This is a genomic window from Neptuniibacter pectenicola (assembly GCF_001597735.1).
GTDB classification, from domain to species: Bacteria; Pseudomonadota; Gammaproteobacteria; order Pseudomonadales; family Balneatricaceae; genus Neptuniibacter; species Neptuniibacter pectenicola.
In genome coordinates, this window is the sequence record NZ_LUTS01000007.1 from 1 (window position 1) to 115,343 (window position 115,343).

The window sequence follows — 115,343 nt, forward strand, 5'->3', positions numbered from 1 at the left end:
CTGAAGTGCATAAAAAAGCCAGTTGAATGCTCAACTGGCTTTAATAAAAAACCGTCAACGTATTTTAGGACGGGTCATTGTATATGGCGATAAGTTGCTTTAACGGCTTGAAAGTTGTGTGGCTAAATGTGATCTTAACCCTAACTAGATAATGACTAAGTGATTGCTTATGAATAAATTTACTGTAATAGCTGCTGTTGCTGGGCTGCTTTTCATTGTTGCTGGCGGATTAGGTTTTTATAGTTTCATGCTGCATGCTGAATTGGCCCAATACAAAAAGTTGGGTGAATTAGAGTCTCTGCAGCAGTTTAGCCAAGAAAACTTTGATTTAACGGTTGAGAACAAAGATTTACGCCGCTCCATGACAAGGATTCAAAAAGGTTTTGCTGAATACCGAAAGCAGGAGCTACAGACCGCAGAGTTGCGCTCACAGCGTCGTGTTGAGACGGCGATCGCATCCTTTACGCCCATATCTGGGCCTTATGTGCTTGCGGCTATTGCCTCTCAGGAGCAGCATGAGTTGTGTGAATACACCCAAGGCCTGATTGAATTAGAGGCTGAGTTCTTTCAAAGTTCAGACCCTGCCGTTGTGATGCAACAAGATAAAATATGCGGCACCCATTTGGCGCGTAAACTCACGCCTTTATTTAAGTACCAAATGCTTAGGGTGAGGGCTGCTATGACCGGCTCATTAGAGCATTTGAGAATTGATGCCGAGAAGAAATTTGTAACGGCGAGGGAGCTGCTGTCTAAATGGCAGATTCCGGTTGAAAAAGAGTTAGATGCTTATACCCGCTTTTAGGGGCGTGAATCCGATAAATATTAGGGGGTTACGTCGTTTTTTCGTGTTTTTTTGTGGTGCAGGCCAATTGGTCTGTTTATTGCTTTAATTTTCATGGTCCAGCTGCTTCGGCGGAAGTAGTGACGTCAAGAGTATTGAGCTTATGCCCCGTGTAGCGTTGAGCAGATATGGTAAAAGTAAAAGCATTATAACTATTGTTGTGTGCTTCTTTTTGGTGCTTGATTGCACTGCTTTGGGCATAAATCTATTGATCACTAAGCAAGTTGATGCTGATGCGCTTGCTATCAATATAGCGGGCAGGCAGCGGATGTTGTCGCAAAGGATGACCAAAGTTTTATTGTTAATGTCTGATGAACAAATGGATTCAGCGGATTATAAAAAAGAGCTGGCCTATGTCTATAGACTATTTCGTTCGACGCTTAATGTGTTTGAGGCGGGGGGATTAGCGGTTGACGGACAGGGTAACAATAAGGCGTTTTCGGGATTAACCGATGCGGTGGCGTTAGCTTATGTGTCTGAAACGCAACACTTGATCGACGAGCTTGGCTTTTACGTGGAGAAAGTTTTAGAGAACCCCCAGGATGAAGCCGCTTTTAAGGCTGCTTTAGCGATGAGCAAGCGTAATAATTTAACGATACTGGACTTGATGAATGCATTAACCTTTCGTATTGAGCAGATGACGGCCGAAAAAACGATGAATCTGCGCTGGATTCAAACATTCGCTTTTGTATTAGCCTTATTGAACTTTGCCATTATTATCCGTCTATATAATAAGCGTACAAGCGAATCTGAAATGCTGATGCAGAGTTTTATGCATTTGGTTAACAATGCGGCGGCTTGTTTGATCGTATTGGATGCAAAAGGTCGTGTTCAGTTTGCCAATGAGATGGGGTTGGAGGTATTTGGTTACCCTGAGGATGTGCTGCTCACGTTGGCGTCGTCAGATCTTTTTAGAACAGAACATGGTGTTACGTATGCCATAACGGCCTCAGGTGAGGCGATAGAGATTGAGCTGATAGAGCGCAAGTTTGTATTGAATGGTAATGACTTTTTTATAGTAACGGTTAACGATATTAGTCATCATGCGGAGGAGCAGGCGCGTTTATCCTACCTTGCAAATCATGACTCCCTAACCGGACTGTGCAATAGGCGGGTTTTGCTAGACCGATTAAATAGTGAAGTGGCGCATGCTGAGCTTAGCGAAACAAAGGTGGGGCTGTTTTTTATTGACCTTGATAAGTTCAAGCCGGTGAATGACCTTTTGGGTCATGCAGTGGGTGATGTGCTGTTGAAAACCTTTGCTAATCGATTAAAAAATGCTGTGAGAGAATCAGATATTGTGGCTCGCTACGGCGGTGATGAGTTTGTTGTTCTGATGAGCAGTGTTAGTGATGAGGCGGCATTTCAGCGCTGTTATCAAACGATTGAAGAGATTTTTATTGAGCCGTTTGTTTGGGAAGGTAACAATGTCTTTTTGAGTTGTAGTATTGGCATGTCAATCTACCCGACGGACTCACATAATGCGCAGGGCCTTTTGTCGCTTGCGGATCAGCGGATGTATGCTTCAAAGAGGGAACGCTCTACGGCGGTCTGATCTTTGTGTAAGTTTATGGTTATTTTATTGGTTCAGAATTATAGATTCTGAATGGGTTCAGAGTTCAGTGAGAGTTGAGTTTATATATGAGCGTTACAGTGTTTCCTTATTTTCAACCCATTATCGAGACGGCCACAGGACGTATAGCCGGTTATGAGGCGTTGGCACGCATGGAAGACTCAGCTGGCAATGTTATTTCAGCGGGGGGGCTTTTTTCGGACCAAACCATTGATGTCAAAGAGCGTATAGAGCTGGATAGAGATGTACGTTTAAAAGCATTGCAGCAGCTGGAAAAGCTTCCGGATGACACTTATCTAAGCATTAATATCTCCCCTGAATGGTTACAATATTTAGAGTCACTCGATAATCTGCCTACGCTTGAGATGATTAAGTCGCTTGCCGCTGATAGCTCTAAAATTATTATCGAAATCACAGAATTAGATGGCGATCTGGAAGTTATTGAACGTTTAGTTGAGCGCTACCGTGAGCAGGGCTTTAGGGTGGCGATCGATGATTTTGGTACAGGTTTCTCTCAACTTGACCGTATTGCATTGTTAAAACCCGATATTATCAAGCTAGATATGACGTTGATAAAAAGCGGCGTGACTGACGATCGTCGATCTTCCATGATCCAAATGTTGGGTGAATTGGCCTCTAAGCTGGGTAGTAAAGTGCTTTGTGAGGGTGTGGAAACTGAGGAAGAGTATTATCTCGCATTAAGCTGTAATGCGGTCTACGTACAAGGTTTTCTATTTTCGCCTGCAACGGCCGAGATGCAGGCCCCTGAGAGCACTGTGGTCAAAGTGAAAAACCTGCTGAGTCACTACCGTGATCAAGCGATAGAGGCTACGTCACGTAGTCATTGGCGGGCTGAAAAAATTAAAGCAGAACTGATGTCGTTGCGTGAAGTATTACGTGCAGCAAATGATGATGGTGACCTAGAGCACTTTGTTGCTGCGGACCATCTACTGCGTTTTTATATTTGTGATCGCCTAGGTAATCAGATCTCCTCCAACTATGAAAATAGTGAGAAGGGCTGGATTAAAGACGATAGCCACAATGGCTACAACTGGAGCTGGCGTCCTTACTTCTTTGAATTGTTGGGCTCAACTGATACGCAAAACCGGCTGGTATTTTCTGAACCTTATCAAGATATCCATACGGGGCTTGGCGCACAGACGGCGGTCTTGTTTATTGATGACTCTCGGATTCTGTTGGCCGATTTAAGGGATGAGGCGCGTGACACCGACCTCTTTAGTCGCTTTAGTGCGATGCCTGCAGGCTGGATTCCTGAGATTGATTAGCCGCTTGTCAGCGGTATTAAGGTGTAAGCTCTTTCAGTAGTAGTGTATAGGCTTTGTCTTTTTTCTCTATCTGTTTGAGCTTAATGATTTGATAATCCAGTTCTGGGGCGAACCATATATAGGTTTGTCTTGGGCTGTCCTTTTCGCGCACACGTTTCACCCTAATGGCTTCATAAGCGCCAATCGGTGCTTCAATAACTTCGTGTCCATCGACCCGGAATTTATACTCTTTTAAAATGCCTCCATCGGCGACCTGGTAGGTGAAGTCTTGTTTCCCGTCAGCAAGTTGCTGCTGTAGTAGCATTTGATAGCTTATTTTATCTTGTACTCCGGGCTCAACATCCATCTGCCATGGCTTGTCATTAACTTCATTTGTCACGCGGTTGTTGTCCCAATCAAAGCTGATTTCAGCGTTGCGTTTTTTACCAAAGACACTGCGTTTGAATGTGTAATGAATAGGGGATAGTTGTTCGTTATCCCAGCGGAAGAGGCTTTTCTCAAAGATACTGGCAAACATGGATGATGCTTTAGATTCGAACGTCCAGTTATTGTCAGGGGTTTGCTTAAGTTGACGTATTGTGTCCCCACTGACCGAAATAGGGCCGTCCCAATCCAGTTCGTAGGATGCAGTAAAGGGTTTGAATACAGTGACTTCAGCGTGAAGAGGCGCTGCCCAGATAATAAGAGAGGTCAGTGAGATGATTGAACCTCTTAATAAAATGCTAGACATGCTTTTATCCTCTTAGTTTAGTGATTCCACTTGGTGGCCTTGGGGGGGGAGCGTATTGCCATCCATTACCACGCCATCTTGAGTCCACATTAACCTGTTAGCGCAGTAAAGCTCAACCGCAAGAGGGTATATTACATGCTCAATCGCATGGACCTTTTGCTGTAAGCTTTCTTCATTATCATCCACATCTATGCTGACTTTACCCTGAACAGCTAAGGGCCCGCCATCAAGCTCTTCGGAGACAAAATGTACAGTGCAGCCGTGTTCAGTATCACCGGCATCGATGGCCCGTTGATGTGTATGTAAGCCTTTATATTTAGGCAGTAGGGAGGGGTGGATGTTAAACATCCGTCCTTGATAATGACGCACGAATTCGGGTGTTAAAATGCGCATAAAACCCGCAAGCACAATAAGATCCGGATTGTACTGATCGATCTTTTCAATCATCGCTTGATCGAAATGATGGCGATCATCAAAATCAGTATGTTTTAAGGTGATTGCAGGAATATTGGCATTTTGGGCGCGCTGCAAGCCAAAGGCATCGGCCTTGTTGCTAAGGACAGCTTCGATACGGCCATTGATCTGACCTGTATCGATAGCGTCCATGATCGCTTGCAGATTGGAACCACTACCTGAAATCAGGACAACGATTCTTTTGCTCATAGGCTGGATTAAGCTCCCATGCCTGCAAGTTCAACCTGCTCTTCGCCGTCTTTCGCTTCTGCAATTGAGCCGATAACCCAGGCTGTTTCGTTGGCAGCGGCTAAAATTGAAAGGGCTTCCTCTTGTTTTTCAGCCGGTACGCAAATCACCATGCCTACACCGCAGTTAAACGTGCGATACATCTCAGTTGGTTCTACATTCCCTTTTTCTTGTAGCCATGTAAAAACAGGGGGGAGTGTCCACGAATCAGTATTGATAACTGCTTTAGCGTTATCCGGTAATACGCGAGGGATATTTTCAAGTAAGCCACCACCGGTAATATGGGATAGGGCATTTACTTGTGATTCTTTAATCAGTTTTAGCAGTGACTTAACGTAGATTCGCGTCGGTGCCATTAGCGCATCGGCCAGTGGTTTACCGTCAAGCTCAGCGGTTAACTCAGTGCCGCTAACCTCTAAGATCTTACGGATCAAAGAGTAGCCGTTTGAGTGGGGACCTGAAGAGGCTAAGCCGATCAGTACGTCACCTACTTTAACTTGGCTACCGTCGATGATGTCATCTTCTTCTACAACACCGGTACAGAAACCCGCTAAGTCGTAATCTTCGCCTTCATACATGCCTGGCATTTCAGCTGTCTCGCCACCGACTAACGCCGCACCTGCAAGTTCGCAGCCTTTGCCTATGCCTGTAACAACATCTGCGGCTGTATCAACGTTCAATTTGCCCGTTGCATAATAATCTAAGAAAAGTAGTGGCTCAGCACCCGCAACGATCAGATCATTGACACACATAGCGACTAAGTCGATGCCGATTGTGTCATGTTTGCCAAGGTCCATCGCTAAACGTAGTTTAGTACCGACGCCGTCAGTACCTGAAACAAGTACAGGTTTACGATAGCCTTCAGGGATACGGCATAGTGCGCCGAAACCACCTAAGCCTCCCATTACTTCGGGGCGGGCAGTGCTTTTTGCTACGCCTTTAATACGATCAACGAGGGCATTGCCAGCGTCGATATCGACACCCGCATCTTTATAGCTCAGTGAGCTGCTATCAGAACCAGTAGACATGGATCAGTTAACCTTTCATGTACAAGGGAAATATGGAAGAAAATAATTGCGCGTATTCTACCGTTTCTTAGGATTTAATACACTCATATCCTGATGCAAAATTAACAAAATGTCATAAGAAACCACCTAAAAAGCATTATCAGCTTGTGGTACAGTTACGCCATCTTCCTGTTTGCAAACTTTGAGGCAGCTTAATGGACGTATTGCGGACTTTTTGTACCACCTTGCTGATACTAACTTCTACGCTTATAACCCCTGCTGTCAATGCAGGTACGGTGAGTAAGCTTTATAGCGTGGAACTGCCGGTGAGTGTTGAGACGCAAGCCCCGACTGAGGCTCAAATTATCGAAGGCCTTACGCAGGTTTTGGTAAAAGTATCCGGTAAGCGGTCACTGAGCACCCACCCTGTTATTCGACAACAATTACTCACACCGGCGACATTTTTACAGCAATTTAGTTTTGCGAGCCAAGGTAGCGGTGCGGAAAAGGCGACAACCTTACTGTTGGATTATAATAGTGCGGCGGTTGATCATTTAATCACGCAAACCGGCGTTAAGCCCTTAGGTATACAGCGTCCTACCTTATTGGTCTGGTTGGTGTCTGACCTAGCGGGTTACCAAGATTTTTCAACCGTCGATAGTGATGAAATGAAAGTGTTGACGGCGGCGGCTAAGGGGCGGGGATTGCCTGTGCAGTTGCCTCTACTCGATTTAGCCGATCAAACAGCGATACAGGTGAGTGATGTTTGGGGATTGTTTGAGGATGCAGTACAAACCTCTTCCCAGCGTTATCGCCCTGATGCGGTATTGGCGGCTCGCTTGCAGCGGTCTACTTCTGGTATTGCTCAATTAGAGGGCATACTGTTAAAAGATAACCAAATTGAACGGGTGTCCTATTCGGGCAGTGTCGATGAGGTATTAACCCAGGTGGTTGATACGGTGGCGGATCAACTGTTTCATCCGGTGGTGAGCCATGACCTCAGTTACTTCCAATCGGGGATCGCCATCAATGTCAGTAACATCCACAGTTTACGAGACTATATACAGCTAACCGAATTTTTAACCTCGCTTCCGATTGTGAGTACGATTAAACCTGAGCGGGTGGCCAATGGTGATGTGACGCTTAGACTTGAGTTAGATGGAAGTGAGCAGCAGTTACAGCAAGCAATTGGGGTTGAGCCGCGTCTTCAGGCGAGAGATCAACAGCTCAATTCAAATGGGATTAAAACCTTGAACTATTATTGGCAAGGTTAATAAAGGATAAAGGAAGATGACGGAATCTCAGCGCTGGTTTTTTTTGATCGTTGCCTTAGTTTTTGCAGGTGTTATCTATCTGTTGGCACCGGTTTTGTCGCCTTTTTTGATCGGGGCGTTGTTGGCGTATCTGTCTGATCCTATTGCTGATCGCCTTGAGGCCGCGGGCTTATCACGGACTGTATCGGTTGTGATTGTCTTTATTGTCATGACGGGATTAGTTGCGCTGTTATTCCTTCTCTTTATTCCTCAGATCGGTTATCAGGTACAAACATTATTAGAACGCGTGCCTCAAGCACTTATCTTATTTGAAGAACAGATATTTCCTTGGATATTAGATACCTTTAGTTTGGATGCTTCCGTGTTTGATTTTGCTCACCTTAAACAGTTGTTGGTAGGGGACCTGCAAAAAACCGGTGATATTATGGCGCACCTTGTCGGAGGGATAACCAAGTCGGGCCTCGCGATTGTTGCATGGGTTGCGAACCTTGTTTTGATTCCGGTGGTGACTTTTTATCTGCTCCGGGATTGGGATGTGATGGTTGATAAAATCAAACACCTATTACCGCGTAATTTAGAGCCTAAAGTCTCTTTGTGGGCGTCAGAGTGCGATGAAGTTTTAGGCGCGTTTATGAAAGGGCAGTTACTGGTTATGTTAGCCCTTGCAATTGTTTATGCGTCGGGTTTATGGCTTGTAGGACTTGATCTGGCGCTATTGGTTGGTATGATCGCAGGCCTTGCTAGCATTGTTCCCTATATGGGATTTTTTATCGGTATAGCGGTCGCCGGTGTTGCGGCCTTTATGCAGTTCCAAGACCCGATGGTTCTAGCGTTTGTTGGCGCGGTCTTTATCGTTGGCCAGTTGTTGGAGGGGATGTTATTGACGCCACTCCTTGTTGGGGATCGTATAGGTCTTCACCCAGTGGCTGTTATCTTTGCCATCATGGCGGGCGGTCAATTGTTTGGCTTTGTTGGGGTGTTATTGGCCCTGCCGGTTGCGGCTGTAATTATGGTGTTGCTGCGCCATCTAAATGAAGGGTATAAAAGTAGTGCTTTATATGCCCATGAATCTTCGAGCGATCTTGAACAATCTGAATTTGTAACACATGACAACTGACCATCCATTTCAAATTCCATTATCCGTTGGCTTGCGCGACGATGCTCGCTTTGAAAATTTTTATGCTCAAGGCAATGAGTTGCTGTGCGCAAGCTTAAAGGCTACTGCTCACTCTGAAGGTGAGCAGTTTATTTATATTTGGGGTAATGAAGGGGTTGGTTGTACTCATTTATTGCAAGCGGTTTGTCATGAGGCTGATCCGGCTGGGCGAACCGCTGCCTACTTACCACTTGATGAGTTAAAGCATCTTGGTGGGGGTATTTTAGAGGGGATGGAATTCCTCGACCTTGTGTGTTTAGACAGCGTTGATGTGGTGGTTGGCGATACGCAGTGGGAGGAGGCCCTCTTCCACTTTTTTAATCGTATTCGTGAACAAGGTAATACCCTCATTATTGCGGCTGGGGCGGCACCTAGGTATTTGGGTGTTAAGCTGCCTGATCTGGCGTCTCGGCTTAGTTGGGGTATTGTTTTTCAGGTTCAAGCCTTAGATGATGATACTAAGATTAAAGCTATTCAGATGCGAGCTACCGCCAGAGGGCTTGAGTTTTCTGATGATGTTGCTCGCTACCTACTGCACCATGCCAGCCGTAACATGAATGATTTAGCATTATTGCTTGATACCTTAGATCAAGCCTCCCTGAGTGCTAAACGTAAAGTAACCATTCCTTTTATTAAAGAAGTGACCGGTTTATAAATAAAGCACAGGGCGCGCGTTTAGCTTAGGGCTTTCTCCGTTTCTTACCGAATTAACAGCGAAGGGCGTTTAGACTTTTGCTGTTTGTCTACGCAAACTTCATATATTCCTTAACTCTTCACATATCTGTCATCATTTTTTGCAACTGCGTAATGCACAATAGAGTCCATTTTATTAGACGCTCTTATTGGGGGCTGTATGGCGAAGAATCATCTTTCTGAAAAGTTGCAGAAAAAGATAGATAAAGAAAAGGTCTTGGTTAAAGAGAATAATATTCGTTTTACCGTTACTCATCTTAGCCCTAAAGGCAAAGTGCTAGGCCGTGAATGGTATAAAGGTTTCATCGCGGTCACTGATAAGCGTTTAGTGCTGGTTTCAAATAGTGTGAAGTTTCTTAACCTAAAAGGCGGTGATGACCGCTTCTCGGCGGCGAAATTTATTGAAGATAATGTCGCATGCTTAGAGGTTGAGTATTTTAAAGAGACCCATAGCCACCGTAGTGTTGAGTTCCACATCTATACCGATAAAGTTGATAAGTTTTTAAAACAGATCGAAAAGCTCGCGTGATGTTCCTCTAGGCAGGCCATGCCTGCCTAGATTTTTGTTGTCCGCTCAGTTAACTTGCTTCCCTCCTTGATATCTCTACCTAACTCCCGCATTATTCCGCTTTTTATGGGGCTTAATGTGTACCAGATAATTGATCAAACAGAAGATTTTCTTGTGATTAATAAATCTCAGGGTATTAGTGTCCATAAAGACCAGAACGAAACCGGCTTAACTATGCAGTTGAAAGATGACCTCAAGCTAGAGGCCCTGTTTCTGGTGCACCGTTTGGATAAAGTCACATCGGGTATTTTGGTATTTGCTAAGCATGCGCAAGCGGCTTCGATCCTTTCGGCGCAATTTAGAGAGCGCCAAGTGACTAAATATTATTTGGCTATCTCCGCGAGGAAGCCCCGTAGAAAGCAGGGGGCGATTGTTGGTGATATGGCCAAAGCGAGACGGGGAAGTTGGAAGCTATTAAGCAGTAAAGAAAATCCGGCTAAAACCCAATTCTTTAGCACCTCATTAATGCCAGGTTTTCGTTTGTTTATTATTAAACCCTGTACGGGGAAAACGCATCAGATTCGTGTGGCGTTAAAAAGTGAAGGCGCACCGATTCTGGGGGATCAGCTGTATGGTGGCGTAGCCTCTGATCGTGTCTATCTACACGCGTTTGGGTTAGGTTTTAGCTACGATGATCAGCAGTATCATTATCAATGTTTACCTGATGAAGGTGAGCTATTTGGTGATGACTTTAAACGCGTGATGAACGATTTTTGTGGCTGTCCAGCAGACTTGAAATGGCCCAATATAACCAATAATTGAAGGTAAAAAAGATGAGTGATAGCGAACGTATTGAACGTGACTTTAATCTTCGTGATGAAGACGAAAGAAAAGCCTTTTTAGAAGAGACTTGGTGTGATAACTGCCAAGAGGTCAATTTAGGCATGAAAAATCCAGAAGAGTATGAGCAGAACGGTATTATCTTTGTCGAAGGTAAATGCTGTAAATGTGGGAATACTATTCTTACTGAGATCACGGACGAAGAGTTTTAAATTTACGTCTTATCTTATGGGTTATATCCATGGTTAACGCAGATCGGGGAAAGGTTGTTGTCCAGCGATTTTGAAAATAGATTTGGTGGTACACGTCGGCTCTATGGCACTGATGTGGTTGATATGTTCAACCGAGCACATGTGTGTGTCATTGGTATTGGCGGCGTTGGCTCGTGGGTGGCGGAAGCGCTTGCACGTACTGCGATTGGAACCATAACGCTTATCGACTTGGATGATATCTGCATTACGAATGTTAATCGTCAAATACATGCGTTAGATGGCAATATAGGTCGCTCTAAAGTTGAGGCAATGGCTGAACGGATAAAGCAGATTAATCCCGCGTGTCAGGTGCACGAGATTGATGACTTTATCACGCTTGAAAATATACCTGAGCTGATTACCAGCGAATTTGATTATGTTATTGATGCGATCGATAGCGTAAAAGAAAAAGCGGCGTTGATCTCCCATTGTAGCTATCGAAAAATCCCTATCATTACTGTAGGTGGTGCTGGGGGGCAAACGGATCCGACAAAGATTGAGATCTGTGATCTATCTAAAACAAGCCATGACCCTTTGGCGGCTAAGGTACGTTCTCTGCTACGTCGGCACTATCAGTTTAGTAAAAGCGGTCGGCGCTTTTCAGTGGATTGTGTTTTTTCCACGGAACAGTTGGTTTATCCGCAACCGGATGGGTCAGTTTGTGGGCAAAAAAGTATCAGTGATGGAAGTACGCGGCTAGATTGTTCTAGTGGTTTTGGTGCATCAACCTGTGTGACGGCAAGCTTTGGTTTTGCAGCGGTGGCCCGTGTATTGGAAAAAATGAAAAAGCGGTGGGAAAGGGCGCAGTGATGTTGCGTTTAATGGGGCTGTGGCAGCGGCTACCATCTAAGGTATACAGAAAAAAATAGCTTATGTTAAAAAAATCCCCTCATATAGAGGGGAAAAATGCGTTTACTCATAGCCTAGCCAGAGTGTAAGACGGGATGCAGCTGAGCCGAGCAGTACTCATAGAGTAGATGATGCTTGGGCTTCAGGCACAGGGCTATTATGTAATAGGTTTGTGCGCCGCAACATAAAACTTTTGGCGCGATTTTTCACGTAATACGGCTACTATAGTGTTAATCATATTGCCTATAGCGGTGCGATGAACCCCACATATTACTCGATAATTTGATCGCCACGTAAGCGGAACGGGTGCCAGGGGTAGGTGCCCATGATGCGAACTTCTTTTGCAAAAAAGTCGAGCTCTTGAAGCGCATACTTCATTGACCGCTCATCAGGGTGGCCTTCAACGTCAAGATGAAAGCTCGTGGCGGTCATCGTATCTGACGCCATATAACTTTCTAGCTTTAACATGTTTACACCGTTGGTTGAGAACCCGCCTAGCGCTTTATATAGCGCCGCTGGTATATTTCGCACGGTGAACATAATTGATGTCATAAACCGCACATCCGCTTTTAATTCCGGCATATGGCTGTCTCGCGCCAGAATCATAAAACGGGTGGTGTTGCCTGACTTATCTTGAAAGTTATCACGTAGGATCTTAAGGTCATACAGTTCAGCCGCCAGACTTGATGCAATTGCTGCAAGCCCTTTACTCGGGTTCTCGCTTAGCTCCGCTGCGGCACCGGCGGTGTCAAGGCTGGCAATTGGCTCAATCCCTAATTCCTCGATATTTCCATAGCATTGTGCGAGCGCTTGAGGGTGTGAGGCTACCGCTTTAATTTCACTCAGTTGACTGCCTTTCGGTGCAAGTAAACAGTGGTTTACGGGCTCGAAGTGTTCACCAACAATATGGAGTTTGGTTTTTGGCATTAAGCGATAAATCTCTTCCACTCGACCTGCGGTAGAGTTTTCCAGTGGGATCATTGCAAAACGCGCTTTTCCGCTATCCACCATAAACATAGCATCGGCAAAGGTATGACAGGCTTGTGCTTGTAGTTCAGGGTAGGCCTGACGGCAGGATAGGTGGGAATAAGCTCCCGGTACACCTTGATAGGCGATTATTGCTGGTAGATCGGTCATAGTATTTAATCTATTAATGCAAAACGAGGGGGGTATTATTACACAGAGATAAACTCTCTGTTACTGTTCAAGCGAGTTTAATTTTTTGTATAGGCGTCTTCGGCCAGACGGATAATACAACCGGATCGTTTCTTTTCATTTATTATGTAGGTTTACTGCATGGGTGTTGGGCCACGCGCAGCGATGAACCCATAACTGATATTTTTTATGAGTACCTTGTTGATTATGCATCGCTTATTAATGGCGCTAGTTTTTCTAGTTTTTACCCTGCTGTTTACATGGCAAGTGGTTAATATTACCCGTGATCTGACGCTACAACGTTTACATCAACAGGGCTCCGATGAGCTGCTAAAGGTGATTACTGAATTGAGATCGGCTCTAGGTCAGTATCGCTATCTCCCTTTTTTGATTTCGCAAAATGTCAGTGTTAAAGAGCTATTGGCATTCTCTAAATCAGAGAAGAGTGCTGAAGTGAGTTTGTACCTTGAGCAGACAAACCTTGTTGCAGGCTCCTCTTCGCTCTTTTTGTTAAATACGGAGGGACGGGCGTTAGCCTACAGCCATTGGCGAGATGAAGATGATTTTTTTCAGCGCTCCCATAACGACCAAGCTTATTTTCAACAGGCTCAAAGTGGACACCGAGGTCGGCAGTTTAGTTTAAATGTCGCGACTAAGCGGCCAGCCTATTTTTTATCCTCTCCTATTTATGATGGCACGCGCTTTATTGGCGCGGCGGTGGTTAGGATAGAGTTGCAAAACTTGGTTAAAAAATTGCGTTCAGTTGAAACCGTGTTGATCGCAGACAATAAAGGCACACTGTTTTTCTCGACGGGCTCATTTCAGCGCTTTGAAAATCTGCAAGCGCAAGCGCGGGTATCCTCCCATGATTTGAGTAACGGTGTGACAACGGCACTTTGGGAGAAGGATAACCATCACTGGTTGGCTCGTTCCGTTTCACTGGATGACCTTGCGTGGGAAGTAACGGTACTGAATGACACGGATGTGGTGAATAAAAATGTGCGTAACGCCACCTTATTCTCATTTGGTGGTTGTATCGCGTTTGGTTTGTTGATGTTGTTGTTTCGAGAACGGCAGCTGAAATTACGTTCGCAGAATGAGACGCGACAGGCGCTTGCACGTAATGAGGCGCAGCAAAAAGCGATCATCAATCATGCACAGGTTGGCCTGTTACTCATTGATAGCCAAGGCCTTATTCGTTTTGCTAATAAAATGGCATTGCAGCAGTTTGCGGTATTGATGAAACTGATCCTCAACCGTCCTATTGCTGAGTTAGTCGTGGCGGAAGGTGACCCCTTAGTTAATCGGTTGTTGACGAGCCTGGATTGGGACGCATTTTCGCCTTTAATCGGCTATGAGTCCGTTGGTGTCAGAGGGGATGGTACTGAGTTTCCATTAATGATTTCAGTGCGAAAAATGCTGCCGGAAATCTCGCCTACCTTGAAAGAGCTTGCGCTTGAAAAAGATGAATCACGCCAATTTCTAGTAACGGTCATCGATATCTCCCGCCGTAAGGGGCTCGAGATGGAGTTAAAACGGGCAAATAACTCGTTAGAAACCAAAGTGGAAGAGCGGACGAAAGCGCTGAGTGAAGCGCAAAATGAATTGATTCAAGCAGGAAAAATGGCGGCCTTAGGGCGCATGTCAACGGCTGTTGTTCATGAGCTAAACCAACCGCTAACGGCGATTAGAAATTATGTGGCGATCTGTAAACAGTTGCTAAATAAACCTGAGATGCTGACGGAAAATCTTACGGAAATCGACCTATTAACGCAGCATATGGCTCAAATTACGTCACAGTTAAAGACCTATGCCTACAAAAAACCAGAGGATAAACAGCCCGTATCTATTCAGATGGTGATTGAGCATTCGTTGCTCCTGTTTAAAAAGCGAATTGCGGATGAACAGGTTGAATTGACAACGCGGTTACCAGAGAAAGTGTTATATGTGCTGGGTGATAATGCTCGTTTAGAGCAGGTGATGGTCAATCTGATTAATAATGGGTTAGATGCGATGCGCGCCCAGTCGCCTCGTCAATTGAGTATAGAGGTGGTCTGTAAGGAAAAGGTACTTATTACGATCAGCGACTCCGGTACGGGTATCGCAGAGGAGCTATTGGACAGTTTGTTTGATCCGTTTGTCACGTCTAAAAAAATTGGCGATGGTCTAGGGTTAGGGTTGGCGATTGTTAAATCGATTATTCGTGATTTAGAGGGTGATATAGTGGTTGGCCAGTGTCAGTTAGGTGGGGCGTCTTTTACGGTGATACTGCCTCTTTTCTCGGAAGAGCATTAAGTAGGTTATGAGTGTTATGGGTGTAAATGAAAATGATGTCAGGGGTACGGTCCTGCTCGTTGATGATGAAGCGATGGTGCGGAAATCAACTGAAAAATGGTTAGCTATGGCCGGCTTCGAAGTGATTGGTTGTGATAGTGGCGCCGAAGCACTTAAGCATATTAGCGAATCGTTTAGAGGCATTGTGGTCAGTGATGTCAAAATGCCGGAGATGACTGGGCTTGAGTTAATGGCCGCCGCGTTGTCAGAGGTGCCGGGTTTACCGATTGTGCTTGTGACAGGGCATGGGGATGTGGACATGGCGATCTCAGCTATGCGTAAAGGGGCGTATGATTTTATTGAAAAACCGTTTAACCCTGAGCGTTTAGTTGAAACGATTCAGCGCGCCTGTGAAAAGCGTCGGCTGATGTTAGATAACCTACGTTTACAGCAGCACCTCGCCAGCTCAACTGGTATTGATAAACGTTTGATCGGTATCTCACCAGTGATACAGCGGTTAAAGCAAGAGATTCTTACCTTAGCTGACCTCGATACTAATGTGATTATTTATGGTGAAACGGGCACCGGTAAAGAGTTGGTTGCACAATCGCTGCATGAATTTAGCACCCGAGGTCGAGCCCATTTTGTTCCGATTAACTGCGGTGCGATTCCTGAATCTTTGATTGAAAGTGAACTGTTCGGCCATGAAGCAGGCGCATTTACGGGCGCCACGAAACGTCGGATAGGGAAGTTTGAATATGCCAGTGGCGGCACGCTCTTTCTGGATGAAATTGAGAGTATGCCTTTGCACTTACAGATTAAACTATTGCGTGCGCTGCAAGAGGGTGTGATTGAACGCTTAGGTGGTAATGCGCCTATACCTGTGGATCTTCGCGTGATTGCCGCCGCGAAAACCGACCTTAGAGTGGATGATAATTTCCGTGAAGACCTGTTTTATCGCCTTAATGTGACTCAACTGCATATCCCACCGCTGCGTGATCGTTTGGAGGATGCGCCTTTATTATTTGAGCACTATTTAAGAATGACAGCGCAAAGCCATGAGCGTGAGCAGCGAATACTGCCGGAGCAAGATATTAGGACATTGAACAGCTATCAGTGGCCGGGTAATGTGCGGGAGCTGAAAAATGTGGCGATGAGGTACGCATTAGATAAACGGGTTTCGGTATCGGACATTCTATTTCCAGAGGATCAGCCGATGCAGCTAAGTGAACTGAGCGGGGATATCTCTCAACCTTTAGCTATTCAAGTTGCCGCTTTTGAGGCCGAAGTGATTAAGCGATCGTTGGCTGAGCATGGAGGCAATATTAAGTCGGTCATGGATATGTTGGACCTACCGCGTCGAACCTTAAATCAAAAGATGGCTAAATATGGCCTTCATCGTTCGGACTTTATATCCGATTAGTGTTAGGTATTGATTTATATGTATTTTTTTTGATAGGCCGTTTTTTGCCTATTATTGAGTGCAGGATCACTTTTACGACACCCCCTACCCACTGTTAGGTTTCTGAGGCCGCCATATGCTTCTTGGCTTAAGGGATCTGTGTCGATGAGCGATCAAATGATCGATTAAACGGGTGTGCCCTCGATGGTTATGCTTAATGAGCTGTTTTTTGCTTATTTTAGGGTGAATTGATAAGCAATATTTTGCCTATGCACTGGTTTTTCAATCAGGTTTGTTTTGTAACACTTTGAAATTTATTGTAAATATTTGTTTTTGTTAAGCTGGCACTATGATTGCTTTCTAAATACCGTGTTACGCATTTAATAATAAAACTCCAAATGAAGAAGGGTAACAGGATGACAATTACAAAACGTACTTTTATTAAGGGTATGGGCTTGGCATTAGCCGTGAGTACCGCTGTTGGGACAGCAGGCTTAGTGCAGGCCGCTGATGAAAGACACTCTTATATACTAGCAACGGCCTCAACGGGTGGTACTTACTATCCAGTAGGTGTGGCGCTTGCAACGTTAACTAAAATCAAGCTTGAGCCGTCACACAAGATCTCCATGTCTGCGATTAACTCTGCAGGTTCAGGTGAGAACATTAAGCTATTGGGCGAAAACGAAGCTCAGTTTGCTATCCTTCAGGGGTTATATGGTGCTTGGGCTTGGAATGGTGAAGGTCGCCTTAAAGAAGCCGGTCCCCAGAAAAACTTACGTTCCGTCACTATGCTTTGGCAGAACGTAGAACAGTTTGTTATGAAAACCGAGCATGCTAAAACAGGCACGATTGCGGATATGAACTCTCTAGCCGGTAAGAAGTTTTCTATCGGTAAGAAAAACTCCGGCACCGAAGGTTCGGGCAGAACGATCCTAAGTAACTTAAACATCGATGCGGATGGATTTAATCTTGCGTATATGGGTTACGGCGCGTCTGCAGATGCATTGCAAAACGGTACGATTGAAGGGATGAATATCCCATCAGGTGTACCAACGTCTGCGATTACCCGTGCTTATGCAGCATTAGGTAGCGACATTACGGTACTTAACTTTACCGATGAACAGATCAAACAAGCGAATGGTAGTTATAAGCTGTGGACGCCCTATCATATCCCCGCTAATACTTACCCAGGCCAAAGCAAAGATATCAACACTATGGCTCAGCCTAACTTCTTAGCTGTGCGTGATGATGTTTCTGAAGAAGATGTTTACCTACTGACTAAAACGGTTTATGAAAACCTAGCGTTCCTTAATGGTATTCATAAAGCAACAAAAGCGATGTCTTTAGAGAAATCTATTGCGGGCTTACCTGTACCGCTTCATGCCGGTGCCGCGCGTTATTATAAAGAGATGGGTGTAAACATTCCTGATCATTTGATCGCGAAGTAATAACGATCGGGGGAACTATTGAGTTAGTACGCTGTCTATTATTGCAGCTCCTCCTTTCTTGGTTTGAAATGTTCAAACCGGTGCAAACTTAGCTACCAGCGAGGTTAAGTTTGCACCACCTATTTTTTTATAATTACTCCTGCAATTGCCTCCACTATTCTTACAGAACTGTAATCTGATGTTACGGGGTTATTGCGTATCTAATTTGTTTGAGCGATTAGAATTATGGCGACTGAAACGAACGGAAACGATCAAGATATCAGTGAAAAACTCAAAGGGTTACAGCTTCCACAGCGCCCTGAGAACTCTGTCACTGGGAAAATAATTTATTGGGTAGGTGTCGTTTTCGCATTGACACATATCTATTTCAACACATTAGGCACTTGGTCTGAGCTTTATGTTGCAGCCATTCACTTTAGTGGCTTTGCATTTCTTTGTGCTTTGATGGTTCCCGTCTTCAATTCATCGAATGTAGCTAAGCAGAAACTCGCTCTTGTATTGGATCTTTTACTCGGTGTTGCGGCGGTTGCCTGTGCGCTGTACCTGATTGGCTTTGAAGATGCGCTGTATGATCGAGGCGTCAAATTTGTGCCTTGGGATTGGGTTTTTTCCATCAGTGCTATTTTTATAGCGTTGGAGATGGCACGCAGAACCACTGGGTGGTTTATCCCGTGTATGATTCTTGTCGCATTGACCTACGTTTTTTGGTGGGGACAATACATTGATGGCATGTTTGGTTTTGCCGGTTTGAGCCTAGAAACATTGCTGTACCGCTCTTACTTCTCGTCTGAAGGTATGTTTGGCCAAATTGCGCGTATCTCTTGGACATATGTTTTCATGTTTATCCTATTCGGTGCCTTTTTGGTTAAGTCCGGCGCCGGTGACTTTATTATTGATCTTTCCCGCTGTGCGGCAGGCCGCTTTGTTGGCGGCCCAGGGTTTGTTGCGGTACTCGGGTCTGGCCTTATGGGCTCTGTTTCAGGTTCGTCTGTGGCGAATACCGTATCTACGGGTGTTATTACGATCCCTCTTATGCGGAAAGCGGGTTTCCCCGCACGTTTTGCGGCGGGTGTAGAAGCCGCTGCATCAACGGGGGGGCAGCTAATGCCACCCGTGATGGGGGCGGGTGCATTTATTATGGCATCGTATACGCAGATCTCTTATCTCGACATTATTGCGATCGCCGCCTTGCCTGCATTTTTGTATTTTCTCTCGGTTGGTTTTTTTGTCCGCGTTGAAGCTAAACGTAGTCATGCCCATGCGGTTGAAATCGATACGCGTACTTTGGGTGAAGTCTTTAAGGGGGGCTGGCATTTCTTACTGCCTTTGGTGGTATTAGTGTCTTTGCTTATCTATGGGTTTACACCCACTTATGCGGCCGGCATTTCAATTATATCGGTCGTCGTTTCATCGTGGTTGTCTAAGCACCCTATGGGTATAAAGGAGATTCTTGACTCGCTTGCTCAAGGCTCACGTAATATGGCGACAACGGCCATGCTACTGATCTCCGTTGGCTTAGTTGTTAATGTGGTTGCTATGACAGGGATTGGTAATACCTTCTCCCTTATGGTGACAGAGTGGGCCGGTGGTAGCTTATTAATCACTTTAGTCTTGATCGCTTTAGCCTCTTTGATTTTGGGGATGGGCTTGCCGGTAACGGCTGCCTATATCGTATTAGCAACACTATCCGCGCCAGCGCTTTATGGTTTGATGGCTGAAAGCCGTTTGCTGGACCTTATTGCAACGGGAACACTGCCGGATGCCGCTAAGACCATATTTATGTTGATAGATATGGATAAGGTGAGTTTATTATCGGCCCCCATGAGTGAGGTGGATGCCAAGGCGCTATTGAGCTCTATACCCGCCGATTTTAAAGGCCAGCTGTTAGAGCAAGCGTTGCCAGCGGAAGCATTAGCGATGATTTTGCTATCGGCTCATATGATTATCTTCTGGTTGTCTCAGGATTCCAATGTGACGCCGCCTGTATGTTTAACCGCTTTTGCTGCGGCAGCCATTGCTAAAACACCGCCGATGGCGACAGGCTTTACGGCATGGAAGATTGCGAAAGGTTTGTATATAGTGCCGTTGCTTTTTGCGTATACCAATTTCATTGGTGGCACGACAGCAGAGGTGCTAAGCATATTTGTCTTTTCAGTTTTTGGTCTATATGCTTTTGTTGGCTTTATGGAAGGCTATTTAGAAGGTCCGTTGAACTTAATGTTACGGGCATTATGCGGTGTATGTGCTATCGCTCTTTTATGGCCTCATGATCAAATGGTAGTGAGCTTAGTGGGTGTTGCTGGCTTTATCTTTATCTTCATGTTTAGCCGTAAAGCGAATAAAGACAGCCTGCAAACGGTTTAATCATTTTCTCTAAAGGTAAGGGTATTTTGTGGCAGCAGATTTAGAACGGGACATATACGATTTTATTGTGATTGGCGGTGGTATCTTAGGCATGTCGACTGCGTGGCAGTTGCAGCAGAAGTATCCTGGCAAATCGGTTCTGGTGCTAGAAAAGGAGTCGAGTGCTGCCCAACATCAAACTGGCCATAACTCCGGCGTTATTCACGCTGGTGTTTATTATAAGCCGGGGAGCCTAAAAGCTAAGTTTTGCAAAGAAGGTAATCGTGCGACTAAGGCGTTTTGTCTTGCGCACGATATCCCTTTTGAACAGTGTGGCAAGTTGCTAGTGGCGACTGATTCTGCTGAACTGGAACGGATGCAAGCGCTGATCGGGCGCTGTGCTGAGAATGGCATTGAGGTTGATGTGCTTGATCAGTCGATGTTGAAAGCGAAAGAGCCTAATATCCAAGGGGTGGGGGGGCTATTTGTACCTTCAACCGGGATTGTGAATTACACTCAAATCACACAATGCATGGGCGATCTAATCGAACAGGCAGGGGGTCACATTCACTTCAATACGGCTGTTACAGGTATCGAAGAGTTTGCGGATAGGGTGACGGTTTATACGGATGGGAAACGCTATCATGGTCGTTACCTTGTCGCCTGTGCCGGTTTGCAGTCTGATCGAGTGGTTAGAATGATGGGTTTGGAACCTGACTTTAGGATTATCCCCTTTCGCGGTGAATACTTCCGCCTCTCCGCTAAGCACAATCAGATCGTCAACCACCTAATCTACCCGATTCCTAACCCTGATTTACCGTTTCTTGGTGTTCACCTGACTCGGATGATCGATGGGTCTGTGACGGTTGGGCCTAATGCTGTGTTGGCGTTTAAGCGGGAAGGGTATAAAAAGACAGATGTGAGCTTAAAGGATAGCTTCCAGATGTTGACCTATCCGGGCATGATTAAACTGCTTATGAAGCACTTTAAAGCGAGCGTCTCTGAGTTGAAAAACTCGATCTCTAAAAAGGGTTATCTACGCTTAGTTCAGAAATACTGTCCAGAACTTAGCATCAATGACTTAGAGAGTTACCCCGCAGGGATACGCGCCCAAGCGGTCGCAAAAAATGGCGATGTGATCGATGATTTCTTATTTATGAATACGAGTCGTTCGTTAGCGGTTTGCAACGCACCTTCACCCGCCGCTACATCGGCTATACCTATAGGTAAGCATATCGTTGAAAAAGTCTCAGCGTTGGTTGATCGATAAGGGGTTTTGACCTTATCTATACATCAAACCGTGTGAAGGGTGCTTGTGCGCTCTTCGTATGGAAGTGTCGGTTATTAAACAGTGCACGCGGCGCATCGCATGTTTCACTGATCCGGTAGTTAGCCACTTGTAAGTGTTTACAAATATCACACCAAGGTTTCGCATGCGCTTCGCCTAAGTTATTTAACTGCTCAGGAGAGGGGTGGCCCTGACTCGCTTTAATTGTGTTTACACAGTGGGTGCAGCTCTTCATCCTATATCGCCTTTTCTTATTGTTATCATATTATTATGCGTTGTTTTCTCGCGCGCTATTTTAAACCGCATAATAAATAAGGCTATAAGAATAATTCTTAATTGTTATGTATTTAAATCAAAAAGTAATAAGAAAGTGGGGATGAGGTGGGCTGCCAAGCTGAAATAAGGCTTATCGGTTATTTTTTAGGGCGTACCGCTTTCCAGTAATGTTGTTTCCAGTAGGGGTTGTCTAATCGACTTAAGGTGACACCTTTGCTGGTGGAGGCATGAAGAAAAACACCCTGCTCAACGTAGACGCCTACATGCCGTTGTTTGTTACCGCCGAGTTTAAAAAAGACCAGATCACCGGGGGTGAGCTGATGTTGTTTAATAGCGACACCACTATCAACCTGTGCGATTGTAGTTCTAGGTAACTGATAGCCAAAAACCGTTTGGTAAGTGAGTTGCGTAAAGGCGGAGCAATCAACGCCTTGACGCGACTCTCCTCCCCATTGATAGGGGGTACCTTGCCAGTTTTTGTGTTGGTCTAAAAGTGCATGGGCTACTGGCGATTGGGGTTGAATGTTGATGGACGCAGTGGATGGGCGAGTCGAATAACTACTACAGCCTTGTAGAATAAGAATAAAAAATAATAAAACGTTAATTGAGCGTAAATTCATTATTAGTCCGCTTAAATGAGCGTTAGAATATTGGCTTACAGTATAACCCTAACTAATATGTACTAAACAGATTGGCTTTCATAAGCGTAACTGCCTATTATGCCCACCTATTTTTACAGTCCCTAGAAAGCGATTTATCATGACCGAAGATTTTCAGATTGGCCAGCGTTGGTATAGTTACACAGAAGCGGAGTTAGGTTTAGGTGTAGTCACAGAGTTGGTAGATCGGCGTGTAGATATTTTATTTTCTGCCACCGGTGAAGCGCGCACCTACGCACAAAATAATGCGCCGCTGAGTCGTATTGTCTATCCCATAGGCGATCAGATTACGGATGATGAAGGTGTGTCAATCACCGTTACACAGCATGAAGAGAGTAAAGGCTGTGTGATCTACTTTGGTGATGATGAAGAAGGGAATGAGCAGGTTATTCATGAAGCCTCTTTAGAGAGCTCAGTACATTTTAGCAAACCTTATGAGCGTTTGTTTGCCGGTCAGATCGATAAGTTACGCCATTACGAATTAAGATTAGAAACATTAAAGAATCAACACAACCATCAGCACTCTGCTGCCTATGGCTTGTTGGGACCACGCGTACAATATTTACCTCACCAGTTTTATATCGCATCGGAAGTAGGTCAGCGCATGTCGCCGAGGGTCCTATTAGCCGATGAGGTGGGTTTAGGTAAAACGATTGAAGCTGGACTGATTATTCATCAGCAACTGGTGAAAGGGCTAGCCCATCGTATTCTGATTATTGTCCCTGATAGTTTAATCCATCAGTGGCTTGTCGAGATGCTGCGCCGCTTTAATTTACACTTCTCAATTCTGGATGAAGGCCGCTGCTTAGATAGCGAAGGAAATCCGTTTGAAGAAGCTCAACTGGTTTTAAGTCCGCTCTCACTATTTACCCGCGATGAAAAATACCTTGAGCAGGCCGTGGATGCCGGTTGGGATTTAATGGTTGTGGATGAAGCCCACCACCTTGGTTGGAGTGAAGAGGGGGCGAGTCATGCCTACCGTTGTGTTGAAGCGTTAGCGCAAAAAGTAAAAGGTTTATTACTGTTAACGGCAACGCCTGAGCAGTTAGGGATTGAAAGTCATTTTGCCCGCTTGCGCTTGCTTGATCCGGATCGTTATTACGATTTAGAAAAGTTTATTACCGATGAGCAGGACTTTAAGTGCGTCAATCAATTAATTGAGATCTTACAGGCGCCAGACCGTTGGCATGAAGCGCTGCAAGATTCAGCATTTATTGAACTACTGCATCAATATTTAGGCGATGATGTTGCTGATCTACTCGCGCAGCATAAAGACGATGAGAGTGAGGAACGGACACGGCTGATTGATAAAACCGTTCGCGCACTTTTAGACCAGCATGGTACGGGGCGTGTATTGTTCCGTAATACCCGTGAAAGTGTTCAGGGTTTCCCGCAGCGGAAATTACATATCTACTCTTTACCCCTGCCTCAGGCCTATAAAGACGTTATTGATACGGCGCCGATGGAATGCCGTTTACACCCTGAAACATTGATTGGTGAGGGTGCAGGGTCTGCATGGTTATTAGAGGATAATCGAGCCGACTGGTTGATTAAGTGGTTAGACGATTACAAAGGTGAAAAGATACTGGTTATCTGTGCGCACGCCCAAACGGCGATAGCACTTGAGAAACAGCTTCGTTTGTTTGAAGGTCGACGTACGGCACTTTTCCATGAAGGTATGAGCCTTGTTGAGCGTGATAGAGCCGCTGCGTATTTTGCCGATAGTGAGCAAGGTGCACAGCTATTGATCTGTTCAGAAATCGGCAGTGAAGGGCGTAACTTCCAGTTTGCTCATCATATGGTGATGTTTGATCTACCGATGAATCCGGACCTGCTAGAACAGCGTATTGGTCGTTTAGACCGTATAGGCCAGCTTAAAGAGGTTAATGTTCATGTACCCTATTTTGCCGATAGCGCCCAAGAGGTGTTGTTACGTTGGTATGCTGAAGGCTTAAGTGCGTTTGAGCAGGTTTGTCCAACGGGTCAAAGTTTAATGCAGCAGTTTGCTGCGGACCTCCATCACTGTATGGAAAATATAGAAGACCAAGCAAGTATTGATCGCTTAATTAAAGAGACCGCGCATAGCCAGCAGGCGTTGTTGGAAGAGCTGCAGCAGGGACGTGACCGCCTGTTGGAACTGAATTCGTGTAATACCTCAGTGGCGGAAGCGTTACTGGATGCGGTTGAAGAGGATAGCCAACCGGGGACCTTATCATCCTATATGGGGCGCGTGTTTGATCACTTTGGGGTAGAGCAGGAAAGCACCGGTATCAATGGCGTGATACTGCACCCAGGGGATCATATGCTCAGCAGCCATTTTCCGGGCTTACCAAGCGATGGCATGACGGCAACGTTTCAGCGTAATGAAGCCCTGTCCCGTGAAGATATGCACTTCCTTAGCTGGGAGCACCCTATGGTCGCTGGTGCAATGGAGATGATGCTGGAAGGTAGTTATGGTAGCTCAACGCTTTGTACGATGAAGTTGTTACCCCTTAAAGCCGGTAGTTTACTCGTTGAAGCGGTGTTCCGAGTGCATTGTATCTCAGATAAAGCGTTACAACTTCAACGTTATCTTTCCGATGCCTGTGTTCGTCGTGTTATTGACAGCACCGGTAATGATTTGACCGATGTTATCACTGAACAGCACTTTTCGAGCTTAGGTAAGCGTGTCGGTAAAAATGTGGCTTATAATCTGGTTAAGCATACCCGCGAAGATATAGGCACCCTTGTTGCCCAGTTAGAGCAGCAGGTTGAAGAGAAAGGGGAACAGTTAATTGCGGATGCACTGGCGACGCTTAAACAGCAGCAAGCGGATGAGAAAGACCGTTTAGTTGCACTGGCGAAAGTGAACCCTAATATTCGCCAAGAGGAGCTTGAGGCCCATGATCAGTTGACCGCCCATCTTGTTGAGGCGTTGCAGGAAGCGTCGCTGAAAATGGATGCGATTAGGGTCGCGGTGATTACGCACGAGTAATCGATCTGCTATCAGGTTAATCATTCATTTAAAAAGCCAGCGATTGCTGGCTTTTTTTTATGTCATTTTCTTTTTCACTTTAGCGGTGGGTAGGGCTTGTAAAGGGTTGTCGGGCCAAGGGTGTTTTGGGTAGCGCCCCTTCATATCTTTTTGGACATCACGATAAGCATTTTGCCAAAAACTACTAAGGTCTTGAGTCACCTGTAGAGGTCGTCGTGCGGGTGATAATAAATGTAATTGCAGCGCGATATGGTGGGCAATGGTTGGTGTGGTTTCACAACCAAACATCTCTTGTAGTTTGACGGCTAGTACGGGCGGCGTCTGGGAGTAATCGATTCTAATATTTGAGCCAGAGGGAACGCGGTAACGTTCAGGGGCGAGTTCGTCAAGCTGCTGGGGTAGCGGCCAAGGTAGCAGGGAGAGAAGAATGCTTTTTAAGTCCAGTTGTTTAAGGTCATTTAAACGGGCAATGTTATTGAGAAACGGGGCTAACCAGTGCTCTAGGTTTTCAAGTAGCCATTCATCGGTGAGGTTGGGCCAATGTTGATCTGCGCGTTGCTGCAGAGTTGGGTTTTCTTTGAACGTACGATAGAGAAAAATCACTCTCGAACGCCATTGGATGACATCACTGTTCCAGGGTAATAATTGAAGGCCCTGCTTACGGATGTAGGCCAGCGTTGCGTTCACGATAGCCTCTTTTGACGGAGACTTGAGTGGCGCTTTACTGATAATTACATCACCAATACGGTACTGTTTTTCCGCAACAATTCTATTTGAATCCCAGCTGATAATCTCGTTGACCGAGGTCGATTCGGCTAGGTAGAGAGGGATATGTTCAGGGTTTAAGGCCGCGGCAAGAGGGATCAAGTCGGTCGATGAACCTTCTTTTCCAATCACAATGCCAACGGTAAGCCAGGGTTGCGAGGCTAAGTTATCAGCCCCAAACAAGCTGGCAGCACGGCCATTGCTAAGTTTGTACGTTGAACTGCCTTTGCTGCGCTGCTTCGCCACTCGGTCTGGGTAGGCAAAGGCTAGGAGTAATCCCGCATGTTGCTCAGGGTTTATATCGCTGTTGTTTTCCGTAGCGAAGGGTTGGCACAGTGTTAAGTAATGTTTAGCTTGTTTGTGTAAACGTTGCCACAGTCCTTTATGTTGTGTTGGTTTGTCTTTGAGCCAGTCTAAGCGGGTATTAATATCGGCCCCTACATCACGGAAGGGATCTTTCTCCATTAGCAGGGCTGCAATAAAACAGGCTTTTTCCGATAAACCTATCTGTGCACCGCGTATCAGCATGTGGCTGATACGTGGATGTGCAGGCAGCGAGGCCATGCGCTCGCCATGGGGCGAGAGACTGCCGTTGGGGGAGAAGGCCCCAAGTTGAGCCAACAATGCTTTAGCTTGCTGGTAAGCACCGCTAGGGGGAAGGTCTAGCCATGAGAGGGTTTCAGAATCGTTTATTCCCCAGCTAGCCAGTTGGAGTGCTAGGCCGGTTAAGTCCGCTTGTAGAATGTCGGGGGGGCTAAATGGGCTGAGCTGAAGCTGTTCGGGTTCGCTCCAGAGTCGATAGCAGAGTCCCGGTGCTAATCGACCGGCACGTCCCGCCCGTTGTGTGGCGGCGGCCTTAGAGACGGGCCGTGTAAAGAGTGTCGTCATCGCTGTATTAGGGTTGTACCGGGCTTCGCGGCTGAGACCACTATCGACAACAACAGTGACCCCTTCTATGGTTAAGCTGGTTTCCGCAATGCTGGTGGCGAGTACTACTTTTCGTTTACCTTGAGGCGCTGGGTTGATCGCTTGTTGTTGCTGTTCTAACTTAAGATCGCCGTAGAGTGGGGCAATGATAATGTGATCTAGGGCGTGGGTTTGTAGGGCGAGGGTTAAGCGCTGCTCCACCTGCCTGATCTCTCGAACACCGGGTAAAAAGCATAAAATACTGCCCGTCTGTGTCGTAATGGCATCCATCAGAATGTTAACTGCATGGGGCTCTAGCCAAGTTCCCTGTTTAGGCTTTCCTGCATAAATGTAAGACACCGGGTAGGAGCGTCCCTCACTTTTAATAATGGGGGCATCATTCAACAGTTGAGCGATGGCGTGTCCATCTAAGGTGGCCGACATGATGAGGAGTTTAAGTGGTATTTCATCGCGAAATACCGTGCGGGCTTCTTGGCATAACGCGAGCCCTAAATCGGCATCAAGGCTACGCTCATGAAATTCATCGAAAATGACAAGGCCGTAGCCTTCAAGGCTCGGGTCAGTTTGCAGTAAACGGGTGAGTATACCTTCGGTGACAATCTCAATACGGGTTTTAGTACTGATTTTTTGTTCGAGTCGAATGCGATAACCAACGGTTTCACCCACGCGCTCATTTAATAGATCAGCCATCCGTGCAGCCGCATTTTTTGCCGCTAAACGTCGGGGCTCCAACATTAAGATTTTTTGATTATGTAACCAGGGTGAGTCGAGTAATGATAAAGGTACTTGAGTGGTTTTACCGGCACCGGGCGGTGCTTCGAGTATGACCTCATCGCGGCAATTGAGGGCCTCTTTTAATGAAGGGATGACAGATAAAATCGGTAATGATGACATATTGATCACATTCTTAATGTTATGACCGCATTCTAGCAGTTTTATTTAATGAATTTGGCCATATAGATTTACTCTGCACGAAGTGACGCTACAATTGTAAGACAGTGTTTTTCTATTTTATTTTTAAACTGTCAAGGAGCCTTAATGGCTGGGAATTTTCAAGGTCGCAGAGGCGGCTACAAAAAGACACCAAAACTAGCAGGTCGCGGTGTACTCGAAAGTATAGAAACGGACGGCCCTCACACGGAGTGGGTTGGTATGCCTCCTTATTATATTCATAACATCGTTGTTGATGGCGAGAAATATTCGTACATGTCTTCAGATAAAGATCTGGAGATTGAGTTAGGTAAAAAAGTAACGTTTCGTTATAAAGAAACGAGCAAAGGTAACTTTATTGATAAGCGCTCGTTGGGTGTTGTGATTGATCCGAGCGAACTCGGGTATTAACTTTGTATTGACCTTGAATAAAAAGCAGCCTTGGCTGCTTTTTTGCGTTTATAGCGCGCTGTTCTTTATCAATCTCCTCCATTTTTGCAGCAAATTATCTGAAGTGTACTATTCTGAAACAAAACAGTGATTAGGTGCACAGTATGCTTCAGGACTTCAAAAATATAAGGCTGTTTGATGCCGTCGATGCCGAGTATATCCTCTCGCCCGAAAATAAGGGGACTCCCGCTAGTTTGCACAGCCCAGCGCTTGATGTGTTTACCGACTTTATGGACGTTAAGCCGGTCACCGTTTCTGAGTCGATGCCCATCGCTGAAGCGCTTGAGTATATGAAAAGCCAACATGTGCGGTTGTTATTTGTGCTTGATAATAAAGATGCCTTCGCCGGTATTATTACTGCCGCTGATGCTGCGGGTCGAAAAGTGATGGCCTTTATGCAGAAAAACCAAGTGAGCCGAGATCAAGTGCAGGTTAGGCATATTATGCTGAGTAAATTTAATATTAAGACACTTACCTATGCTCAGCTTTGCGACACGCGAGTAGGTGATGTAATGCTAACCATGAAAGACTCCGGCGATCAGCATGTTGTTGTGATTGATGAGAGTACTGCTGGAGTGATTAGAGTCAGAGGGATTATCTCTTCAAGTGATATCTCACGTAGGCTGAAGATCAGTTTTGATATTATGTATGAAGCGAAAAGTTTTGCCGAAATTGAGAATGTTCTCTCAGAAAATGGGGGGCTTTAATTCGGTAAAAAGAAGGGGGGTAAGTAATTTGATTAAAGTGATTTTATATCGCTGGACTTGTTAAACAAAACCTTACTATACTGCGCAAAATTTCACAGTTGGGTTCGTCTACCGGACTTTTTATCATCAACTTTTTTCTGTGGTGCCACCGCGCATGAATTTACCTGAGCACTTTAGCCCATCAGCTGCAGAGCGTTTAAAATCATTAACTGAGAAATATCCAACGCCTTTTTTAGCGTTGGATCTCTCCATCGTCAAAAGCCGTTATATCGAGTTAGAGCAAGGCTTTCCTGATGCGGATATTTTTTACGCGGTAAAGGCGAATCCTGCCGATGAAGTGATACAGCTGCTGGCCGACTCTGGGGCTAGTTTTGATATCGCATCACCACAAGAGCTTGATAAGGTGCTCAAGCACGGTGTGTCTCCCGATCGAATGAGTTATGGGAACACAATAAAGAAAGCGTCAGCGGTGAAGTATTTTTTTGAAAAAGGGGTTCGGCTTTATGCAACCGATTCCGAAGCGGATTTACGCAATATAGCGGTTAATGCGCCTGGGGCTAAAATCTATATTCGTGTTTTAACGGATGGTTCTGAAGGGGCAGATTGGCCCTTATCGCGTAAATTTGGCTGTAACCCTGAAATGGCGATTGAGCTTGCTGTATTAGCTAAAGACTTAGGGCTCCAGCCCTACGGTGTTTCGTTCCACGTGGGGTCGCAACAACGGGATATCGACGTATGGGATGGTGCCATCGCTAAGGTTAAGGTTATTAATGAGCGTCTGAGTACTGAACATGGTATCGAAATTCAGATGATCAATATGGGCGGTGGCTTCCCTGCAAACTATATTCAAAAAACAAATGACTTCTCAACTTATGCTGAGGAGATCAAACGATTTTTAAAAGAAGATTTTCCGGAAGAGTTGCCGCGCATTATTCTTGAGCCTGGCCGTTCATTGGTGGGTGATGCGGGTGTGATTGTATCGGAGGTTGTATTGATCTCCCGTAAGTCCAGTACTGCACTCGAACGTTGGGTTTATACTGATGTTGGTATGTTCAATGGACTGATCGAGACCTTAGGTGAGGCGATCAAATATCCCTTATCAACCTCAAAAAGTGGTCCTGAGGAGGAGGTAATCCTCGCCGGTCCTACCTGTGATAGTTTAGATATTATGTATGAGCAGCATAAGTACGAGCTGCCCCTGTCCCTTGAGATCGGTGATTATGTCTATTGGTTTTCAACGGGGGCATATACAACCAGTTACAGCTCAATCGAATTTAATGGGTTTCCACCATTGGACTATTACATTCTTTGAACCGCACTGTATTGTCTGTTAATTCGTAACATTTTCATAAAAATGGTCAAACGGGTTGTTCCTAGCGAGGCAAACGGCTATCTTTTTGAGATGCCGATTTTAATTGTCTGGTTTGGTTGGAGAAGAGTGGATGTCCGATAAACAGATTCATGCGCGTTATGATGCCCTTTTAACAGCAGCAGCCGATGCTGTTATGGTGCTAGAACCTACGGGTCTAGTCATGGCGTGTTCCACCGGTGTTGCCGAATGGTTAGATGCCGATGCTATCGTCGGGCGAAAGCTCGATGATATTTTTCCTGAAGATATCAGTGCTGACATTATCGCTGCGGCGGTGAAAGCGCTTGATGCTTCGAAGGTGATAAAAGTTGATATTCAACTTCGCCCAGAACATATCCCTGTGTTGCGCGAGCAAGGGTTGAGTGAAACCAAGTGGGTTGAACTGCGTTGTTCAGCTGCCGAGGGTGAAGTGCTTGCTGTCTTTAGGGATATCACTGCTAAGCGACGTTTAGAGCGTCAAGTGACCAATCAAGCACAGCGAGACCCTCTCACCGGTGCGTATAACCGTAGAGCATTAAGACCTGTTTTAGAACAAGCTGTTGCACAAGCGCAACGTTATGATTGGGTGTGCAGTCTTATGGTTATCGATGTCGATAATTTTAGCGATCTTAATGATAATTTCTCATGGGATTGTGGCGACCAAGTGCTTCAGCAGTTAGTGACTTCCGTTCATAGTATGAAACGGACATCTGATTTCCTCGCCCGTTATGGTGATGACCAGTTTGTTATGTTTATGCCTGAAACAAATCATGATCAAGGCATGGCTGCTGGGCAGCGGGTTCGTCGCATTATGGAAGAGATGGAAATTCCTTATGCCGCAGGTGATGTACATTTCACTGTAAGTGTTGGGGTTGCGGCATTACATGGGCCAGAAGATGACCCTGATAATATGCTGCGTCGAGCGCTTGAAAACCTGTTTATCGCCAAACAAAGTGGTCATAACCGTGTCGAGGGTGAAGCTTAGCCCGCCATCTACCGTTATAATCTAAGGGAGCTAAATGGCTCCCTTTTTTTTAAATTGATTATCTGTAATTTTATAAAAGCACCTATCCAAGAGCTTCTAATGAACTACTTACCTATAGAAAAATACACCAAGGCGTGGATCTTCAGACATAAAGATCTCCCTGTACCCGCTGAAGATATGAAGGAGATCAGACCGTTAGCTGAAAAGAGGGCTGAACAGATATGGGCGGAGCATATTAGTAGAGGGTGTTTCCATCCCGAGCATTTTTCAGAGGATGACTGGGTAGGGCAGGGTAAATATTGGAGTGAGAAAGATTTTTGGCAATCGGCTTGGGACTCTTCGAGTGAAGCCTTACCACCGTTGATGGCGGCGTCTCTGTCTACATGGGATGATAATATCACTGTGTATTTTTGTTACCAAAGTGATCATATCTTAGAAACCAAATGGGGTGTCTTTCGTCGTCATTGGAAGAACTTTCTTTTCTTTGATAACGGGCCAATTCTGTTGGGACGTAAACGGCAGGAAGTTGTACAGTTTTTTGACAATGGTAGTTACCGTATAGGGCATCGACCTTAGTTCATCCTACCCCCTAATTATCACGCGTTAGTACGTCCAGCCGCATCTCTAACGGCGAGTGCTAACGCCTCTCACTCCCCCTCGATAGCTATTTATCTATAATTAACAGTATGTTAACGCGCTGTTCGGATGTTAAACCTCCTATTTTATTTTTTCTGATGATTGAGCAAATTATATTAAGGTTAAATTAAGTCGCTATTGAGGATGCTTAATGTATGAAGTTTCTTTTTTGCTTATTATTCTGCTTACGTGCTTAAGATAGACAGGATAGTGAAGTTTGTTTGAATCATGGCGGATTGCTTGTCTTTATTTTTGAAATGATAATAATCTTATTCAAATAAATAGCCCTTTATTATGTAAGTGTAATAATGAGCTTATAATGATTTTATCATGTGCTTTTATGCGTAAATCATAGTGCTTTAGTGTGGTATTAAATAACGATTTTCGGCGCTAATTAGTACGGAAATCAATGTTTTTGCACTGCTTTTGTATCATTATATTAGATGCGGCTAAAAATCAGGCTCTATACTATAGGTTTTGGTACTTCTGCATATTTTTAATAGGCTTATTATTAGAGAGTAATAAATTTATAGGTGTTAGAGTCTAAAATCGCTATTAATTTTGTAAGGTATTTTTTGTTTGAATCTTTTGTTTTTAAATAGATCTAATTACGCGATTTGGATTTTATAACCCTAGTTTGTTGGTTTCGATGTAGAGGGAGTATTTGAGTGCAAGACATGGAACACCTTATTTTACAGCTAAAAAAACAGCCAGCGTTTCAGGACGCTTCGGTTCTTGCTTTTGAATGTACTTGGGACAAGTTGCTGCATGAAATTGATGATCTGCTGAATCAGCTTGGTTTTGTCTATTTTACCTATTCGGTTTTAACGCGAGGTCAGATCAATTCCAGTTCCGAAGCGCAAAAACAGCGCTGGAATGAAGGAAGTGATATCGTTGGTTCGTTGCCGGATGCTGTGATCAAAAACTATTATAAAGATGTTGCTCATCATGATCCGTTGTGGGAAGTGTTGCCACGGATAACTGCACCTTTATTAGCAAGCTCATTAATCAGTGGGCAAAGTTCAGTAGCGGATAATTTTTGGTTGAAACAAGGTGTCTCGTCTCGGGTGTATATACCGATGAAGAGTAAGAGTAATCGTTACTGGTTTCATTACTTCAGCTTGTTTCATAAACTACCGGCTGCAGAGTTTGAAAGCTTTTTTAGTAATGTTAGTGAGTGGCTAGTGCCGATGCTTACCCGTTACCATGAATTATTACAGGTTGTTTGCGAGCAAGAGCAAAACCCATATATCAAGTCAGAAATCCTATCGCCCACCTGTCAGCAGGTGATGGTTATGACCGCTCAAGGTATGCCGGTTAAGCGTATCGCTGATAAATTGGCCCTAACTGAAGAGGGCATTACCTACCATATTACCCGAGCAAAGAAGGTATTTGGTGCGAAAAACAAAACCCATTTAGTGTCTATGATGCATGAAGTAGGGTTGTTATAAGTTTAACGGTCTTTATTGAAGTGGAGCTAAGAAGCAAGGTTTAGTTGCTTCTTAGTTCTGCAGACATAGATAGATTGCTGTCGGCGGGCATTGTTTTAGATGCACTTTGTTTAGGCGCCCCCATAAACTCTCCACCACTGATAATCTCCCAGTTAGCTTCGTGTTTATGAAGATAAGCATAGCAGCAGCAACACTTATAAAGCTCACTACCTTTTAACTCACTGATCTTTTTCAGCGCGGGGTGTGGTTTGTTATGTAATACCAAGCTGTAACAAAGCGTACATGCATTTTCCATAATTTTCCCCTCCAGAATTACGCTAGCCTTATGCCTTATAAAACTAGCATACAACGTTAAAAATAAGTCTAGGAAAAATTCCTATTTTCTACTGCTTCAGGATAAAAATGCATTAATAGGTGCGGGGTACTGGTAGCGAAAAGTCTCAAACGGTATTATTGAGCCTTTAATCATTTGGGTAGCGCTTTGCTTTTTAATGCCCGCTGTGACGTAGGGTTATAGTGTCAATTAATACAGCAACTTCCCGTAATAAGAGATTTTTTATGCAAATTGCTGAGAATTTAGTTGCACTGATTCATTACACGCTTAAAAACGAAGCGGGTGATGTTCTTGATTCATCTGCAGGTCAAGAGCCACTGCCTTTTGTGTGCGGCGCTAATAACATTGTGTCTGGTCTTGAGAATGCATTGTTGGGCAAAGTTGTAGGCGATAAGTTAGATGTTGTTGTTAAACCTGAAGAGGGTTACGGCGATGTACGCGAAGAGCTTGTTCAAAAGGTTGATCTTGCCAACTTCCAAGGTATTGATAATGTTGAAGTCGGTATGCAATTTATGGCTGAAGCACCTTGGGGCCAGCAGCCAGTAACGGTTGTTTCTGTTGAAGACGATGGTGTTACGTTAGATGGCAACCACCCACTTGCCGGTCAAGTATTGCAGTTCAGTGTAGAAGTAACTGAAGTGCGTGAAGCGACAGAAGATGAACTAGCGCACGGCCATGTACATGGCGAAGATTGTCACCACGATCATTAATCATTGGTGATCTATAAAATTGCTGATCTATAAAAAAGCCCGTTTTATCGGGCTTTTTTATTGCCTGTGACCCGTCCTGAAATAAATAAACCTTCGTTCGATTGATCGCCTCACGTAATCCTGTGTCCATTTATTAACTATGCTTAGGTAACGTAAAACTGGGTAGGCATATAGATTGATACTCTATTTATTCACCCCTTCTGGAATTTAACCTAAACCTATGAGGTGCCAGATGAACATAGAGCGTTTGCAGGAACTAAAAGCACAGCAGATGATTAAGGCGGTCAACTTTATTGAAGCGGGTCATTCACCATTAGTGATTGAGATTGAGTATGTTGATCAGGGACAGTGTTTAAGAGCGTTATTGACAGATGATGAAGGGGTCGTGATCTCGTACAATCACTTAAAGGAAGGATATGATGTGTGCTTAAAGGCGGGTATTCGTAAGGCTAACCTTGTACAGATTGAAACCGACGATGAGGTCTGCCAGTCGGCCTATGCTCGCTACCATCGTGAATCGATTCCTTTAGTATTCTAAGCGGGGGCTTCTGTTTTTGTGAACGAGATGAACAGGTTAGGCTGAAAGGTGACGGTAAGGGTCGTCTCGTAAGCTGTTTGTGAATTCGTGTTATGGTTGTTTGTCGTACGTTATCAATTTTATCTGCTTAATTGGGGTTGGGGATTAATGAGAGATAAGCTCAAACGACTTATAGAGAGTGTTGGAGGAATTCTTTACGATAAAGAGGAGCAGATTAAACAGGCGGTCACCTGTTTGATTACCGGAGGACATCTGCTGATTGAAGACCTCCCTGGTATGGGGAAAACGACGTTAGCTCATGCCTTAGCCCATGCCATGGGGTTAGCCTATCAACGGATTCAGTTTACCAGTGATATGTTGCCTGCGGACATTACCGGTGTCTCTATTTTTGACAGTGAAAGCAACCGGTTTGTTTATCACAAGGGGCCTGTTTTTACCCAACTATTGCTCGCGGACGAGATTAATCGCACGACACCGAAAACGCAAAGCGCGTTGCTGGAGGCGATGGAGGAGCGTCAAGTGAGCGTTGAAGGTGAAACCTATTGTTTGCCTGATCCCTTTTTTGTTATCGCGACCCAGAACCCTATCTCCCAGTACGGTACGTTTCCTCTACCTGAATCACAGTTAGACCGTTTTCTCATGCGAATTCAATTGGGTTACCCCAGTGAAAAGGCCGAGCGGGAGCTGTTACTTGGCGGGGATGTAAGGGACAAAATAGCCAGCCTTGAACCCTGTTTATCCTCATCGGACTTACTTGAATTACGTCACCTATGTGCAGGGATTAACGTGTCTGACAGTGTGCTTGATTATGTGCAACGGTTAATTCGTTTTACGCGAGATGAGGCCAACTTTGAATTTGGTATTTCACCACGGGGTAGTTTGGCATTGATCAACACAGCGAAAACATGGGCATTTTTACATGGGCGCGATTATGTTGTGCCTGAAGATGTTCAAGCGGTATTGCTGCCTGTGTTTGCCCATCGTTTACGTGGGGTTGACGGCGACGGGGGGTATGGAGGCGAGGGGCATATTAATAAACTGCTGACCCACGTCGATGTATTAGGTTAAGTATGTTGCGTGCGTTATTTCAGCCTATCACTGATGTAGTTACTCGTTGGGTCGCTAGTCGGCGACCCAAAGGGCGATCCGTTGAACTGAAACAGAAAAATATATTTATCTTCCCCACCGTCGCAGGCTGGGCGTATTTAACGGTTTGTCTTGTGTTGTATTTGGTGGCGATTAACTACCAGAACAACTTGATTCATGGCGTATCCTTTCTGCTGATTGCACTCGGGGTACTCACGATCCACTACACCTTTTTTAATTTATCAGGCTTGACGGTCTCAGCGGTAAAGGCGGGACATTGCTATGTTGGCGAGATGGCTGAGTTTAGCCTTAACGTGGAGGCGAACAATTTAAGGCATTACGAGAATGTACACTTATGCTTTCGCGGTGAGGAGGGCGGTCAGTACTTCTATTTAGGGGCAACGCGAGAACGACGAGTCACGCTGTATGTAAAGGCAAGAAAACGCGGTTACTTAACGCCCGGCTTGTTAAAAATTGAAACCGTGTTTCCGTTTGGCTTATTGCGAGCATGGAGCTGGGTAGCATTGGACCTCTCAGCGACGGTTTATCCAAAGCCCCATAAAGGTCGATTACCGGCCACATTTAATGAGGATGTAGATGGCCGCTTAGGCAACGAAAATAAAGGTGATGATTTTTCTGGACTGGATGCTTACCGGCCGGGTACCTCTTTACGTCATATTGCTTGGAAACAATATGCGCAAGGGCGAGGTTTATTGAGTAAAAATTATGTTGGACAGGAAAGTCAAAAGATCTGGTTGTCATGGGAGGCGTGGAGTGAACTCTCGACAGAAGCGCGCTTATCGGTCATGACCTATTGGGCACGTGAGTGTGAACATCAGCAACAAGAGTACGGTTTGAGTCTACCCCATACCTCAATTAAGCCTGCGACAGGGCCGGATCATTTACACCGTGTGTTGACCGAGCTCGCCTTATTTAGGGCGAAGGATAGTGACCGTGAATGATCTACAGTTAACGCGTACCGCACTGCTTTGGCAGTTACTCAGTGTTGTTGTCGCGCTGTTACCCCATGCTTTTCATTTACCTAACTGGATCACCTTTGTCGTACTGCTCTGCATTGCGTGGCGGCTTATGGTGTATTTAGGTCGTTGGTCACTGCCCTCAAAATGGGTGAAAACCGGTTTGGTTTTAGCCGCAGGGGTGGGTGTGCTTGCGAGTTATAAGCAGGGTGGGGGCATCAGTATAACGGTTGCATTATTGGTGGTGGGGTTTGGTTTAAAGGTGATTGAACTTTACCACCGGCGAGATGCATTGATTGTGCTCTACGTTGCCTACTTAGTCGTTGCAACCAGCTTTCTGTTCAGCCAAAGCGTTGGCGCAGCGGTGTATGCCCTGTTTGCGCTTATTATTGTTACGACGGCATTAATGAGTACAAATATTTCGCGGGAAACCCGTTTTACGTACCCGTTAAAACGCTCTGTCTTGATGCTGATTCCTGCGTTTCCTCTGATGGTGGTCTTGTTTATCGCGATGCCTAGATTCGGCCCTTTGTGGGAGGTGGGTTTAGACAAGTCGGCCGCCAAAACAGGGCTTTCTGATACCATGACACCGGGAGATATTACTCGGCTCACGCGCTCCGCTGAGGTGGCGTTTCGGGTGAGTTTTTCAGGTTCTGTACCGGATCAAACTCAACTGTATTGGCGCGCCATTGTTTTAAATGATTTTGATGGTCGGGGGTGGTTGAATGATGGAAAGCCCCTGCCTAAGTTCACGCCAACTAAGCGCGCTGAACCTGAGCGCTTGTTTCGCTATGAGCTTATTTTGGAAGCCAGCCAACAGCATTATGTGCCGGTTTTGGATTACCCTGTTTCATGGCCCCGTGAACTGAATCTGCACAGGGATATGACACTCTCCTCCGGTACTAAGGTGGTTAACCGAGAGCAGTACCCGTTTACCTCTGGCGTAGTTAATAACCTCGATGTAGAGCGAGAGCTTGATGACTTTGAGAGGACTTTATACCTGCCTGCGGGTAATGAAAAGGCAAAGCAGTTAGCACGTCGCTGGTGGGCTGAGACTGAAACCCCTGATGGGTTCATTGCTAAAATTCAACAGTACTACCATCAAGGTTTTCACTACTCGCTGACGCCACCGCCTTTGGGTGATGAGAGTGTCTCTGATTTTTTACTGAATACGAAAACAGGGTTTTGTGGTCACTTCGCTAGTGCTACCGCGGTTTTGTTAAGGGCCGTGGGCATACCCGCGCGAATTGTCACCGGTTATCAAGGTGGGGAGTGGAACCCTTATGAAAACTATTTCCTTGTACGTCAATATGATGCCCACGCATGGGTTGAGGCATGGTTCCCCGAGAAGGGGTGGGTACGTCTGGACCCTACCGCATGGGTCGCCCCTAGCCGAGTTGAAGCCCCAGCCGATGAAACCTTGTCCACTGATCGGGCGTTTTTACAAGATAGCGCGCTCAGTGCTTGGAATATTTCAAATAATAAGTGGATCATGCAGGTTCGGCACCGGATTGAGGCACTGAATTATGGTTGGCATCGTTGGGTGTTAAACTACCACCATCAACAGCAAGGATTGTTAGAGCGTTTGTTAGGTGGGGTTTCCCCCTTTAAGCTTGCGCTTTTCCTCTTGTTGCCGTTTTCTGTTGTTATCGCCATTACCGTCGCGCTGTCATTAAACGCGCGTAAAGTGGCTCCTTTAAATCCGGTCGACAAGCTGATCGTGCGTTTATCAACGCATTTTGCTAAAGAGGGGCTTGAGCGGCAGACCGGAGAAACAGTGAGTGACTATTGCGATCGGCTTGCCAGGCATAGGCCAGACGATGCATCACACTTTATGCAGATATCGGCAGGTTATGAACGGATTAGGCATGGGCAGGGTAATGACCCTGAATTGGTTGTGCAATTGAGGCAAGCCGTCGTGCGCTGTACTAACGCGCGAGGTGGGTTATTTGCACGTCTGTGCTGGTGGGGTTAAATCAATCGGCGGATAGCTTTTAGGTTTTTCGTTAGTCATTTTTTGCAGTGATCTCTTTTATGAACGATCGTATAGACCATGATGGTTACACCGTAATACGCAGTCGAAAACGTAAAACGGCTGCAATTCGCATCAGCGAAAAAGGGGTTGAAGTTAGGGTTCCCCATTGGGTTTCTGATCGTTGGGTGAGTGATTGGGTTCAGAGCAAAGCGAGCTGGATTCGTCAAAAGAATGAGCAGTTGAGCCAGAATTTTGCGAACCATTGTTTGAAAGTCGCTGAGGGTGCGATGTTTCCCTATCAAGGTGAGTACTATGCTATTCACTGGCGTGTAGGGCCTAAAAGCGATGTTTCTCTTCAGGGAGATCGGTTAAATATTACCATTACTAACCGTTCAAAAAAGGCACCGGAAGAACGGGTTAAAGCCTGTTTGCAAGGGTGGTATAAAGCGGAAGCGGAACGGCACATTGCTGCACGGGTTTTATATTGGCAAGAGGTGATGGGACTGACCTCTAATTCCTTGATTATAAAGAACTACAAAAGGCGTTGGGGCAGTTGCTCAAGCCAAGGTGATATCGCGTTCAACTGGCGTCTTATTTTTGCTGAACCTGCATTAATTGATTATGTGGTTGTTCATGAGTTGGCTCACCTGGTTCACTTAAATCACAGCCCTAAATTTTGGCATTTGGTTGAGCAGTATTGTCAAAATTGGAAAGCGTGTAGGGCCAAGTTAAATAGGTGTACGACTTGGGTACTTTGGTAGAAGATTGTTTGAATTTGATAGATGTTATGGTGAAACTTTAGTTTAATCTTGAAGTTGCCGTATAGATCGGCTTATATTGAGCAACAAATAATAATAAGAAAACATAATAAGAATAAGTAATTATCTCAGCTTATAACAATTAAAGAGTGCGGAAATGAGCCTTTATAAGAGTGTAGAGAAAACCTGCTTTAATTCGTTGACGAAGAAAATAACAGGTAATGTGGTATTTCTACTTTTACCGCATGTTGTTTTGTTACTCATCGGTTACAACCACTTCAATAAATTAGATTCCAGCTTGGCTTCAGGCCATGTTTCAACCGCCGTTATTCAGCAACAGTTAGATTCATTTTGGCTGTATGGCTTAGCGACGGTTATCTTTGCGTTAATTTCAGGCATCTTAACGATCTTTTTTATGCGGCACCTTTTTTTGCGTCCGATCAGAAAGATGACCGATGTGCTGCAAGCGATCAAAGATAAAGATGGGGATATATCGGCAACGTTGCCGGAATATACCTATGATGAAATTTCAGAAATGGCCGAGAGCTACAATACCTTTTCGATCAGCTTGAAATCGATGATTGCTGAAAGTCGACGTCGTAGTGTTAGTGTTGCTTTAAGTTCAACTCGCTTGCAGAAAGTGCTGATTGAGGCTCAAGGTTCGGCAACACGACAGGAAGAACAGGCTCAAAAAGTCTTTCAATCCAGTCAGGAAGCCACTCAGGCGATTGATAATATCGCGGGAAGTACGCTCCAGATCTCTGAACGTAACGCGCAAAACTTAGATGAAATTAAGTCGTCTAGTGTTGAGCTTGGACGTGTTCAACAGCAGGTTGAAGCGATCCGCTGCCAAGTGACCGATTTCCAAGATACAGTGCATCAGCTGGAGCTGAACTCCAGAAACATTACTGAGATTTTGGGGATGGTAAAAGACTTCTCCGATCAAACGAATTTGCTGGCGCTCAATGCTTCAATTGAGGCCGCGCGTGCCGGCGAAGCGGGGCGTGGTTTCTCTGTCGTGGCTGATGAGGTTCGAAACTTGTCTCAGAAAGTGAGTGTTGCCACCAGTGAAATTGATCTGAATATTAATCAGATGTCCTCGTTGGTCAACAAGACGGGCTCAAGTTCGGTGACTATCCTCGAATATGTAGGGTCGACTGAAGAGTTTATTCGCAGTACTAATAATCAATTCCACGGATTAGTCTCGGATTTTGAAGACCTCAATGGTCAGTTAAGTAGTATCAGCGCAGCTATTGATGAGTTGGCGTATACCAATAAAGAATCACATAACCATGTATCGGAGATAACCTCGTTGTCGACCGCTATGCACGGTGAAATAGAAGAGTCACGTCGTTATTCGGAAGAGTTAGAACACTCAACTGAAGAAACGCAAGAGCTACTGTCGCGCTTTATTATTGGTTACGGTGGTTTTGAGGGCATGATTCAAACGGGGCGTCAGTGGAGCCAAGAGGTGCAGAGTTCTCTAGAAGAGCTGGCTTCACGGGGATGTAACCTATTTGATACTAACTACAAACGGACTAATGATGGCCAAGTGCCTGAAAAGTATGACACGAGTTATGCTGATCAGTATGAAGCGATCATGCGTCCATTGTTTGATAGCTTTATTGCCCAACGCCCTGAGTTTATTTACGTGATTGCGGTAGATAAAAATGGTTATGCGGCTGCGCATCATTCGAAAGTTTCGGAGCGTATGACGGGTAATTTTGAGGTGGATAATGTTAAGAGTCGTCACCGCCGAATCTTTGCTGGGAACCGAGCTGAGATCCGACGTGCATCGTCCACCGCACCTTTCCTATTGCAAACCTATATTCGTGATACAGGTGAGATCCTGAATGACCTCTCTATTCCTCTCTATGTGAATGGGCAGCATTGGGGAGCGTTGATTATGGGCTTTGTGCCAGATCATCTACTGGATGATAAAAACTAATCACTGTACGTATAGCGTGTTATAAAAAAACGTGGCCTAGACCACGTTTTTTTTATGGAAGATCTTTCTTGATTAGAAGTCAGTTACTAGCTGCTCAATGAGCTGCTTTACCGTGTTATAAGATAAAGGTTTACTACACAGGGCCGATACGCCCGCATTTTGAATAGCGGCAAGTCGGCTCTCATTTTGTTCGCTGGTCATCATAAGGATAGGGACGGTCGGTTGCTCACTGTAGGTTCGAATATGCTCTGTCAGCTCTTTACCGTCGATATTAGGCATATTGTAATCGGTGATGATGAGATCAAAGCGCTCCCCTTGATCCAATAGCTCAAGCGCTTGAGAGCCGTCTTCAGCCGTTTTGATGGAGTGGATGGAAAGTGATTCGAGCATCTGTTGAATATATTTACGGGAGAGGGAGCTGTCATCAACGATTAAAACGTTCAGCGCCTCGTAGTCATCATTATCATTCTCAGATTCAAAATCGGTGATGTAATCTAAGGTGCTTCTGAGTGCAAAGCCCATCTCTTCACGGCTAAAAGGCTTAGGTAGGATCGCAATGGCTCCGGCCTGACGAATGGGCTCAAGGTAACGGTAATGGGTCTCCGATGAAACCAGTAAAAAAGTGATATTTTGTAACGCCTCTAAGCCACGCATCTGAGTGACTAAGTCGGTGCCTGTCATATCAGGAAGATGCATGGAGGACAGGACGATGTCCGGGGGGGAGATCAGTATATGGTTAAGCGCAGGTCGAGCCTCTTCAAACTCTTCTATTTGCTCTATACCAAAGCTATTTAAATGCCCTTTAATTATTTGGCGTTGAACCTTTGAGGGTTCTATAACTGTGACATAAAGACTGCTTAATTCCATATCCCGAGGTCCATAATTGAGTGGGTGATGAGATTCCACCATTACAATATGGCAGAGATATCGTATAGATCATGACAGAGAAAAGTAGACTGTAAAAGTGATAACCGATGCTTATTGGGCTGATCGACGACCAAATGTGTGTTTTTTCTATTTTTTAAGTGTTTTTGATGAGCGTTTGTTCAAAATTTAGGCAGTAGTTTATTTTGTTAAGTTAATATTCATTGCCGCCATGCTTTAATTGCGTACGAATCATTCTTATGTTTCGTAAATGCTTTGTAATTATCTCTTTCCACCAGGGCCTATTTTTGCCCTGGTTTTTTTTGCTTAAAATTCATAATAACCTACCTTAATCGATGGTCTTTAAGTCGCCTTATCTGCCCGTATCATGCAGGCTTGATCTATATCAGTAAATATATATCTATGAATGTAACCCTCATTGGCTAAGGCGTAGCATAAGGGTGGAGGGACTAGAATCACGTGGTTGCAGTTTAGAGGTCCTGTGTAGTTCATTGTTATAGAAGGTCAGAGCCTATGTGTTCTAATAGTAGTGCTAATTTAACACGTCGTTCTATCGTGAGAGCGGCTATTGTTATCATCGCCCAACAGGGGTTAGATGCACTTACTGCAGGGCGATTAATTGAACAAGCTTCTGTTAGTAAAGGAGGGTTATATCATCACTTCAGAACGATGGCGGCTGTTGAAACCGAAGTCTTAGAGCTGTTGACTCAAACCGTGTTGCAGGAGGTTAAATCCTCAGAGCAGCCTACCTCTACAGAGGCGTTTTTTGATCTGGTGGAGGGGCAGTTGTTTAAATGCTTTAGTGTCGATAATTTGTCGATTAAAGCGTTGTTCGGTTTTCTCTCTGCTTCGGCACACAATAAAGAGCGACAGCTTATTATTCGTCGTTTTATGGATGAAATTGCTTTAATTCGGCTAGAACAGTTAAAACGTGTTTCACCTCACTTGTCTCATATGGAGTTAAACGCGGTTGTTCAAGCGATCGCCTCTTTGCAGGTTGGGTTAGTGGCACGCTATTTTCTAGCAGAGGATCTAGTGAGTTTGCGTAATTACTGGGCCTGTTGCCGTAAAACGGTTGTTGTGATGCTTGAAAAGTGCGAAAGGAGATCGCGTGCGTCTCTCCAGCAGAATGAGGCGGTTGGTCAATTGACTAACGCTGAGTAAGTCGTCTTGTAATAGGATCAGAGGTTCCCTCGTCGGTTATCTCTGGTCCTGTCCAATGTACCTATTCCCCTAAGCAGTATTAACGTCAACCTCGGCGATAGCTGTTTTCAGTTGTTGGATCAGTTGCTCCCCATTAGCCATCGCTTTAAGTTGTACTTTTTCCTCACCATTTTTTAAATACAGATTAATCACTTGTACAAAATTTTCGTTGTGCGCTTCAACCTCATCAATGTCGCGAAAGGTTATACGTGTTGTTTTATTTAATTCAGGAAATGACACCAGAATGGATTTAGGTGCGAAGGTGAGACTACAGCCCTTGATCTCGTCTTTAATGCTATCTAGGTTGTGTTTGTACCAACTGGTTAGGATGAGGCCCACCACTAAAGGGGCGAGTAGATAGACTTTAGACAGGTCCATCATCATAAGCATCAAAGCGGCCCCGATAAACCCCATCTGTAAGTTACTGAACAAGGTTAACTTTTTTTCAAAAAATGCTTTATCCCATGTGTAATCAGACTGTGTGTTCTCCACGGACTAACCTCTATCCTGTTGTATATTGCGGGTATGTTTGACGCAGAGTCTCCCTTGCAGCTCAGTATTTTGCAAGCCAGATTTTTCGTGAAATAGTGCTATAAAAAAGTATCAGCCCATTTTTATCCGCGCCGGTATGGATTAAGCTGTGCAGATATCAATTCGGTTAGGGAGTATCTGAATGTCGTGCTACAAAATAATGGGTTTGGGATTATTAATTACGCTGCTTTTAACGGGGTGTTCAGATGACCCCGATGAGCGTCAAACAAATCATGTAAATAGCACGACATCCCCCCAAGTATCGACGGTTGCACCTGAGGGTAATAACACTTCGGTTAAGGGAAATATGCAACCCCTCGATGTATTAGATATTTCTGAACGAGAGTTTGGCGATGTCAATGCGATATCCCTTCTCTTTAATACCCCAATACAACCGGATCAGGCTTTTAAGTCTTTTATTAAAATCGAGCCCGAGTTAGGTAAACCTGTTTTAAGTAAAGATGGTAGAACACTTTATTTTACCGGTATTTCGCCGGTCACTGAATATACGGTGAGTGTTGAGCCGGGTTTAGCTGCAGAGAATAAAACAACGCTTACCTATGGTTTATCCGAAACCGTTAAAACACGCGCGTTGCCCCGTTTAGTCTCCTTTGAAACGGATGGGGTGGTGATGATTCCGGGCAAAGTTGATTCATTAGCTTTATTGGCGGTGAATGTAGCGGAAGCGGATGTAAATATTTACAAAGTAAAATCGGATAAGTTTGTCACTTTCTTTAATGAGTATGGTGCGCTCTCTAATGGTGACCGTTGGTACCATGATGAGACGCGTTTAGGCAATACGGTTGATCATGTCTACAGCACACGGTTAAAAATCAGTAAAAAAGAAAACCAACGCAACCGTGTGAGCCTTCCTGTTAATTTAGTCCCTAATATCGATGATGGGGGGTTATACCTTGCGACGGTTAGAACGCCCGGTGGTTTTGACTTTCAGGCAACGTGGTTCACGGTTTCTTCTTTAGGTATTCAAGCACGTGATTATGGTAAGCATACGCGCTTTATTATTCAAAATGCGAAAAGAGGCGCGTTGTTAAAAGGGGTTACTTTAAAAATCCTTGATTACAATAATAAGGTTATTGCTACCGGCATGAGTAATCATGAGGGGGCGTGGGAAACGACGAATAACTGGCAGCGTCACTCGCCTCGCTTAATCATGGCGACGCAGGGTAATCAAGTGTCTGTTTTGCAATACCGCGCGGCAGACTTTGATCTATCTTCGTTCTCTGTATCCGGTCGCCCAGTTAAGGATATTGAGCACTTTGTCTATTCGCCGCGGGATATTTACCGTCCTGGTGAAACGTTAATTTTAAGCACATTAACGCGTGATATGGATGGGCAGTTAATTGGTGGTGCTCTAAATGTCGAGTTAATTAAGCCTGACGGCCAGCGTGCAGGCATATGGCGTACGGAGGCTTCAGCGCCGGGGTATTATGAATTTAGACATGCGCTGCCTACGGCTGCACCGCTCGGTCAGTGGTATGCACAGGTCTTTAGTCCCGCAAAACCTAAAATGAAAGCGCGTTTTAAGTTTAAGGTAGAAGAGTTTTTACCTGAACGTTTACGTCTAGTCTTTAATCAGCCAGGGCTTATGAGTTTCAGTAAAGGTGAAACGGTTTCGGTTCCCCTAGTTGGTGAGTATTTGTACGGTGCGCCCGCGGCAGGTAACCGTTTAGATACCCAAGTAACGGTCAGTGGTTGGGCGTCTCCTTTTGAGGGGTTAAAAGGGTTTAAGTTTGGCGCGCCCGATACGGTTTCCCGTTATCAATTCAGCTTGGATTCCGTTGAGCTTAACAGCCAAGGTGAAACGACAACGGTCATTAACAAAAAACAGCTGGATTGGGGTAACTTTTCTACGCCCACACGCGTGCGCTTAAACTACAGCCTGTTTGAGAGTGGAGGACGGGCGATCAATCGTAGCCAGTCAGTTTTACTCTGGCCGCGTAGTAGCTTTATTGGTGTTAAACCACGGTTTAAAAACGATGTGTCTGATACGGAACAAGAGATTGAATTTGATCTTGTTCGGGCGGATGCTCAGGGCACCTTATTGGCAACAGGTGAAGCTAAAGCCACTCTGTACCGTATTGAAGAAAAGTATTTTTGGAGCCATACCTCTGAACGTGGTTGGCATTATGAGATAGAGAAAAACGAATACCCTGTTGCGCATGAAACCATTAATTTTGCTGATAATACGCGCCCTAGCATCAAACTGCCGGTGGAGTGGGGGCGTTACCGACTGGAGCTTGAAGACTATAGTGCGGGGAGCAAAACCGTTTATAGATTCCAAGCCGGCGATTCATGGTATTACAACTGGAATAGCGCATCCGATCAGATTCGACCAGATAAAGTGACCGTCGCGTTAGACAAAGCGGCTTATCACGCAGGCGATAAAGTTAAGGTTAAACTTGCATCGCCAACGGAGGGTAGGGCGATTGTTCTACTTGAAACAGATACCGTGTTAAGCACAGTTGAGGTTCAACTGAAGAATCGAGAAGCGGAGGTTGAAATTACCCTGCCGCAGAATATGGCCAGACATGATGCTTATATATCGGCCTTTGTTGTTGCGCCGACAGAGCAAAAAGAGAAGGTCAGTAAACGTAGTTTTGGTATTGTGCATCTGCCGATGGATCGCACTGCACGCCAGCTTGACGTTAGCATCAACGTTGCGGAGAAATTACTGCCAGAGAATCGCGCCGAGATTAAGGTGTTGGTTAATGATAATAAAGGCAAGCCGGTTAGCGGTGATGTCTATGTCACGTTAAGTGCGGTCGATAGCGGTGTATTAAGTGTAACGGGCTACCGTCAGCCAGATCCGTTTGAGTTTTTCTATGGCCAGCGTCGCTATAATGCCTCCATTACTGACATGTATGATGATTTAGCTGAACCGGTCTTAAGTGATCAAGCTGAGATTCGTTGGGGGGGTGATGGTGAACTGGAGCGCGGTGGCGATGCACCGCCAAGCGATGTACAGATTGTTAGCTTATTTAGCTCGGTTGTTAACGTCGAGCAGGGGGTTGTGTCTATTCCTCTCGACCTGCCAGCCTTTGATGGTGAGTTGACCTTAAATGCGGTTGCGATGGGTCGTGATCAGTTTGGAACGCACTCGGAGACAACAAAAGTGGCGTCCCCGGTGGTGGCTCAACTGTCGATGCCCCGTTTCTTAGCGATGGGCGATGAAGCCACATTAGCGCTAGATTTAGCGAATGTGAGTGGGGCCAGTCAGAAGGTTGAGGTTTCCATTGCAACCGAAGGGGCCGTTTCGTTGGCCGCCAAGCGTCACCGTATTCAATTGGCGGATGGTCAGAAACAGATTATCCACCTTCCCGTAAAAGCGGTCAGCATAGGTGAAGGCCATATAACCGCAGCGATTACCTTGGCCGATGGTACGGGCAACACCGTTCAACTTCAGCGTGATTGGATGCTGGGTGTTCGTTCTGCATACCCTGCTACTTACGGTAAAGTCAGTCAGTATTTGCAGAAAGGGGAGCGTATACGTTTTCCGGTGGCTGATATAAATACACTGGCGGGTGATACCGTTAAAGCTCAGCTGCGGGTGGCCGTAACACCGGATCTTGGGGCGGCTAATCACTTTAAATCACTCATGCGTTACCCTTATGCCTGTTTAGAGCAAACAACCAGTAAGTCCCAACCTATCGCCATACTGTTTGAGCATGATCAACTGCCAGCCTTTGCACAATCGGTGAGTGTTCAGCAGAGAGAAAAACAGATCAATGTAGCATTAGCGCGCTATGCCGAGCTGCAACGTGCGAATGGTTCTTTTGGTTTGTGGAATAAATTCTCGCCTGAAGAGCACTGGTTGACGGCTTACGCCACGGATTTCTTGTTGCAACTTAAACAGTCAGGTATTGCAGTGCCTGAGTCATTATTGAATAACGCCCAAAAACGTTTAAATACCTATGTTCATAAGCGTACGGCGCTCGCGGTAAGAACGTGGTCAGATATACCGTCTCATTATGAGATCTCATATAGAGCCTATGCTGCTTATGTATTGGCTAAAGGGGGGCGTGTGACCTTAGGCCCATTACGTGACATGGCCGAAAATCAGCTAACTGAGGCACGAGGTATGTTACCGGGTGTTCATTTAGGCTTAGCGATGATAGAAACGGGTAGCGTCGATGAGGGTGAAAAATTAATCACTGATGCCTTTAGCGTTAAACGGGCACCGGGTTATTTAGGTGACTATGGTTCGGTGGTACGTGATAAGGCGATGGCTATCCATTCGGTTATTGCCGCTAAATCAGTATCGGACGGGGTGGTTAAACAGGCACTTAAACAGCTCCCTGATCTACTTGTTGAGTTAAAACAGGTGCGTTGGTTGAGTACGCAGGAAAAAGCAGCGTTGCTGCGTTTAGCCTCTGACCTGTATCAGCTGGATACGCAAGGTAAGTGGACGGGTGAGCTTGTACAGGGTGATATTGACGCCGTTTTATCAGCCACGGGTGAATTAGGTAAAAATATTGATAGAGATGCCCTCGATAAAACTAGCTTTACCAATCAGGGCGACAAACCGCTATTTGCTAGCTTTAGTTGGACCGGTCTTCCTGCGGATATGCCATCGTCACTTAACGAAGGTGTAAACGTGCGGGTTGATCATTTTACAGTGATTAACAATAAAGCCCGAGCACTGGAAAAAGATCAGGTGTTAAAAATAGGTGAAGTTGTATTAACACGGGTACGCTTATACAGCGAGACACGGGTGCCTGATGGCCTACTTGTCAATCTGATTCCGGCCGGTGTTGAGCTGGAAAATCAAAATTTACAGAACGCGCTCAAGCTCGACAGTATCCAAATCGGGGGGGAAGCGGTCGAACAACAGGCTCAGATCGTGTATCAAGCTTACAAAGGTGATCGTTATGTCGCCGCCGTGGACCTTCCTGCTAAGCGCGAGCAAACCGTGTATTTCTTATCGCGTGCGGTCACGCCCGGTGCCTATGTTGTGCCACCAGCCATGGTCGAATCGATGTATAAACCATCGATTAGAGGGATTAGTAATAGCATTAAATCGATTTCGGTGATGCCATAAAACGTGATGGGTCGGTATAAATATCTATTGATGGCGCTGGTGGTTGCCTGCTTGATCGTAAGTGGGTTGCTGCTAGCGGACTTTGTCTATCCGTTAAAACAGCCCCGGCACAGTCAGGATTTTGCCAGCGTTGTGCTAGATCGACAGGGGGAGCCTTTACGCGCCTTTGCTGATAGTAATGGCGTATGGCGATATGAGGTGAGTTTAGATGAGGTATCGCCTCTCTATCTAGACGCGCTGATTGGCTATGAAGATCAATATTTTTATCAGCATATTGGGGTGAACCCCTTTAGCTTAATCCGCGCCGGTTGGCAGTATCTAAATGAAGGCCGGATTATTTCGGGCGGCTCGACACTCACGATGCAAGTGGCCCGTATTTTATATCCCCATCCGCGCACAGTGGCGGGGAAGGGCCAGCAAGTTTTAAGAGCCTTGCAATTAGAGTGGCACCTTAGCAAACAAGAGATACTCGAACTCTATCTTAATTATGCCCCGTTTGGCGGCACGTTAGAGGGAGTTCAAGCTGCCAGTCTGCAGTATTTACATAAACCCGCCTCTGCGTTGAGATACTCAGAAGCTGCTTTGCTGGCGGTTCTGCCACAAGCCCCTTCACGCTTAAGGCCAGATAGACATCCTGAGCGCGCTGAGAAAGCCCGTAACAAAGTACTTGAACGACTGTTGGTTCAGCAGCGTTGGAGTCAGACGGTGGTTGATGCCGCTAAGCAAGAGCATATAGCCGTATGGCCGTTGGTTGCACCGATGGATGCACCCTTATTAAGTCGTAGGTTACATCGTGATGCGGCGGCCGAACGGGTGATTCCTAGTACCCTTGACCTTAGCTTGCAGCAATCGTTTGCTGATCGGATTAAGGCGTATACGTCAACCTTGGATGGGTCCCTATCGGCCGCTGCGTTAGTGGTAGATAACCGTTCACATCAAGTGTTGGCCTATGTAGGTTCTGCGGATTTCTTGGATAATCAGCGCGCGGGTCATGTTGATATGGTAACCGCAATACGCTCCCCGGGCTCTACGCTCAAGCCCTTCCTGTTTGCTTTAGCTTTAGATGAGAATCTAATTCATAGTGAATCGCTATTGGCGGATGTGCCACGTGTGACCCATACCTATCGGCCAGGCAATTTTAGCCAAGGTTTTTCAGGGCCCGTATCTGCATCTGAGGCATTAACCCGTTCGTTAAACCTTCCGTTTGTACAGCTCATCGAAGCCTATGGGGCGCAAAGCTTCGTGAATAAGCTACAGCATGTGGGGATGGGATTAACGATACCGGAGGGGGATGCCAATCCCGCAATTATTTTAGGGGGGGCGGGCTTCTCATTAGAGAAGCTGGTGGCTACCTATAGTGCCTTCGCGAATCAGGGCGTAGTGTATCCACTCAGTTATCAGCCGTTTAAAGGTCGTGTCGTGGGGCGTCAATTAATGAGCCCCGAAGCCGCTTGGGTTACGTGGAAAGTTTTAAATGGGGTTAAGTTGCCCCGAAATCTTAGGTATGGGATTTCACGGCAGAACCTACCCGCTATTGGTTGGAAAACCGGTACCAGTTGGAATTATCGCGATGTGTGGGCGGTGGGTGTGTCACAAGAGTATACCCTAGGCGTATGGCTAGGCCGTCCAGATGGGAAGCCGATGGAAAAAACGATGGGGAGTTTGTTAGCCGGACCTCTGTTATTTAGTTTATTTGATCAGCTTAATACGACGGGAGAGGCGATTGTGCAACCGGGCAGTGTTTCTGAGCAAACGATCTGCTGGCCCGATGGCCGAGGTGCTGATCTTGTTGCGCCAGAGAACTGCCATAGCAAACGGGTCGCATATGTGATCAATCAGTCAACGCCACGAACGTTACAGCCCGGTTATCAATGGGGGCAAACATCGCCGCAATTCTTTAAACCTGAAGTGAGCTATTTGATTAATCCCTCTAACCACCAACGGGTAACGCGTGCCTGTGATAAACATGCTATTGCACAAACCGCTTACCTTTGGCCAAACGCATTAGAGCCTTGGGTGAAGCCCGCACAGCGAAAATACGCTCAATTACCCCGCTTTGACGCGGGGTGCAATATGATCCTGCAAGAGAACTCTCCACTACGGATTACAGGGATTAATCAGGGACAGGTGTATTATGTTCTGGATCATAAAGCGGTGACGCTCAAGGTGCGTGTGGAAGGTGCGGCGGGCGCGTTGTATTGGTACCTTAATGGAAAACTGCAAGAGACCCGTCAGCGGGAGCTTCACCTACAACTTGATACCCGACAGCCGTATGAGCTTTATGTGCAAGATAAAACGGGAGCCAATGGTCGAGTAGCGTTTGAAATCTTATAATTCGCTTGCTGCTAAATAAGCAATATCTTATATTTGTATATGACTATCAACAATACCAATAAATAAGATGGCGCTTATGAACCTTACACATCGATTTAAAGGCCTCAGCCTTTCCTGTTTACTGCTCTCTTCGACACTCTATGCTGCCAGCCCAGCGGATAAGTACCCCGAATCTATGCTCTATAGCGCACCGGTTAAGGTTGCCGATCATGTGTGGTCAGCTATAGGTGCGACGCAATATTACAGCTATGAAAATGGGGGGCATAATAACAACCTCTCTTTTGTGATTGGGCAAGACGCTGTTTTAGTGGTTAATGGTGGTGCATCCTACCTGTTAGCTAAAGCGTTGCATGATGAGATTAAGAAAAAGACAGACCTGCCGGTGAAGTATGTCGTCGATGAAAATGGCCAATCCCATGCAACATTAGGCAATAGCTATTGGATGGCACAGGGGGCAACGATTATTGCCCACGAAGATGCCTTGGAAGAGATCGCTGAAAAAGGCTTAGATGGACTGGAAACCCTCAAAGGTATTCTTAAGGAACGCTTTGCCAACACGGCCTTAGTCGAGATTGATAAGACGTTTGAAGAGACCCTGTCGCTTGATTTAGGTGGGCTGGAGGTCGAGTTAATCCATTTTGGTCCGGCTCACTCTGCGGGCGATATATCTGTTTATGTTCCCTCCAGTAATGTCTTGATTGCGGGCGACATGGCGTTTCATCAGCGTTTATTGCCGGTGTTTCCCGATACTGATACCGCTGAATGGTTAGCGACCTGGCACACTGAGTTTGCACCTTATGCTGCCGGTAAAATTATTATACCCGGTCATGGGGAGGTGACTGATTTTGAAACGGTCGACCAATGGACCCGTGGTTATCTCGAATATATTCGAGGTAAAGTGGGCGAACTTATAGACGAGGGCGGCATGCTTGAAGATGCCTATAAAATTGACCAAAGCCCTTATGCTCATTTAGAAACATTCGATGTTTTAGCCGCTAAAAATGCAGGCCGTATTTTTGAGGCGATGGAGTTTGAGTAAGCCCGTCGATTGATAATCCCAGCCGTCAGGTTAGCCTCAGGGTATAAGGGGCGGTACAAAAAAAGGCGAATATCATTATTCGCCTTTTTTCGATCTCACTCAGGTCGTTTACTTACGGATGCCTTCGATATTAAGGTCCATATAAACAGTTTCTGCGGCTGGGCCTAGCTTGTAGTTCATACCAAACTCATGGGGTTTTAACTCAAGTGTGCCCGAGAAACCCACACGATAGCCTCCCCACGGGTCTTCGCCTTCACCCACTTTATCCACATCTATTGCGACCTCTTTAGTCGTTCCGTAGAGGGTCAGCATGCCTTTCATTACACCGCCGCCTTCAGCATTAGGCGTGAAAGAGGTGCTTTTAAAGGATGCGGTAGGGTGCTCTTTTACATTTAAATATTCGTCGCCACGAATATGTTTATTACGTTCAGCATGGTTTGAGTCAAATGAGGCCACATCGACCTCTACATTGATTGACGCATCAGCAGGTGATTTAGCATCATAAGAAAAGTCGCCATTGAAGGTATTAAAGCGTCCGGTTAGCCAACTAATGCCTAAATGACTAATGCGAAACTCAATTGATGCATGGGCGCCTTTGGTATCAATAACATAATCTGCCGCATATAACGGTGATGCTGAGATCAATGTAGCCAGTGCTAACCCTTTGAAAAATTTTGATTTCATTCTGCTTCCTCGCGTAGCGCAAGCATGCGCTTTAAAGTTGAATCTTTATCGATAAAATGGTGTTTTAACGCTGCTGCGGCATGCAGTGCCGCCAGTAAAATGAGTGATGTCGCTACGATAAAATGAATCTCGCCAGCGATATCTTCTTGATTTTCTATTCCAACGGGGAGCGCTGGAATACTGATCAGGTTGAAAAACTCGATCGCACGACCATCCGCGGTAGAGATTAAGTAACCCGACGTCACGGTTATAAGTAGTAAAATATAAAGTAAACCATGTGCAACTTTAGCGGCCAACTCTAGGGCGGCAGGCTGTGGTAAGGGCGACGGAGGCTTATTGAACAGGCGCCAAACGATACGAACCAGTAATGTAACAGCGACGAGTATGCCGATGCTTTTGTGCCACACAGGTATGGTTTTATACGCGGGATCATAATAATCGAGCGATTCTATATACCAACCGAGTGGGTAAAGCCCGATAACAGCTAGGGCAATAAACCAGTGCATAATGACCGGCCCCCAACCATAACTGGTAGCATCGTTGGTTAGTTTATGATTAATAACCATCCTGTGGCTCACTCCATGAATGTAGATTTGATGTCATCATAGGCGTCTATGGCGATATATTGTTTATTCGGTTCCTTGCTTGTGTATCAATTAAGGTCGTTATCGATTGCTTTTCTAACTATAAAACCGGATCATTAATGCGTCCAATGCATATTTAACATCATGGTTATGCTTTAAATGAATTTACGTTCCCTCGATCTTAATCTACTCGTTGTGTTGCAAGTGCTGTTAGAGGAGCAACATGTCTCTAAAGCGGCTGACAAATTAGACATGAGCCAACCCGCAGTAAGTCGGGCGTTACAGCGGTTACGCCAGACACTCGCTGATCCTATTCTGGTGAGAACCGCTAAGGGTTATGACCTGAGTGCGCGCGCAGTCGCTATCCGTCCGCAGCTCAAGCAAGTGTTGCTGGATGTTGAAGGCATTATGCAACCTGAGCGTTTTGACCCCAGTAAAGCGAAAGGGGTGTTGAAATTTACCGGCCTGGATTTAGAGCTTGTTCTACTGATGCCAGAGGTGGTGAGAGTCCTACGCCTTAAAGCACCCCATCTACGCATTGAAATCGTTCCTCAGCGGAGTGAGCATTTCGATCTTTTAGAGCAGGGGGAGGTGCACTTTTTAGCAACGGGCTTACAGCCGAAAACCGTACAAGATCAGTATCGGCGAATGGAGGTAATCACAACGAGCCATGTGTGCGTAATGGATAAAAATAATCCGCTAGCGAAAGGTATGAACCTTGATCAATACGTGTCTGCCTCCCATGGCTTAGTGTCGATTACCGGTAAGGGGCCGGGGGCGATAGATGTCATATTAGCGGATATGGGATACAAGCGTAACGTTATGCTGCGTTTAGCCAACTTTATGTCCGTTTCCGAGTTTTGTGCTAATTCTGACCTTATTTTCACCTTGCCAGAGATCATGGCCAAGCATTTAATGCGCAATGATGCGTTAGTGATTAGACCGTTGCCTGATGGGCTTGCTACACCGGATGTTCGCTTTTATTTTTATTGGCATGAGCGCTTTCAACACGATCCCATGTGTTGCTGGGTACGTTCTGAACTTGAGGGATTACTGGCAAGCCTCTAAGATAGCGCGTCTCCTTTACGGCATCACTAAAGGTGGCTACCTTCCATCATGCGCATCGCCTCATTACTCCAGCGCAGTGATTCAAAATACGCTTCGGCATAGATCTTTTTCACGTCAGGCGGCAGGGCAAAGCTGGACTGGCCAATCATATAAAAATTGACGGTTTGAAGCAGCTTACCTGCTTTTCCTTCGTAGCCTGAAATCGCCTTTACAATCTCCTCAGAGACTGAAAGTTGGTCGAGCAATGTACTTTGCTCTACCTCTAACAGAGCATCAAGCATCGATAATACTCCGGTGATAAAGGCTAATTCAGGGTCGATACTTTCGGTTGCTTGTGCAATAAATTCACACATGCGCGCGGTAATCAGTATTTGTCGTATTAACTCGCTGGGTTTGTCATTGTTGCTAGATAGGGCTAAGAGCGTCGCCCATTTGTTGATCTCGTTTAAACCTAAGGCCACGATGGCTTGGGTTAAATTCTCTATTTTTTGGGGTAAGTTGTATTGGGCAGAATTGACAATGCGTAATAATTTAAAGGTTAGCTGAGGGTCGCGACAGGTAATCTCAGACAGGGTTGCCGCGGTCACCTCATCATCTTGTAACGCTGCGAGTAAATGAATAACAATCGCTTGGTTAGAGGTTAATTTCTTGCCGTGGATTTTAGTCGGTTGGGAGAGGAAGTTACCTTGGAATAGGCGGAAACCTAGCTTATAGCAGTTGTCATACTCATCATAACTGCCCACGTTTTCTGCTAAGGCCGTGACTTTAAAGCGTTGAATCTGCTTTAAATGGTCTGATATTTCAGACTGGCTGTGCTGGGTAATATCAACTCTGACAACATGGGCCAGTTCAAGTAGCGCGTTATAGTCAGGCGTGTATGTAAAGTCATCGATGACTAATCGATAGCCGGCATCGACATATTTTTTGAGTGAATTGAGCAGCTTAGGTGTAATGGTTTGGTTCGCTGGTATCTCAATAACTAAGTTGTGACGCGATAAGCTGGGCAAACTATCCGTGTTAATAAAACCCTCAGTGACGTTTAAGAAAGCTGGTAGCGCTTTTAGGGTGCCGCTGTCATAGATACTGGTGAAGTTATTAATCAGTACGTCACAGGCTTCTTGGTCGCCTTTAAGGAACTTAGTAACCTCATTACTCTCTTCGGATTGATACAGTAACTCATAGGCGACAACATTCAGGTTGCGGTCAAAAATAGGCTGGCGCGACAGGCCTAATTGGTTAAAGTGTTCATCCATGTTTCTTCACCTTTAATAATCCTAAGACGCTAATGGTTAAGTCAGTGTATGACCGCGAAGCGGTTGCTGCAATAATTGTTCGGTTTAAGCGCTAAAAATTAGATCAATATCAGTTAATTACAGCAACGCTACTTCATTATAGTCCTATCTTTTTTGAACCGTTGTTCGGTATTGTTTTAATTATTTAATGGTTATTTATTTCATAAAGGCTGTAAGTTTTTGTGATTGAACTTTAGTATATGTGAAAGATCTTTTTGGGAGCCATCGCATGCAAAACCATCCCTTACGCAATCAGATAACCCAAGAGGTCCATGCGCGGCCTTTTCAGCGTTTTAAATCTGATTTAGGTTTGCTGCATATTGCGGCGTCCTACGGTACTGGTGGTCAGCAGGCGTTGGGGGATGCTTTAAATCAGTTACTCACAAACATTGACGTCTCCCTACCCGAAACCGTTGATGGCTTTTTTTACGCGGAAAATGCGCATTACGGGGTGAGGTATGAGCCACATAATGAGTTTTATACCTTAACGCTTTACCAGTTAGACGCCGCCAGCGTGGATAAATTAACGGGGTTATGGGAAGCCTTACCGGGTGAGCTTTTGTGTGGTGTTAAGCTCTTCTATTCTGGCCCTCAGGTACAGCCCAACCTAAAAGACTTTTTTGCTACACATCAGGTGTCTGGTGCTGAAGTGATGGGGGGGGCAGCAAAAGTTTGGACCGATTTTTACCCTGACGATGACAAAGGGTTTGTCACAATCGTTGTACATAATAGTGCATTAAAAACGTTCCAAGCAGGACGTTTACTGCAACGCTTATGTGAGATCGAAACCTATCGTCATACAGCGTTACTTGCTTATCCTCTTGCGCAGGAGCTAATGCCCCAATTAACGGAGATGGATAAACAGCTCTCTACAATAACCCATGAGATCGCGCATAACGCCGATGCCCCAGCACTGCTTAAGCAATTAATGGCGTTAGCGGCTGATGTTGAGGCACTCTCTGCCGAGACCGCTCATCGATTTTCCGCGTCCCAAGCCTATTTTGCCGTTGTTGATAGCCGCATTGCTGAGTTGCGTGAAGAGAGGATTGAAGGCTTACAAACCGTTGCGCAGTTTATGGAGCGTCGATTAGACCCTGCTAAGCGGACCTGCATCGCAGCGAATGACCGTTTAGAGCGTTTATCACGCCGTATTGCTCGTGCTACGGAGCTGATACGCTCACAAGTGGACCTTTCCATTGAACGTCAGAATCATCAGTTACTCGAAGGTTTAAATGATCGAGCAAGGCGCCAGTTACGGCTACAGGCGAAATTGGAAAGCTTTACCATTATTGTTGTGACCTATTACGCGTTTGACTTGTTAGAGCGCTCAATACGAAACACCGTTTCAGCGGATATATTACGGGATCAGGTGTTAATGGTGTTGAGCTTCTCGGTGCCGATTATTGCCGGTGTTATATGGTGGTATGTTCGCAAATTGTTAAAGCATTATGGGGATGACGACTAAGTTGATCTTGCATAAATCGGTTGTGTTTATAAACAGAGAACGATTAAAAACAGCAACTTAAGCATATTGCATTTGCATCTTGTTTTTTCACTGGTATACTGCGCGCCTGTCTTACGGAAACGCCCTTAAGGCAAGGCTTACAGGCCACGCGATGGTGGCCCTGTTGGTCCTTCCGCAATGATAAATCGTGAACCTGGTCAGGCCCGGAAGGGAGCAGCCACAGCGATGGATTCATGTGCCGGAATGTGGCTGGCGGGGTCACCCCCAATCTCTGCCTGTTGACTGTCTCTTCTATCGTTTTACCCTCTCTGTATGAAAACTTCTCATCTATCCTTTTTGTTTAGCGGTCTACACTGAATTTACTTGTCGTTTATTGTTTTTATTTGATGGCTGACCTGGTGCGAAAGCGCCTGTGAATGATGTGGAGTCTTGCTATGTTGAAACTTGTTAAAGACTTTAGAAACTATCAATTTGTCTTTTATTGGATTGATGCAAGTCTTAACAAAGTCAGTCCTCACCTTCCGACAAAACAATATGCGCAAGAGTGGTTGATCCACTATCACTTTGATATGTACTCAGGCAAAGAGCGCCGACGACGTATGGTCGATCGACGTTCAGGGCTACATAAAATGAATTTAAGCGGTGTTCAGATCTTTTTCTCTCAACGTAAGGCGTCGATTAAAGGCCGGCGGCGCTCAGATCGAGACATCGGGGTCGATTACGACTTATCTAAGAAGAAGCTAAAGAAATTGCACTCAGCGAAAACGGGGTAGGTTGGATGACAGGTTGACCTTATGTAGCCCCATTTATGCTTTAAGTCGTGTGTCGAGGGTGTTGCTGCATGGCAATGTTGCTCGAAGGGGATGTGTTGGATGCTGTGTTGAGATTGGTTAAAGATCTGAGTGTATCGGGTATCGTTTATTTTTGGATCGATAACGATTCGATGAAAGTGAGCCCAGATATTCCTACGTTGCTGCTTGCTGAAGAGTGGCGAACAGGTTTTCTATTTGCCGATTTTGATGGGGTAGAAAAGCGTCAATCACGGATTGACCGCCGAAAAGATAAACATCAACGCATAGATGTAGATGAGCAGCTGCTGTCAGATCGTAGTCATCCAGAGGGTAGGCGGTTAGCCGATCTGCCGGTCAAGGTTGATATAGATTTAGCGGCTGAAAAGCTAAAAGTTTATTACAGTTAGCCGTTGCTTATTAAAAAAAGAAAAAGAGGGTGCAGAGGATTAATCATGCACCGTACTCTCCGCTAGTTACCAGCTTTTGTAAGGTAAAAATTTACCATTAAGCGTTAATAATACGCGATCCCCTTTGGGATCTTCGATTTTATCGACCTCCATGGAAAAATCGATAGCGCTCATAATGCCGTCACCAAACTTCTCTTGAATCACCTCTTTGAGTGTTTCTCCGTAGACACCGACGACTTCATATAACCGGTAGATCAGCGGGTCGGTCGGCACTTGTTGGTCCCATACTTTTGTTGGGTAAGCTTCTAATGCGGTCGCGACTTCAGGGCTAAGTGCTAAATAGTCGACTATTTTTTTAGCGATTTCAGGTGGCGCGCTGTTCATACCAAGGCAGGCGGATGTTAGCCACACGGGGGAGACGCCTAGATCGGTGCCTATTTTCTCCCAGCTGAGTTTCTGCTCTATTTTGGCTGTGACGATTGCATCGGTCATTGCTAACTTATCCATCTTTCATCTCCTCATAAGCGTAAATCATGGCGGCTTAGGCGTACGCCATAGAATGGAACGGTCCGTTATGTTTAACGGTCTGGCTGCACAATAATGGTGCTCTGTCCGTTAATGACCTCTCCACAAGCGCTAACTTACGTTAATTTATTTAGGGTCGAGTAGATGAAAGCAAAGCAGGTGCCAAGTGAGTGGCATCTAAGGATAAGATTTTTAAACCTCTTTTCGATATAGTGATCAACTCCTTACTGTTAAGACGGGCGATAGAGGTATGGTATCTATGAGTAGGTCGTTAAAGTATATCTGGATCGCCATATTTTTTGCCGTCCTTGTCTGGTCAGGCATTGAGCCTAAAGAACCGCTGACATGGTTTTTGGAAGTCTGTCCGGCGCTCATCGGCGTGGGGTTGCTGATGGCCACTTATCGCTCATTCCGGCTCACCCCGATTCTTTATATCTGTCTCTTAATTCACTGCATCATCCTCATGGTTGGAGGGCACTACACTTATGCAGAGGTGCCGCTTTTTGATTGGATTCGTGATGGGTTGGGTAGTGAACGTAATAATTACGATAAGGTCGGTCATTTTGTTCAAGGCTTTGTACCTGCCTTGTTAGCGCGGGAGATTTTGCTTAGAAAAGGGGTTGTAACGGCCCATAGTTGGTTGCGCTTTTTGGTTGTTTCTATCTGCTTGGCCTTTAGTGCTTTTTATGAGCTACTGGAGTGGTGGGTTGCCCTTGCTGTGGGGCAGGAGGCGGAGGCTTTCCTTGGAACCCAAGGCTATGTCTGGGATACCCAATCCGATATGGGGTTTGCCCTATTGGGGGCGATCAGTTGCTTAGTGCTTTTATCTAAACGACATGACCGGCAGCTTTCTCGTTATCTACCCTCAGCCGAGGGCGGTCAGAAAGGTTGATCGGTGTTAAATCGCTAAGTGTGTCGACATATAATCGATAAGCATCCTGACCTTTGGCGACACATACCTATTTTGTGGGTATAAGGCCCATATACCTTCATCATCCGGTTGATAGTTTTGCAGCAGAGGGATGAGTGTATGGCTATCAAGGTGTTCCTGCACATAGTAATCGGGTAACTGTACTAGACCTAACCCCTTTAGGGCTGCATCCACTAAGGCCGGCCCACTGTTAAAACTTAAACTGCCCCTAATCTTTATATTTTGTTCCTGCCCATTTTCCTGAAAGCGCCAATACTGAAGCGTGCCTTGTAAGCAATTATGCTGCTCTAATTCCGCCAGTAAGTGGGGCTCGCCATGATCAGATAGGTAGGTCGGTGAGGCGCAGACAAAGAGGCGTCTTGAGGCGAGTCGTTTCGCCATCATGCTTGAGTCATCCAGCTTGCCCAGTCTGATTGCGAGGTCAAAACCGGAATCGACCAAATCTATTTTTTGATTGGTAAAAAGACACTCAATCTCTAGGTCGGGGTAAAGCAAGGAAAAGTCGTTAAGTACTGGGGCGATTTTACTTTCACCAAACGAGGTGGGGGCCGTTAAGCGCAGCCGTCCTTTTGGCGTGTTTTGCAGTTGTGTTAAAACTCGCTCAGCTTCATCAAGCCCATCTAATAGCTGACGACAGTGTTGGTAATAGATGCCTCCCGCTTCGGTGATAGATACTTTGCGTGTGGTTCTATAGAACAGCTTTGTCGATAGACGCTTTTCTAATGCACTGATCTGGCGACTCACTTGAGCCGTGGAGATACTCAGCTGCCGTGAGGCCGCAGTAAAGCTCTCGGTTTCTGCTACCGCAACAAATTCTGCAATACCCTCCCAACTGTACATTGCCGTCTCCGTTTCTGCTTTATTGTTACTATATAGTAAAAGATATTTATTAAAACTATGGATTATAACCTTGAGGTAATTAACTACAATGAATCCATTGTCAATATTCAAGAACACTAGAGGTAGATATGAGTGAGAAGATGATTAAATCGAAAGCGGCTATTGCTTGGGGCCCTAATCAACCTTTATCTGTTGAAGAAGTGGATGTTATGCCTCCGCAAAAAGGTGAAGTGTTGGTCCGTATTATTGCTTCAGGCGTATGTCATACCGATGCCTTTACCTTGTCCGGCGAAGACCCTGAAGGTATTTTCCCAGCGATTTTAGGCCATGAAGGGGGTGGGGTTGTTGAAGCGGTCGGTGAAGGTGTTACCAGTGTAGCGATCGGTGATCATGTTATTCCTCTTTACACGCCGGAATGTGGCGAGTGTAAATTTTGTACATCCGGTAAAACAAACCTCTGCCAGAAGATCCGCGAAACTCAAGGTAAAGGCTTGATGCCAGATGGAACGACGCGCTTCTATAAAGATGGCCAGCCGATCTATCACTATATGGGCTGCTCAACCTTTTCTGAGTATACGGTTTTACCTGAAATCTCTTTAGCTAAAGTGAATAAAGAGGCGCCGCTTGAGGAAGTGTGTCTGCTAGGTTGTGGTGTGACAACGGGCATGGGCGCCGTCATGAATACTGCCAAAGTGGAAGAGGGGGCTACGGTTGCTATCTTTGGTATGGGCGGTATTGGTTTATCGGCGGTTATTGGTGCAACGATGGCCAAGGCAAGTCGTATCATTGTTATTGATATCAATGAGAGCAAATTTGATCTAGCTAAAAAATTAGGTGCGACTGACTGCATTAACCCTAAGGATTACGACAAGCCTATCCAAGAGGTCATTGTTGAGCTGACCGATGGTGGTGTTGATTACTCGTTTGAGTGTATCGGTAATGTCGATGTTATGCGCTCGGCGTTGGAGTGTTGTCACAAAGGATGGGGTGAGTCGGTCATCATTGGTGTAGCGGGTGCCGGTCAGGAAATATCCACAAGACCTTTCCAGCTAGTCACTGGGCGTGTATGGCGTGGTACTGCGTTTGGTGGTGTTAAAGGCCGTTCAGAGCTGCCGGAGATTGTTGAGCGTTACATGGCGGGTGAATTTAAGTTGGATGACTTTATTACCCATACAATGGGCTTAGACGCGATTAACGAGGCATTTGACTTGATGCACGAAGGCAAGAGTATTCGTAGCGTTATTCATTTCGATAAGTAAGAGTCCGTCATGAAGAGGTTTTGTCGCAAAACCTCTTTTAGGCATCACGCTTTAAGGAGTCTCTATGAGTATTGAAAATCTGAGTCAAAACAAATGCTTTGATGGTTGGTTAAAGCAATATAATCATCAATCATCGGCCTTAAACTGTACGATGCGGTTTAGCATTTTCCTTCCCCCTCAGGTGAATGATGGTGCTAAAGTGCCAGTGATTTACTGGTTGTCAGGCTTAACCTGTACCGATGAAAATTTCACCCAAAAAGCGGGCGCTCAACGGGTTGCGGCTGAGCTTGGTGTTGCGATTGTTGCGCCCGATACTAGCCCTAGGGGTGAGGATGTGGCGGATGATGAGAATTATAATTTAGGCCAAGGGGCTGGCTTTTATCTTAATGCAACGGAGCCGCCTTGGAATACGCATTACCAGATGTATGATTACATCACGGAAGAGCTGCCAGCACTGATAGAAGCGATGTTCCCAGTGACGGATAAACGTTCGATTTGTGGTCACTCAATGGGGGGGCACGGTGCATTAACTATCGCGTTGAAAAACGTTGATAAGTATCAGTCTGTATCGGCCTTTAGCCCCATAACAAACCCTATGAAATGCCCTTGGGGTCAAAAAGCATTTACTGCTTATTTAGGCCGTAATACGGAGAGCTGGAAAGCATACGATAGTTGCGAACTGATGAAAGAGGCGAAGGCGACACTGCCTATGTTGATTGATCAGGGCACGTCGGATGATTTTTTAAAGGAGCAATTGAAGCCTGAAGCACTGTCTCAGGTTGCTGTGGACATGGGCTACCCATTAGAGCTGCGCTACCATAATGGCTATGATCACAGCTATTATTTTATGGCCAGCTTTATTGAGGATCACCTCAAGTTTCACGCGAAATATTTAACCTAAACGGTTTGAGAAAGGGTAGAGCGGCCACCGCTTTACCTTTACCTTTTTCTTCTGCATAGCTTCGTTTTATGGTCTCTGCTTTTAGTGTCGAGTGATCAGAAACAACCCCGCCCCCGCCATGATGGACCCTGCACCTCTATTCAGTCTTTTTACCGCCCGTTCCGATTTAAACCAACGCCGTGCTCTGCTTGCAAACAAGGCGATCAGCATTAAACCGCTCATCAAACTGATCAGTGTTAGCAGTGCCGCCAATGCGATATCGATATTGTCGAGCGCCGTTAAATCCATAAAGGTTGGCAAAAAAGCGATATAAAATAGGATCACTTTTGGGTTTGACGCCGAGATGAGAAAACCTTGGCTAAACCCCATAAACCCACTAGACGATTTTTCCTCTTGGCCTGTCTGCGTTAGATAGAGTGGTGCATGCCACATCTTCCAGCCAAGGTAGAGCAGGTAACAGGCGCCAACAATGCGAATAACCGTAAACAGCTCGCTCCAGTTGGTTGCGATAACCGCAAGACCGTAACAGGCTGCCACAAGGTAGAGAATATCGCTAATGGTCATGCCCAGTGCCAGCATAAAGCAGGCCGCTGAACCGTTGACTAAGGCGCGCGCCAATATGGCAAAGACGCCAGGGCCGGGGGTAATGCCAAAAATAAAGACAGCGATTAAAAACGACAATGCGCTTTCTAACGTCATGATCTGCTCACAGCATTAAAGGTGACAGGCTAGTTTAATTGCCTAATAGATTGAGTACTAAGGCTCGATTGCTATTGGCTTGTGCTTGCATGGCAATACTCACCTCTTGCTGAATTAACGCGGATGCCCGTTCTGAAATGACACTGGCATAATCCGTATCACCTATTCTGGAGGCGGATTCAGCTGCGTTCACGCTGTTTTCGGACAAGCGGTTAATCGTACTGTCGAGCCGGCTTTGGTTCGCGCCGATCTCACCGGATACAGTATTTAAAAAGTCTTGTGAGCTGTCTAATAGATCCAGTGATGTGCTATCGCTGATATCTAAGGAGAATAGGCCGGCGTTTTCAAATTGTTCCGTTATATTAAATGTTGAAACACTGAGGGAATCTTCGCTATCGGGGCCGGTTTGGAGCCTCAATTCACCGTCATTCGTAAGCAGGGACTGGCCATTAAAGGATGACTGGTTGAGCGTGCTTTTAATCCCCTCCAGTAAAGCATCCGCTTGTGTCTGAAGGGAGGCACGATCATTCTCGTTAAGAATGCCGTTCTGTGCTTGGACGCTCAGCTCCCGTATCTGTTGTAACGAATCATTGACTTGGCTGACGCTGGCATCAGCAATTTGTAGGGCAGAGGTACCGTCTAAACTGTTTTTAATGGCGGTGCTGTTGCCAAGTTGTAATCCTTGTAGCTGCAGATAGACCTGAAGCCCAGCAGGATCGACTGCTGCGTCATTAATTCGCTTTCCAGACGTGAGCTGTTTATCCGTATCATTGATGCGGTTTTGAATTTGGTTAAACTGATTCAGTGAGCCTGCTGAAATGCCTGTAGCGCTGATAGCCATAAAAATCTCCCCTGCCTGTGTAAAAATTATAGCCGATCAGAGCTCGGTTGGTCTAAATTTGTTCAATAAGCGTGTGTGGAGAGGACAAAAAAATGGCGTACATAGGTACGCCAAAACATCTTGCAAAGGATAAGATTGAATGCCAACTGCATTCTAATGACTCAAAAAAAAGAAGAAAATTTGAGGCCCATCAATACTAGAGTTTCTTTTTTGCAACGAATATCAGCTATTAGTTCCATTGCTTATTATAAGGTTATTCGCATTGCTGCGAGTACTTTATAGCCAGCCGAGTAATCTCCACCAGAGATAATCTAACGGAAATAACAGCAAAATAGTTAATGGTGTTATGACAAAACAGAGCTTAGCTGCATGCCTAAGGGGAACGCCTGCCAGCTGCATACCGACCATTAAGGGGGCGGACTGGAAAGGAAATAGAATAGTTGAAAAGCCCAGTACTTGGGTCATTAACACTGCTTCTAATGCAAATCCGCTTTTGTCACTCATCTGCTCGGCAAAGGGCGTTAGTATGGCGGGTACCCCCGGTAGTGTTGCAACCATGCCGGTGGTGAAGGCGGTTAATGAGAGTGATAAATAACTCAGTAGAGGGTGGTCTTTCGATAAAGGGAGCCACGTATTCAGTTGTTCGCCTACGCTTTCACCTATGCCGCTGTGATTGATGAGCGCCCCGAGCCCTAAGATGCCGACCACAAAAATAAGTGAGCTAATGTTGAACTTGTTCTGGAAACTCTGCTGGTTCACGACACCTATTTTAGGCATTAATAGGATGCAGACGGCGGCTAACCCAATCCATGCCGCAGAAATATGATGGAACGAATCCGTTAACCAGAATCCCAGTGTGACCACCATAATCCCCATCAATTTATATTCTTGCTTTGAGACCGGCTCAGAGTGAACCACTTTACTTGAGCGGGTAGGGGTGTCCGGAAAAAGCCACATAATCGCGCCAATGATCAGTAAGGCTTTGATGAGGCCGAGTACAGGAAAGTGCAGTAAAAGGTATTCCGCATACATGGGGGTCCAATTATGCATGGTTTCTGCTGTGCCGATCAGCACCATATTTGGGACATTAGCAGGTAGGATCGCAAAGGTGGGGACATGGCACCCAAAGGCGGCAGCCAGTGCTACGCCAATCTGGCCATTGCTGCCCTCTTTAAAGCCACAGTGGGTGCCCATCGCCATGGCAATGGGAATCACAAGAACGGCGCGGCCAATGGAGGAGGGCATTAAAAAACCAAGCAGAATAGAGAGGAGAACAATGCCGCCAATCAAGCTGCCATAACTACGATCAAGTCGTCCGGTAAAGATGTTTGCGATGCGTTTTGCGAGGCCTGTTTCATTGATCGCAATACCAATGATTAAACCTGAAAATATAAGCCAGCACGCGGTGGAGGTGAAACCTGAAAAAACCACATCAGCCGGTGCGATGGCTAATAACATGGCTGCTGCCATAAAGATAAGGGCGCTCAAGTGTTCAGGTATAACGCTTGTGGCGAGTAGCACAAGGGTCGATAAAATCAGGCAGGCAGCAATAAGTTGGTCGGTATTAAACTGCCCAGATAAGGCACTAAAAAAGGCAATAGCAAAAATGCTGGGTATGAGTATCACCGCGGTTAATTGCGAACGGTTTAAGTCAAAATTGATCATAGCTACACCAGTATGGGTTATCTCGGCTTATATTGTGGCAGGGAATTAAACGTGATTTAATCGACAATATGACAATAAATATCGCAAAAGTGACAAAGCTATGAACGCCAGTGCCCAGATACGACAGCCGTCAGATATAGGTCAGCAAATTGATCCACAACGACCGATTGTCGGCTTGCGTGGTCGTTTAGCTGCCAATGTTGATATGGAGCCCCACCAGCACCCGCGCGGGCAGCTAGCCTATGCGAGTGAAGGGATCATACGGGTATATACCGGCGCTGGGAGTTGGGTGATACCGCCGACGCAAGCGGTATGGATACCCGGCAATATCGAGCACAGGACCACGGCAGAAGTACAGGCGGAGTTACGCCATCTGTTTGTTGACCCTGCTTACCTATCCAGTTTGTCTGATCAATGCAGTGTGGTTGACGTGTCTCCTTTGCTACGGGAATTGATTTTAAAAGTGGCTGATTTTGGCACCGATTACAAACCGAATAGCCCAGCGAGTCGGGTCTGCGGTGTTATTTTGGATGAGCTGCAAGCGTTAAAACCGTCCTTGCTTCACCTGCCCGGTGCAATGGATCGACGGCTTCAGCGCGTGATGAAAGCGATGATTGAGTCGCCCAATGCCGAGATGAGTTTGAGTGATCTGGCCGACAAAGTCGGCGCGAGTGAGCGAACGGTAGGGCGTTTATTTAGTAAAGAAACAGGGATGACCTTCCAGCAGTGGCGTAAACAGCTTGTGCTGCAAGAGGCGGTTGGCCGAATAGGTAAAGGGGAAGCGGTTATCGATGTAGGTTTGGCGCTGGGGTACCGGAGTCCAAGTGCGTTTGTTGCGATGTTTAGAAAATCTTTAGGTAAGCCGCCGGGTCAGTATTTTAATGAAACCCGATTAAGGGGTGATCTTTAGTTTTTGGCGGCTTAACATGAAAACAGCCTCCACTGGAGGCTGTGCTGTACCGTCGCGTTAGTCGTTCTGATTAAGCGGGAGTTTAAACAGATCGGGGTGTTGTTCCAGTGTATCAATTAAACGCTGCATCTCTTCCTGAGTGCCAATACTAATACGTAGGTAATTATCGATCCCCGGCTTACTAAAGTAACGGACGAGTATCTTCTTCGTACGTAAGTAGCCCATCAGTTCAGCTGCCTCTAACAGACGGTGGCGCGCAAAAAGGAAGTTGGTTTTTGAGGGCAGGCTAATAAAACCTAGCTCAGCCAAACGTTCCATCGTCCATTCACGGGTCTCTATGATTTTTTGCGTACTCTCTTCAAAGTAGGCCTGATCTTTAATAGCCGCTGTCGCTGATGCAATGGCGAGCATATCCAGCGGGTAAGAGTTAAAGCTATTTTTGACCCGTTCAAGGCCCGCAATAAGATCTTCATGCCCAATGGCAAAACCAACGCGCATCCCTGCCAATGAACGTGATTTGGAGAAGGTTTGCACGACTAAAACATTATCATAGCGTTGGGTTAGAGCAACCGCAGAGCGCGCACCAAAATCCACATAAGCTTCATCAATCACAATCACTGAATCAGGGTTACGTTTGATTAAGGCTTCGATCTCTCCCAACTCAATTGCCCGGCTGGTTGGGGCATTAGGATTGGCAAAAATAATGCCGCCATTTGGCTGATTGTAATCCTCTAAATTGAGCACAAACTCATCGCGTAGGGGGATCTGCTTATAAGCGATATCGTATAGGGTGCAGTACACTGGATAAAAGCTATACGTGAACTCCGGCATGAGCAGTGGCGCGTCTTGTTGGAAGAAAGCGGCAAAGGTATGGGCAAGCACCTCATCCGAGCCGTTACCGACAAAGACATGTTTCCGCTCTACGGCAAAATGATCGGCAATAGCCTCTTTTAACGCGGTGCAATCAGGGTCCGAATAAAGTCGTAGGCGATCGGTATCAAAGTCCCGAATCACGGCTGCCGCAAGGGGCGAGGGTGGATAAGGGTTCTCATTGGTATTGAGTTTTGTGATACCCGCTTCTTTAGGTTGTTCGCCGGGTACATAAGGGGTTAGACGCTTGATGGCGTCACTCCAAAATCTGCTCATCGTATAATCCGTAGTGGCTCGCATGGTTAGCAATTAAAAAATAGGTTTATGTGTGCGGATATAGATTTTTTAATCGGCTTGAAGAATAGCAGAAAAGCCGTTTATTCATAAGCCTGCGCGTTGAATGTTAATAGTTCAAGAATCTATCATCAAATTGCTTTATCCTATCTTTTTTTATGTCGGATATTCTTATGTCAACACAAAGCAGTGGTACGGATTTGGATGCAATCCAAAAATTAAATGATGAGCAGCTCTATGCTCTGTTTGTTAATGAGTCAGCCACATCCGGTGAGATCTGGATTCTAACGGACGAGCATGGCTGCGTTATGCTAAACACCGACGATGAAGATTGTGTACCCGTATGGCCAAGCAAGGTGTTGGCAGAGGCGTGGGCAACTGATGAGTGGGAAGCATGTAAGGCAGAGGCGATCTCACTGGCTAAGTGGTATAGCCATTGGACACCCGGCCTAGAAGATGACGAGTTTGCTGTCGTTATCTGTCCAATCGAAGGTAAAGATGGCCTTGTCGTCGCGCCCTATGAGCTGGATAAAGCCCTTAAAAAACGAGTTGAAAAACTCACCTCTTAGCGTTGCTTGAACAGTGTCGGCATTAGCGTATCAGAGTGACATAACGGGTATATAGGTATGCCAACCATCTAGGTTTTTGCCTTATACCCTCCATCCATGCCTTACTTTGCATCCATGCTTTGCGTGGCCATGTCGTGGTTAATTTTCCACGCTCGATTGACGATGTTAACGAACATTCCCCTCCGGTTACGCTTTTATTCCTGCAATATCGATCATTGAAGCGAGCGCCTATCGTTAGATCACGAGGGGTTTACGCTTTATCCTCTATTAGTTTATACCGTTATCTTATGTGAGATATTATTTCAATCCGTAGTCTAAAACACAGGTAGACAGTGGGGTGGGGTGGGGTGGGGTGGACGTATCAACCCGCAGGGGTGTAGGGCGGTCGGGTATACGGAAGTTCGGTTATACCGCCGCCTTAGTAGGGTTATTCTGGGTGTTGTTTAAGAAACATCGCGGTCACAGTATCCATGGTTTTAATATGATTAATAAACCAATTCCATACCGTACAGTTGATATATTGAGCAATGGATTCCCGGTCTTTGTTTGCTTCCCAATCGGTTATCGCCTGACGTAATTCAGTCAGCACTCGGTCATGCTCCCCTTTATGGCAGCCGTAAGGGGGAAAATTTACCCGTATCATCTGTTCTTCTTCACGGGAAAAGTGTGCTTGGTTATGCGCGAAGAAGGCTTCAAGCTGTAGGGTGACGTCATCATCAGAACTGTTTTCTATCGCCGCCAATAGGTTATCAACGATGCTTATCGCTTCTGCATGATCATCATTCATAAAGTCTATTGCGACCTGTGGTATTAACCTTGTATTGGGCATAACGGTCCGCCTATAAAGAATGTGAGTAGGTATCTTATGCGGATCAATAGAATTTAAAATTGATACCCATCAATAACATATATTTTAAATGCATTTATTTGTGGCCTGCTGGGCGCGGGCTGCTAAGTGAGTAACCAAATTAGACAGATAGTGGTAAGTATATTAACGCTATAGATTGGCAGGTTTTGTCTAATTTATTGATATAAAAGGATAAATATTCTTGGCTTGATTATTGCGATGTTATGTTTCCGAAGCAGTAGTGACTTAAAAATAATGATAACTCACAGGTGCTAACTCATGTGAGAGAGTCGAACTAGCACCGGTGACTCAAGCTGATACTGGCGGAGAAACAGATGTCCCAAATTGAAACCTTTTATGAGGTGATGCGACGACAAGGTATTACACGTCGTAGTTTTCTCAAATATTGCAGTTTAACCGCTGCGGCGTTGGGCTTAGGTCCAACCTTCGCGCCTAAGATTGCGAATGCTATGGAGACCAAAGAGCGTACCCCGGTTATTTGGTTACATGGTTTGGAGTGTACCTGTTGTTCGGAATCTTTTATTCGTTCAGCACATCCACTGGTTAAAGATGTCGTGCTGTCGATGATCTCATTGGATTATGACGACACATTGATGGCTTCTGCTGGGCATCAGGCTGAAGCGCTGCTTGAGGAAACCATTCAAAAATATAAAGGTAAGTACATTCTAGCGGTTGAGGGCAATCCACCGCTGAATGAAGATGGGATGTTTTGCATTATTGGCGGGAAGCCGTTTCTTGATCAGTTGAAACATGCGGCAAAAGATGCGGCAGCGGTTATTGCCTGGGGATCTTGTGCATCATGGGGCTGTGTTCAAGCCGCACGTCCTAACCCGACGCAGGCGGTGCCTATTCACAAAGTTATTACCGATAAACCGATTATTAAAGTGCCCGGTTGTCCGCCTATTGCTGAGGTGATGACTGGTGTTATTACCTATATGTTGACCTTTGGACGTGTGCCTGAACTTGATCGGCAAGGGCGGCCAAAAATGTTTTACAGCCAACGTATTCATGATAAATGCTACCGCCGTCCCCATTTTGATGCTGGGCAGTTTGTTGAAGAGTGGGACGATGAAGGGGCACGCAAAGGGTATTGCCTTTATAAAGTGGGCTGTAAAGGCCCAACGACCTACAACGCTTGCTCAACGGTACGTTGGAATGAAGGAACATCGTTCCCGATTCAGGCTGGGCACGGGTGTATTGGTTGTTCTGAAGATGGGTTCTGGGATAAAGGTTCGTTCTATGATCGCCTAACCGATATACATCAGTTTGGGATTGAGCAAAATGCTGATGAAATTGGTACCGCTGTTGCCGGAGGTGTAGGTGCTGCTATTGCAGCTCATGCTGCTGTAAGTGCTATTAAGCGCGCTCAGCATAAAGGAGATCAAGACTCATGAACAACCCATTAAATGCTAGTAGTTTAGATAACAGCGGGCGCCGCATTGTGGTCGACCCTGTTACCCGTATTGAAGGTCATATGCGCTGCGAAGTGAATGTTGATGAGAACAACATTATTCGTAATGCGGTTTCGACCGGTACCATGTGGCGTGGGTTAGAAGTGATACTTAAAGGGCGCGATCCGCGTGATGCATGGGCCTTTGTCGAGCGTATTTGTGGGGTGTGTACGGGTACCCATGCGTTAACGTCCTGCCGTGCTGTGGAGGATGCCCTTGGCATTCAAATACCACTTAATGCACATTTGATCCGTCATATGATGGATAAGACCCTACAGATCCATGATCATATTGTGCACTTTTACCACCTACATGCATTGGATTGGGTTAATCCCGTCAATGCGCTCAAAGCGGACCCTAAAGCAACGTCTGAGTTGCAGCAGATGGTTTCGCCGCATCACGCAAAATCCAGCCCCGGTTACTTTAAAGATGTCCAAACACGGCTGAAGAAGTTTGTTGAATCGGGCCAGTTAGGGCTCTTTGCCAACGGCTACTGGGATAACCCTGCGTATAAGCTACCGGCAGAAGCGGATCTGATGGCCGTTGCCCATTATCTAGAAGCACTTGACCTACAGCGGGATATTGTCAAAATTCACACCATTTTTGGTGGTAAAAATCCTCACCCAAATTATATGGTGGGGGGCGTTGCGTGCGCGATTAATCTTGATGGTGTGGGTTCTTCCGGTGCGCCGGTCAACATGACAAGCCTTAACTTTGTACTTGAACGTATTCGCGAAGCACAAGCGTTTACGAATAATGTATACATTCCCGATGTGATGACCATCGCCGGTGTTTATAAGGACTGGTTGTATGGGGGAGGCTTATCCAGCACTAATCTTCTCTCTTACGGTACTTACACCCAAGTACCTTATGACAAGTCTACGGATCTACTGCCTGCCGGAGCCATTGTGAATGGTAACTGGGATGAGGTGCTACCGGTTGATGTGCGTGATCCTGAACAGATTCAGGAGTTTGTTGATCACTCTTGGTATAACTACGAAGGCGAGAAGAAAGGCCTCCATCCGTGGGATGGTGAAACCCAGCCAAATTTTGAGTTAGGCCCTAACACCGTGGGGACTAAAACGGATATTAAAGAGCTAGACGAATCGGCTAAATATAGCTGGATTAAAGCCCCCCGTTGGCGTGGTCATGCGATGGAAGTGGGGCCGTTAGCGCGCTATATCATCGCCTATGCGTCCGGCCAAGAACGGGTACAGGAACAGGTTGATCGCTCGCTTTCTGGTTTTAATCAATCAACAGGACTTAATCTTGGTTTAAAACAATTCTTACCTTCAACGATAGGACGTACTTTAGCGCGGGCCCTTGAATGCCAGCTGTGTGCCGACACTATGTTAGATGATTGGCATCAGTTGATCGGTAACATTAAAAATGGTGATAGCTCTACCGCTAATGTTGAAAAGTGGGATCCTAGTAGCTGGCCGAAAGAGGCGATGGGGGTTGGTATTAATGAAGCGCCCCGTGGTGCATTAGGTCACTGGATTAAAATCAAAGACGGCAAAATTGAGAACTATCAAGCGGTTGTGCCAACAACGTGGAATGGCTCGCCCCGTGATAGTGATGGCAATATTGGCGCGTTTGAAGCCTCCTTGTTGAATACGCCGATGGAAAGGCCTGATGAGCCGGTAGAGATCCTACGTACTTTGCACAGTTTTGATCCTTGCTTGGCGTGTTCAACCCATGTCATGTCAGAGGATGGTCAGGAACTGACTAAAGTAAAAATTCGCTAAGTGTGTATCCCACGATAGGCACTTCGGAGGCTATTAATATGCGTTCTACAGTTGAAGATAACGAGGTAGGTATCACCCAAGGGACGCCGGAAACGGCCCCCATTATCCGGCAACAGACAGCGGTGTATGTGTATGAAGCACCGTTAAGATTGTGGCACTGGGTCACAGTGTTTTCTATCATCACGCTCTGTGTTACCGGTTACTTTATCGGCTCGCCCCTTCCGACTATGCCGGGGGAGGCGAGTGATAACTTTGTTATGGGATATATTCGCTTTGCTCACTTTTCGGCGGGGTATATCGTTGCGGTTGCTTTTATCGGCCGTATCTATTGGGCCTTTGTTGGCAATAGCCATGCCCGTGAACTGTTTCTACCACCTATGTGGAAAGCCACCTTTTGGCGGGAAGCGTTTCACGAAGTGCGCTGGTACCTGTTCTTAGAGAAGATTCCTAAAAAGTACATTGGGCATAACCCACTGGGCCAGTTGGCGATGTTCTTCTTTTTTGTCTTGGGTATCAGTTTCATGATCGTGACAGGGTTTGCGCTCTATGGTGAAGGGCTGGGCCAAGGTAGCTGGGCAGATCAGCTTTTTGGCTGGGTTATTCCTGCAATGGGGCAGAGCCAAGATGTACATACCTGGCACCATTTAGGTATGTGGTACCTGATCACCTTTGTCATGATCCATGTCTATGTGGCTATTCGTGAGGACATTATGTCGCGTCAGAGCCTGATCTCTACCATGATTGGCGGTTGGCGAATGTTTAAAGATGATAAACCTGATTAAGCAGATCAAAAGCGCGTTTGATTAGCGTCGTAAAGCGTTCCAATTCGTTTGTTGTTGCCGGAAGACGTTGAGTCTTCCGGTTTTTTTTTAAGGTCGTGTCTATGCGTAGCAATGCTTACAAACCTGAGCCTCATTTACGCTTCTCTCAGCGTAAACCGGAACACCCCGGTCTCTTTTTAGAACGCTGTTATTTAAAGCCCCTTGCTATTAGTCAATCGGAGCTCGCACGGCACTTAGGCATATCGCGACGGCGGATCAATGAAATTGTTAATGCTCAGCGGGCTGTCAGCGCCGATACCGCATTAAAGCTAGCGGTGTTCTTTCAAACCACGCCAATGTTTTGGTTAGAAAAACAGCAGCTATGGGAGTTGTATGAGGCGACACGGAAAAAATAATGACAAATCATTGAATATTCCTCTCAGGCGTTACTCAAAGGTCATATAGTATCAACCGAGGTCTGGTGCTTTAATTACTATTGTTTTTATTAGTATTGAATTCATCGATGTAAGGATTTGTGTGACTTCCTTCTTCTATCTTAAGATAGTCAAACCTGTTTTTCCCCGTCATCTCACGGTCAAACTGAGTCTTTATTGCTTGTGTCTCTACGGTAGCCTCTTTTCGATTATGAGTTACGCAAGCATTGATATCAGCCACACCTATACCGCACCTTTAGGTAATGAAAGTCGCTACCTGCTAGAAGATGAATCACCTTTAACGGTAGAAGAGGCGCGCTTAGCGCTCCACAGTAAAGGGATCGCTCCGCATCAGGGGGTGCTTAACTTTGGCATTAATTCAAAGCCCGTTTGGCTCTACTTTACTATTGAAAATCCAAGTGCCGAATTAATGACCCGTTTTATTCGCGTTGAAGCCTCTTGGCTGGACCAAGTGGATATCTACTTTTTCTCAAATGATCGGCTGATTAACGCGCAGAGTGGGGGTGATAAGTACCCATTTGATCAGCGCCAAGTGGATGATCGCTTTATCATATTTCCCCATGACTTTGATGTAGGCCAGACCGAAGTCTTGATGCGTCTCAGCTCCCCTGATCCTTTAAATATCCCTATTTACCTATTATCTCTTGACGAGATGCACCAGAAAACGCTCAATGATGGTTACTTTTATGGCGCGATTTATGGGTTTTTGTTGGCGCTCCTTGCTTACAATATTCTGCTTTCCTTCAGCTTAAAAAGCCGCCGCTATCTGTATTACTCGCAATACCTATTCTTTTTTATACTCATGAACCTCAGTTATACCGGTCATGGCTATCAGTGGTTATGGCCTGAACAGGTTACTTGGCAGCTGTGGTTGAATCCTATCTTAATGTTGGCTTATGCGACGACAGGATTGATGTTTGCTACTCGGTTTTTAGATACGCAAAAAAAGTTGAAGCGACTCCATTACATCATAGGTTTTACATGCTGGTCGTTGATACTGTTAGGCGCGCTCTTTATTTTGCTGGGCGATAATGTGCGATTACTTTATCTCGCATTTTTCGCCATTATCCCCTTCGCCTCCTTGATGATTACCTCAGGCGTGGTTGGTATGTTTAATGGTATAAAAGAAGCACGTTATTTTGCGGCGGCCACGATTTTTGTAACGGTTGGCGCTGTGTATACAACGCTTACGGTGTCGGGTGTGATCGAATATAGTAACCTCGGTTTTCATGCGCTGGAAATAGCCATGTTGATCGAAGCGGTACTTTTCGCATTAGCGTTGTCCTACCAGTTTAAGATTATTCAAGATGGGAAAATTACGGCGGAGCGGTTAGCGGATATCGACCCATTAACTGGCCTCTACAATCGACGGGGCTTATATAAAATACTAACCCCCTTATTGAATGTTTCATTAAGAAAAAAGAGAGCGTTAAGTTTATTACTGCTCGATATTGATTACTTTAAACAGATTAATGACCTTTATGGCCATACGCAGGGGGATAAGGCGCTGCGTCAACTATCGAAGCTGCTATTAAACGAGGCCAGAAACGGTGATCTGATCGGACGCTGGGGCGGTGAAGAGTTTATTTTACTGCTTTCAGAAACCACCGAGGCTGAAGCGCAGGTGTTGGCTCAGCGCATCGTAGATAAAGTATCCGAGCTGAGCTTGGCCGTTGCGGATAAAGAGGTCAACATTACGGTAAGTATCGGTGTATCGTGTTTGGAGACGCCGACAGAAACCTTTGATGATTTGTTAGACCAAGCTGATAAGGCGTTATATCAAGCAAAGTCGAAAGGGCGAAACCGAGTGGTTCTAGCTCAAGCGAACTAGCCGTGCCTTGCTGTAGTCGCGTGCTACCCCTGTTTGCCTCTTAAACGTACTAAAAGGAAAATCCATGCCTCATTTTTTAATCGACTGTTCTGAAACGCTCTTCAGCCTACAGCCAGAAAGCGCCATTATTGAACAAGTACATGCGGTTGCAAAATCGACTGAACTGTTTCATGAGAATGATATAAAAGTCAGAGTTAATACTTATAAAAATTACTCTACAGGGACGAAAACTGAAGATTTTATTCATGTGTTTTCTCATATCATGGAAGGCCGAAGCGATGAGCAAAAAGTCGGTCTAACAAAGGCTATCGTCACTAAACTAGTCGCTATGCTTCCCACTGTACCTAATGTTGGGGCGAATGTTGTAGAGCTAGAAAAAGCCAATTACTTCAATAGAAATATGCTTTAAGCTAAATAGATTCAATAAAACATTTAAATCTAATGACAAACTACCTAAGCGGGCATAGGGCCGTTTTAGGTGGGTTTGTGATCAGGTTTGCATGCTCCCTAGCATACTTATCCTTATGTGCTGCATAGTTCCCCCCTTAGATATGATCATTACCTCTTCTTAATGTTGCTAGGTTGAGCGGGTACTGCTATTGCCTGAAAAGGCGATGAGCGTTTTGACGAGGTTCGAGGGCGCTAAAGAGCGGTGTTTTTTTATGGATGCTATAAAGCAATGACCGAGGCTTATTCAATAAGGTGTATACTCGGCTTACTGTTATAAGGCATGCAACGCGTTGAGAAACCCCGCTTAGTTATCACACGACGTTGTATAAGAATACGAGTTTAGTCTAAAGGACGGTTTAATGAGTGTGTGGAATCAAGATAGGTACATTAAAGCATGGAACTACGCTTCTGTAGCACATAATGGGCAACAGATTCCCGGCAAAGAGATACCTTATATTAATCACATTGGTCTTGTTGCCATGGAAGCGATGGCCGCTGTGGCTCATGACCCTATTGAGAGGCCCGATTTATTAGTCGTTTGTGCTTTATTGCATGACACTATTGAAGACACAACGACCTCATTTGCTGATATTGAAGCAGCTTTTGGCCTTGATGTCGCTAAGGGGGTTATGGCGCTCTCTAAAGATAAAACGCTTCCCACGAAAGAGGCGCAAATGATTGATAGTTTAAACCGGATCAGAAAAGAGCCTAAAGAGGTTTGGATGGTTAAACTATCGGATCGAATTACTAATCTGCAAGCACCTCCACACCATTGGACTAAAGAAAAAATAGCCAAGTATAAAAATGAAGCTATCGTGATTTTAGAGGCTTTGGGAGAGGCTAATCGCTATTTAGCTGACAGGTTAAGCTTGAAGATAAAAGAATACCAACAATATGAATAAGTTAGCATAGGCGGTCGCTTCTGTGTTCTGTTAGCGGCGGGTAATTAACACCGCAAGTGTCCCTATCAATAGACGGCGTCTACCTTTAACGAATAACCCTTGATCGGAATAGATATGAAATTATTAGTACGCAATTTAGATCGTTTAACAACAGAAGAAGAGCTAAAAAGTTTGTTTCAAGAGTTCGGGGCGGTTCAGTCCTGCAACTTAGTTATTGATAGCGATGGTGGTACGTCTAAAGGTTTTGCGTTTGTTGAGATGCCAAAGCCCGGTGAAGCTAAAGCCGCAATCAGTAACTTAAACAACAAAACGGTTGGCCATAACAGAATACGTGTTAAAAAAGCCGAAGATAAAAAGGCTGAAGTTAAAAAGGGATAGCCCCCCATCCTCTTATCTCTGATAACCGAGCAGTTAACATCACATTCACTATATAAGACGTTTGCACAGTGGAAAACGAAGAGAGTAGCTGGACGGTTTGTCTGGAATGTCAGGGACGCGGTAAGCGACGCCGACGGCTACGTAAAAAAGTACGGCTAAGTTACCAAAGGGCGTTGGATGCGTTTGAAAAAACGAACGCTGAACCGTCGATGGCGCCCGTTCGTCCTAAAGGCCACCTTGAAGACTGCGTAAACTGCGGTGGTTCAGGGCTACTGCCTTCTGCGCAGCCCCCCTCGGTCGATAGTGAAAACTACCCGCACGTTGCCATTATTGGTGGCGGTATTGGTGGGGTTGCTTTAGCCGTAGCCTGTTTGCACCGCGGTATTCCTTTTAGCCTTTATGAGCGCGACAGTGGGTTTGATACTCGCTCTCAGGGGTATGGGTTGACCTTACAGCAGGCGAGTAAAGCGATAGAAGGCTTGGGCCTTTTTACGTTAGATCAGGGGGTAGTTTCCACACGGCATCTGGTTCATACGACCGCAGGTAAAGTGATCGGTGAGTGGGGAGTACGAAAGTGGATGGCTTCAGGCGTGAATACATCGCCAAAACGAACCAATATTCATATTGCACGGCAATCTTTGCGTTTAGCGTTGCTGGATCAGCTTGGTAGCCACGATGTGGTGCAGTGGGGGCATCAGCTAGTCGATGTTCAAACATCTGAGGATGAAAAGGTTAACCTGAGTTTTAACGTCGATGGAACGATGAAACAGGTTCAAGCTGACCTTGTCGTTGGTGCGGATGGTATTCGCAGTGCCGTACGCCAGTTACTCATGGATGAAGAGGTTACGCCTTTACGTTACCTTGGCTGTATTGTCATTTTAGGTATTTGCCCTTTAGCTGATCTAAACGGTCTTGAGTCTGAGCTACTTGATGGGGCTACAGTATTTCAAACGGCTAATGGTAATGAACGGATCTACATGATGCCCTATGATTCAGATTCAGTGATGTGGCAGCTTAGCTTCCCAATGCCCGAAGCGGAGGCTAAAGCGTTGAGTGAACAAGGCGCACAAGCGCTTAAAGATGAAGCGTGCCGCAGAACGCAATGGCATCAACCTATACCTCAGATTTTAGCTGCAACCCAACCATCTCTGGTCTCGGGCTATCCGGTGTATGACAGAGCACTGCTGACCCCCGAACGGCTGGCGAAAGTGGGGCAGGCGACATTGATCGGCGATGCGGCACACCCGATGAGCCCCTTCAAAGGGCAAGGCGCAAACCAAGCGCTATTGGATGCCCTCGCGCTGGCCCGAGGCATCGCAAAAGGGTGTAGAGCCTTATCTAAATGGCGTGAGGTGGGTATTAGGGAAAGCGTACTTAGCGAATTTGAGGCAGAAATGTTAGCGCGCAGTGCGGTCAAAGTGAAAGGCTCTGCCGAGGCTGCAGCGTTCCTGCATTCAGACATTGTGCTCCATGAAGGGGATGAACCTAGAGGTCGTTGCTTAAAACGAGAAAAGCCTTAACCACGCTTCACACAGGCTTTATTGAAGAGTAACGACGATGACCAATAAAGGGTTGTGCGTTTTGCAGCGTCTAGACTTGATGCCTCTAATGTAGAGGTCACTATTAACACGTAACTCAATTTTAAGTGAGCTTAATCAACGCATTAACTTAACGACTTAAGTAATCTTAAGGAGTTGAATTTGCGATCCTAATTGACTTTCCGGTCAATTATATACTGCGTTCTATATGGATTTTTAATCGAATATCACATGACAGCCTAACCCTAAATTTATAAGTCCCGTTCATAGTCATTGCTGAAATAGAGCATATATAGGCTGTTTTTGTGTTAGCGCTAAGCATTTACATGGAGTTTTTAAATGCGAACTAAGCTGGTGGCATCTGTTTTTTTATGTATGGTTAATCAGGCTTTTGCTGATGAACCCAATTTATGTCGTGATGTAGAGACCGTGTACTTCTCGTGTGCGAGTGAGAATAAGGTGATCTCTATATGTTTAACACAAGGATTTAGTCCTAAGCTAGGTGAACTCACCTATCGTTATGGAGTAAAGGATCATATCGAATTGGAATTTTCGTCGAGTTATGCGGATTTGAATGCGAAGTATGCATTTGGATCTTCATCTTATGCTAAAGGAAGTACCTCCGAACTCGCCTTCACCTTAGACGATTTTACGTATACCGTTCATCAAGATCTGCATGTTTTTCGGCCTAATAGTTCAGGTGTTTTTGTTGAACGCAAGGGCAAGGTGCTGGCATATAAAGCGTGTACTCATCCACGTCAATCCCATAAAAATCGCTTATTTGACCTGGAAAAGGTGGGCCTGCTCGTCGGTGAGACGAGAGGGCTTGGCACTCTAGGAGAATAATACATCTACTCTATTTTTTCGATTAGGCGGTTTTTTTATGGAACGAAGAATTAAACATCTCAAAATTTCTCTCATCGTAGAGATGTTACTCGGCAGTATTTTTGCTGCTTTTATGGCTCTGATTTTAGGCACGATGGCGACTGACTCGCCCACCTCAACAGGCATCGATTTTGTTATGGGGGCATTGATGGGTTTTTGTTTAATCGCGATTCCTTCCGTACTTATTCCCGCACTGTCTCTTCGTGAGCTAAAACGTTTTCCTGAGAAAAAGACATCGAACATAAACTATATCAACAGTGCAATAGTGACATTGTTTATATTTTTCCCGTTGGGCGTTTGGCAGATCTACAACCTTGTTAAACTTAACAAGTCTGAGTGAATATCGGCGGCCTACTACCTTATTCGGCCAAAGGTTGGCCTCCTACAAAGACCTATTAATATCGGTCTTCTGTAGGAGCTCACCCCGTGAGCGAAAGGGTCAGAGCGAGTTCTGCTTTATTCGGCCAAAGGTTGGCCTCCTACAGGGCGCGTTAATATGGTTTTTGTAGGCGCCCACCCCGTGAGCGAAAGGGTCAGAGCGAGTTCTGCTTTATTCCGCCAAAGGTAGGCCTCCTACAAAGGCGCGTTAATATGTTTTTTGTAGGCGCTCCCCCCCGTGAGCGAAAGGGTCAGAGCGAGTTCTGCTTTATTCGGCCAAAGGTTGGCCTCCTACAAGGGCGCGTTAATATGGTTTTTGTAGGCGCTCAGCCCTTGAGCGAAAGGGTCAGAGCGAGTTCTGCGTTATTCGGCCAAAGGTTGGCCTCCTACAAAGGCGCGTTAATATGGTTTTTGTAGGCGCTCATCCCGTGAGCGAAAGGGGCAGCGTGCGATTCTACCGGTTTCGGTCAAAGGTTGGCCTCCTACAAGGGCGAGTTAATATGGTTTTTTTTGTAGGCGCTCACCCTGTGAGCGCATCTGATTTTGACAATGCACGGTAAAAGGCAGTATATTCGCTGCCGTCGAATAATTTCGATTTCGTTCTCGGGGCGGGGTGAAACTCCCCACCGGCGGTAAAGAATTATTTCTAAGCCCGCGAGCGCCTTTAAGAGCTTTCTTTTAGGGTCAGCAGATCTGGTGTGATTCCAGAGCCGACGGTTATAGTCCGGATGATAGGGAACGTGTCAGACAAAATAGTAAACTACACCGCTTACCTTAGTGGTGTAGTGTCGCGCTATGCGGCGTATTTTTCCTGTCCGTTCGCCCTGATTCACTTTCTATTTATAGGATTTTGTAATGAATCAGAGCTCAACGAATTTCAATCCTGCAACACAACGAATTGCTTTTCTACATGCGACGTGGCATGAAGAGATCGTTCTCAATTGTCTGGATGGATTTAAAAAAGAGTTAACTTCACGTGGGTATGATCTATCACTGATCGAGGTGATCGCTGTACCTGGTGCGTTTGAAATACCCTTGCAAGCAAAACTGCTGGCGAAAAGTGGCCAGTACGCAGCGATTGCCTGTAGCGGTCTTGTTGTGGATGGTGGTATCTATCGCCATGACTTTGTTGCACAAGCGGTCTGTAGCGGCTTAATGCAGGTTCAATTAGAAACTGAGGTGCCGGTGTTAACCGCAGTACTCACGCCCCATCACTTTCATGAGCATGATGAGCATAAAGACTACTTTTCTCACCACTTTATAAAGAAAGGTGTTGAGTTAGCACATGCATGTGATCAGGCCGTTCAGCTCACTGAAAAAGCGAAGCGGGCACTATAAGCCTACCGATCGCTTCGTAATACTGCGTTATACGATGGCGTTTATATCACTCGGTATATTCGCCATTTATCGGCATAATGACGATACCCGCCTATAAACGAGTTCATCATGTTTAAACGATTCCGCAGCTGGTTGGAAAATCGGCGCGTTAAAAAAATGGGCTTTACCGCGCAGCAGTGGGAGTCAGCCATCGCTGATTGGCCCGTGATGGAACGCTATCAAGGTGCTGAACGGGATGCCTTGCGGGAGATGACCTTCCGCTTTTTGGTGCGCAAAGACGTTGTCCCCGGTGGTGATTTCCAACTTACCCCTGAAATCTGTTTGAACGTAGCCACAATGGCTTGTGTGCCTATCTTGCACTTAGGTTTAGATTGGTACGATCACTGGTATACCCTTATCATTTACGAGGGAGATTTTATCCCTAACCGCCCTTACCGTAGTGAAGATGGGGTGGTTCATCCTCAAGCACCGGGCTTGAGTGGTGAGGCGTGGTCTAAGGGGCCTGTTATCTTATCTTGGCAATCAGTGTGTGAAAGTGGGGCACATGCGCGTCAGACTAAAGCGAGCAATGTGGTCATACATGAACTCGCCCACAAACTGGATATGCTACGTGATGGTGCTAATGGCGCACCGCCTATGCACCCAAATATGCAAGCAGGGGAGTGGCACGATATCTTTACGGCGGCGTGGGACCGTTTACAGGATGACTATAAAAAGCACCGCCCACTGCCTCTAGACGATTATGCTTTAACCGATCCTGCTGAATTTTTTGCTGTATGCAGTGAAACCTTTTTTGAAGATCCAAAAAATATGAAGGCGCACATGCCAGAGGTGTACAGGTTACTCTGCCAGTTCTACCGCCAGCAGCCCGTACCGGTTGCTATACCGGCCATGTAATCACTCAATAAAATCCATATAAAAATGACCTATATCTTTACGGACTTTCGTAAGAAATGGAACGACTCTGATGTAGGAGCTCACCCTGTGAGCGAAGGTCTTGTATTGCCACCCAGCTTAGGTTAAAAATAGTTATAAATCAGACAGGTGGATGTCTGGCATGGGTAGATATACAGCACCTTTTAATCGGGTAATGTAGATCAATTGTTAATGCGCATGCTCGTTTTGTCACGGAAGAGTGCGCTTCGATTCTTTAGTTTCTCCTTCCTTTTCAAATGGTTACATCTGTTTTTAACCAATAGCGGTGCGGGTAGATATACGGACCCCTGTATATCAATTGTTAATATGCACGCTTGTTTTGTTACGGAAGAGTATAATTTTTTTATAATTATTCCTTTCTTCTCAAATAGTTACATCTGTTTTTTTAACAAATAGCGATGTGGGAAGATGCACGGACCCCCGTATATACAAATGTTAGGACTCATACTATGGAAAGCCAAGAAGTCATTGATGCATTTCGGCAACAGCTAGATCAGGTTTCCGCTCGGGGTGTTGACCAATTGCAAGTTTCGGCATTACGCAACTATCTAAATGCATTAGAGCGCGATGCTGGAACTTCACAAGAATCCCGCCGGCAAAAACACGAAGGCATGCTTGCCCATTATGCAGCGCAAAGTCAGCACAGCATAGCAATGTTAAATGCTGTCTTGGAGGCCGGAAAAAGTGCGCTCCATGCTCTGCTTATAATCAATGGTGGCGCGGTTATAGCTCTGCTAGGTGTTTTGAGTAACTTAGCAGGCAAAGATTCTGGCGCTACGTTTGCGAGCATGTTGGCATTACCATTGTTATTGTTTGGTGTAGGGGTTCTCTCTGGCGCCATCGGTTTCTCATTTAGGTATTTCAGCCAAGCATGCTACTCGGAAAGTGAGGATGAAAATGATAAATATCACAAGAGGGGGCATGTCTTCAGGTACTTGGCTATTGCGTCGGTATTCGTGGGGTTCAGCGCCTTTGGGTATGCAATGTATGGCGCATATCAGGCAGTTATCTGTGGCTTCACGCCCTAACAATCGCAGGCAAAGCGACGCCAAAAAGCGGCGCGCTTGCTGCGGGCGTTAGTTTTCTTTGAAACGGAGTGATACTATAGTGATACATTTTAATTTAAGGTGTTACTATGAGAACTGAAGTTGTCACGACGTTAAAGCGGCAAGCAACAAAGCTGCTCGCTGATCTGCATGAGTCAAAAGAACCTATTCTTATAACTGAGCATGGTCAGCCATCAGCCTATTTGCTTGACGTAGCTGATTACGAGTTAATGGTAGAACGGATGAAAATCCTAGAAGGTATCGCGAAAGGCGAGCAGGCTATCCGTGAAGGTCGAACAGTGGATATGTCACAAGCCAAAGAGAAGATGAGTAAATGGCTCAAATAATTTGGACTGAGCCGGCACTAGATGATCTAAACCATATAGCTGAGTATATTGCAGTGAGTCATCCGTTCGCTGCGAGGCAATTAGTAGAAAAAGTTTTCAATAAGGTGGAAAGGCTCGAACAATTTCCTGACTCAGGCCGAATCCCTGAAGAGATTTCGACTTTAAATTATCGAGAATTAGTCGTAAACCCTTGCCGCGTTTTCTACAAAGTTGATAAGGATTTAGTTTATATTCTTCACGTGTTAAGGCAAGAGCGAGATTTACGAAAGTTTTTACTATCTGGCGAAAATGAAAACTAACTAGCGTTCAACTGAACTTCACTTGTTAAAATAACAAAAGTAAAAGCCGGTAGCGACGAGCGGCAATAAAGCACACAACGGGGTCGGGTCTTGCATATTGGTGACTTAATACCTAACTAGGCCCATATTTTTAAGTTGATTTATTGTTGTTTTTGATAGATTTTCCCAAGGCGTGAAAATGAAAGGGGTCAGAGCCCTTTAAGCTGTTATAAACTCAAGGATGAATCCATGAAAGCACGTGAAGTTCTTAAAGATTGTTGGGCTGCATGTGACCTGCTAGACGTAGAAACGGACCCTCAACGATTTAAACTCCTTTGGATATCAGCCATTGCTCTTCTCTGGGCCGTTGGGCACGTCTTGGACAAAGTTGATGGCGCAGAGAATCAAGACAGAAAGACCGCCATTACAAAAGCATGGAGTTCTTGGCAAGCCAATAAACGCGAAAACAAGATATTCTGGGAATTTATAGACAAAGAACGAAATGTGCTTCTCAAAGAGTATGAAGTTGGATTTATGTCTATGAATGGTTCTGTCATCATTCGTCGTGGCGATCACACCGGTGAATTAAGAAATGAGCTGTTTTGTCCTCTAAGTGACGGAGAGTTTACCGGTGAAGACTGTAGAGATGTTATTAGGGATGCTTTGTTGTGGTGGGAAGTGCAGCTAAAAGATATAGAGGCACAAATCACTTAACAAGGTCAATTAGAAAGGACCGCTTACTAGCCGCTTCCTTTGTTCCGGCGGCTTCTGTTGGTGGTATTAAACGTCACAAGGAGTGTTTGTGGAATTCTTTCTAATGCTGCTTATACCACTTGGCTTTATTGGAGTCTTTCTTGCTGCTCCCTTTTGGATATCTCAGGCAACGAAAGCCGAACATGACGAAGTACTTACCGAATCCAAAAAATATGAAGGAAAAGAGAGAGAAAAATTCATAGAAACAAAACGAGAGGAAAAACGCCTTAGCGAATACGTTAATAGCATCTCGGGAGGGGTTTTATTAATGTGCATAGCTGGACTATCCCTGATGTCTGGTGAGCTATCATTCCGCAGAGGTGAACCAATAGTTACTCAAGCTGATGGTGATGATCGATTTTTTGCTTTTGTAGGTATTACTTTTGTGTTGGGCGTCTTGTTTACTGGATATGGATTAATAGGGAAGTTGAAGAATGGGACGTTTAACAAATAGCTGTAGTGGATCATTGTCGCTGAATTCACAACGGGGTCAGGTCTTGCATCGTGCATATTGGTGACTAATACCTAATTAAGCCCATATTTTTAAGTTGATTTATTGTTGTTTTTAATAGGCTTTCACAAGACGCGTGAATTATGTCAGACCGCTAAGAATCGAATTTTTAGGTGCGTTATGTCGCTTAACTTCCAGAGGTAATGCGCACAATGCAAGGCCTAACCCTTAGGTTCTCTTAAAATAACAAAAGTAAAACCCGGTTGTGACTCCCCGCAATAAAAAATCATATCCCCAAACCTTTCCGTCCTATTCCCTTTCTGTGTGCTATACATATTAGCAATATATCAATTAGCGCTTGTCTAAGTAGTTACCTATAAAGCTTGATAGTGAAAACCTATGGAGCGAATAGGGAGATACATTTTCATATAAAGCCTGAAGTGGTTAATAGTGTTGTGTCAGTAGCGTTTAATGAAATACCGCTAAAAACTTACTTATTACGCGATAAACCGGAGAAGAGTCATGTCTAATAATAAATGCCCTGTGATGCACGGTGGTGCTACAGAGAGCAGTATGACGGCAATGGAGTGGTGGCCTAAGGCCCTAAACCTCGATATTTTGCATCAGCACGACAGCAAGACTAACCCGATGGGCGAAGCGTTTAACTATCAGGACGCGGTAAAACAGCTTGATGTTGAGGCGCTTAAAAAAGATATGCATGCCCTAATGACCGACAGCCAAGCGTGGTGGCCCGCCGATTGGGGGCATTATGGTGGACTAATGATCCGTATGTCTTGGCATGCGGCAGGTACCTATCGTATTGCGGATGGGCGCGGTGGGGCCGGTACGGGTAATCAGCGTTTTGCCCCGATTAACTCATGGCCAGACAATGCCAATTTAGATAAGGCCCGTCGTCTCCTTTGGCCGATCAAAAAGAAATATGGTAACAAGCTTAGTTGGGCTGATTTGATTGCCTATGCGGGCACGATTGCGTATGAATCAATGGGGTTAAAAACCTTTGGTTTTGCCTTTGGTCGTGAAGATATTTGGCACCCAGAAAAAGATACTTATTGGGGTGCAGAAAAAGAGTGGCTTGCGCCAAGTGGCAGTGAAGGTAGCCGTTACTCCGGTGAACGAGATCTTGATAACCCCTTAGCCGCAGTGATGATGGGGCTTATTTATGTTAACCCTGAAGGGGTGGATGGCAATCCCGATCCGCTTAAAACCGCCCATGATATCCGCGTTACCTTTGAACGTATGGCGATGAACGATGAAGAAACCGTTGCGCTGACCGCAGGGGGCCATACCGTCGGTAAATGTCACGGTAATGGTGATGCCGAGTTGTTGGGGCCAGAACCTGAAGGGGCGGGGCTCGAAGACCAAGGCTTTGGTTGGTTAAATAAAACCAAGCGCGGTATTGGCCGTGACATGGTGACCAGCGGTATAGAAGGGGCATGGACCACACACCCAACCCAGTGGGACAACGGTTATTTTAAACTGCTACTTAACTACGAATGGGAGCTGAAAAAGAGCCCAGCCGGTGCATGGCAGTGGGAGCCTATCAATATCAACGAAGATGATAAGCCTGTCGATGTTGAAGACTTATCAGCCCGCTACAATCCGATTATGACCGACGCCGACATGGCGATGAAAATGGACCCTGAATACCGGAAGATATCCGAGAAATTTCAACAGGATCAGGCTTATTTTTCTGAAGTCTTTGCCCGTGCATGGTTTAAATTAACCCATCGTGATTTAGGCCCCAAAGCCCGCTATATCGGTCCCGATGTGCCAGCGGAAGACCTTATCTGGCAAGACCCTGTACCCGCAGGAAATACTGATTACGCAGTCCAAACCGTAAAAGATAGAATCGCTGCCAGTGGCTTGAGCGTGAGTGAGATGGTCGCTACCGCATGGGACAGTGCACGTACCTTCCGTGGCTCGGACAAGCGTGGTGGTGCCAACGGCGCACGTATTCGCCTTGCGCCGCAAAAGGACTGGGAGGGGAACGAACCTGAACGTTTAGCCAAGGTGTTGGCTGTGGTTGAGGATATCGCAAACGAAACCGGTGCCAGCGTTGCTGACGTGATTGTTCTGGCGGGTAATGTGGGTGTTGAGCAGGCCGCAAAAGCGGCAGGTTTTGAGGTGAATGTACCGTTTACCCCCGGACGCGGTGATGCCACCGATGAGATGACTGACGTGGATTCGTTTGATGTACTTGAGCCTGTACATGACGGCTACCGGAACTGGTCAAAACGGAATTACGCGGTTAGCCCCGAAGAGTTATTGCTAGACCGTACCCAACTGATGGGCTTAACCGCGCCAGAGATGACGGTACTTGTCGGCGGTATGCGTATGTTAGGCACCAACTATGGTGGCACTCAACATGGTGTGTTTACTGAGCAAGAAGGGGCACTAACCAATGACTATTTCGTCAACCTTACGGATATGAATTACAGCTGGAAGCCTAGTGGCCAGAACCTGTATGAAATTCGTGACCGTCAGACGAATCAAGTGAAATGGACAGCCACAAGCGTTGATTTAGTCTTTGGTTCTAACTCAATTCTACGCTCATACGCCGAAGTCTATGCCCAAGATGACAACAAAGAGAAGTTTGTGCAGGACTTTGTAGCCGCATGGGTCAAAGTGATGAACGCTGATCGTTTTGATATAGCTTAATACCCGCCCTATAAATCCCACCTGCGTTAACATTGCAGTGTGGGATCTACTTTATCTCAGTCGAAACACCGCTTCGGCCAAAGGTTGGCCTCCTACAAGGGTGCCTGCCTATCGTTCTTTTGTAGGCGCCCGCCCCGTGAGCGAAAGGGACAGCGTGGGGTTCTACCGGTTTCGGCCAAAAGTTAGCTCCCTACAAAGACCTCTTAATATCGGTCTTCTGTAGGAGCCCACCCTGTGAGCGAAAGGGACAGCGTGCGATTCTACCGGCTTCGGCCAAAGGTTGGCCTCCTACAAGGGTGCCTGTATATCGTTCTTCTGTAGGCGCCCGCCCCGTGAGCGAAAGGGGCAGCGTGGGGTTCTACCGGCTTCGGCCAAAGGTTGGCCTCTTATAAGGACGCTTTAATATCGTTCTTCTGTAGGAGCCCACCCCGTGAGCGAAAGGGGCATCGTGCGATTCTACCGGTTTCGGCCAAAGGTTGGCCGCCTACAAAGGATCGCTTTTTTGTAGGAGCTCACCCCGTGAGCGAAAAGGGCAGGGTGCGATTCTACCGGCTTCGGCCAAAGGTTGGCCGCCTACAAGGATCGCTTTTTTGTAGGAGCTCACCCCGTGAGCGAAAGGGGCAGCGTGCGATTCTACCGGCTTCGGCCAAAGGTTAGCTCCCTACAAAGCGTTCTAAATATTAGCTCACGCCTTTATTATCACCAAAGTCGACGGTGACTTGGTAGCGTCCTTGTTCATCGGTGATTTCATAAAACCAGCCGTGGCGCTTAATGATTTTTTCACTCAGCTGTAAGCCTAAACCATACCCTGTTGCTACTTTCTTGTTTGAGGCGTCATCTATTGAGGATGTCGTATCATTATTATGGTTGCTGTTAATAATGGTGGTACGGCTGCCAACCTGCTTGATCTTTACTTCACCATAGCTGGTATGTTGGTAAGCATTACGAATCAGGTTGCTTAACACAATATGGCAGGCGGTTGCTCTTACATTGACCCTGCAGGGCTCGCCTTCGATCTGCACCTCAACGCTTTTGTCATTAAGCAGATAATCGAGCTCGTCACACAAAAGATTAATTTTTGCATGGAGGTTGACGGGTTCGGGTGCCATATCGTGCTCATCGTCACGGCTCAGCCAAAGCAATGTTTCGGTTAAGTCGCTCATGGTTAAGCCTGCTCGTTGTATACGCTGTAACGTGAGCTGTTGTTTGTCACTGAGGGGCGACTTTTCACTGAGTCGTGTGAGTAGGTCCACATTGCTTCGAATAACAGAGATGGGGGTGCGCAACTCGTGACTGGCGTAACTCAAAAAACGTTGCTCGCGTTCTAAGCTTTGGTGGGCCGAGATGAGACTGCTCTGGACTAATGAGGCGAGCACATTGAGTTCGTTATAACTGAAGTCCGGCGGTGAATGTTGAACGCTGTCTTGGTTAAGTGATTTGGCCCAGTTTTTTAAGGATTCGATAGGCTTAGCGATTTTTTGCATAATCATGACTAAGACAAATGAAAAGATAATAATGGCGGCAAGGGCGGTAAAAAGAGCCCAATAGAGACGGTTTTTTTTAGGGACTTGAGCGCCGGGGTGCTCAAGTCCGTTGTTTTCGAGTATATTTTTTGAGACGAACCGTTTTTCGCCCTCATCGGTATAGGCTAATACCACAAAGAAAAGGTTTTCAGGAATAGAAAAGACCGACGACTGGTCTTTTCTTTTTTGAAGTTGATTGGCGTCTTGTGGTGGTGACTCGAAGCGTTGTTGAATAACAGCGGGGGTATCTTGCCAGCGCTTAGCAACATGAAAACCGATGACATTGACGGGGTGTCCATCTTCCACTTCGGTTGTTTTCGCGATATCAATCATCACGCTGTTTAAGCCTTTATCGAGCCCATTAATAAAGTAATTAACGCTTAATAAAGAGAAACCAATCGCCATGACCGAGCCAAGTAGGACGACACTGATGAAAAAATACAGTTTGAGACTTGGCCGGATTTTCACGATAAGGCTCCTTCATTTTTCTCTTTAATGGCAAAGCCAACACCTGAAATGGTCTCTAATGTAATGTTGCTCATCTCTGCATCAAGCTGTTTGCGTAGATGGTGGATATGTACTTTTAGACTATTACTGTCTGGCTGTTCATCGCCCCATACCGCTTGCATAATCTGTTGGCGACTGACCGCTTGTGGGCTGGCACGTACTAAGACTTCTAATAATTTAAATGCGATAGGGGATAGTTTTAGCTTGTGTTGTTTTAACTGGGCACTGTGTTGAGTTAAGTCGAGGCTCAAATCACCTAACATTAACCGCTTTACTTCGCCGCTACGACGTTTTGACAGTACGTGCACCCGTGCCACGAGCTCTTTTATGGCAAAGGGCTTTATTAGGTAGTCATCACTGCCGGCTTCAAATCCTTGCAGTTTATTCTCAAGGCTGTCACGCGCCGTTAGCATGAGTACAGGAATATCCATGCCCCTTTCGCGTAGGGTGCTACACAAGGTTAACCCGTCCATTTTAGGCATATTAATATCGAGTATTATCATTTGATAATGATTACGCTCTATTAAATTTAGCCCCATTAGTCCATTACTGGCGTGGTCGCAATCAATGGACTCAAGTTCGAGATAATCAACAATGGTGGTGGCAAGATCAATATCATCTTCAACCAGTAGTACATGTGTCATGCAGAAACTATTCCTTTATCTTTTCTCGCTGCCGTATCGCGATCACGCGCTGTATAGGGGGCGAGTTCAACGGATAGTATGGCCGTTTTCACCTATTTATACCCCCTTTAAAATATACACTTAACCGCATCGGCTATGGGCTAACCTTGATCGTTTTCCGAGTCGCTAGGAGCTAACCCACCCCCTAAGACACGGTAGAGTGTAATACGATTGGTTAGATCGGTCTGCCGTGTGCTAATGAGCGACTGCTTTGCACTGTACATAGTGCGTTGAGCCTCTAAGGTATTTTGGAAGCTATCCACACCATTTTGATACCGGGCAAGGGAGAGCGAATAGCTTCGACTTGCGGCGTTTACTAAGGCTTCTTCCGCGTTGAGTTGTGCCTGTATTGTCGCTCTGCGTGCTAATGCGTCAGCGACCTCAGAGAATGCAGTTTGAATGGCATACTCGTATGCTGCAAGCTGTTTACGTTGTTGGGCTTCGCTGTACGCTAGACTTGCATCGTTTGCGCCGCTATCAAAAATGGGCAGGGTTAGGCTGGGCGCTAAGGTCCAGATAGTGCTGGCACCGCCACTAAAAATATCAGCTAACACTGAGCTGGCGACACCGCCTGTTGTGGTTAATGATAGGGAAGGGAAAAAGGCCGCACGGGCAGCCCCGATATTAGCGTTGGCTGATTTTAAGTTATGTTCAGCGGCCAACACATCAGGGCGTTGGAGTAGTACTGACGAGGAGAGTCCCGCAGGCACATCGGTTACTAAGTTTTCGCTGTCAGGCAGGGCGTCGGGCAACAGGTTTTCATCAAAGGGTTGGCCGACTAATAAGTGCAACGCGTTAAGATCCTGTGCTACCTGTGTGGTATACAGGGCACTATCTGAGCGCGCACTGTGATAAACCGTTTCGGCGTTGGCTAGATCGATTTGTGAGTCGACACCTAAGCTCAACCGCTTTTGGGTAATCGCTAAGGTTTGCTGGGCATTACTCTCGGTTTCTGTTGCCAGCTGTAGAGCGCTTTGGTCCGCTGCTAAGGTGAGCCATGCGTTAGCGATCTCACTAATAAGGGCGATCTTCGCGGCTTTGGCGGTTTCAGCGCTGGCTAAATAGGCTTCCATTTGGGCTTCGCTGAGGCTCCGGTTTTTACCAAATAGGTCAATCTCATAGCCACTTAAACCGACGTCGGCCTCATAGGTTGAGTTAATGCTACCAGAGGCTTTGCTGCGGTTACCGCTTAGCCCAATATCCAGTTGAGGAACCAGATCGGCCCGTTGAATACGGTAACTCGCGCGGGCGGCCTCCACGTCGGCTAAGGTCTGGCGTAAGCTTCTGTTGTTGCTAAGGGCCAAGTCGATTACTTGGGTTAAGCGGGTATCCTTAATAAAGTGTTTAAAGGGCACCTGCATCGCCTGTTGGTTTGATAAACCTTGGCTGTCTGCATCGGGCTGGTTTTGCCACGTCGCGGGGACAGGGAGCTCGCTGCGGGTATAGTCCGGCGCTAATGAGCTACAACCCGCAAGCAGAATGAGTGCGCCAGCTATCGGGAGTAACTTAACGTTGCGCACTGTGTTCATTGTTACCTTAGGCATGGGTATTGTCCCCTTGGTTACTGTCGTCGGCGTACACCGGACGTCTTTTAGGGAAGAGACTACGAATTAACACAAAGAACAGAGGTACAAAAAAGATCCCCAAAATCGTGGCGGTTAATGTGCCGCCGACAATCCCTGTACCAATCGAGATACGGCTATTTGCCCCTGCGCCAGATGATAGCGCTAAAGGCAGGGTGCCGAAGATAAAGGCTAATGACGTCATAATAATAGGGCGTAAACGGAGTTTAGCCGCTTGCACCGCAGCATCGATTAACGAGGTGCCGCGTTGATAGGAGGCTTCCGCAAACTCCACTATAAGAATGGCGTTCTTTGATGCCAAGCCGATGGTTGTTAAGAGTGCAACTTGGAAGTAAATATCGTTTTCTAGTCCACGCAGGGTAGTAGCTAATGCGGCACCTACCACACCTAATGGAATGACAAGAATAACGGATAGCGGCACAGACCAGCTTTCATACAACGCGGCTAAGGCAAGGAAAACCACTAAAATAGAGATCGCATATAGCATGGTAGATTGCCCGCTGGAGAGTTTCTCTTGGTAGGATAAACCACTCCATGCATAGCTTAATTTACCTTGTCCCACCTCTTGGGTTAGGCGCTCCATTTCTGCCATCGCTTGACCTGAGCTAACGCCACTGGCCGGTGCGCCTTGTATCTCATAGGAGGAGATACCATTAAAGCGTGACAGGCTTTGAGGGGCGTTGGACCAGGAGGCAGTGCTGAATGCCGAGAAGGGGGTCATGGTGGTTTTGCCGTCGGCGTTTTTGCCACGCACATGCCATTCATTAAGGTCTTCAGGTTTTGAGCGATACTCAGCATCACTCTCAACATAGACTTTTTTAACGCGTCCGCCATCAATAAAGTCGTTTACATAGGTGCCCGCCCACGCGGAGGTGAGGGTGTTGGCTACATCGGATAATGACAAACCTAAGGCGGTTGCTTTGCCGTTGTCTATATCAATTTTAAGTTGTGGTGTCTCACTTAATGCGCCTTCGCGGATGGCGGTGAGTAAGCTGCTCTGGCGTGCTTTAATGAGGAGTGCATCTTTTAATGCGGTTAACTCATCACGGCTGGTACCAGCGGCCGCTTGTAGCTCGAAGGTAAAACCATCGCTTTGGCCGAGTCCGCGTATCACCGGTTGTGACATGGCAAAAATATTGGCATCTCGAATGGAGGATAGGTTTTTATTCATTCGCTGAATGAGTGCATCAGCGCTTTGATCCTCTCGCACGCGCTCATCCCAGGGTTTTAGTGAGACAAACCCCATACCGGCATTTTGGCCGCTACCTGAGAAGTTAAAGCCAGAAATAGAGAAGGCACGAATCACCGTATCGGTTTCCTGTTCCGCTAGGTACTCTTCAACCTGTTCGGCGACTGCACGGGTACGTTTGATCGATGCGCCCGCCGGTAGGCTAATTTGGAACATGGTGCTGCCTTGGTCTTCCTGTGGTAGAAAGCTGGTGGGTAGGCGGACAATCAGTAAGCCGAGTATCACCACAATCACGCCATACACTAAAACCCAGCGTACCTTACGGCTAATGATGCTTTGTACGTGACCGGTATAAGAGGCGGTCATGCGATCAAACACACGGTTAAAACCAGCGAAAAAGCCTTTGCTGTGATTGTTGTGTTCTGTTTTTGTCAGCAGACTGGCACATAAGGTTGGGCTGAGTGTTAGGGCCACAATAACCGACAAGGTCATGGAGGAGACAATGGCGATGGAGAACTGCTTATAGATAACACCGGTCGAGCCGCCAAAAAAGGCCATAGGTAAAAAGACCGCCGATAAGACGACCGCAATACCGACAAGCGCACTACTGATCTCTGACATCGATTCTATGGTGGCATCCCGCGGTGACAGGTTTTTCTCGCGCATTAAACGCTCGACGTTCTCTACCACTACGATCGCATCATCAACCAGCAGACCAATGGATAAAACAATACCAAACATAGTGAGGGTATTGATAGAAAAACCGAAGGCGGATAGCACGCCAAAGGTGCCTAATAATACGACCGGTACCGCGATTGCAGGAATCAGCGTGGCCCGCCAATTTTGCAAAAACAGCCACATAACCAGTACAACCAAGACGATCGCTTCGGCGAGGGTTTGTACCACTTCACTGATAGATATTTTAATGAAATCAGTACTGTCCCGAGGGAAGGTGACTTTGTAACCGTCAGGTAGACTTGCTTCAAGCTCAGCGACTTTATCTTTAACCCGTGTAGCGGTATCGAGTGCGTTGGCACCCGGCGATAACATCACCGCAATCCCTGAAGCGGGGTGGCCGTTTAAGCGGGGAATCGCATCGTAACTTTCACTGCCAATTTCAACACGGGCCACATCACTCAAGCGCACATTAGCACCGGACGCATCGTATTTAATGATGATATTGCGAAACTGTTCCGGTGTGGACATCATCGACTGTGCCGTAACGGTGGCATTGAGCTCTTGATAAGGCAGCGCGGGGGTGGCACCGATCTTACCTGCGGGGACTTGCACATTTTGTGCAGCTAACGCGCTGGTAATATCAGACGGCATAAGCTCGTAGGCCGCGAGCTTGGTCGGGTCTAACCAGATACGCATAGCATACTGTGCACCAAAGACTCGAACATCACCGACACCTTGGATACGGGCTAATGAGTCTTCCATATTGGAGGCGATATAGTCTGAGATATCAAAGGCGGATGCTTGATCTGTGGCGTCATAGACGGCGGTTACCAGTAAGAAGTCGGAGTTGGACTTAGTAACGGTGACCCCTTGAGACTGTACAGATTCAGGGAAGCGTGAGTTAACCTGCTGCACTTTGTTTTGTACTTGTACTTGAGCGTAATCGGGGTCCGTCCCTTCTTCAAAGGTGATACTCACGGTTGCGGACCCATCGGAGGTACTCGACGATGAGAAGTACAATAACCCATCAAGCCCAGTGAGCTGTTGTTCTAAGATTTGTGTAACGCTGTTTTCAACGGTCTCTGCATCAGCACCGGTATAGGAGGTTTTTACGCTGATAACAGGCGGAGCAACGCTGGGGTATTGTGCGATAGGTAACGACATAATCGAGGCGATACCGGTCAGCATAATCACAATTGAAATAACCCACGCAAAAACGGGTCGGTCGATAAAGAAGCGGGCTAACATAACTTACACTCCCCCTTGGGTGGCTGAAGCATCAGTCGCAGGTTGTGCCACTGTTACTACGGCCCCATTGCCATTCATTTCCACGCGCACCGGTTTGACCTCGCTACCGGGACGGACTTTGCCTGAGCCTTCAACTAAGAGTTTATCGTTGACGGATAAACCGCTAGCGATCAGCCACCGGTTATCGACAGCATTAACGGTCTCGACAGTGCGTTTTTCTACGTGGTTGTCATCGCTAATAACGTAGGCATACGCTGTACCATCGGCATTGTGGTAGATGCCTTGCTGGGGCACCAAAATGGCGTTTTCATCGATCGCTTCATTTACTTGGGCGCGTACAAACATACCGGGTAGCAATAACCCATCAGGGTTAGGAAACTCTGCCCGTAAGGTGACGGTCCCCGTTGATGCATCAACCGATACTTCCTGCATTTTAAGCTGGCCTTGATGGTCGTATTCACTGCCATCTTCCAAGGTAAGTGTGACTGACGCGTTGCCTTGTTTAAGCTCGTCTTTACGCATGAGTTGGCGCAGTTTTAATAGCTCAGTACTGCTTTTGGTCATATCCACATAGATAGGATCTAAGGTGCGGATTGTGGCTAGTGCGGAGGCTTGTTGCGCTGTGACTAAAGCCCCTTTAGTAACGCTAGAGATACCGATATGTCCAGAAATAGCGGCTTTAACTTGGGTGTATTCAAGATTAATTGCGGCGGTTTCTAAGGCTGCCTGATACTTCTCAATATTGGCTTTGGCTTCTAAATAAGTCGCATGGGCATCATCGGCATCCTGTTGAGAGATCCCTTGGAGTTTGATGAGTTTGGCATAGCGTTGGTCTTTTAACTTTGCCGTTTGAAGCGTCGCTTTGGCACTGTTTAAATTAGCTTTGGCTTCGTTATACGCAGATTGGAAGGTGGCTGGGTCGATCTGATAAAGCAACTGCCCTTGTTCGACTAGGCTGCCCTCTTTGAATTGGCGTTGTTGAATAATACCGCTGACTTGAGGGCGGACTTCTGCCATCTGGGATGCCACAACACGCGCCTGCATTTTGGTATCTATCTTATGTGTTGTCGCGGTCACGTTAATATAGGAGACGGCAGGAACTGACGTGCTTCTCGTGGGTGCGCTGTCTTGTTGGCAGCCACTAAGTAAAGCCGTTATAAGCACTAGCCCTCCGATGCCGCGTGAAAATTTCATGGTGAAACGCTCCTTAAATAAGTAAGTAAAAGACGAGGCTTAAGACAGCAGCGTATTCAGGCTATATATACTTAGATGAATACGGATAAACGTCTACTAACACCCAAGATAACAAGGTCAAGGTTAAAGCAGGGTTAAGTACCTTGCTGTGATCAAGCGACAGAGCGAAAAATGTCAATGTCAGCCTCAATCGACCCTAAAAAACAGAAACCTTTCGGATAGAAACCCTATCGGGCACAATGGCGAGGTTCGTTATGTTTACGTTAGGTCATGATTCACAGTGCTTTGGCCTGTCTATTAGCAGGGTATCTTTATGCAGAAAAACATCGCATTTGTTGGCACTATTTCAAATAGAGAGAAAGCGGCGTGGTTAGCTAAAATAAGCCCGTTATTAGCGGAGGCTCAGCTTATCCGCTATGAAGAGATTACAGCGGAACAGCGCCCGACAATAGAGGTGGCTATTGTTGCTAACCCTGATCCCCAAGCGTTGGCTGATCTGCCTAACCTGCGTTGGGTGCAGAGTGTATGGGCCGGGGTCGAGCGGCTTGTTGCTGAGTTACCTCATGCCCAGTTTGAGATCGTGCGGATGATCGATCCTAATCTGGCTTCTACCATGGCTGAGGCTGTAACGGCATGGACGTTTTATTTACATCGTGATATGCCGCGCTACCTGTGTCAGCAGCGAAGAAAAGAGTGGATACAGCATGATCTAGTGGCGCTAAGCGACCGCAAGGTAGGGATCTTAGGCTTAGGTCAATTAGGCAGAAAGTCGGCGGAACGGTTAGTTTTAAATGGGTTTAATGTTAGCGGTTGGAGTCGGCGGTTAACTGAAATTGAGGGCGTCACTTGTTTAAGTGGTGAAGAGGGGTTTAATGACCTATTAGCACAGAGCGATATATTGATCTGTTTGTTACCTTTAACGGCAGAAACACGCCATTTATTAGATGATAAGCGCTTAGGCCTTTTACCTCGCGGTGCATCCCTTATTAATTTTGCCCGTGGTCAAATTATCGATGAAGGTGCGCTGCTATCTCACTTAGCAACAGGTCAGATAAGCCATGCGGTGTTAGATGTGTTTAACACTGAGCCTTTACCTAGCGAAAGCGCTTTATGGACGGCGCCTAATGTAACGGTGCTCCCCCATATCTCTGCGCCTACGCATATTCAAACAGCTTCAAAAATTGTTGCGCGTAATGTTATAAAATACTTTGAGAGCGGTGAGATCCCTGAGGCTGTCATTCGCTCACAGGGTTATTAAAAAATAAAGCGATAGCGTACGCGGTATGGGCTGAGTCTTGAACAAAAAAAGATGAGAGGCTTGTGTTGCTGTTTTGGTTAAGCCACCTTAACGGTGAGCCTATAATGGAAATTAAATAGAGGGAATTATAATGGATGTAGGTGTATTTGATAGAACGGAAACAAGTGATCAGTTAATCAGCGCGTCCATGTACAATTTGGTGATTGGTTTAACCTTGATCTGGGGCTTTGCGATTAACTGGTGGATGGTGCTCAACGTACCTGTCGAGCTTATAAGCAGCGTCAATCCGTTCTTTTTCTTTATTGGTTATTTTGCGTCCTGCTTTTTTGGTATTTATCTTTTTAAAAAGTCGGATTGCCCTATGGTTAGCTTTGTTGGCTATAACTTTGTTGTGGTGCCCTTTGGGCTCATTATTAATATGGTTGTGAGCCAATATGACCCATCTATTGTATTAGAAGCGATCAGAGTTACCGGTATGGTGACGTTTGTTATGATGCTTTTAGGTTCGATGTACCCGGCCTTTTTTCAGAAAATAATAGGGGGCCTGTCCATCGCATTGCTATGTGTCATCGTGGTCGAGTTAATTGAGGTGTTCATCTTTAATACCCACCACGGTATTTTAGATTGGATCGTTGCCATTATTTTTTGTGGTTACATTGGCTATGACTGGGCACGGGCGAATGCTATCCCTAAAACCTATGATAATGCGGTAGACAGTGCTGCTGCGTTGTATATGGATATTATTAACCTGTTTTTACGCATACTCCGAATTTTGGGTAGAAAATAAGCGCGCGTAGACGATGGACGCGGCGTTAATCGTTAGGGAATAGGTCGATGTGTAGAGCACCCCTTTTTTTGTTTTTACTTTGTTTAGTGGGGTGTTTCGACGCGTCTTCATATGAGGATCAAGAGGTGGGGCCTAACGGTGAACCTCCTAAGGCCCTTCAGCTGATCTATCAGAAACAGTTTATAGCCGAAGAGAGAAACTACGTTCTGGCACTTGGGCTTATTCATGCGTTTTTGGTTGAGCATCACTTTGCTATCACCTACACGCGCTGCTTTAATGATGTGCTTGATGTGAGAAAACGGGGTAAAGGGTTTACTTGCTTAGCCCTACAGGCGGAACAAGGCCCTCCCACAAAAACCTATGTTCGGGTTAGGGTGGATGAGGTTCTGTTTAACCAGTTAGATGGTGACAACCGGCTTAGTTTATCGGTTGAAATCTATGTGCTCGATGGGTACGTGAGAAATGGAAAAGGGGCGCAGTTGGTGGATGGATTTACTGCAGGTGTCGAAACAGGGTTGGCTCAGCTTTATGCTGCTCCCTGATCCCCGTTTAACGGTTGTTTTATGATGAGGGTTCCGAGTGATTGCTTGGCCTGCGGTAATTAAATATGAAGGTGAAAGCGAACTCAGGTTTGTTCCCAGTGCTACTGAGTGGGGATCGGATACCGATCTGTATTTAGCGGCTTATGTTGAGGGGGACCTGCTGATTGATACGACGGGTGCCGTTTATCGCTTAGATATAAAAAACGATAATCGATGTGTGCCTCAGTTTACCGGAGGTTATGTCGATAAAGCGGCGGTAACTGAGATGGTGAAAGCACACTTGGCTTTTATGGGGCAGTGTTGCGTGGCTAAGTTTTCTATCGACTCTATAGCGGATGGCCTAACCGGGGTTGGGTTGACGGACGAAAGCTAACCCGTGTTACTTATCGTCCATCACGCTTTTACTGTTTTATCTATATATCAATAGAGATGCGTCTCATCTGGGCTTAATAAGCACCTTCGCTGTAGATGAGTTCATAGCTATGGCTGTAAATTTCTAAAATATTGCCAAAGGGATCTTCCATGTAGATCATGCGGTAGGGTTTTCTACCCGGGTAATAGTAGCGCGGTTTTGGCATACGCTTTTTTCCACCTGCGGCAACAATCTTGTCGGCCAGCTCTTCTACGTTGGGGTCTTGTACGCAAAAATGGAAGATGCCTGTTTTCCAATATTCGAAATTATCCTCTGGATTTACTTGCCCTTTAAATTCAAAAAGCTCCACACCAATACGGTCGCCAGTTGATAGGTGGGCAATCCTAAATTTATCCCAATGGGGGCCAAAGACATCGGTGCACATTTCACCAATAGGGCTACTGTCTTCGACCACCTCGGTGGGTGCCATGATTAAATACCAGCCCATAACATCGGTATAAAATTTAACGGCGGCGTCTAGGTCAGGCACTGATATGCCGATATGTGAGAAACTCCGTGGGTATGTAGTGCTCATGATTGTCTGCTCTGTAATTGAGGTTATCAATAGGATACAAAGCTAAAATCATTAAGTATAATTATCATTTTTTATGCTAATGAGTATTTAATTTAATGATTAATCCTGTTTGGCTGCGTAGTTTCTGCACCCTCGTTGAGGTGGGGCATTTCACACGAACGGCTGATATCCTTAATATGACTCAGTCAGGGGTGAGCCAGCATGTGCGTAAGCTTGAAGAGTATTTAGCTACGCCATTACTGATGAGACAGGGCAAAGGATTTACGCTTACTGGTGCAGGGGAACGTTTATATAAAGAGGGACAGGCGTTACTGCTATCGTTTGCTAATTTAGAAAAACAGATAGGGCGGGACCCCAGCCATGAAGGTGTCGTTAAGGTTGCGTCGCCCGGGAGTGTTGGCCTTAAACTTTATCCCCACCTTTTGCAGTTACAAGCACGTTACCCTAGGTTGATCATTGAATATCGCTTTGCACCTAACCATGAAATTGAACGGCTAATCGCTGAACATAAAGTGGATCTAGGCCTGATGACCTGCGTATCGACGCTAGGGGAGGTTAAACTGACCCCTATAGCGGATGAAGCGCTTTTACTTGTGACGCCTGCGGCTGTTGCTGAGCCTAGCTGGGCGCAATTAATGGCACTCGGTTTTGTTGATCATCCCGATGGCGCTTATCATGCAGGTCAGTTATTGAGTGTTAATTTTCCTGAGTTTCAACATAGTAGCCAATTTAAGCGGTCGGGCTTTTCCAATCAGATTAATATGATCTTAGAACCGGTCAGTATGGGGTTAGGATTTACGGTGTTACCCCGTTATGCGGTGGCTGCATTCGCTGGGGCTGAAAAGGTAAACGTACACCCGTTAATGCACCCTGTGAGTGAAACCCTCTATATGGGAACGCATCTACGTAAGTTTGCGCCTAACTGTGTAAATACCGTGATATCTGAGATAGAAACCTGTCTTCAGGGCCGCTGAGGTTAGTGGGGTGTGGTATCCTGTTAGGGTATTAAACGCTCAGGGGAGTGTGGGTCAGGGGACGCAGTATTATGGGGCAGATGGGATGAAAGGTAGACGGGTATGAAAAGTAACGGTGAGATTATTGCGCGCCTGCGTGATCAGATTCCTACGTTTGAGTGTAAGCCCGGTTGCCACGATTGTTGTGGCCCTGTTACAACGTCATCGGAAGAGATGTTACGCCTACCTGTGAAATCGGACGCAGAGCATGAGGCTGCGTTAAATGAGTTTAATTGTGTGCACCTTGGCCCTAATGGTTGTACCGTTTATGGGGAACGCCCCCTGATCTGTCGCCTGTTTGGAACGACACCGCGCATGGCATGCCCTAATGGTTGCGCACCAAAAGAGATGGTTGATCCGGCTATCGAGCGTCAGGTACATCACTACATCGCTAACACGCGGCAAGTATTAGTGTAAGTCTATATTTTATCTCTCTATGGTTGTTGGCCATGCGCCTTGATAAGTTTGTTTGTAAAAGTACAGAACTGACAAAAGACGAAGCGATTCAGCAAATCCAGTCAGGTGCCGTGTGCGTGAACGATAGAGTGATCACTGAGGCAGCAACTCAGGTCCATGAAAATAACCGGATAGTGTTGCAAGGTGTTAGGCTAAAGGCGCGTGCTTTTCGCTATATCCTCATGCATAAACCGGCAGGGACTATCTGCTCAAATATCGATGAAGCCTACCCCTCTCTGTTTAATTGCCTTGATATCGATAACGCGTCTGAGTTACATATAGCCGGGCGTTTAGATGCGGATACGACGGGTTTAGTCTTGATTACGGACGATGGCCGTTGGTCATTTAATATTACGCGGCCCGCTAACGGGTGTTGTAAAGTTTATCGTGTACACTTAGCTAAAGAGATCTCCGCTGACGTCGTACCTACACTCGTATCTACATTTGAACGGGGCATAGATTTACAAGGGGAGCAACAACCAACCCTGCCAGCACGATTAGATATTATTGCGCCGAAAGAGGCGCTTTTAACGATAACTGAAGGTCGATACCATCAAGTCAAACGTATGTTTGCAGCGGTCGGTAATCGCGTACATTCACTCCATCGAGAGCAGATAGGTAGGATTCGTCTCGATGTAGAGGTGGGGCAGTGGCGTTACTTGACCCATGATGAAGTGCAGTCCTTTAGCGAATAATCCCATTTTTTGTTGTTTACTTTACATGAGGGTTTACCCTTGGAAGTAGACCAACACACTTAATTGTCCAGAGTTATAAAGCGATACCATGACGAGAAAAACATTAAGTTTAAAGGTGAAAAAACCTAAAGAGGGCCAGCCTGAGGGTGCGGCGGTTGATGATCAGTTTGAGAATGATCCTGAAAAACGTTTTTTGAACGGTGTAGCGATTCACCCGACGCCATGTATTCGTTTATCCTCAGGTTCTCAGCAGTTCTCTATGCGTGCAATGGATTTGATTACGCCGATAGGCATGGGTCAACGGGGGTTAATTGTTGCACCACCGGGATCCGGCAAAACAACAACGTTAAAGCATATCTGCCAAGCGGTGGGCACCGCCTATCCTGAGATTAAACTGTATGCGTTGTTGATTGATGAGCGACCAGAAGAGGTTACTGATTTTAAACGCAGTGTAACGGCTGAGGTTCACGCCTCATCCTCGGATGAGAGTTATGCGCAGCATGTCCGTGTCGCTAATGAACTTCTTGCTAAGGCTCGAAAAGAAGCGGGTGAAGGGCGTGATGTGATGATTGTGATTGACTCACTGACTCGGTTGTCGCGGGTTCATAATGCGGAGCAGCGGAGCAGTGGCCGGACGATGTCAGGCGGGGTTGATGCAAGGGCATTAGAGATTCCTCGAAAACTGTTTGGTGCCGCCCGAAAAATTGAGAACGGCGGATCTCTTACGATACTTGCGACAATACTGGTAGATACCGGAAGCCGGATGGATCAGGTGATCTTTGAGGAGTTTAAAGGCACCGGTAATATGGAAATTGTTTTATCACGGGACGCGGCAAATTATCGAATTTTCCCAGCCTTGGATATTGCTAAAAGTAGTACCCGTCGTGAAGAGCTCTTATTAGATGCGAAAGATCTTGCTAAAGTGCGAGCGTTACGTCGCTCACTTACTTCGCTGAAGCCGGTTGATGGGGCAAGAAAGCTGGTTGATCTGCTGACGGAATACCCCACCAATGAGGCGTTACTTAAGGCCTTTGAGTCTTAATATGTAGCGGTGAGTATTGTAAAAAAAGAGCGCGTAAGGCGCTCTTTTTGTGTCTAACTAGGGCGGTGCTTAACCCCAGATATCTTTATTTTTTCTATTCTCTGACGGGGTGTCTGAGGTTTTTTTGGCCGTTTTTCCTCTAGGTTTTGAGGCGGGTGGCTTGCTTTTGCGCACATAGTTTAAGATTGATATGGGCACTACTTTTCTGACTGGAAAGCCTTCAATCTCTTTGCGTTCGATTATATGGTCTAAACGGCTTTCAATTGCACAGAGGTTTTTAAAATCACCCATTGCGACAAAGGATATGGCTTCACCTGAGACGCCAGCACGGCCAGTTCGGCCAATACGGTGGATATACTCTTCTGGCTTGAAGGGCAGATCATAATTAACCACACGGCTTAATTCACCAATATCGATACCACGCGCTGCGACGCCGGTCGCCACTAAATATTTTAGTTTGCCCGATTTGAAATCCTCTAAGATTTTTTCACGCATGGCTTGGCTTCTGTCACCATGAATCGCTTCAGCCACAATGCCGCGTTTAGCTAATTGATCAACCAGCTTGGCTGCACCGTGTTTTTTCTCAATAAAAATCAGCGCTTGATCCCATTGTTGATCCTTAATTAAATGGCTCAATAGGGCGGATTTAGTGTCTTTATCAACGGTGATAAGCCATTGATTAATGGTGGCTGCGGTCTTTGTTTTGGGTGAAACTGAGATCTCTACCGCAGGTTTGCTGACTTTACTATCAGAAAAATCATCAGCCAGTGCGCGGACACCATCACTCATCGTCGCAGAAAATAAAAGATTTTGACGCTCTGTTGGTAGGCGTTCGATGATTTTATGAATATCATCGGCAAAGCCCATATCGACCATCCGGTCCGCTTCATCTAACACTAAGACTTCTAGCTCATCAAAATGTAATGCGCGCTGGTGGGTCAGATCCAATAATCGGCCGGGGGTGGCGACTAAAATATCAACGCCTGCAATTAAACGCTGCTTTTGCGGTTCGCTATCAACCCCACCATAAACGGCCAGTGAGCTTAGATTAAGGTGTTTACTGTATTCGGCAACATTGCCCGCCACTTGTACGGCTAATTCCCGTGTAGGGGTTAAGATTAGGACACGTATACGTTTGCCCCGTAGGGTGCGTTCTTTGTTGAGTCTTTCTAAGATAGGCAGAACAAAGGCAGCGGTTTTTCCTGTGCCTGTTTGGGCTGTCGCAATCAGGTCTTTTCCCGCCAAGATGAGGGGAATAGCTTGTTTCTGAATGGGCGTTGGCGCGGTATAGCCCAGATCGTTAATAGCGAGTAAAAGAGGATTGCATAATCCAAGAGTTGAAAATGGCATAAAGGCTCGGATAGGTTGTCATAGGGAGAGTAGGGCGCAGTATAGCCTAAAACCTGGGCGTTCTTTGTTCTAATTGTAAAAAACTCTAATCAGACAAACGCTGAAGGGTGTTTAAGGTAAGCGTTGATCTCGGCGGGCGGCAGGCCCTAGATGTAGAGTATGAAGTTCAGTTAATATAGCCCCTGATTGCCATAGGACGGTACTCCAGCATCGGGATGATGCAACGACCTCCTTGCTAGATTATACGGCGTAATAAATAATTTTTGATATCAAGGTCAGGAATGAAGAAGCTAATCATACTTTGTTTAATCGGGTTGGGGTTTTATGCCTACCTACAGGATAACCCTCAGATTACGCAGCGTGCAGAAGACACGTTTAACACATCGTTTTTATCTGCGGATAAAAGTAGCACGCTGACGTCAAGCGATAAAGCGTTAAAAAATGCGTTTGATCGTAGGCAAAGTAACTTACAGATAGGTGGCTCAGGCCGGGTTATTGCCCTGCTTGCGGATGATTTAAAAGGTAGTCGTCATCAAAAATTCATTCTTGAGTTGGCGACAGGGCAAACCTTATTAGTGGCTCATAATATTGATTTAGCACCGCGTATTAACGGGTTAAGTGTGGGTGATCAGGTAAAGTTTTTTGGTGAATATGAGTGGAACGCAAAAGGTGGCGTTATGCATTGGACCCATCATGATCCCAAGGGCCGTCACGAAGGGGGTTGGTTGGTCCATAATGGCACGATCTATCAATAATCGCGGGGCATTTCTTATTGGGCTTGCTAAGTACAGTGTGTGGTAAATAGTTATCTTGTGTATACAAGCAAGGTGCATAAAATTACACTGTTACCTCGTATTTTCCGTGAGAGCGTTATGAAAACTAGGTTAAGAAAACTTTGTGCACCTATCTTAAATATTTTTGAGTCTGGCGAGGGTGAATATAGCTATAAAGCATCACACCGTAAGATTCTTATGTATATGGGCCTGCTATTTTTTGTGCTTTCAACATTCTCCGGCATTGCGGCTATCGCATCGGAACAGTTGGGTGGCCTGATCCCTATATTGGTCTTTTTCTTAATTGGTGTTGTGTGTGTGATCGTCGGCTTTTTGGGCAGTGACCGTGCAGTGGCGAAAATATGGGGCAGCCGGTAGCGCCGCCTCATTAGTCTTTAACTTTCCGCTTTTATCGAACCTAAGCAGAGAGTCATAGGTTTCTCGCCGCGTGTATGCGTACCATCGTGCTAACAAACGATAGGACTAAATTTCATCCGCGGCAGGGATCTCTGCAAACACACTATTATCCAGCCAACTGTTGATATTGTTTGTCAGGGCGCTGGGGCCGATAATTTGTAACTTTTGTTCACGAATCGCCGCTTTATAGGTGGTGTAACCCATCCAAATTTCGATCATCGTGCGAAGATCAGTATTAAACCAGATATCAACTTCCTTACCTGGATCGACTGTACACACGTCGACATCGTCGTTGCTGACTACAATCCACCATTTAGCCATCTGGTTTTGATCGGTAAAGTTAAATGAGAGGATCGTACTATCGCCCGGCAGGTGTTCTGGGTTAATGCTGCGCTCTAGGTAGAGCATTAATAACTCTATATCCAGTTCGGAATCGGGTAGTTGACTGCGCGTCCAGCGCATGCCCCATTCACCTATTTGTTGGATAATAGGTGCGAGCTCCTTCCCTGACTCCGAGAGAAAATATTCATATCCCCGCTGGCCAGGAATTTTTTTACGCACAATGAGGCCATTTTCGGTTAATTCGTTCAGGCGCTTGGTCAACATGGTGGGGGAGATTGAAGCCATGCCCCGTTGAAAATCGTTAAAGCGTTTCCCGCCCATCAACAGCTCTCTAATAATTAAGAGGGTCCATTTTTCGCATAAGAGTTCTGAAGCTTTGGCAAGGGGGCAGAATTGTAGATAATGCATAGAGTTACTCAATAAGATTTTCCTAACTACAGAATCTGTAGTTGAGTGCTACAGATTACATAGCTTTTTTAAGGGACAGTTGATTTTAGTATCAATGGACTAGATAACAACAAAAACATGATATGGAGTCCTTATATATGCCTAAGTTTATTATTGAGAGAGATATTCCTGATATTGGGTCAGCTGATGATGCTGCGCTGAGTGCCGCCGCTGAAAAATCAAATTCTGTTCTGTCGGCTATGCAGTCCGAGGATAAAGATATCAGTTGGGAGCATAGTTACGTTGTTGGGAATAAAACCTTCTGTATCTATAACAGTGCAGATGAGGCGTTGATTCATGAACATGCAGAGCGAAGTGGATTTCCTGCCAATACAATCTCAGAAATTAAAAGCCAGATAGACCCTACGACAGCAGACGAATAGCAGGGTATTTTGTTAAGCGTACGATAGGCTGTGGTTTTGTTGCCCTCCCATTGCTTATTGTGCGCTTACCCCATTCGAATGCGCTTCTCACCTTATTCCTCGTAACAACAAGTCAGGTCTGAGTAAGCCCTCCTAAGTTTAAGATTTTTAAACGCTTATTTAATAGCAGCCTCCCTCTTGTCGGCAATAAATTGTTGCTTTTTGTCATATTTCTGTCATCTCTCGGTAGTCTAATAACGCGCATTCGGAATCAAATTTTCCGCTGGAAAAGGACGTTCATTTTTTAATCACACGTAGTAATGGCGTACATATCTATGAAAATTTCTTTGTTAACTAAGCTCACCTCGTTCGCTCTTTTTGTAATTCTTGCGGTGCTTACAACGTCAATTGTGTGGTCGTTGGATCGCTTAAATGATGCCTATCAGACCAGTACCAGCTACTACGAATATGAATCCAGTACGCGTATGGCAATTGAAAAGCCGATTAACCGATATCTGTTAACCGGTGATGCAACGCTGCTGAGTAAAATAGATAATGATATTAATCTGCTCATTAGTGAAACGCGGCAGAATCGCTTATTGCCAACAGAGATAAAAGAACCTGCAATCGCTCAGATGGTGAAGGTGCGGGATAACGCCCTGAGCACATTGCGGGAGGCGGGTAAATTATCGAATCCAGAGTTTTTATTGATTAACAGTGAGCGGGAGTTGTTTGCCGAAATAGCTGCGTTAATGGAGTATGTTGCGAAAGCAGATCAGGCACCAATAAGCCTAAAACAGCAATATCTAAATCTGTCCGCTGAGTTCATTAATTACTTAGTGCCTACGACCTATGTTAGACAAAATAGCAGTTTAAACGCAGATAGCTCTATTCTCGACAGTGCTGCTAGTTACCTTACAGGTATGCAGGCGACAGCGGATAAGCTCTACGCGTTGCCCCGTTTAGGCGTTTATAAAGACGTCGAAGCTGAGGAGGATGACTTAGCGAGTATGTTGGGGTGGGCAACGGATGATTCGCCTGAGGCCGCAGAAGATATTGGTGAAGCGTCATTAACTGTGATCAAAAATTTAGCAGGGCGTTACCCCAAAGAACTGGATAACATTGCTAAATTTTCACGTCAGAAAACTGAAGGCCGTGCAGCTGCACAGCAGCAAGTTATTGAGTTAGAGTTGTCCCTTCAGGCATTAGAACAGACCTTAGAAGATCATTATCAAAGTATTTTACAGGATGTCTATCTACTACTGGCGGTCTGTGTTGTGCTGATCATTCTGACGGGGGCTTGTATGTCGATGATTAAATACCGTTTAGCGCAAATTCTTCATCGCGCCTCTGATTATGTGAGCCGCCTGTCGGAAGGTGATCTTAAAGTACAGATGGATATGCCCAGTAAGATTAGTGAAGTCACAACGTTACGGACCTCTATTAATAGTTTAAAGGATTACTTTTCTGACCTGCTAACCAATATTAAACGTGAGACCGGGGTGTTAAAAGAGCTGGAATCAAACATGAACACGAGCGCGAAAAACCTGAGTTTCATTGTGGCTGAGCAGCAACATAGTACGCGTAGTACTGCTGAACAAATGGATCAGTTGAAAAGCTCTTTTATTGAGGTGGCTGATCATGCCGCTCATACCCGTGAATATACCGCCAAAGCCAATGATCTGACGCAGCAGGGTATTCATTTGATGAAAGATACCCATAATAATATTGCTGACCTGTCGAGTGATGTGGCGGGGACAAATGAAGCGCTTGTATCCTTGAAGGATGATACAGAATCCATTCTAAAGGCGTTATTGGTGATCGATGAGTTCTCAGAGCAGACCAACCTATTGGCGCTTAACGCGTCTATTGAGGCTGCCCGTGCCGGTGAAATGGGACGTGGGTTTGCGGTGGTTGCGGATGAGGTGCGTAATTTGGCGGGACATACGTCACGTGCGGCAAGCGACATTAAACAACTGACAAACAAACTGAATGCCACCACAAACGATGTGGTTGAGCGCACCCAGTCTTATATGCAAAAAACAGAAAGAACCATGCAGATTGCAAATGAGGCGGAACATGCCATTGAAGAGATTGCTAAGGCTAATTTAAGCATTAGTGAGATGAGCACACAGATCGCAACAGCGACGGAGCAGCAATCATTGTTAACGACAGAGATTGTTAATGTCATGTCAAAAAATACCAATCTTGCTAATAACAGTTTAAGTGAAGCCGAAAACAACCGGCGCTATGCGGATAACTTAGTTGTGATTAGCGGTAAGCTGAACCAAATGATTGTTCAATTTGAATAATACCCTCTACCTTTAAGTAACCCAGCCCTATCTCAGCATAGGGCTGTCCTTTCTTGTGTTTCTTCACTCGACTTTATGGAAGCGATTATTTGTCGCCACAGTATTGCCTTATCCGCAGGTGAACATTTATCGTGGGTATTCGTTTTTTGAGGGAAGTTAGTGGCTATGTCTGATGAACGGAGGGTGGCTGAACATTACCATCACGGTGATTTACTGCATGCGATTGAGACCGCGTTTCGCCAATCGGGTAAAGCGTTGAGTGATATGCGTATTGAGGATCTTGCTGATATTGATGAGTTCCATATTGGCGGTCGCCAAGCAACGGATCAGGTGTTGGGGCAACGTATGTTGTCAGAGCAAGATCATCTGCTTGATATAGGTTGCGGTTTAGGAGGCGCGTGTCGTTATATGGCCGATCGTTATCGCTGCCGGGTGACGGGGATTGATCTGACCCAAACCTATATTGATACCGGCAATATACTCTGCTCTTGGGTTAACTTAGCGCAGCAGGTGGAGCTTGTGGCTGGCAGTGCCTTAGCGATGCCGTTTGAGGCAGCACGCTTTAGTGGTGCCTACATGCTGCATGTTGGGATGAATATCGAGGATAAAGCTCAGTTGTGTGCTGAGGTGCATCGGGTCTTAACGCCGGGGGCTCGTTTTACGCTTTATGATGTGATGCAGGAAAAGCCGGGGGCTTTGCTTTATCCCGTTCCTTGGGCCACGGACGCGAGTACGAGTTTTGTAAGCTCACGTGAGGATTACATTAAACATTTGGAGCATGCGGGGTTTGAGATCAGTTTCGTAAAGAATCATGCTCACTTTGCGATGGACTATTTTCAGTCTGAAAAGAAGCGAGTTAAAGCGATGGGAGGGCGTGGGTTGCTGGGTTTGCATACGTTGATGCAGGAGGAGTATCCGGTGAAGGTGAGAAATATGATGCAGGGACTTCAGCACGGGTTTATTGCACCTGTCGAGATCAACGCAATAAAGGTTAAGTGACGGGCGAGGGCTAGACCGGCACGGGGAATTACCTTGTTTATGAAACCTCGACTACTATTAAGTGGAGCAGCCACGCTGGTTACTTTACTTTTAACGGGCAGGTCTGGGTAGGGTTTATATAGGAGATGTTATAGGCCGAATAGGTAAGATGTTTTTTAGTTAAGGGAGAGGGCTATGGAATGCATTGAATATAAAAAAGGATATAAATATCAGATAGTTGATGGCTATGTAACAACGATACCTATGCGGCCAGCGACGGATCTTCGTTCGCCTTCGGGTTATATTGAGTTGTCGCAAGAGGGGGTGTTAAAGATTAAAAAAGGCTACGCATGGGATGGTCCTTCTGGCCCGACGATCGACACGCTCGATTTTATGCGGGGCTCCTTAGTGCATGATGCTTTATATCAATTGATGCGCGAGAAGCTGCTGGATAAGGCGGTTGATCGACAATCGGCTGACAAGTTATTACAACGCATGTGCCGTGATGATGGCATGTGTTTTATCCGTGCATGGTGGGTGTATATCGGCTTAAAGTTTTTTGGCGATCCGGCAGCGGACCCCGCTAATAAACGACCTGTCACTAAAGCGCCCGCCATTGTAAGCAAGCGCTAATGTGATAGGGCACAGGCTGTGTGCAGATCGTTTATGCTGGGTAGGCTGATGCACTAGTTAAAATCGAGGAGCTCGACGTCAAAAATAAGGGTGGAGCCGGGTGTGATGATGCCCGCAGAGCCATCACCATAAGCTAAGTGGCTAGGGATATAGAAGCGGGTCTTTTCCCCGACGACCATGAGCTGTAAACCTTCAGTCCAGCCTTTGATAACTTGGTCTAAACCAAACTCAATCGGTTCGCCTCGATCAACCGAGCTATCGAATACCGTACCATCAAGCAAGGTACCGTGGTAATGCACTTTAACCTTAGCTCTCGCACCGGGATGTGCGTCACCTGTGCCGACGGTTAGCACTTCATACTGCAGACCAGAATCGGTCTGTATGACACCTTCTTTAGTTCTGTTTTTAGCTAAAAACGCCTCACCTTCGGCAATATTTTCGAGTGCTTGTTGTTTGCTCGCTTGGCGATTTTTGTAAAGAAAAAAGATTATCGCAAGAATGAGAACAGGCAATAGGTAATTAAGCATTAAGTCGCTCCGTGCTGGTAAGTCTACATGTTGTTTTTGGCCGGTCTAAATACTGAGTATGACATAGTGTTACCGCTTTTGATCGAAGTTGTTATTCCTTATTGCGCTGGATCGTTTAGAGTGAATAGTTTGATGATTAATAAGGGGGCGCAAATGGGCCAGCAAGATGATCGCCAGTTAATTTATCGTTGTGATATCCCTGTTCGTTGGGGCGATATGGATGCCTATGGGCATGTGAATAATGCGATGTATATGCGTTACCTTGAAGAGGCACGGGTGCAGCTTTTAGATAGCATGAATGTGGGGCTTGATCCGAATGGGCTGGCCCCAGTTGTTGTGGATATCGGCTGCTCTTTTATTCGTCCGGTTGTCTACCCTGATCTGTTAAGCATCCAGTGCTACAGTGGTGATCTAGGACGCTCTAGCTTTATGACTTACTATGAGGTGTTTAGCCAACAACAGGGTGGGGTGATGGTAAGTACAGGGCATGCGAAGGTGGTTTGGATTGATCATCAAACGCAAAAATCAGTGCCGGTGCCTGATAACGTGCGCTCACTGTTGAGGTTGTAGGGGGCGGTGAAGGATTAAAGCCCTGATGCTTTAGCGTGAACCTAAATTAAAGATCAGGGTATCTCCCACCGCCTGAGCGATCGTCTCTATCTGTGGTGGGTGATCAATGGGTATGTGCTTCGACTCCACTTTTTCTGTCGATACTTGGGCAAGGTTAAAATAAAGGTAATCTTGCATCCACTGCTGGTACTGTTGAAGCCAGCTGCACATGAGTTCCTCTAATGATGTTTCATCAACGCGAAAGCCCGCTTTAAAATCCGCCTTGTTGTATAACAATCCCTTTGTTAAGTCCTGATAGGTTGGATGCTTGCTGCTGTAGTACTCCAGCGTGAGGTGGTCAGACAGGTTGTTTTGTAAAATAAAACTAATACGACCTACGCTAAGTGGGGCATGGCTAATGGCCTCAATCAATGACTCGACGGCTTGGTTAAAGCATTGAATGGTGTTATTCGTGTAGAAAACGGCAACCAACACATCGTTAATACGAAACAGGCACTGAATCGCTTTGTTTTGCTGTTTTAGGTAGCGCCGTTTTTGTGAAACGGGTGAGATCTGTTCTAGCATGGCTAGGTAGAACTGATCCAGTTGCTGAATAGATGCGTCACTTTTTAAAAACGATAGCTGAGTCTTTAATGGCTCATCAATCGGTATGTGAGCATGTGAATTAAAAGTGGCGGGCTTCGTTGTCAGCGCGGGCATAGCTATTCTCCATAGATGTACTGATGCATAGGTGAATTAGCAAAGGCGGTGCCAAGTATATTAACTGTATGTTTTTTAACAGAGTAAAGTTTAACCGGCCCAGAGGGAGGGGATATTAAGGCAAGGCGTTGCCGTAAAAGCGGCAAGGGATTTATGGGCGGTGCGTTAAGGGCCTAAATAGCGTGGTTAGCACAATCGCCAGCACCGTTGCACAAGCACACAATAGGTAGCTTGATGTGAACGATCCTGTTTGTTCTGCTACATAGCCGGCTAAGGTGGGGCCGGTTATCTGGCCCATGGCAAAGAAAAAGGTGACATAACCAAAGGCTTTTCCCGCCTCTTCGATCGGTAACACATCACTGATCGTTGCGGCAATAATGGCAGGAATGCTGAAAGCCGATATGCCAAACAGTGCCATTGATATAAAGAGGGCTAGCGTGCCAAGCTCCGATGCCGCGAGGGCGTACGCGAGGGTATGCAGAATAAAGACCAATGTTAGGCCAAACTTGCGACCTAAGTGATCGGATAAGCTGCCAAAAACTGCACCAGAAAAGATACTGAGAACACCCATCGTCATCCACAAGGAACCCGCATCCGCTTCACTGAACTGATATTGCTCGACTAAGGTTGTGATGATGAAGGTGGCATAGACCACATAGGTAAATCCAAATAAAAAGTAGATCGACCCTATATGGACGATCAACTGGCGGAGGCTTTTGGGCGCTTCATGGCGTCGAGAGGTTGAGGATTCAGTAGTGGTTGTGTTTTTCGAGGTTGAGTCATTATGGCCATAAGGTTCTAAGTTAAGTTTGGCCGGTGTATTGCGAAAGAGTAAAACGGTGATACATGCCGCGATGATGACGACTAAGCCAAAGGTGCCCCAGCCAATCTTCCAACCATCATCCAGCCATGTGCTGTTAAGCCAAGGGATCAAAGCACCACTGGCAACAATACCTAAGCCGTTACCCATGATCATAAACCCCGCTGCACGGCCTCGGTGCTGCACGGTAAACCAATGTGCGACTAAGCTCATTACCGTGATATTGGCGGCGCCACTACCGATGCCTGTAATACAATATAGAATAGCGATGAGGACAAAGTGGCTGCTAAGACTGATAAAAAACATGCTCGCGCCGACTAATAATAAGCCTAAGAAAATCGCGTAGCGTGCGCCCAGTTTACGAATAAGATGATGGCAAAGTAGTACGGCAAAAAGGTAACCCATAAAGTTGCCGGTACTGATGATCCCCATTTGTGTATAGCTAAGCTGAAGGCTGTTACCCATAGAGGGCAGCAGCATACCCAGCGCAAAGCGTCCAAGTCCTAAGCAGGAAAACAGTGTAATGGCACCAGAGAGGACAATGATCCATGCGTAATGGAGCTTTTTGTGCAGCATGAGGGAAAACCCATCAGTA

General features: G+C 45.9%; 107 protein-coding genes, 1 other RNA gene and 1 riboswitch. Of the genes, 77 read left to right on the forward strand and 31 right to left on the reverse strand.

All coding sequences use genetic code 11. The annotated features are described in order from the left end of the window. The first annotated feature begins 169 nt into the window (after positions 1–169). From A3773_RS10200 to A3773_RS10210, 3 genes are all read left to right on the forward strand, one after another. Positions 170–802: a hypothetical protein gene (locus A3773_RS10200; RefSeq protein ID WP_067985664.1), complete on the forward strand. Its 633-nt coding sequence runs from the start codon at positions 170–172 to the stop codon at positions 800–802. 142 nt (positions 803–944) lie between these two features. After that, positions 945–2,396, forward strand: a complete 1,452-nt coding sequence (locus A3773_RS10205) for a diguanylate cyclase domain-containing protein (RefSeq protein ID WP_067985666.1) — start codon at positions 945–947, stop codon at positions 2,394–2,396. A gap of 86 nt (positions 2,397–2,482) precedes the next feature. Further along, positions 2,483–3,700: an EAL domain-containing protein gene (locus A3773_RS10210; protein ID WP_067985667.1), complete on the forward strand. Its 1,218-nt coding sequence runs from the start codon at positions 2,483–2,485 to the stop codon at positions 3,698–3,700. 16 nt (positions 3,701–3,716) lie between these two features. On the opposite strand, the gene A3773_RS10215 is transcribed toward A3773_RS10210, so the two are convergent. Genes A3773_RS10215 through purM form a run of 3 tightly spaced genes read right to left on the reverse strand, consistent with a single transcriptional unit; the run spans position 3,717 to position 6,160 of the window. Further along, positions 3,717–4,430 (reverse strand): DUF3108 domain-containing protein, encoded by a 714-nt coding sequence (locus A3773_RS10215; RefSeq protein WP_067985668.1) that lies wholly within the window; start codon positions 4,428–4,430, stop codon positions 3,717–3,719. 12 nt (positions 4,431–4,442) lie between these two features. After that, the gene (gene purN / locus A3773_RS10220) at positions 4,443–5,093 is read right to left on the reverse strand and encodes a phosphoribosylglycinamide formyltransferase (RefSeq protein WP_067985669.1); all 651 of its coding nucleotides are present in this window, start codon (positions 5,091–5,093) and stop codon (positions 4,443–4,445) included. Between the two features lie 8 nt (positions 5,094–5,101). Next, positions 5,102–6,160 carry a phosphoribosylformylglycinamidine cyclo-ligase gene (purM, locus tag A3773_RS10225; protein ID WP_067985670.1) on the reverse strand — a complete coding sequence of 353 codons (1,059 nt, stop codon included), beginning with the start codon at positions 6,158–6,160 and terminating at the stop codon, positions 5,102–5,104. A 275-nt stretch (positions 6,161–6,435) separates the two neighbouring features. On the opposite strand from purM, the gene A3773_RS10230 reads away from it, so the two are divergent. The 7 genes from A3773_RS10230 to tcdA all read left to right on the forward strand — a co-directional run bounded on the left by A3773_RS10230 (position 6,436) and on the right by tcdA (position 11,671). Beyond that, the gene (locus tag A3773_RS10230; RefSeq protein ID WP_231902187.1) at positions 6,436–7,413 is read left to right on the forward strand and encodes a DUF2066 domain-containing protein; all 978 of its coding nucleotides are present in this window, start codon (positions 6,436–6,438) and stop codon (positions 7,411–7,413) included. A gap of 16 nt (positions 7,414–7,429) precedes the next feature. Next, positions 7,430–8,530: an AI-2E family transporter gene (locus tag A3773_RS10235; RefSeq protein WP_067985674.1), complete on the forward strand. Its 1,101-nt coding sequence runs from the start codon at positions 7,430–7,432 to the stop codon at positions 8,528–8,530. After that, entirely contained in the window at positions 8,520–9,224 is a 705-nt protein-coding gene (gene hda / locus A3773_RS10240) for a DnaA regulatory inactivator Hda (RefSeq protein ID WP_067985676.1), read from the forward strand. The genes A3773_RS10235 and hda overlap by 11 nt, the downstream gene beginning before the upstream one ends. A gap of 198 nt (positions 9,225–9,422) precedes the next feature. After that, entirely contained in the window at positions 9,423–9,791 is a 369-nt protein-coding gene (locus A3773_RS10245; RefSeq protein ID WP_067985678.1) for a hypothetical protein, read from the forward strand. 117 nt (positions 9,792–9,908) lie between these two features. Beyond that, positions 9,909–10,592, forward strand: coding sequence for a TIGR01621 family pseudouridine synthase (locus tag A3773_RS10250; protein WP_067985679.1), 684 nt, complete (start codon positions 9,909–9,911; stop codon positions 10,590–10,592). An 11-nt stretch (positions 10,593–10,603) separates the two neighbouring features. Then, positions 10,604–10,822: a hypothetical protein gene (locus A3773_RS10255; protein WP_067985680.1), complete on the forward strand. Its 219-nt coding sequence runs from the start codon at positions 10,604–10,606 to the stop codon at positions 10,820–10,822. Positions 10,823–10,879: 57 nt separating this feature from the next. Further along, complete coding sequence (tcdA, locus tag A3773_RS10260) at positions 10,880–11,671, forward strand: tRNA cyclic N6-threonylcarbamoyladenosine(37) synthase TcdA (RefSeq protein ID WP_082800600.1); 792 nt, start codon at positions 10,880–10,882, stop codon at positions 11,669–11,671. A 309-nt stretch (positions 11,672–11,980) separates the two neighbouring features. Here the strand turns inward: tcdA and A3773_RS10265 are convergent, their stop codons facing one another. After that, a complete protein-coding gene (locus A3773_RS10265) occupies positions 11,981–12,847 on the reverse strand; it encodes a prephenate dehydratase (RefSeq protein ID WP_067985682.1) in 867 nt (288 codons plus the stop codon). A 207-nt stretch (positions 12,848–13,054) separates the two neighbouring features. Here A3773_RS10265 and A3773_RS10270 point away from each other — a divergent pair, with 207 nt between their 5' ends. From A3773_RS10270 to lhgD, 5 genes are all read left to right on the forward strand, one after another. Beyond that, positions 13,055–15,160, forward strand: coding sequence for a sensor histidine kinase (locus A3773_RS10270; protein WP_067985683.1), 2,106 nt, complete (start codon positions 13,055–13,057; stop codon positions 15,158–15,160). Positions 15,161–15,176: 16 nt separating this feature from the next. Beyond that, a complete protein-coding gene (locus A3773_RS10275; RefSeq protein ID WP_067986006.1) occupies positions 15,177–16,562 on the forward strand; it encodes a sigma-54-dependent transcriptional regulator in 1,386 nt (461 codons plus the stop codon). Positions 16,563–16,957: 395 nt separating this feature from the next. Further along, the gene (locus A3773_RS10280) at positions 16,958–17,989 is read left to right on the forward strand and encodes a TAXI family TRAP transporter solute-binding subunit (RefSeq protein WP_067985685.1); all 1,032 of its coding nucleotides are present in this window, start codon (positions 16,958–16,960) and stop codon (positions 17,987–17,989) included. Positions 17,990–18,214: 225 nt separating this feature from the next. Further along, positions 18,215–20,353: a TRAP transporter permease gene (locus A3773_RS10285; RefSeq protein ID WP_067985686.1), complete on the forward strand. Its 2,139-nt coding sequence runs from the start codon at positions 18,215–18,217 to the stop codon at positions 20,351–20,353. 52 nt (positions 20,354–20,405) lie between these two features. Then, the gene (gene lhgD / locus A3773_RS10290; RefSeq protein ID WP_067986008.1) at positions 20,406–21,602 is read left to right on the forward strand and encodes an L-2-hydroxyglutarate dehydrogenase; all 1,197 of its coding nucleotides are present in this window, start codon (positions 20,406–20,408) and stop codon (positions 21,600–21,602) included. Between the two features lie 16 nt (positions 21,603–21,618). Here lhgD and A3773_RS10295 read toward each other — a convergent pair whose 3' ends face one another. Both A3773_RS10295 and A3773_RS10300 read right to left on the reverse strand, forming a co-directional pair. Beyond that, entirely contained in the window at positions 21,619–21,855 is a 237-nt protein-coding gene (locus A3773_RS10295) for a hypothetical protein (protein ID WP_067985688.1), read from the reverse strand. Between the two features lie 178 nt (positions 21,856–22,033). After that, positions 22,034–22,516, reverse strand: coding sequence for a C40 family peptidase (locus A3773_RS10300; RefSeq protein ID WP_067985690.1), 483 nt, complete (start codon positions 22,514–22,516; stop codon positions 22,034–22,036). 139 nt (positions 22,517–22,655) lie between these two features. On the opposite strand from A3773_RS10300, the gene rapA reads away from it, so the two are divergent. Then, entirely contained in the window at positions 22,656–25,529 is a 2,874-nt protein-coding gene (gene rapA / locus A3773_RS10305) for an RNA polymerase-associated protein RapA (RefSeq protein ID WP_067985692.1), read from the forward strand. 57 nt (positions 25,530–25,586) lie between these two features. Here rapA and hrpB read toward each other — a convergent pair whose 3' ends face one another. Then, positions 25,587–28,115: an ATP-dependent helicase HrpB gene (gene hrpB, locus A3773_RS10310; RefSeq protein ID WP_067985694.1), complete on the reverse strand. Its 2,529-nt coding sequence runs from the start codon at positions 28,113–28,115 to the stop codon at positions 25,587–25,589. Between the two features lie 144 nt (positions 28,116–28,259). On the opposite strand from hrpB, the gene A3773_RS10315 reads away from it, so the two are divergent. The 6 genes from A3773_RS10315 (at position 28,260) to A3773_RS10340 (ending at position 33,728) form a co-directional block, all read left to right on the forward strand. Next, on the forward strand, positions 28,260–28,562 hold the full coding sequence (locus tag A3773_RS10315; RefSeq protein WP_067985695.1) for a hypothetical protein: 303 nt from the start codon (positions 28,260–28,262) through the stop codon (positions 28,560–28,562). A gap of 143 nt (positions 28,563–28,705) precedes the next feature. Next, complete coding sequence (locus tag A3773_RS10320; protein ID WP_067985696.1) at positions 28,706–29,308, forward strand: CBS domain-containing protein; 603 nt, start codon at positions 28,706–28,708, stop codon at positions 29,306–29,308. 154 nt (positions 29,309–29,462) lie between these two features. Further along, a complete protein-coding gene (locus A3773_RS10325; RefSeq protein ID WP_067985699.1) occupies positions 29,463–30,620 on the forward strand; it encodes a type III PLP-dependent enzyme in 1,158 nt (385 codons plus the stop codon). A 130-nt stretch (positions 30,621–30,750) separates the two neighbouring features. Continuing rightward, positions 30,751–31,641 (forward strand): GGDEF domain-containing protein, encoded by an 891-nt coding sequence (locus tag A3773_RS10330; protein WP_067985703.1) that lies wholly within the window; start codon positions 30,751–30,753, stop codon positions 31,639–31,641. A gap of 99 nt (positions 31,642–31,740) precedes the next feature. Next, entirely contained in the window at positions 31,741–32,217 is a 477-nt protein-coding gene (locus A3773_RS10335) for a DUF2947 domain-containing protein (protein WP_067986009.1), read from the forward strand. A gap of 737 nt (positions 32,218–32,954) precedes the next feature. Then, entirely contained in the window at positions 32,955–33,728 is a 774-nt protein-coding gene (locus A3773_RS10340) for a helix-turn-helix transcriptional regulator (protein ID WP_067985705.1), read from the forward strand. Positions 33,729–33,768: 40 nt separating this feature from the next. Here A3773_RS10340 and A3773_RS10345 read toward each other — a convergent pair whose 3' ends face one another. Further along, positions 33,769–34,023 (reverse strand): hypothetical protein, encoded by a 255-nt coding sequence (locus tag A3773_RS10345; RefSeq protein ID WP_067985706.1) that lies wholly within the window; start codon positions 34,021–34,023, stop codon positions 33,769–33,771. Positions 34,024–34,286: 263 nt separating this feature from the next. Between A3773_RS10345 and A3773_RS10350 the strand changes: the two genes are divergently transcribed. The 7 genes from A3773_RS10350 (at position 34,287) to A3773_RS10380 (ending at position 42,054) form a co-directional block, all read left to right on the forward strand. After that, positions 34,287–34,772, forward strand: a complete 486-nt coding sequence (locus A3773_RS10350) for an FKBP-type peptidyl-prolyl cis-trans isomerase (protein ID WP_067985709.1) — start codon at positions 34,287–34,289, stop codon at positions 34,770–34,772. Positions 34,773–35,004: 232 nt separating this feature from the next. Continuing rightward, positions 35,005–35,310: a hypothetical protein gene (locus A3773_RS10355; RefSeq protein ID WP_067985711.1), complete on the forward strand. Its 306-nt coding sequence runs from the start codon at positions 35,005–35,007 to the stop codon at positions 35,308–35,310. 147 nt (positions 35,311–35,457) lie between these two features. Then, positions 35,458–36,378: an AAA family ATPase gene (locus A3773_RS10360; protein ID WP_067986011.1), complete on the forward strand. Its 921-nt coding sequence runs from the start codon at positions 35,458–35,460 to the stop codon at positions 36,376–36,378. 2 nt (positions 36,379–36,380) lie between these two features. Further along, entirely contained in the window at positions 36,381–37,358 is a 978-nt protein-coding gene (locus A3773_RS10365) for a DUF58 domain-containing protein (protein WP_067985713.1), read from the forward strand. Next, complete coding sequence (locus A3773_RS10370; protein WP_156473498.1) at positions 37,351–39,348, forward strand: transglutaminase TgpA family protein; 1,998 nt, start codon at positions 37,351–37,353, stop codon at positions 39,346–39,348. Before A3773_RS10365 ends, A3773_RS10370 begins: the two co-directional genes overlap by 8 nt. 59 nt (positions 39,349–39,407) lie before the next feature. Next, positions 39,408–40,109: a M48 family metallopeptidase gene (locus tag A3773_RS10375; RefSeq protein ID WP_067985717.1), complete on the forward strand. Its 702-nt coding sequence runs from the start codon at positions 39,408–39,410 to the stop codon at positions 40,107–40,109. A 154-nt stretch (positions 40,110–40,263) separates the two neighbouring features. Further along, the gene (locus A3773_RS10380; RefSeq protein WP_067985719.1) at positions 40,264–42,054 is read left to right on the forward strand and encodes a methyl-accepting chemotaxis protein; all 1,791 of its coding nucleotides are present in this window, start codon (positions 40,264–40,266) and stop codon (positions 42,052–42,054) included. Between the two features lie 72 nt (positions 42,055–42,126). Here A3773_RS10380 and A3773_RS10385 read toward each other — a convergent pair whose 3' ends face one another. Next, on the reverse strand, positions 42,127–42,921 hold the full coding sequence (locus A3773_RS10385; protein WP_067985721.1) for a response regulator: 795 nt from the start codon (positions 42,919–42,921) through the stop codon (positions 42,127–42,129). 531 nt (positions 42,922–43,452) lie between these two features. On the opposite strand from A3773_RS10385, the gene A3773_RS10390 reads away from it, so the two are divergent. Then, entirely contained in the window at positions 43,453–44,103 is a 651-nt protein-coding gene (locus tag A3773_RS10390) for a TetR/AcrR family transcriptional regulator (protein WP_067985723.1), read from the forward strand. Between the two features lie 69 nt (positions 44,104–44,172). On the opposite strand, the gene A3773_RS10395 is transcribed toward A3773_RS10390, so the two are convergent. After that, a complete protein-coding gene (locus tag A3773_RS10395; RefSeq protein ID WP_067985725.1) occupies positions 44,173–44,634 on the reverse strand; it encodes a hypothetical protein in 462 nt (153 codons plus the stop codon). A 181-nt stretch (positions 44,635–44,815) separates the two neighbouring features. Here A3773_RS10395 and A3773_RS10400 point away from each other — a divergent pair, with 181 nt between their 5' ends. The 3 genes from A3773_RS10400 to A3773_RS10410 all read left to right on the forward strand — a co-directional run bounded on the left by A3773_RS10400 (position 44,816) and on the right by A3773_RS10410 (position 53,105). Continuing rightward, positions 44,816–49,732, forward strand: a complete 4,917-nt coding sequence (locus tag A3773_RS10400) for an alpha-2-macroglobulin family protein (protein WP_082800602.1) — start codon at positions 44,816–44,818, stop codon at positions 49,730–49,732. 6 nt (positions 49,733–49,738) lie between these two features. Then, a complete protein-coding gene (gene pbpC / locus A3773_RS10405) occupies positions 49,739–52,066 on the forward strand; it encodes a penicillin-binding protein 1C (RefSeq protein WP_067985729.1) in 2,328 nt (775 codons plus the stop codon). Positions 52,067–52,142: 76 nt separating this feature from the next. Then, positions 52,143–53,105, forward strand: a complete 963-nt coding sequence (locus tag A3773_RS10410) for an MBL fold metallo-hydrolase (protein WP_067985731.1) — start codon at positions 52,143–52,145, stop codon at positions 53,103–53,105. 108 nt (positions 53,106–53,213) lie between these two features. Here A3773_RS10410 and A3773_RS10415 read toward each other — a convergent pair whose 3' ends face one another. Together A3773_RS10415 and A3773_RS10420 are read right to left on the reverse strand one after the other, a co-directional pair. Next, the gene (locus A3773_RS10415) at positions 53,214–53,789 is read right to left on the reverse strand and encodes a YceI family protein (protein ID WP_067985734.1); all 576 of its coding nucleotides are present in this window, start codon (positions 53,787–53,789) and stop codon (positions 53,214–53,216) included. Next, positions 53,786–54,355 (reverse strand): cytochrome b, encoded by a 570-nt coding sequence (locus A3773_RS10420; protein WP_067985736.1) that lies wholly within the window; start codon positions 54,353–54,355, stop codon positions 53,786–53,788. Before A3773_RS10420 ends, A3773_RS10415 begins: the two co-directional genes overlap by 4 nt. A gap of 177 nt (positions 54,356–54,532) precedes the next feature. On the opposite strand from A3773_RS10420, the gene A3773_RS10425 reads away from it, so the two are divergent. Then, on the forward strand, positions 54,533–55,441 hold the full coding sequence (locus A3773_RS10425) for a LysR family transcriptional regulator (RefSeq protein ID WP_067985737.1): 909 nt from the start codon (positions 54,533–54,535) through the stop codon (positions 55,439–55,441). A 26-nt stretch (positions 55,442–55,467) separates the two neighbouring features. On the opposite strand, the gene A3773_RS10430 is transcribed toward A3773_RS10425, so the two are convergent. Beyond that, positions 55,468–56,694, reverse strand: coding sequence for an EAL and HDOD domain-containing protein (locus A3773_RS10430; RefSeq protein ID WP_067985740.1), 1,227 nt, complete (start codon positions 56,692–56,694; stop codon positions 55,468–55,470). A 268-nt stretch (positions 56,695–56,962) separates the two neighbouring features. Here A3773_RS10430 and A3773_RS10435 point away from each other — a divergent pair, with 268 nt between their 5' ends. The 4 genes from A3773_RS10435 (at position 56,963) to A3773_RS10450 (ending at position 59,396) form a co-directional block, all read left to right on the forward strand. Continuing rightward, complete coding sequence (locus tag A3773_RS10435) at positions 56,963–58,198, forward strand: DUF3422 family protein (RefSeq protein ID WP_067985742.1); 1,236 nt, start codon at positions 56,963–56,965, stop codon at positions 58,196–58,198. Between the two features lie 161 nt (positions 58,199–58,359). Then, positions 58,360–58,456: signal recognition particle sRNA small type (gene ffs, locus A3773_RS10440), an RNA gene on the forward strand. A 176-nt stretch (positions 58,457–58,632) separates the two neighbouring features. Beyond that, complete coding sequence (locus A3773_RS10445) at positions 58,633–58,971, forward strand: hypothetical protein (protein ID WP_156473499.1); 339 nt, start codon at positions 58,633–58,635, stop codon at positions 58,969–58,971. A 68-nt stretch (positions 58,972–59,039) separates the two neighbouring features. After that, the gene (locus tag A3773_RS10450; protein ID WP_067985746.1) at positions 59,040–59,396 is read left to right on the forward strand and encodes a hypothetical protein; all 357 of its coding nucleotides are present in this window, start codon (positions 59,040–59,042) and stop codon (positions 59,394–59,396) included. Positions 59,397–59,462: 66 nt separating this feature from the next. On the opposite strand, the gene cynS is transcribed toward A3773_RS10450, so the two are convergent. Continuing rightward, the gene (gene cynS / locus A3773_RS10455; RefSeq protein ID WP_067985747.1) at positions 59,463–59,903 is read right to left on the reverse strand and encodes a cyanase; all 441 of its coding nucleotides are present in this window, start codon (positions 59,901–59,903) and stop codon (positions 59,463–59,465) included. A 277-nt stretch (positions 59,904–60,180) separates the two neighbouring features. On the opposite strand from cynS, the gene A3773_RS10460 reads away from it, so the two are divergent. Beyond that, positions 60,181–60,813, forward strand: coding sequence for a DUF2238 domain-containing protein (locus A3773_RS10460; protein WP_067985749.1), 633 nt, complete (start codon positions 60,181–60,183; stop codon positions 60,811–60,813). Positions 60,814–60,819: 6 nt separating this feature from the next. On the opposite strand, the gene A3773_RS10465 is transcribed toward A3773_RS10460, so the two are convergent. Then, entirely contained in the window at positions 60,820–61,692 is an 873-nt protein-coding gene (locus tag A3773_RS10465; protein ID WP_067985751.1) for a LysR substrate-binding domain-containing protein, read from the reverse strand. A gap of 128 nt (positions 61,693–61,820) precedes the next feature. On the opposite strand from A3773_RS10465, the gene A3773_RS10470 reads away from it, so the two are divergent. Beyond that, positions 61,821–62,951 carry an S-(hydroxymethyl)glutathione dehydrogenase/class III alcohol dehydrogenase gene (locus A3773_RS10470; RefSeq protein ID WP_067985753.1) on the forward strand — a complete coding sequence of 377 codons (1,131 nt, stop codon included), beginning with the start codon at positions 61,821–61,823 and terminating at the stop codon, positions 62,949–62,951. A gap of 64 nt (positions 62,952–63,015) precedes the next feature. Then, a complete protein-coding gene (gene fghA, locus A3773_RS10475) occupies positions 63,016–63,852 on the forward strand; it encodes an S-formylglutathione hydrolase (RefSeq protein ID WP_067985756.1) in 837 nt (278 codons plus the stop codon). An 81-nt stretch (positions 63,853–63,933) separates the two neighbouring features. Here the strand turns inward: fghA and A3773_RS10480 are convergent, their stop codons facing one another. From A3773_RS10480 to A3773_RS10490, 3 genes are all read right to left on the reverse strand, one after another. Continuing rightward, on the reverse strand, positions 63,934–64,551 hold the full coding sequence (locus tag A3773_RS10480) for a LysE family translocator (RefSeq protein WP_067985757.1): 618 nt from the start codon (positions 64,549–64,551) through the stop codon (positions 63,934–63,936). A 34-nt stretch (positions 64,552–64,585) separates the two neighbouring features. Next, complete coding sequence (locus A3773_RS10485) at positions 64,586–65,392, reverse strand: flagellin (protein ID WP_067985759.1); 807 nt, start codon at positions 65,390–65,392, stop codon at positions 64,586–64,588. 276 nt (positions 65,393–65,668) lie between these two features. Beyond that, the gene (locus A3773_RS10490) at positions 65,669–67,057 is read right to left on the reverse strand and encodes an SLC13 family permease (protein WP_075109543.1); all 1,389 of its coding nucleotides are present in this window, start codon (positions 67,055–67,057) and stop codon (positions 65,669–65,671) included. Between the two features lie 100 nt (positions 67,058–67,157). On the opposite strand from A3773_RS10490, the gene A3773_RS10495 reads away from it, so the two are divergent. Next, positions 67,158–67,967 (forward strand): AraC family transcriptional regulator, encoded by an 810-nt coding sequence (locus tag A3773_RS10495; RefSeq protein WP_067985761.1) that lies wholly within the window; start codon positions 67,158–67,160, stop codon positions 67,965–67,967. Between the two features lie 57 nt (positions 67,968–68,024). On the opposite strand, the gene hisC is transcribed toward A3773_RS10495, so the two are convergent. Further along, entirely contained in the window at positions 68,025–69,113 is a 1,089-nt protein-coding gene (hisC, locus tag A3773_RS10500) for a histidinol-phosphate transaminase (RefSeq protein ID WP_156473500.1), read from the reverse strand. Positions 69,114–69,304: 191 nt separating this feature from the next. Between hisC and A3773_RS10505 the strand changes: the two genes are divergently transcribed. Beyond that, the gene (locus A3773_RS10505; protein WP_067985765.1) at positions 69,305–69,700 is read left to right on the forward strand and encodes a DUF2750 domain-containing protein; all 396 of its coding nucleotides are present in this window, start codon (positions 69,305–69,307) and stop codon (positions 69,698–69,700) included. Between the two features lie 427 nt (positions 69,701–70,127). Here the strand turns inward: A3773_RS10505 and A3773_RS10510 are convergent, their stop codons facing one another. Beyond that, positions 70,128–70,529 (reverse strand): bacteriohemerythrin, encoded by a 402-nt coding sequence (locus A3773_RS10510; RefSeq protein ID WP_067985767.1) that lies wholly within the window; start codon positions 70,527–70,529, stop codon positions 70,128–70,130. A gap of 353 nt (positions 70,530–70,882) precedes the next feature. Between A3773_RS10510 and A3773_RS10515 the strand changes: the two genes are divergently transcribed. From A3773_RS10515 to katG, 19 genes are all read left to right on the forward strand, one after another. Beyond that, complete coding sequence (locus tag A3773_RS10515) at positions 70,883–71,962, forward strand: hydrogenase small subunit (RefSeq protein WP_067985769.1); 1,080 nt, start codon at positions 70,883–70,885, stop codon at positions 71,960–71,962. Continuing rightward, the gene (locus A3773_RS10520) at positions 71,959–73,767 is read left to right on the forward strand and encodes a nickel-dependent hydrogenase large subunit (RefSeq protein WP_067985771.1); all 1,809 of its coding nucleotides are present in this window, start codon (positions 71,959–71,961) and stop codon (positions 73,765–73,767) included. The genes A3773_RS10515 and A3773_RS10520 overlap by 4 nt, the downstream gene beginning before the upstream one ends. 38 nt (positions 73,768–73,805) lie before the next feature. Further along, positions 73,806–74,549 (forward strand): Ni/Fe-hydrogenase, b-type cytochrome subunit, encoded by a 744-nt coding sequence (gene cybH, locus A3773_RS10525; protein WP_082800604.1) that lies wholly within the window; start codon positions 73,806–73,808, stop codon positions 74,547–74,549. A 101-nt stretch (positions 74,550–74,650) separates the two neighbouring features. Next, positions 74,651–74,944 (forward strand): HigA family addiction module antitoxin, encoded by a 294-nt coding sequence (locus tag A3773_RS10530; protein ID WP_067985773.1) that lies wholly within the window; start codon positions 74,651–74,653, stop codon positions 74,942–74,944. Positions 74,945–75,173: 229 nt separating this feature from the next. Then, entirely contained in the window at positions 75,174–76,814 is a 1,641-nt protein-coding gene (locus A3773_RS10535; RefSeq protein WP_067985775.1) for a diguanylate cyclase, read from the forward strand. A gap of 64 nt (positions 76,815–76,878) precedes the next feature. Beyond that, complete coding sequence (locus A3773_RS10540; protein WP_067985777.1) at positions 76,879–77,223, forward strand: 5-carboxymethyl-2-hydroxymuconate Delta-isomerase; 345 nt, start codon at positions 76,879–76,881, stop codon at positions 77,221–77,223. 400 nt (positions 77,224–77,623) lie between these two features. Then, positions 77,624–78,166, forward strand: a complete 543-nt coding sequence (locus tag A3773_RS10545) for an HD domain-containing protein (protein ID WP_067985778.1) — start codon at positions 77,624–77,626, stop codon at positions 78,164–78,166. A 114-nt stretch (positions 78,167–78,280) separates the two neighbouring features. Further along, entirely contained in the window at positions 78,281–78,544 is a 264-nt protein-coding gene (locus tag A3773_RS10550) for an RNA recognition motif domain-containing protein (protein ID WP_067985780.1), read from the forward strand. A gap of 68 nt (positions 78,545–78,612) precedes the next feature. Then, the gene (locus A3773_RS10555; RefSeq protein ID WP_067985783.1) at positions 78,613–80,064 is read left to right on the forward strand and encodes an FAD-dependent oxidoreductase; all 1,452 of its coding nucleotides are present in this window, start codon (positions 78,613–78,615) and stop codon (positions 80,062–80,064) included. A 357-nt stretch (positions 80,065–80,421) separates the two neighbouring features. Beyond that, positions 80,422–80,928, forward strand: a complete 507-nt coding sequence (locus A3773_RS10560; RefSeq protein ID WP_067985785.1) for a hypothetical protein — start codon at positions 80,422–80,424, stop codon at positions 80,926–80,928. A 37-nt stretch (positions 80,929–80,965) separates the two neighbouring features. After that, positions 80,966–81,307, forward strand: a complete 342-nt coding sequence (locus A3773_RS10565; protein ID WP_067985787.1) for a hypothetical protein — start codon at positions 80,966–80,968, stop codon at positions 81,305–81,307. A gap of 633 nt (positions 81,308–81,940) precedes the next feature. Next, positions 81,941–82,089, forward strand: a riboswitch (FMN riboswitch). Between the two features lie 111 nt (positions 82,090–82,200). Then, the gene (locus tag A3773_RS10575; RefSeq protein ID WP_067985791.1) at positions 82,201–82,683 is read left to right on the forward strand and encodes a 6,7-dimethyl-8-ribityllumazine synthase; all 483 of its coding nucleotides are present in this window, start codon (positions 82,201–82,203) and stop codon (positions 82,681–82,683) included. Between the two features lie 108 nt (positions 82,684–82,791). Further along, a complete protein-coding gene (locus A3773_RS10580) occupies positions 82,792–83,580 on the forward strand; it encodes a M90 family metallopeptidase (protein ID WP_067985793.1) in 789 nt (262 codons plus the stop codon). A 488-nt stretch (positions 83,581–84,068) separates the two neighbouring features. Continuing rightward, positions 84,069–84,647 carry a hypothetical protein gene (locus tag A3773_RS10585; protein WP_067985795.1) on the forward strand — a complete coding sequence of 193 codons (579 nt, stop codon included), beginning with the start codon at positions 84,069–84,071 and terminating at the stop codon, positions 84,645–84,647. Between the two features lie 107 nt (positions 84,648–84,754). After that, positions 84,755–85,012 carry a type II toxin-antitoxin system Phd/YefM family antitoxin gene (locus A3773_RS10590; RefSeq protein ID WP_067865658.1) on the forward strand — a complete coding sequence of 86 codons (258 nt, stop codon included), beginning with the start codon at positions 84,755–84,757 and terminating at the stop codon, positions 85,010–85,012. Next, positions 85,000–85,311: a type II toxin-antitoxin system RelE/ParE family toxin gene (locus A3773_RS10595; RefSeq protein WP_067865644.1), complete on the forward strand. Its 312-nt coding sequence runs from the start codon at positions 85,000–85,002 to the stop codon at positions 85,309–85,311. Before A3773_RS10590 ends, A3773_RS10595 begins: the two co-directional genes overlap by 13 nt. Before the next feature lie 228 nt (positions 85,312–85,539). Further along, the gene (locus A3773_RS10600) at positions 85,540–86,004 is read left to right on the forward strand and encodes a hypothetical protein (protein ID WP_067985797.1); all 465 of its coding nucleotides are present in this window, start codon (positions 85,540–85,542) and stop codon (positions 86,002–86,004) included. A gap of 88 nt (positions 86,005–86,092) precedes the next feature. Continuing rightward, a complete protein-coding gene (locus tag A3773_RS10605) occupies positions 86,093–86,497 on the forward strand; it encodes a hypothetical protein (RefSeq protein ID WP_156473501.1) in 405 nt (134 codons plus the stop codon). Positions 86,498–87,016: 519 nt separating this feature from the next. Then, positions 87,017–89,173 (forward strand): catalase/peroxidase HPI, encoded by a 2,157-nt coding sequence (katG, locus tag A3773_RS10610; RefSeq protein WP_067985802.1) that lies wholly within the window; start codon positions 87,017–87,019, stop codon positions 89,171–89,173. 680 nt (positions 89,174–89,853) lie between these two features. Here the strand turns inward: katG and A3773_RS10615 are convergent. The 5 genes from A3773_RS10615 to A3773_RS10635 all read right to left on the reverse strand — a co-directional run bounded on the left by A3773_RS10615 (position 89,854) and on the right by A3773_RS10635 (position 97,778). Further along, positions 89,854–91,164 (reverse strand): sensor histidine kinase, encoded by a 1,311-nt coding sequence (locus tag A3773_RS10615; protein ID WP_067985804.1) that lies wholly within the window; start codon positions 91,162–91,164, stop codon positions 89,854–89,856. Beyond that, positions 91,161–91,847, reverse strand: a complete 687-nt coding sequence (locus A3773_RS10620; RefSeq protein WP_067985806.1) for a response regulator transcription factor — start codon at positions 91,845–91,847, stop codon at positions 91,161–91,163. Before A3773_RS10620 ends, A3773_RS10615 begins: the two co-directional genes overlap by 4 nt. Positions 91,848–91,987: 140 nt before the next feature. Then, a complete protein-coding gene (locus A3773_RS10625; RefSeq protein ID WP_067985809.1) occupies positions 91,988–93,430 on the reverse strand; it encodes an efflux transporter outer membrane subunit in 1,443 nt (480 codons plus the stop codon). Further along, positions 93,423–96,584, reverse strand: coding sequence for an efflux RND transporter permease subunit (locus A3773_RS10630; RefSeq protein ID WP_067985811.1), 3,162 nt, complete (start codon positions 96,582–96,584; stop codon positions 93,423–93,425). The genes A3773_RS10625 and A3773_RS10630 overlap by 8 nt, the downstream gene beginning before the upstream one ends. 3 nt (positions 96,585–96,587) lie before the next feature. Continuing rightward, the gene (locus A3773_RS10635; RefSeq protein ID WP_067985814.1) at positions 96,588–97,778 is read right to left on the reverse strand and encodes an efflux RND transporter periplasmic adaptor subunit; all 1,191 of its coding nucleotides are present in this window, start codon (positions 97,776–97,778) and stop codon (positions 96,588–96,590) included. Between the two features lie 313 nt (positions 97,779–98,091). Between A3773_RS10635 and A3773_RS10640 the strand changes: the two genes are divergently transcribed. The 4 genes from A3773_RS10640 to A3773_RS10655 all read left to right on the forward strand — a co-directional run bounded on the left by A3773_RS10640 (position 98,092) and on the right by A3773_RS10655 (position 100,738). Further along, positions 98,092–99,036, forward strand: coding sequence for a 2-hydroxyacid dehydrogenase (locus A3773_RS10640; protein ID WP_067985816.1), 945 nt, complete (start codon positions 98,092–98,094; stop codon positions 99,034–99,036). A gap of 130 nt (positions 99,037–99,166) precedes the next feature. Further along, positions 99,167–99,823: a Bax inhibitor-1 family protein gene (locus A3773_RS10645; protein ID WP_067985817.1), complete on the forward strand. Its 657-nt coding sequence runs from the start codon at positions 99,167–99,169 to the stop codon at positions 99,821–99,823. 47 nt (positions 99,824–99,870) lie between these two features. Next, positions 99,871–100,365, forward strand: a complete 495-nt coding sequence (locus A3773_RS10650) for a hypothetical protein (protein ID WP_067985819.1) — start codon at positions 99,871–99,873, stop codon at positions 100,363–100,365. A 37-nt stretch (positions 100,366–100,402) separates the two neighbouring features. Next, positions 100,403–100,738, forward strand: coding sequence for a DUF4144 family protein (locus tag A3773_RS10655; RefSeq protein WP_067985821.1), 336 nt, complete (start codon positions 100,403–100,405; stop codon positions 100,736–100,738). Positions 100,739–100,811: 73 nt separating this feature from the next. Here the strand turns inward: A3773_RS10655 and A3773_RS10660 are convergent, their stop codons facing one another. Then, positions 100,812–101,312 (reverse strand): lactoylglutathione lyase family protein, encoded by a 501-nt coding sequence (locus A3773_RS10660; RefSeq protein WP_067985823.1) that lies wholly within the window; start codon positions 101,310–101,312, stop codon positions 100,812–100,814. Between the two features lie 95 nt (positions 101,313–101,407). Here A3773_RS10660 and A3773_RS10665 point away from each other — a divergent pair, with 95 nt between their 5' ends. The 4 genes from A3773_RS10665 (at position 101,408) to rho (ending at position 104,518) form a co-directional block, all read left to right on the forward strand. Beyond that, positions 101,408–102,286 (forward strand): LysR family transcriptional regulator, encoded by an 879-nt coding sequence (locus A3773_RS10665; protein ID WP_067985824.1) that lies wholly within the window; start codon positions 101,408–101,410, stop codon positions 102,284–102,286. Between the two features lie 102 nt (positions 102,287–102,388). Beyond that, positions 102,389–102,742, forward strand: coding sequence for a YkgJ family cysteine cluster protein (locus A3773_RS10670; protein WP_067985826.1), 354 nt, complete (start codon positions 102,389–102,391; stop codon positions 102,740–102,742). A gap of 32 nt (positions 102,743–102,774) precedes the next feature. Then, on the forward strand, positions 102,775–103,476 hold the full coding sequence (locus A3773_RS10675) for a pseudouridine synthase (RefSeq protein ID WP_067985828.1): 702 nt from the start codon (positions 102,775–102,777) through the stop codon (positions 103,474–103,476). A gap of 88 nt (positions 103,477–103,564) precedes the next feature. Next, positions 103,565–104,518 carry a transcription termination factor Rho gene (gene rho / locus A3773_RS10680; protein WP_067985831.1) on the forward strand — a complete coding sequence of 318 codons (954 nt, stop codon included), beginning with the start codon at positions 103,565–103,567 and terminating at the stop codon, positions 104,516–104,518. 69 nt (positions 104,519–104,587) lie between these two features. On the opposite strand, the gene A3773_RS10685 is transcribed toward rho, so the two are convergent. Beyond that, on the reverse strand, positions 104,588–105,868 hold the full coding sequence (locus A3773_RS10685) for a DEAD/DEAH box helicase (protein WP_067985833.1): 1,281 nt from the start codon (positions 105,866–105,868) through the stop codon (positions 104,588–104,590). Positions 105,869–106,149: 281 nt separating this feature from the next. Between A3773_RS10685 and A3773_RS10690 the strand changes: the two genes are divergently transcribed. Continuing rightward, entirely contained in the window at positions 106,150–106,623 is a 474-nt protein-coding gene (locus tag A3773_RS10690) for a DUF3465 domain-containing protein (RefSeq protein ID WP_067985835.1), read from the forward strand. A gap of 117 nt (positions 106,624–106,740) precedes the next feature. Further along, the gene (locus A3773_RS10695; RefSeq protein WP_067986017.1) at positions 106,741–107,019 is read left to right on the forward strand and encodes a hypothetical protein; all 279 of its coding nucleotides are present in this window, start codon (positions 106,741–106,743) and stop codon (positions 107,017–107,019) included. A gap of 105 nt (positions 107,020–107,124) precedes the next feature. Here A3773_RS10695 and A3773_RS10700 read toward each other — a convergent pair whose 3' ends face one another. Continuing rightward, entirely contained in the window at positions 107,125–107,808 is a 684-nt protein-coding gene (locus A3773_RS10700) for a winged helix-turn-helix transcriptional regulator (protein WP_067985837.1), read from the reverse strand. Between the two features lie 137 nt (positions 107,809–107,945). On the opposite strand from A3773_RS10700, the gene A3773_RS10705 reads away from it, so the two are divergent. The 4 genes from A3773_RS10705 (at position 107,946) to A3773_RS10720 (ending at position 112,132) form a co-directional block, all read left to right on the forward strand. Next, on the forward strand, positions 107,946–108,230 hold the full coding sequence (locus tag A3773_RS10705) for a DUF4242 domain-containing protein (protein ID WP_067985839.1): 285 nt from the start codon (positions 107,946–107,948) through the stop codon (positions 108,228–108,230). 314 nt (positions 108,231–108,544) lie between these two features. Next, complete coding sequence (locus A3773_RS10710; RefSeq protein WP_067985841.1) at positions 108,545–110,521, forward strand: methyl-accepting chemotaxis protein; 1,977 nt, start codon at positions 108,545–108,547, stop codon at positions 110,519–110,521. A 165-nt stretch (positions 110,522–110,686) separates the two neighbouring features. After that, positions 110,687–111,520 (forward strand): class I SAM-dependent methyltransferase, encoded by an 834-nt coding sequence (locus tag A3773_RS10715; protein WP_067985843.1) that lies wholly within the window; start codon positions 110,687–110,689, stop codon positions 111,518–111,520. Between the two features lie 174 nt (positions 111,521–111,694). Beyond that, positions 111,695–112,132, forward strand: a complete 438-nt coding sequence (locus A3773_RS10720; protein WP_067985844.1) for a DUF1353 domain-containing protein — start codon at positions 111,695–111,697, stop codon at positions 112,130–112,132. 53 nt (positions 112,133–112,185) lie between these two features. Here the strand turns inward: A3773_RS10720 and bamJ are convergent, their stop codons facing one another. Next, complete coding sequence (gene bamJ / locus A3773_RS10725; RefSeq protein WP_067985849.1) at positions 112,186–112,659, reverse strand: BamJ family beta-barrel-assembly machinery protein; 474 nt, start codon at positions 112,657–112,659, stop codon at positions 112,186–112,188. 27 nt (positions 112,660–112,686) lie between these two features. Here bamJ and A3773_RS10730 point away from each other — a divergent pair, with 27 nt between their 5' ends. After that, positions 112,687–113,229 carry an acyl-CoA thioesterase gene (locus A3773_RS10730; protein WP_231902188.1) on the forward strand — a complete coding sequence of 181 codons (543 nt, stop codon included), beginning with the start codon at positions 112,687–112,689 and terminating at the stop codon, positions 113,227–113,229. Positions 113,230–113,259: 30 nt separating this feature from the next. Here the strand turns inward: A3773_RS10730 and A3773_RS10735 are convergent, their stop codons facing one another. Both A3773_RS10735 and A3773_RS10740 read right to left on the reverse strand, forming a co-directional pair. Continuing rightward, the gene (locus tag A3773_RS10735; RefSeq protein ID WP_067985852.1) at positions 113,260–113,928 is read right to left on the reverse strand and encodes a hypothetical protein; all 669 of its coding nucleotides are present in this window, start codon (positions 113,926–113,928) and stop codon (positions 113,260–113,262) included. A gap of 151 nt (positions 113,929–114,079) precedes the next feature. Beyond that, positions 114,080–115,324, reverse strand: a complete 1,245-nt coding sequence (locus tag A3773_RS10740; protein WP_067985854.1) for an MFS transporter — start codon at positions 115,322–115,324, stop codon at positions 114,080–114,082. Positions 115,325–115,343: the final 19 nt, after the last annotated feature.

Coding starts and splice junctions, on each gene's coding strand:
- A3773_RS10665 (WP_067985824.1), top strand. CDS start 101,408: ATGATTAATCCTGTTTGGCTGCGTAGTTTCTGCACCCTCGTTGAGGTG.
- A3773_RS10485 (WP_067985759.1), bottom strand. CDS start 65,392: ATGGCTATCAGCGCTACAGGCATTTCAGCAGGCTCACTGAATCAGTTT.
- A3773_RS10355 (WP_067985711.1), top strand. CDS start 35,005: ATGAACATAGAGCGTTTGCAGGAACTAAAAGCACAGCAGATGATTAAG.
- A3773_RS10685 (WP_067985833.1), bottom strand. CDS start 105,868: ATGCCATTTTCAACTCTTGGATTATGCAATCCTCTTTTACTCGCTATT.
- A3773_RS10695 (WP_067986017.1), top strand. CDS start 106,741: ATGAAAACTAGGTTAAGAAAACTTTGTGCACCTATCTTAAATATTTTT.
- katG (WP_067985802.1), top strand. CDS start 87,017: ATGTCTAATAATAAATGCCCTGTGATGCACGGTGGTGCTACAGAGAGC.
- A3773_RS10415 (WP_067985734.1), bottom strand. CDS start 53,789: ATGAAATCAAAATTTTTCAAAGGGTTAGCACTGGCTACATTGATCTCA.
- purM (WP_067985670.1), bottom strand. CDS start 6,160: ATGTCTACTGGTTCTGATAGCAGCTCACTGAGCTATAAAGATGCGGGT.
- A3773_RS10630 (WP_067985811.1), bottom strand. CDS start 96,584: ATGTTAGCCCGCTTCTTTATCGACCGACCCGTTTTTGCGTGGGTTATT.
- A3773_RS10425 (WP_067985737.1), top strand. CDS start 54,533: ATGAATTTACGTTCCCTCGATCTTAATCTACTCGTTGTGTTGCAAGTG.
- A3773_RS10660 (WP_067985823.1), bottom strand. CDS start 101,312: ATGAGCACTACATACCCACGGAGTTTCTCACATATCGGCATATCAGTG.
- A3773_RS10510 (WP_067985767.1), bottom strand. CDS start 70,529: ATGCCCAATACAAGGTTAATACCACAGGTCGCAATAGACTTTATGAAT.
- A3773_RS10650 (WP_067985819.1), top strand. CDS start 99,871: ATGTGTAGAGCACCCCTTTTTTTGTTTTTACTTTGTTTAGTGGGGTGT.
- A3773_RS10330 (WP_067985703.1), top strand. CDS start 30,751: ATGTCCGATAAACAGATTCATGCGCGTTATGATGCCCTTTTAACAGCA.
- A3773_RS10550 (WP_067985780.1), top strand. CDS start 78,281: ATGAAATTATTAGTACGCAATTTAGATCGTTTAACAACAGAAGAAGAG.
- A3773_RS10215 (WP_067985668.1), bottom strand. CDS start 4,430: ATGTCTAGCATTTTATTAAGAGGTTCAATCATCTCACTGACCTCTCTT.
- A3773_RS10640 (WP_067985816.1), top strand. CDS start 98,092: ATGCAGAAAAACATCGCATTTGTTGGCACTATTTCAAATAGAGAGAAA.
- A3773_RS10470 (WP_067985753.1), top strand. CDS start 61,821: ATGAGTGAGAAGATGATTAAATCGAAAGCGGCTATTGCTTGGGGCCCT.
- cynS (WP_067985747.1), bottom strand. CDS start 59,903: ATGGATAAGTTAGCAATGACCGATGCAATCGTCACAGCCAAAATAGAG.
- A3773_RS10335 (WP_067986009.1), top strand. CDS start 31,741: ATGAACTACTTACCTATAGAAAAATACACCAAGGCGTGGATCTTCAGA.
- A3773_RS10465 (WP_067985751.1), bottom strand. CDS start 61,692: ATGTACAGTTGGGAGGGTATTGCAGAATTTGTTGCGGTAGCAGAAACC.
- A3773_RS10540 (WP_067985777.1), top strand. CDS start 76,879: ATGCCTCATTTTTTAATCGACTGTTCTGAAACGCTCTTCAGCCTACAG.
- A3773_RS10200 (WP_067985664.1), top strand. CDS start 170: ATGAATAAATTTACTGTAATAGCTGCTGTTGCTGGGCTGCTTTTCATT.
- A3773_RS10505 (WP_067985765.1), top strand. CDS start 69,305: ATGTCAACACAAAGCAGTGGTACGGATTTGGATGCAATCCAAAAATTA.
- A3773_RS10245 (WP_067985678.1), top strand. CDS start 9,423: ATGGCGAAGAATCATCTTTCTGAAAAGTTGCAGAAAAAGATAGATAAA.
- A3773_RS10320 (WP_067985696.1), top strand. CDS start 28,706: ATGCTTCAGGACTTCAAAAATATAAGGCTGTTTGATGCCGTCGATGCC.
- A3773_RS10595 (WP_067865644.1), top strand. CDS start 85,000: ATGGCTCAAATAATTTGGACTGAGCCGGCACTAGATGATCTAAACCAT.
- A3773_RS10285 (WP_067985686.1), top strand. CDS start 18,215: ATGGCGACTGAAACGAACGGAAACGATCAAGATATCAGTGAAAAACTC.
- A3773_RS10325 (WP_067985699.1), top strand. CDS start 29,463: ATGAATTTACCTGAGCACTTTAGCCCATCAGCTGCAGAGCGTTTAAAA.
- A3773_RS10205 (WP_067985666.1), top strand. CDS start 945: ATGCCCCGTGTAGCGTTGAGCAGATATGGTAAAAGTAAAAGCATTATA.
- A3773_RS10340 (WP_067985705.1), top strand. CDS start 32,955: ATGGAACACCTTATTTTACAGCTAAAAAAACAGCCAGCGTTTCAGGAC.
- A3773_RS10590 (WP_067865658.1), top strand. CDS start 84,755: ATGAGAACTGAAGTTGTCACGACGTTAAAGCGGCAAGCAACAAAGCTG.
- hisC (WP_156473500.1), bottom strand. CDS start 69,113: ATGAGCAGATTTTGGAGTGACGCCATCAAGCGTCTAACCCCTTATGTA.
- bamJ (WP_067985849.1), bottom strand. CDS start 112,659: ATGCTTAATTACCTATTGCCTGTTCTCATTCTTGCGATAATCTTTTTT.
- A3773_RS10460 (WP_067985749.1), top strand. CDS start 60,181: ATGAGTAGGTCGTTAAAGTATATCTGGATCGCCATATTTTTTGCCGTC.
- A3773_RS10710 (WP_067985841.1), top strand. CDS start 108,545: ATGAAAATTTCTTTGTTAACTAAGCTCACCTCGTTCGCTCTTTTTGTA.
- A3773_RS10385 (WP_067985721.1), bottom strand. CDS start 42,921: ATGGAATTAAGCAGTCTTTATGTCACAGTTATAGAACCCTCAAAGGTT.
- A3773_RS10580 (WP_067985793.1), top strand. CDS start 82,792: ATGTTTAAACGATTCCGCAGCTGGTTGGAAAATCGGCGCGTTAAAAAA.
- A3773_RS10565 (WP_067985787.1), top strand. CDS start 80,966: ATGGAACGAAGAATTAAACATCTCAAAATTTCTCTCATCGTAGAGATG.
- A3773_RS10360 (WP_067986011.1), top strand. CDS start 35,458: ATGAGAGATAAGCTCAAACGACTTATAGAGAGTGTTGGAGGAATTCTT.
- A3773_RS10670 (WP_067985826.1), top strand. CDS start 102,389: ATGAAAAGTAACGGTGAGATTATTGCGCGCCTGCGTGATCAGATTCCT.
- A3773_RS10490 (WP_075109543.1), bottom strand. CDS start 67,057: ATGATCAATTTTGACTTAAACCGTTCGCAATTAACCGCGGTGATACTC.
- A3773_RS10365 (WP_067985713.1), top strand. CDS start 36,381: ATGTTGCGTGCGTTATTTCAGCCTATCACTGATGTAGTTACTCGTTGG.
- fghA (WP_067985756.1), top strand. CDS start 63,016: ATGAGTATTGAAAATCTGAGTCAAAACAAATGCTTTGATGGTTGGTTA.
- A3773_RS10675 (WP_067985828.1), top strand. CDS start 102,775: ATGCGCCTTGATAAGTTTGTTTGTAAAAGTACAGAACTGACAAAAGAC.
- A3773_RS10420 (WP_067985736.1), bottom strand. CDS start 54,355: ATGGTTATTAATCATAAACTAACCAACGATGCTACCAGTTATGGTTGG.
- A3773_RS10520 (WP_067985771.1), top strand. CDS start 71,959: ATGAACAACCCATTAAATGCTAGTAGTTTAGATAACAGCGGGCGCCGC.
- A3773_RS10345 (WP_067985706.1), bottom strand. CDS start 34,023: ATGGAAAATGCATGTACGCTTTGTTACAGCTTGGTATTACATAACAAA.
- A3773_RS10275 (WP_067986006.1), top strand. CDS start 15,177: ATGGGTGTAAATGAAAATGATGTCAGGGGTACGGTCCTGCTCGTTGAT.
- A3773_RS10645 (WP_067985817.1), top strand. CDS start 99,167: ATGGATGTAGGTGTATTTGATAGAACGGAAACAAGTGATCAGTTAATC.
- A3773_RS10295 (WP_067985688.1), bottom strand. CDS start 21,855: ATGAAGAGCTGCACCCACTGTGTAAACACAATTAAAGCGAGTCAGGGC.
- A3773_RS10535 (WP_067985775.1), top strand. CDS start 75,174: ATGAGTTACGCAAGCATTGATATCAGCCACACCTATACCGCACCTTTA.
- A3773_RS10480 (WP_067985757.1), bottom strand. CDS start 64,551: ATGACGTTAGAAAGCGCATTGTCGTTTTTAATCGCTGTCTTTATTTTT.
- A3773_RS10210 (WP_067985667.1), top strand. CDS start 2,483: ATGAGCGTTACAGTGTTTCCTTATTTTCAACCCATTATCGAGACGGCC.
- rapA (WP_067985692.1), top strand. CDS start 22,656: ATGACCGAAGATTTTCAGATTGGCCAGCGTTGGTATAGTTACACAGAA.
- rho (WP_067985831.1), top strand. CDS start 103,565: ATGACGAGAAAAACATTAAGTTTAAAGGTGAAAAAACCTAAAGAGGGC.
- A3773_RS10620 (WP_067985806.1), bottom strand. CDS start 91,847: ATGACACATGTACTACTGGTTGAAGATGATATTGATCTTGCCACCACC.
- A3773_RS10515 (WP_067985769.1), top strand. CDS start 70,883: ATGTCCCAAATTGAAACCTTTTATGAGGTGATGCGACGACAAGGTATT.
- A3773_RS10560 (WP_067985785.1), top strand. CDS start 80,422: ATGCGAACTAAGCTGGTGGCATCTGTTTTTTTATGTATGGTTAATCAG.
- A3773_RS10600 (WP_067985797.1), top strand. CDS start 85,540: ATGAAAGCACGTGAAGTTCTTAAAGATTGTTGGGCTGCATGTGACCTG.
- A3773_RS10585 (WP_067985795.1), top strand. CDS start 84,069: ATGGAAAGCCAAGAAGTCATTGATGCATTTCGGCAACAGCTAGATCAG.
- A3773_RS10435 (WP_067985742.1), top strand. CDS start 56,963: ATGCAAAACCATCCCTTACGCAATCAGATAACCCAAGAGGTCCATGCG.
- A3773_RS10575 (WP_067985791.1), top strand. CDS start 82,201: ATGAATCAGAGCTCAACGAATTTCAATCCTGCAACACAACGAATTGCT.
- A3773_RS10270 (WP_067985683.1), top strand. CDS start 13,055: ATGAGTACCTTGTTGATTATGCATCGCTTATTAATGGCGCTAGTTTTT.
- A3773_RS10390 (WP_067985723.1), top strand. CDS start 43,453: ATGTGTTCTAATAGTAGTGCTAATTTAACACGTCGTTCTATCGTGAGA.
- A3773_RS10730 (WP_231902188.1), top strand. CDS start 112,687: ATGTTGTTTTTGGCCGGTCTAAATACTGAGTATGACATAGTGTTACCG.
- A3773_RS10445 (WP_156473499.1), top strand. CDS start 58,633: ATGTTGAAACTTGTTAAAGACTTTAGAAACTATCAATTTGTCTTTTAT.
- A3773_RS10625 (WP_067985809.1), bottom strand. CDS start 93,430: ATGCCTAAGGTAACAATGAACACAGTGCGCAACGTTAAGTTACTCCCG.
- A3773_RS10400 (WP_082800602.1), top strand. CDS start 44,816: ATGTCGTGCTACAAAATAATGGGTTTGGGATTATTAATTACGCTGCTT.
- A3773_RS10410 (WP_067985731.1), top strand. CDS start 52,143: ATGAACCTTACACATCGATTTAAAGGCCTCAGCCTTTCCTGTTTACTG.
- A3773_RS10265 (WP_067985682.1), bottom strand. CDS start 12,847: ATGACCGATCTACCAGCAATAATCGCCTATCAAGGTGTACCGGGAGCT.
- A3773_RS10690 (WP_067985835.1), top strand. CDS start 106,150: ATGAAGAAGCTAATCATACTTTGTTTAATCGGGTTGGGGTTTTATGCC.
- A3773_RS10495 (WP_067985761.1), top strand. CDS start 67,158: ATGAACGCCAGTGCCCAGATACGACAGCCGTCAGATATAGGTCAGCAA.
- A3773_RS10280 (WP_067985685.1), top strand. CDS start 16,958: ATGACAATTACAAAACGTACTTTTATTAAGGGTATGGGCTTGGCATTA.
- A3773_RS10375 (WP_067985717.1), top strand. CDS start 39,408: ATGAACGATCGTATAGACCATGATGGTTACACCGTAATACGCAGTCGA.
- A3773_RS10300 (WP_067985690.1), bottom strand. CDS start 22,516: ATGAATTTACGCTCAATTAACGTTTTATTATTTTTTATTCTTATTCTA.
- A3773_RS10545 (WP_067985778.1), top strand. CDS start 77,624: ATGAGTGTGTGGAATCAAGATAGGTACATTAAAGCATGGAACTACGCT.
- A3773_RS10530 (WP_067985773.1), top strand. CDS start 74,651: ATGCGTAGCAATGCTTACAAACCTGAGCCTCATTTACGCTTCTCTCAG.
- A3773_RS10430 (WP_067985740.1), bottom strand. CDS start 56,694: ATGGATGAACACTTTAACCAATTAGGCCTGTCGCGCCAGCCTATTTTT.
- A3773_RS10735 (WP_067985852.1), bottom strand. CDS start 113,928: ATGCCCGCGCTGACAACGAAGCCCGCCACTTTTAATTCACATGCTCAC.
- purN (WP_067985669.1), bottom strand. CDS start 5,093: ATGAGCAAAAGAATCGTTGTCCTGATTTCAGGTAGTGGTTCCAATCTG.
- hda (WP_067985676.1), top strand. CDS start 8,520: ATGACAACTGACCATCCATTTCAAATTCCATTATCCGTTGGCTTGCGC.
- A3773_RS10705 (WP_067985839.1), top strand. CDS start 107,946: ATGCCTAAGTTTATTATTGAGAGAGATATTCCTGATATTGGGTCAGCT.
- A3773_RS10715 (WP_067985843.1), top strand. CDS start 110,687: ATGTCTGATGAACGGAGGGTGGCTGAACATTACCATCACGGTGATTTA.
- A3773_RS10235 (WP_067985674.1), top strand. CDS start 7,430: ATGACGGAATCTCAGCGCTGGTTTTTTTTGATCGTTGCCTTAGTTTTT.
- cybH (WP_082800604.1), top strand. CDS start 73,806: ATGCGTTCTACAGTTGAAGATAACGAGGTAGGTATCACCCAAGGGACG.
- A3773_RS10315 (WP_067985695.1), top strand. CDS start 28,260: ATGGCTGGGAATTTTCAAGGTCGCAGAGGCGGCTACAAAAAGACACCA.
- hrpB (WP_067985694.1), bottom strand. CDS start 28,115: ATGTCATCATTACCGATTTTATCTGTCATCCCTTCATTAAAAGAGGCC.
- A3773_RS10740 (WP_067985854.1), bottom strand. CDS start 115,324: ATGCTGCACAAAAAGCTCCATTACGCATGGATCATTGTCCTCTCTGGT.
- A3773_RS10635 (WP_067985814.1), bottom strand. CDS start 97,778: ATGAAATTTTCACGCGGCATCGGAGGGCTAGTGCTTATAACGGCTTTA.
- A3773_RS10450 (WP_067985746.1), top strand. CDS start 59,040: ATGGCAATGTTGCTCGAAGGGGATGTGTTGGATGCTGTGTTGAGATTG.
- A3773_RS10720 (WP_067985844.1), top strand. CDS start 111,695: ATGGAATGCATTGAATATAAAAAAGGATATAAATATCAGATAGTTGAT.
- A3773_RS10350 (WP_067985709.1), top strand. CDS start 34,287: ATGCAAATTGCTGAGAATTTAGTTGCACTGATTCATTACACGCTTAAA.
- A3773_RS10380 (WP_067985719.1), top strand. CDS start 40,264: ATGAGCCTTTATAAGAGTGTAGAGAAAACCTGCTTTAATTCGTTGACG.
- pbpC (WP_067985729.1), top strand. CDS start 49,739: ATGGGTCGGTATAAATATCTATTGATGGCGCTGGTGGTTGCCTGCTTG.
- A3773_RS10700 (WP_067985837.1), bottom strand. CDS start 107,808: ATGCATTATCTACAATTCTGCCCCCTTGCCAAAGCTTCAGAACTCTTA.
- A3773_RS10255 (WP_067985680.1), top strand. CDS start 10,604: ATGAGTGATAGCGAACGTATTGAACGTGACTTTAATCTTCGTGATGAA.